98 protein-coding genes and 3 pseudogenes (2 of these 101 running past the window's edge) are annotated in these 115,343 nt (G+C 72.0%); 60 read left to right on the top strand and 41 right to left on the bottom strand.

All coding sequences use genetic code 11. The features are described 5' to 3' along the window. Positions 1 to 858: the 3' portion of a transglutaminase-like domain-containing protein gene (locus OG946_RS25460; protein WP_326798329.1), read on the top strand. It extends 12 nt beyond the left edge of the window; only the last 858 of its 870 coding nucleotides appear in the window; its start codon lies beyond the left edge, outside the window; the stop codon is at positions 856 to 858. A 79-nt stretch (positions 859 to 937) separates the two neighbouring features. Here the strand turns inward: OG946_RS25460 and OG946_RS25455 are convergent, their stop codons facing one another. The 5 genes from OG946_RS25455 to OG946_RS25435 form a co-directional block, all read right to left on the bottom strand. Further along, positions 938 to 2,074: an ABC transporter ATP-binding protein gene (locus tag OG946_RS25455; RefSeq protein WP_326798328.1), complete on the bottom strand. Its 1,137-nt coding sequence runs from the start codon at positions 2,072 to 2,074 to the stop codon at positions 938 to 940. Between the two features lie 14 nt (positions 2,075 to 2,088). Then, on the bottom strand, positions 2,089 to 3,150 hold the full coding sequence (locus OG946_RS25450) for an ABC transporter ATP-binding protein (protein WP_326798327.1): 1,062 nt from the start codon (positions 3,148 to 3,150) through the stop codon (positions 2,089 to 2,091). Positions 3,151 to 3,160: 10 nt separating this feature from the next. After that, a complete protein-coding gene (locus tag OG946_RS25445; protein WP_326798326.1) occupies positions 3,161 to 4,138 on the bottom strand; it encodes an ABC transporter permease in 978 nt (325 codons plus the stop codon). Positions 4,139 to 4,239: 101 nt separating this feature from the next. Next, positions 4,240 to 6,039 carry an ABC transporter substrate-binding protein gene (locus OG946_RS25440; protein ID WP_442814480.1) on the bottom strand — a complete coding sequence of 600 codons (1,800 nt, stop codon included), beginning with the start codon at positions 6,037 to 6,039 and terminating at the stop codon, positions 4,240 to 4,242. 89 nt (positions 6,040 to 6,128) lie between these two features. Beyond that, positions 6,129 to 7,181 carry an ABC transporter permease gene (locus OG946_RS25435; RefSeq protein ID WP_326798325.1) on the bottom strand — a complete coding sequence of 351 codons (1,053 nt, stop codon included), beginning with the start codon at positions 7,179 to 7,181 and terminating at the stop codon, positions 6,129 to 6,131. A 487-nt stretch (positions 7,182 to 7,668) separates the two neighbouring features. Between OG946_RS25435 and OG946_RS25430 the strand changes: the two genes are divergently transcribed. From OG946_RS25430 to OG946_RS25410, 5 genes are all read left to right on the top strand, one after another. After that, on the top strand, positions 7,669 to 8,637 hold the full coding sequence (locus OG946_RS25430) for a hypothetical protein (RefSeq protein ID WP_326798324.1): 969 nt from the start codon (positions 7,669 to 7,671) through the stop codon (positions 8,635 to 8,637). Positions 8,638 to 8,823: 186 nt separating this feature from the next. Next, entirely contained in the window at positions 8,824 to 9,018 is a 195-nt protein-coding gene (locus tag OG946_RS25425; RefSeq protein ID WP_101421759.1) for a hypothetical protein, read from the top strand. Positions 9,019 to 9,057: 39 nt separating this feature from the next. Then, positions 9,058 to 9,954 (top strand): N-acetyl-1-D-myo-inositol-2-amino-2-deoxy-alpha-D-glucopyranoside deacetylase, encoded by an 897-nt coding sequence (gene mshB / locus OG946_RS25420; RefSeq protein WP_326798323.1) that lies wholly within the window; start codon positions 9,058 to 9,060, stop codon positions 9,952 to 9,954. Then, positions 9,951 to 10,619, top strand: a complete 669-nt coding sequence (locus OG946_RS25415) for a DUF6113 family protein (RefSeq protein ID WP_326798322.1) — start codon at positions 9,951 to 9,953, stop codon at positions 10,617 to 10,619. Before mshB ends, OG946_RS25415 begins: the two co-directional genes overlap by 4 nt. Positions 10,620 to 10,912: 293 nt before the next feature. Beyond that, positions 10,913 to 13,012, top strand: a complete 2,100-nt coding sequence (locus OG946_RS25410; RefSeq protein WP_326798321.1) for a hypothetical protein — start codon at positions 10,913 to 10,915, stop codon at positions 13,010 to 13,012. 292 nt (positions 13,013 to 13,304) lie between these two features. Here the strand turns inward: OG946_RS25410 and OG946_RS25405 are convergent, their stop codons facing one another. The 10 genes from OG946_RS25405 to OG946_RS25360 all read right to left on the bottom strand — a co-directional run bounded on the left by OG946_RS25405 (position 13,305) and on the right by OG946_RS25360 (position 29,516). Continuing rightward, positions 13,305 to 14,249 (bottom strand): hypothetical protein, encoded by a 945-nt coding sequence (locus OG946_RS25405; protein ID WP_326798320.1) that lies wholly within the window; start codon positions 14,247 to 14,249, stop codon positions 13,305 to 13,307. 114 nt (positions 14,250 to 14,363) lie between these two features. Further along, the gene (locus tag OG946_RS25400; protein WP_326798319.1) at positions 14,364 to 15,461 is read right to left on the bottom strand and encodes an ABC transporter ATP-binding protein; all 1,098 of its coding nucleotides are present in this window, start codon (positions 15,459 to 15,461) and stop codon (positions 14,364 to 14,366) included. Beyond that, on the bottom strand, positions 15,448 to 16,455 hold the full coding sequence (locus OG946_RS25395) for an ABC transporter ATP-binding protein (protein WP_326798318.1): 1,008 nt from the start codon (positions 16,453 to 16,455) through the stop codon (positions 15,448 to 15,450). Before OG946_RS25395 ends, OG946_RS25400 begins: the two co-directional genes overlap by 14 nt. A gap of 7 nt (positions 16,456 to 16,462) precedes the next feature. After that, positions 16,463 to 17,425 (bottom strand): ABC transporter permease, encoded by a 963-nt coding sequence (locus tag OG946_RS25390; protein ID WP_326798317.1) that lies wholly within the window; start codon positions 17,423 to 17,425, stop codon positions 16,463 to 16,465. Then, complete coding sequence (locus OG946_RS25385; protein ID WP_326798316.1) at positions 17,418 to 18,341, bottom strand: ABC transporter permease; 924 nt, start codon at positions 18,339 to 18,341, stop codon at positions 17,418 to 17,420. Before OG946_RS25385 ends, OG946_RS25390 begins: the two co-directional genes overlap by 8 nt. Positions 18,342 to 18,408: 67 nt before the next feature. Continuing rightward, positions 18,409 to 20,046 carry a peptide ABC transporter substrate-binding protein gene (locus tag OG946_RS25380; protein ID WP_326798315.1) on the bottom strand — a complete coding sequence of 546 codons (1,638 nt, stop codon included), beginning with the start codon at positions 20,044 to 20,046 and terminating at the stop codon, positions 18,409 to 18,411. A gap of 258 nt (positions 20,047 to 20,304) precedes the next feature. Further along, a complete protein-coding gene (typA, locus tag OG946_RS25375) occupies positions 20,305 to 22,176 on the bottom strand; it encodes a translational GTPase TypA (RefSeq protein ID WP_326798314.1) in 1,872 nt (623 codons plus the stop codon). Between the two features lie 159 nt (positions 22,177 to 22,335). Continuing rightward, entirely contained in the window at positions 22,336 to 22,605 is a 270-nt protein-coding gene (locus tag OG946_RS25370) for a hypothetical protein (RefSeq protein WP_326798313.1), read from the bottom strand. A gap of 5 nt (positions 22,606 to 22,610) precedes the next feature. Further along, the gene (locus tag OG946_RS25365) at positions 22,611 to 27,200 is read right to left on the bottom strand and encodes a DUF6531 domain-containing protein (RefSeq protein WP_326798312.1); all 4,590 of its coding nucleotides are present in this window, start codon (positions 27,198 to 27,200) and stop codon (positions 22,611 to 22,613) included. Between the two features lie 114 nt (positions 27,201 to 27,314). Beyond that, a complete protein-coding gene (locus tag OG946_RS25360) occupies positions 27,315 to 29,516 on the bottom strand; it encodes an ABC transporter family substrate-binding protein (protein ID WP_326798311.1) in 2,202 nt (733 codons plus the stop codon). Between the two features lie 355 nt (positions 29,517 to 29,871). Between OG946_RS25360 and OG946_RS25355 the strand changes: the two genes are divergently transcribed. The 7 genes from OG946_RS25355 (at position 29,872) to OG946_RS25325 (ending at position 39,073) form a co-directional block, all read left to right on the top strand. Beyond that, on the top strand, positions 29,872 to 30,162 hold the full coding sequence (locus tag OG946_RS25355) for a hypothetical protein (protein WP_101421768.1): 291 nt from the start codon (positions 29,872 to 29,874) through the stop codon (positions 30,160 to 30,162). 119 nt (positions 30,163 to 30,281) lie between these two features. Then, positions 30,282 to 31,115, top strand: a complete 834-nt coding sequence (locus OG946_RS25350) for a hypothetical protein (protein WP_101421769.1) — start codon at positions 30,282 to 30,284, stop codon at positions 31,113 to 31,115. 41 nt (positions 31,116 to 31,156) lie between these two features. Next, entirely contained in the window at positions 31,157 to 33,151 is a 1,995-nt protein-coding gene (locus OG946_RS25345; protein ID WP_326798310.1) for a fumarate reductase/succinate dehydrogenase flavoprotein subunit, read from the top strand. Further along, positions 33,148 to 33,933, top strand: a complete 786-nt coding sequence (locus OG946_RS25340) for a succinate dehydrogenase/fumarate reductase iron-sulfur subunit (RefSeq protein ID WP_326798309.1) — start codon at positions 33,148 to 33,150, stop codon at positions 33,931 to 33,933. The genes OG946_RS25345 and OG946_RS25340 overlap by 4 nt, the downstream gene beginning before the upstream one ends. Before the next feature lie 100 nt (positions 33,934 to 34,033). Next, on the top strand, positions 34,034 to 35,605 hold the full coding sequence (dacB, locus tag OG946_RS25335) for a D-alanyl-D-alanine carboxypeptidase/D-alanyl-D-alanine endopeptidase (protein WP_442814477.1): 1,572 nt from the start codon (positions 34,034 to 34,036) through the stop codon (positions 35,603 to 35,605). A gap of 490 nt (positions 35,606 to 36,095) precedes the next feature. Further along, positions 36,096 to 38,198 carry a TPM domain-containing protein gene (locus tag OG946_RS25330; RefSeq protein ID WP_326798308.1) on the top strand — a complete coding sequence of 701 codons (2,103 nt, stop codon included), beginning with the start codon at positions 36,096 to 36,098 and terminating at the stop codon, positions 38,196 to 38,198. Between the two features lie 125 nt (positions 38,199 to 38,323). Further along, entirely contained in the window at positions 38,324 to 39,073 is a 750-nt protein-coding gene (locus OG946_RS25325; RefSeq protein ID WP_326798307.1) for a PspA/IM30 family protein, read from the top strand. 60 nt (positions 39,074 to 39,133) lie between these two features. Here the strand turns inward: OG946_RS25325 and OG946_RS25320 are convergent, their stop codons facing one another. The 5 genes from OG946_RS25320 to mgtE form a co-directional block, all read right to left on the bottom strand. Continuing rightward, positions 39,134 to 41,644: a SpoIIE family protein phosphatase gene (locus OG946_RS25320; RefSeq protein WP_326798306.1), complete on the bottom strand. Its 2,511-nt coding sequence runs from the start codon at positions 41,642 to 41,644 to the stop codon at positions 39,134 to 39,136. Between the two features lie 217 nt (positions 41,645 to 41,861). Next, on the bottom strand, positions 41,862 to 42,371 hold the full coding sequence (locus OG946_RS25315) for an ATP-binding protein (protein WP_442814642.1): 510 nt from the start codon (positions 42,369 to 42,371) through the stop codon (positions 41,862 to 41,864). 174 nt (positions 42,372 to 42,545) lie between these two features. Further along, the gene (locus OG946_RS25310; protein WP_326798305.1) at positions 42,546 to 42,740 is read right to left on the bottom strand and encodes a hypothetical protein; all 195 of its coding nucleotides are present in this window, start codon (positions 42,738 to 42,740) and stop codon (positions 42,546 to 42,548) included. Between the two features lie 195 nt (positions 42,741 to 42,935). Then, a complete protein-coding gene (locus OG946_RS25305; RefSeq protein ID WP_326798304.1) occupies positions 42,936 to 43,688 on the bottom strand; it encodes a GntR family transcriptional regulator in 753 nt (250 codons plus the stop codon). Between the two features lie 267 nt (positions 43,689 to 43,955). Further along, on the bottom strand, positions 43,956 to 45,290 hold the full coding sequence (mgtE, locus tag OG946_RS25300; protein WP_326798303.1) for a magnesium transporter: 1,335 nt from the start codon (positions 45,288 to 45,290) through the stop codon (positions 43,956 to 43,958). Positions 45,291 to 45,730: 440 nt separating this feature from the next. On the opposite strand from mgtE, the gene OG946_RS25295 reads away from it, so the two are divergent. Next, complete coding sequence (locus OG946_RS25295) at positions 45,731 to 46,498, top strand: PIG-L deacetylase family protein (RefSeq protein WP_326798302.1); 768 nt, start codon at positions 45,731 to 45,733, stop codon at positions 46,496 to 46,498. A gap of 103 nt (positions 46,499 to 46,601) precedes the next feature. Beyond that, positions 46,602 to 47,363, top strand: coding sequence for a MerR family transcriptional regulator (locus OG946_RS25290; protein ID WP_326798301.1), 762 nt, complete (start codon positions 46,602 to 46,604; stop codon positions 47,361 to 47,363). Between the two features lie 156 nt (positions 47,364 to 47,519). Here the strand turns inward: OG946_RS25290 and OG946_RS25285 are convergent, their stop codons facing one another. Together OG946_RS25285 and OG946_RS25280 are read right to left on the bottom strand one after the other, a co-directional pair. Then, positions 47,520 to 48,854, bottom strand: coding sequence for an ABC transporter permease (locus OG946_RS25285; protein ID WP_326798300.1), 1,335 nt, complete (start codon positions 48,852 to 48,854; stop codon positions 47,520 to 47,522). A gap of 3 nt (positions 48,855 to 48,857) precedes the next feature. After that, positions 48,858 to 49,718, bottom strand: a complete 861-nt coding sequence (locus OG946_RS25280) for an ABC transporter ATP-binding protein (RefSeq protein WP_442814476.1) — start codon at positions 49,716 to 49,718, stop codon at positions 48,858 to 48,860. Positions 49,719 to 49,905: 187 nt separating this feature from the next. Here OG946_RS25280 and OG946_RS25275 point away from each other — a divergent pair, with 187 nt between their 5' ends. After that, positions 49,906 to 50,757 carry an NAD(P)H-binding protein gene (locus OG946_RS25275; RefSeq protein WP_326798298.1) on the top strand — a complete coding sequence of 284 codons (852 nt, stop codon included), beginning with the start codon at positions 49,906 to 49,908 and terminating at the stop codon, positions 50,755 to 50,757. A 5-nt stretch (positions 50,758 to 50,762) separates the two neighbouring features. Here OG946_RS25275 and OG946_RS25270 read toward each other — a convergent pair whose 3' ends face one another. The 3 genes from OG946_RS25270 to OG946_RS25260 all read right to left on the bottom strand — a co-directional run bounded on the left by OG946_RS25270 (position 50,763) and on the right by OG946_RS25260 (position 53,136). After that, positions 50,763 to 51,296, bottom strand: a complete 534-nt coding sequence (locus OG946_RS25270) for an SET domain-containing protein (protein ID WP_326798297.1) — start codon at positions 51,294 to 51,296, stop codon at positions 50,763 to 50,765. 74 nt (positions 51,297 to 51,370) lie between these two features. Then, entirely contained in the window at positions 51,371 to 52,597 is a 1,227-nt protein-coding gene (locus OG946_RS25265) for a hypothetical protein (protein WP_326798296.1), read from the bottom strand. 80 nt (positions 52,598 to 52,677) lie between these two features. Continuing rightward, positions 52,678 to 53,136 carry an RrF2 family transcriptional regulator gene (locus tag OG946_RS25260; protein ID WP_101426320.1) on the bottom strand — a complete coding sequence of 153 codons (459 nt, stop codon included), beginning with the start codon at positions 53,134 to 53,136 and terminating at the stop codon, positions 52,678 to 52,680. 386 nt (positions 53,137 to 53,522) lie between these two features. Here OG946_RS25260 and OG946_RS25255 point away from each other — a divergent pair, with 386 nt between their 5' ends. The 7 genes from OG946_RS25255 (at position 53,523) to OG946_RS25225 (ending at position 61,130) form a co-directional block, all read left to right on the top strand. Next, positions 53,523 to 54,509, top strand: coding sequence for an ATP-binding cassette domain-containing protein (locus OG946_RS25255; RefSeq protein ID WP_326798295.1), 987 nt, complete (start codon positions 53,523 to 53,525; stop codon positions 54,507 to 54,509). 133 nt (positions 54,510 to 54,642) lie between these two features. Then, positions 54,643 to 55,497 carry a helix-turn-helix domain-containing protein gene (locus OG946_RS25250; RefSeq protein ID WP_326798294.1) on the top strand — a complete coding sequence of 285 codons (855 nt, stop codon included), beginning with the start codon at positions 54,643 to 54,645 and terminating at the stop codon, positions 55,495 to 55,497. Beyond that, positions 55,494 to 55,745 carry a DUF397 domain-containing protein gene (locus OG946_RS25245; RefSeq protein WP_326798293.1) on the top strand — a complete coding sequence of 84 codons (252 nt, stop codon included), beginning with the start codon at positions 55,494 to 55,496 and terminating at the stop codon, positions 55,743 to 55,745. The genes OG946_RS25250 and OG946_RS25245 overlap by 4 nt, the downstream gene beginning before the upstream one ends. Positions 55,746 to 55,793: 48 nt before the next feature. After that, entirely contained in the window at positions 55,794 to 56,117 is a 324-nt protein-coding gene (locus OG946_RS25240; RefSeq protein WP_326798292.1) for a hypothetical protein, read from the top strand. 131 nt (positions 56,118 to 56,248) lie between these two features. Then, the gene (locus tag OG946_RS25235) at positions 56,249 to 58,432 is read left to right on the top strand and encodes a molybdopterin oxidoreductase family protein (RefSeq protein WP_326798291.1); all 2,184 of its coding nucleotides are present in this window, start codon (positions 56,249 to 56,251) and stop codon (positions 58,430 to 58,432) included. A 116-nt stretch (positions 58,433 to 58,548) separates the two neighbouring features. Further along, on the top strand, positions 58,549 to 59,925 hold the full coding sequence (locus OG946_RS25230; protein ID WP_326800363.1) for an FAD-dependent oxidoreductase: 1,377 nt from the start codon (positions 58,549 to 58,551) through the stop codon (positions 59,923 to 59,925). Next, a complete protein-coding gene (locus OG946_RS25225; protein ID WP_326798290.1) occupies positions 59,922 to 61,130 on the top strand; it encodes an NAD(P)/FAD-dependent oxidoreductase in 1,209 nt (402 codons plus the stop codon). Before OG946_RS25230 ends, OG946_RS25225 begins: the two co-directional genes overlap by 4 nt. A gap of 196 nt (positions 61,131 to 61,326) precedes the next feature. Here OG946_RS25225 and OG946_RS25220 read toward each other — a convergent pair whose 3' ends face one another. The 3 genes from OG946_RS25220 to OG946_RS25210 form a co-directional block, all read right to left on the bottom strand. Then, the gene (locus tag OG946_RS25220; protein ID WP_326798289.1) at positions 61,327 to 62,283 is read right to left on the bottom strand and encodes a hypothetical protein; all 957 of its coding nucleotides are present in this window, start codon (positions 62,281 to 62,283) and stop codon (positions 61,327 to 61,329) included. Positions 62,284 to 62,774: 491 nt separating this feature from the next. Next, positions 62,775 to 65,042: a glycosyl hydrolase gene (locus OG946_RS25215; protein ID WP_326798288.1), complete on the bottom strand. Its 2,268-nt coding sequence runs from the start codon at positions 65,040 to 65,042 to the stop codon at positions 62,775 to 62,777. A gap of 268 nt (positions 65,043 to 65,310) precedes the next feature. Beyond that, complete coding sequence (locus tag OG946_RS25210) at positions 65,311 to 66,162, bottom strand: SAM-dependent methyltransferase (protein ID WP_326798287.1); 852 nt, start codon at positions 66,160 to 66,162, stop codon at positions 65,311 to 65,313. A gap of 408 nt (positions 66,163 to 66,570) precedes the next feature. Between OG946_RS25210 and OG946_RS25205 the strand changes: the two genes are divergently transcribed. Then, a complete protein-coding gene (locus tag OG946_RS25205) occupies positions 66,571 to 66,780 on the top strand; it encodes a hypothetical protein (protein WP_326798286.1) in 210 nt (69 codons plus the stop codon). Here OG946_RS25205 and OG946_RS25200 read toward each other — a convergent pair. After that, positions 66,768 to 67,934, bottom strand: coding sequence for a helix-turn-helix domain-containing protein (locus tag OG946_RS25200; protein WP_326798285.1), 1,167 nt, complete (start codon positions 67,932 to 67,934; stop codon positions 66,768 to 66,770). The genes OG946_RS25205 and OG946_RS25200 overlap by 13 nt on opposite strands. A 190-nt stretch (positions 67,935 to 68,124) precedes the next feature. On the opposite strand from OG946_RS25200, the gene OG946_RS25195 reads away from it, so the two are divergent. The 5 genes from OG946_RS25195 to OG946_RS25175 all read left to right on the top strand — a co-directional run bounded on the left by OG946_RS25195 (position 68,125) and on the right by OG946_RS25175 (position 75,594). Beyond that, positions 68,125 to 71,241 carry an AfsR/SARP family transcriptional regulator gene (locus tag OG946_RS25195; protein WP_326798284.1) on the top strand — a complete coding sequence of 1,039 codons (3,117 nt, stop codon included), beginning with the start codon at positions 68,125 to 68,127 and terminating at the stop codon, positions 71,239 to 71,241. A 216-nt stretch (positions 71,242 to 71,457) separates the two neighbouring features. Then, positions 71,458 to 72,465, top strand: a complete 1,008-nt coding sequence (locus OG946_RS25190; RefSeq protein ID WP_326798283.1) for a hypothetical protein — start codon at positions 71,458 to 71,460, stop codon at positions 72,463 to 72,465. 215 nt (positions 72,466 to 72,680) lie between these two features. After that, a complete protein-coding gene (locus OG946_RS25185; RefSeq protein WP_326798282.1) occupies positions 72,681 to 73,634 on the top strand; it encodes an alpha/beta fold hydrolase in 954 nt (317 codons plus the stop codon). A 146-nt stretch (positions 73,635 to 73,780) separates the two neighbouring features. Then, complete coding sequence (locus OG946_RS25180) at positions 73,781 to 74,935, top strand: sensor histidine kinase (protein ID WP_326798281.1); 1,155 nt, start codon at positions 73,781 to 73,783, stop codon at positions 74,933 to 74,935. Further along, positions 74,932 to 75,594, top strand: coding sequence for a response regulator transcription factor (locus OG946_RS25175; RefSeq protein WP_326798280.1), 663 nt, complete (start codon positions 74,932 to 74,934; stop codon positions 75,592 to 75,594). Before OG946_RS25180 ends, OG946_RS25175 begins: the two co-directional genes overlap by 4 nt. Before the next feature lie 22 nt (positions 75,595 to 75,616). Here OG946_RS25175 and OG946_RS25170 read toward each other — a convergent pair whose 3' ends face one another. Next, the gene (locus tag OG946_RS25170; protein WP_326798279.1) at positions 75,617 to 76,198 is read right to left on the bottom strand and encodes a rhodanese-like domain-containing protein; all 582 of its coding nucleotides are present in this window, start codon (positions 76,196 to 76,198) and stop codon (positions 75,617 to 75,619) included. Positions 76,199 to 76,282: 84 nt separating this feature from the next. Between OG946_RS25170 and OG946_RS25165 the strand changes: the two genes are divergently transcribed. Next, a complete protein-coding gene (locus tag OG946_RS25165) occupies positions 76,283 to 76,570 on the top strand; it encodes a metal-sensitive transcriptional regulator (RefSeq protein WP_326798278.1) in 288 nt (95 codons plus the stop codon). Between the two features lie 18 nt (positions 76,571 to 76,588). Here OG946_RS25165 and OG946_RS25160 read toward each other — a convergent pair. Continuing rightward, a pseudogene (locus tag OG946_RS25160) lies at positions 76,589 to 77,179 on the bottom strand (TSUP family transporter); the annotation flags it as partial. Continuing rightward, a pseudogene (locus OG946_RS25155) lies at positions 77,179 to 77,508 on the bottom strand (MBL fold metallo-hydrolase); the annotation flags it as partial. The pseudogenes OG946_RS25155 and OG946_RS25160, both read right to left, overlap by 1 nt. A 184-nt stretch (positions 77,509 to 77,692) precedes the next feature. On the opposite strand from OG946_RS25155, the gene OG946_RS25150 reads away from it, so the two are divergent. Further along, the gene (locus OG946_RS25150) at positions 77,693 to 78,097 is read left to right on the top strand and encodes a DUF302 domain-containing protein (RefSeq protein WP_326798277.1); all 405 of its coding nucleotides are present in this window, start codon (positions 77,693 to 77,695) and stop codon (positions 78,095 to 78,097) included. Here the strand turns inward: OG946_RS25150 and OG946_RS25145 are convergent. Then, positions 78,072 to 79,601 (bottom strand): SDR family oxidoreductase, encoded by a 1,530-nt coding sequence (locus tag OG946_RS25145; protein ID WP_326798276.1) that lies wholly within the window; start codon positions 79,599 to 79,601, stop codon positions 78,072 to 78,074. The genes OG946_RS25150 and OG946_RS25145 overlap by 26 nt on opposite strands. Before the next feature lie 499 nt (positions 79,602 to 80,100). Between OG946_RS25145 and OG946_RS36205 the strand changes: the two genes are divergently transcribed. The 7 genes and pseudogenes from OG946_RS36205 (at position 80,101) to OG946_RS25110 (ending at position 86,972) form a co-directional block, all read left to right on the top strand. Then, on the top strand, positions 80,101 to 80,985 hold the full coding sequence (locus OG946_RS36205) for an IS982 family transposase (protein WP_326794281.1): 885 nt from the start codon (positions 80,101 to 80,103) through the stop codon (positions 80,983 to 80,985). Positions 80,986 to 81,098: 113 nt separating this feature from the next. Further along, positions 81,099 to 81,863 (top strand): LysM peptidoglycan-binding domain-containing M23 family metallopeptidase, encoded by a 765-nt coding sequence (locus OG946_RS25135; RefSeq protein WP_326798274.1) that lies wholly within the window; start codon positions 81,099 to 81,101, stop codon positions 81,861 to 81,863. Positions 81,864 to 82,132: 269 nt separating this feature from the next. Beyond that, positions 82,133 to 82,261, top strand: coding sequence for a DUF6408 family protein (locus OG946_RS25130; protein WP_326798273.1), 129 nt, complete (start codon positions 82,133 to 82,135; stop codon positions 82,259 to 82,261). Between the two features lie 159 nt (positions 82,262 to 82,420). After that, positions 82,421 to 84,484: a DUF2075 domain-containing protein gene (locus tag OG946_RS25125; RefSeq protein WP_326798272.1), complete on the top strand. Its 2,064-nt coding sequence runs from the start codon at positions 82,421 to 82,423 to the stop codon at positions 84,482 to 84,484. Positions 84,485 to 84,594: 110 nt separating this feature from the next. Continuing rightward, complete coding sequence (locus OG946_RS25120; RefSeq protein ID WP_326800362.1) at positions 84,595 to 86,478, top strand: DUF2075 domain-containing protein; 1,884 nt, start codon at positions 84,595 to 84,597, stop codon at positions 86,476 to 86,478. Between the two features lie 114 nt (positions 86,479 to 86,592). Further along, a pseudogene (locus OG946_RS25115) lies at positions 86,593 to 86,718 on the top strand (nuclear transport factor 2 family protein); the annotation flags it as partial. A gap of 89 nt (positions 86,719 to 86,807) precedes the next feature. Then, positions 86,808 to 86,972, top strand: coding sequence for a hypothetical protein (locus OG946_RS25110; protein WP_326798271.1), 165 nt, complete (start codon positions 86,808 to 86,810; stop codon positions 86,970 to 86,972). A 16-nt stretch (positions 86,973 to 86,988) separates the two neighbouring features. On the opposite strand, the gene OG946_RS25105 is transcribed toward OG946_RS25110, so the two are convergent. Continuing rightward, entirely contained in the window at positions 86,989 to 87,420 is a 432-nt protein-coding gene (locus OG946_RS25105; RefSeq protein WP_326798270.1) for a DUF5959 family protein, read from the bottom strand. Positions 87,421 to 87,813: 393 nt separating this feature from the next. On the opposite strand from OG946_RS25105, the gene OG946_RS25100 reads away from it, so the two are divergent. The 6 genes from OG946_RS25100 (at position 87,814) to pspAB (ending at position 92,993) form a co-directional block, all read left to right on the top strand. Then, positions 87,814 to 89,322 carry a DUF4246 domain-containing protein gene (locus tag OG946_RS25100; RefSeq protein ID WP_326798269.1) on the top strand — a complete coding sequence of 503 codons (1,509 nt, stop codon included), beginning with the start codon at positions 87,814 to 87,816 and terminating at the stop codon, positions 89,320 to 89,322. Positions 89,323 to 89,513: 191 nt separating this feature from the next. Further along, on the top strand, positions 89,514 to 90,083 hold the full coding sequence (locus OG946_RS25095; RefSeq protein WP_326798268.1) for a hypothetical protein: 570 nt from the start codon (positions 89,514 to 89,516) through the stop codon (positions 90,081 to 90,083). A gap of 337 nt (positions 90,084 to 90,420) precedes the next feature. Then, entirely contained in the window at positions 90,421 to 91,197 is a 777-nt protein-coding gene (locus OG946_RS25090) for a PspA/IM30 family protein (RefSeq protein ID WP_326798267.1), read from the top strand. After that, entirely contained in the window at positions 91,194 to 91,472 is a 279-nt protein-coding gene (gene pspAA, locus OG946_RS25085; RefSeq protein WP_326798266.1) for a PspA-associated protein PspAA, read from the top strand. The genes OG946_RS25090 and pspAA overlap by 4 nt, the downstream gene beginning before the upstream one ends. Before the next feature lie 6 nt (positions 91,473 to 91,478). After that, positions 91,479 to 92,408 (top strand): zinc metalloprotease HtpX, encoded by a 930-nt coding sequence (gene htpX / locus OG946_RS25080; RefSeq protein WP_326798265.1) that lies wholly within the window; start codon positions 91,479 to 91,481, stop codon positions 92,406 to 92,408. Between the two features lie 6 nt (positions 92,409 to 92,414). Further along, on the top strand, positions 92,415 to 92,993 hold the full coding sequence (pspAB, locus tag OG946_RS25075) for a PspA-associated protein PspAB (protein WP_326798264.1): 579 nt from the start codon (positions 92,415 to 92,417) through the stop codon (positions 92,991 to 92,993). 15 nt (positions 92,994 to 93,008) lie between these two features. On the opposite strand, the gene OG946_RS25070 is transcribed toward pspAB, so the two are convergent. Further along, entirely contained in the window at positions 93,009 to 93,923 is a 915-nt protein-coding gene (locus OG946_RS25070; RefSeq protein ID WP_326798263.1) for an NAD-dependent epimerase/dehydratase family protein, read from the bottom strand. 382 nt (positions 93,924 to 94,305) lie between these two features. Between OG946_RS25070 and OG946_RS25065 the strand changes: the two genes are divergently transcribed. From OG946_RS25065 to OG946_RS25035, 7 genes are all read left to right on the top strand, one after another. Beyond that, complete coding sequence (locus OG946_RS25065; protein ID WP_326798262.1) at positions 94,306 to 94,608, top strand: urease subunit gamma; 303 nt, start codon at positions 94,306 to 94,308, stop codon at positions 94,606 to 94,608. A 13-nt stretch (positions 94,609 to 94,621) separates the two neighbouring features. Beyond that, entirely contained in the window at positions 94,622 to 94,933 is a 312-nt protein-coding gene (locus OG946_RS25060) for an urease subunit beta (protein ID WP_326798261.1), read from the top strand. Beyond that, on the top strand, positions 94,926 to 96,647 hold the full coding sequence (locus OG946_RS25055) for an urease subunit alpha (RefSeq protein WP_326798260.1): 1,722 nt from the start codon (positions 94,926 to 94,928) through the stop codon (positions 96,645 to 96,647). The genes OG946_RS25060 and OG946_RS25055 overlap by 8 nt, the downstream gene beginning before the upstream one ends. Positions 96,648 to 96,650: 3 nt before the next feature. Beyond that, complete coding sequence (locus OG946_RS25050) at positions 96,651 to 97,352, top strand: urease accessory protein UreF (RefSeq protein ID WP_326798259.1); 702 nt, start codon at positions 96,651 to 96,653, stop codon at positions 97,350 to 97,352. A gap of 41 nt (positions 97,353 to 97,393) precedes the next feature. Further along, a complete protein-coding gene (gene ureG, locus OG946_RS25045; protein WP_326798258.1) occupies positions 97,394 to 98,107 on the top strand; it encodes an urease accessory protein UreG in 714 nt (237 codons plus the stop codon). Then, entirely contained in the window at positions 98,092 to 99,012 is a 921-nt protein-coding gene (locus OG946_RS25040; RefSeq protein ID WP_442814474.1) for an urease accessory protein UreD, read from the top strand. The genes ureG and OG946_RS25040 overlap by 16 nt, the downstream gene beginning before the upstream one ends. 141 nt (positions 99,013 to 99,153) lie before the next feature. Further along, complete coding sequence (locus OG946_RS25035) at positions 99,154 to 99,450, top strand: hypothetical protein (RefSeq protein ID WP_326798256.1); 297 nt, start codon at positions 99,154 to 99,156, stop codon at positions 99,448 to 99,450. Positions 99,451 to 99,560: 110 nt separating this feature from the next. Here the strand turns inward: OG946_RS25035 and OG946_RS25030 are convergent, their stop codons facing one another. Further along, positions 99,561 to 99,809: an SCO4226 family nickel-binding protein gene (locus OG946_RS25030; protein ID WP_326798255.1), complete on the bottom strand. Its 249-nt coding sequence runs from the start codon at positions 99,807 to 99,809 to the stop codon at positions 99,561 to 99,563. 269 nt (positions 99,810 to 100,078) lie between these two features. Between OG946_RS25030 and OG946_RS25025 the strand changes: the two genes are divergently transcribed. The 3 genes from OG946_RS25025 to OG946_RS25015 all read left to right on the top strand — a co-directional run bounded on the left by OG946_RS25025 (position 100,079) and on the right by OG946_RS25015 (position 103,211). Next, a complete protein-coding gene (locus OG946_RS25025) occupies positions 100,079 to 100,867 on the top strand; it encodes a hypothetical protein (RefSeq protein ID WP_326798254.1) in 789 nt (262 codons plus the stop codon). A 55-nt stretch (positions 100,868 to 100,922) separates the two neighbouring features. Beyond that, on the top strand, positions 100,923 to 101,267 hold the full coding sequence (locus tag OG946_RS25020) for a hypothetical protein (protein ID WP_326798253.1): 345 nt from the start codon (positions 100,923 to 100,925) through the stop codon (positions 101,265 to 101,267). A 234-nt stretch (positions 101,268 to 101,501) separates the two neighbouring features. Next, positions 101,502 to 103,211: a sugar ABC transporter substrate-binding protein gene (locus OG946_RS25015; RefSeq protein WP_326798252.1), complete on the top strand. Its 1,710-nt coding sequence runs from the start codon at positions 101,502 to 101,504 to the stop codon at positions 103,209 to 103,211. A gap of 62 nt (positions 103,212 to 103,273) precedes the next feature. On the opposite strand, the gene OG946_RS25010 is transcribed toward OG946_RS25015, so the two are convergent. Then, on the bottom strand, positions 103,274 to 104,026 hold the full coding sequence (locus OG946_RS25010) for a site-specific integrase (protein WP_326798251.1): 753 nt from the start codon (positions 104,024 to 104,026) through the stop codon (positions 103,274 to 103,276). Positions 104,027 to 104,214: 188 nt separating this feature from the next. Between OG946_RS25010 and OG946_RS25005 the strand changes: the two genes are divergently transcribed. From OG946_RS25005 to OG946_RS24985, 6 genes are all read left to right on the top strand, one after another. Further along, positions 104,215 to 104,598: a transposase gene (locus tag OG946_RS25005; RefSeq protein ID WP_326798250.1), complete on the top strand. Its 384-nt coding sequence runs from the start codon at positions 104,215 to 104,217 to the stop codon at positions 104,596 to 104,598. A gap of 1,012 nt (positions 104,599 to 105,610) precedes the next feature. Continuing rightward, positions 105,611 to 107,059 (top strand): NF041680 family putative transposase, encoded by a 1,449-nt coding sequence (locus OG946_RS25000; RefSeq protein WP_326797746.1) that lies wholly within the window; start codon positions 105,611 to 105,613, stop codon positions 107,057 to 107,059. Beyond that, on the top strand, positions 107,041 to 107,409 hold the full coding sequence (locus OG946_RS36200) for a helix-turn-helix domain-containing protein (RefSeq protein ID WP_442814641.1): 369 nt from the start codon (positions 107,041 to 107,043) through the stop codon (positions 107,407 to 107,409). Before OG946_RS25000 ends, OG946_RS36200 begins: the two co-directional genes overlap by 19 nt. Then, positions 107,310 to 107,582, top strand: a complete 273-nt coding sequence (locus tag OG946_RS24995; RefSeq protein WP_442814640.1) for a helix-turn-helix domain-containing protein — start codon at positions 107,310 to 107,312, stop codon at positions 107,580 to 107,582. Before OG946_RS36200 ends, OG946_RS24995 begins: the two co-directional genes overlap by 100 nt. A 410-nt stretch (positions 107,583 to 107,992) precedes the next feature. Continuing rightward, the gene (locus OG946_RS24990; RefSeq protein ID WP_326798248.1) at positions 107,993 to 109,345 is read left to right on the top strand and encodes a condensation domain-containing protein; all 1,353 of its coding nucleotides are present in this window, start codon (positions 107,993 to 107,995) and stop codon (positions 109,343 to 109,345) included. Between the two features lie 204 nt (positions 109,346 to 109,549). Further along, a complete protein-coding gene (locus tag OG946_RS24985; protein WP_326800361.1) occupies positions 109,550 to 110,647 on the top strand; it encodes a MalY/PatB family protein in 1,098 nt (365 codons plus the stop codon). Between the two features lie 47 nt (positions 110,648 to 110,694). On the opposite strand, the gene OG946_RS24980 is transcribed toward OG946_RS24985, so the two are convergent. The 4 genes in view from OG946_RS24980 to OG946_RS24965 are tightly spaced (at most 28 nt apart) and all read right to left on the bottom strand, a layout consistent with a single transcriptional unit that may run on beyond the window. Beyond that, complete coding sequence (locus tag OG946_RS24980; RefSeq protein ID WP_326798247.1) at positions 110,695 to 111,597, bottom strand: aminoglycoside phosphotransferase family protein; 903 nt, start codon at positions 111,595 to 111,597, stop codon at positions 110,695 to 110,697. Beyond that, positions 111,587 to 112,378 carry a thioesterase II family protein gene (locus OG946_RS24975; protein WP_326798246.1) on the bottom strand — a complete coding sequence of 264 codons (792 nt, stop codon included), beginning with the start codon at positions 112,376 to 112,378 and terminating at the stop codon, positions 111,587 to 111,589. Before OG946_RS24975 ends, OG946_RS24980 begins: the two co-directional genes overlap by 11 nt. After that, on the bottom strand, positions 112,378 to 114,153 hold the full coding sequence (locus OG946_RS24970; RefSeq protein WP_326798245.1) for a non-ribosomal peptide synthetase: 1,776 nt from the start codon (positions 114,151 to 114,153) through the stop codon (positions 112,378 to 112,380). The genes OG946_RS24975 and OG946_RS24970 overlap by 1 nt, the downstream gene beginning before the upstream one ends. 28 nt (positions 114,154 to 114,181) lie before the next feature. Then, positions 114,182 to 115,343 carry the final stretch of a type I polyketide synthase gene (locus tag OG946_RS24965; protein WP_326798244.1) on the bottom strand. It continues 1,784 nt past the right edge of the window, so only the last 1,162 of its 2,946 coding nucleotides appear in the window; its start codon lies beyond the right edge, outside the window; its stop codon occupies positions 114,182 to 114,184.

The following is a 115,343-nucleotide window of genomic DNA, read 5'->3' as shown; positions in this document are numbered from 1 at the left end:
GGAGTCGATCACCGGGCCCGGTTCGCGGAGGAGGCGCGCGTGCCGCGGCCCGATCTCGCGCTGCTCTGTCTGCTCGTCGGGGCCGAGACCGATCCCGGGCTCGACGAGCGCGGCATCGACGCCGTGCAGATCGAGCTGGACGAGCTGGCCGGGCAGTTGCCGTACGCGCCCGGCGGGCCCCGCGCGTGGGCGCGGGCCGCCGCGGAGCTGCTCGGGGAGCGGTACGGGTTCCACGGGACGCCCGGCGACTACCGGCGGCTGGAGTCGTCCCAACTGCACGAGGTCCTGCGCCGCCGCCGCGGGCTGCCGATCATGCTCTCCGTGATCTGGATGGAGGTCGCCCGCCGCGCCGGCGCCCCGGTGTACGGCGTGGCCCTCCCCGGGCACTTCGTCGTCGGCTTCGGCCCGTCCCCCGCCGGACAGCCCCTCACCGGCCACCCCGCCGCGGGCGGCCCCGTCCTCGCCGATCCCTTCGACGGCGGCCGGCTCCTCTCCCCCGCCGACGCCGAGCTGCTCGTCGCCGAGGCCACCGGCGGCGAGCCGCTGTCGCCCGCGATGCTCGTCCCCGCAGATCCGCTCGCCATCGTGCTGCGCATCCTCAACAACATCCGCGCCTGGGCCGCCCGCCGTCCCGAGCAGTCCGACGTGCAGCTCGCCGCCGTCGAGCTGGCCCTGCTGCTCCCCAGCCACCCCGCCCGGCTGCGCCACGAGCGCGCCCAGCTCCTCATCGCCCGCGGCGACTTCGTCACCGGGGCGGCGGAGCTGGAGGAGTACGCCTCGGTGATCGCGGCGATGGAGCCGCAGGCCGCCGACAACCTGCGCCGCCAGGCCCGCGCCGCCCGCGCCCGTCTCAACTGACAGTGAGGATTGGCCACGCCCGTACCAGCACGGAGGCCGGTGCCCCGGGCACCGGCCTCCATCACTGACGACGTACGGGCTACTCCTTCACCGGAGCCGCGCTCGAACCTTCCTCCAGCGCGGCCAGCGCCTTGTCCAGGATGACCTCTTCATCCCGCTCCACCGTCGGCTCCTCGGGGAAGTGGCACGCGGTCAGGTGCCCCGCGTTGTTGCCGCCGATCTGCACCAGCGGCGGCTCCTTCTCCGCGCACACGTCCTGCGCCTTCCAGCACCGGGTACGGAACCGGCACCCCGACGGCGGGTTGATCGGCGACGGCACGTCGCCCGCCAGCCGGATGCGCTCCCGCGGCGTCTCGTCCTCGTCGTCCGAGAGGGTGGCCTCCGGCACGGCCGAGAGCAGGGCGTGGGTGTACGGGTGCCGCGGCCGGGTGTAGATGTCGTCCCGGGGGCCGATCTCGACGATCTTCCCCAGGTACATGACCGCGACGCGCTGCGAGAAGTGCCGCACGACCGCCAGGTCGTGCGCGATGAAGAGGAACGCGATGCCCATCTCCCGCTGCAGCTCCTGCAGCAGGTTGACGACCTGCGCCTGGATCGACACGTCCAGCGCCGAGACCGGCTCGTCCGCCACGATCAGCTTCGGCTTCAGCGCCAGCGCCCGCGCGACCCCGATGCGCTGCCGCTGGCCGCCGGAGAACTCGTGCGGGAAGCGGTTGTAGTGCTCGGGGTTGAGGCCGACGGTCTCCAGCAGCTCGCGGACCCGCTTCTCCCGCCCGCCGGGCGGGGTGATCCCGTTGACCTCCATCGGGCTGCTGATGATGGTGCCGACGGTCTGCCGGGGGTTCAGCGACGAGTACGGGTCCTGGAAGATCATCTGGATCTCGGACCTGATCGGCGCCAACTGCTTGCGCTTGGCGTACGTGATGTCCTGGCCGCGGTACGTGATCTTGCCGCCGGTCGGCTCCAGCAGCCGCGTGAGCAGCCGCCCGGTCGTCGACTTGCCGCAGCCGGACTCGCCGACCAGGCCGAGGCTTTCGGCCGCGCGTACCTCCAGGTCGATGCCGTCGACCGCCTGCACCGCGCCGACCCGCCGTTTGATCGGGAAGCCGCCCATGATCGGGAAGTGCTTCGTGAGCCCCTCCGCGGTGAGCAGTTCCTCGCCGGCCGTGGTCGGGGTGTCGTCCCGGGGGCCGGGGAGGGTGAGTTCTTTGCTCATGGTGGTCAGTCTCCCTAGCCCAGCCGGGGCTTGATCTGCTCGATGAAGATGTCCTGCTTCTGCCCGGCGCTCAGATGGCAGGCGGCCCCGCGTCCTTCGGGCAGCGCCGGCCGGTCCGTACGGCAGGCCGCGCCGCCCACCTCGCCGGTGAAGCCGCACCGCGGGTGGAACGGGCAGCCCGGCGGCGGGCTCAGCAGGCTGGGCGGGGAGCCCTTGATCGGCGTGAGCGGGGTGTTCACGTCCGAGGACAGCCGCGGCATGCTGCTCAGCAGGCCCCAGGTGTACGGGTGCTGCGGCTTGCGCAGCACCTCGCGGGTGGTGCCCCGCTCCACGGCGCGCCCCGCGTACATCACCAGGATGTCGTCCGCGACGTTCGCGATGACGCCGAGGTCGTGGGTGATGAAGACGATCGCGGAGCCGAACTCGTCCTGGAGGTCCCTGATCAGGTCGAGGATCTGCGCCTGCACGGTCACGTCGAGCGCGGTGGTCGGCTCGTCGGCGATCAGCAGGTCGGGGTTGCAGACGAGCGCCATCGCGATCATGGCGCGCTGCCGCATGCCGCCGGAGAACTGGTGCGGGTAGTCGTCCGCGCGCAGCTTGGCGTTGGGGATGCCGACCTTGTCCAGCATCTCCACGGCCCGCGCGTGCGCCTCGCGCTTGGAGACGCCCATGTGCTTGCGGTACGGCTCGGCGATCTGCCGGCCGACCGTGTAGAAGGGCGAGAGCGCGGTCAGCGGATCCTGGAAGATCATCGCCATCTTGTTGCCGCGCAGCTTCTCCAGCTTGCGCTCGGGCGCGCCGATCAGCTCCTCGCCGTCGAGGCTGATGGAGCCCTCGATGTTGGTGAACATCTGGTTGTGCAGGCCCAGCACGGTCAGGTTGGTGACCGACTTGCCGGAGCCGGACTCGCCGACGATGCCCAGGGTCTTGCCGCGCGCGACGTCGAAGGAGAGACCGTCGACGGCCTTGACGACGCCGTCCTCGGTGGTGAACTGCACGCGCAGGTCCTGCACCGAGAGGAAGGCACCGCCCGCGGACGGCGCGGAGCCTTCCGATTCCTTGGTCAGGGTGGTCACTGCTCTTCTCCTAGGACAGACGGATGCGCGGGTCGATGAAGGCGTACGCCGCATCGACGATGACGTTCATGAGGATGATCATGGTGGACGAGAACAGCAGGATGCCCATGAGCACCGGCAGGTCCGCCTTGAACACGGAATCGATGGAAAGCTGGCCCAGACCCGGCAGCGAGAAGGTGAACTCGGTGATGATCGCGCCGCCCAGCAGCGAGCCGAGGTCGATGCCGAAGATCGTGACGACCGGGATCAGGGCGCCGCGCCAGGCGTAGCGGAAGAAGACCGTGCCCCCGGACATGCCCTTGGCCTTGGCCGTTCTGACGTGTTCCTCCTGCAGTTGCTCGATCATCGTAGACCGCACCATACGGGTGTAGTTCGACGCGAAGATCGTGGAGAGCACCGCCCAGGGCAGGATCAGTCCGACCGCCCATTTCCATGGATTGTCGGTGAAGGCGTTGTACGCCGGGTCGCCGAAGAGTCCGGTGCTGTACACCAGCGCCCACAGCACGAGCGGGCCGATGAAGTAGATCTGCAGCGAGCCGATGATCAGCGAGCTGCCGCTGACGAACTTGTCGAGCACCGTGCCGCGCCGCCAGGCGGCGACCATGCCGGCCCCGACGCCGAAGAAGAGGAAGACGATGGCCGCGCCGATGGTGAGCGACAGCGTGGTGGGGAAGCGGTCCTGGATGAGGGTCAGGACGTTCTCGTCGTGCACGAACGAGCGGCCCAGGCAGGGCGCCGGGCATTCGCCCGTCGGGAAGGAACGGCCGGCGAAGATGCCGGAGAGGAAGTTCCAGTACTGCACGGGAACGGGGTCATCGAGGCCGAGGGCCCTGCGGATCAGCTCCAGGTTCTCCGGAGTGCACTTCTCGCCGCAGGAGATGCGGGCGGGGTCACGCGGGATGGCGAAGAACAGGAAGAAACAGACCGCGCTGAGGATCAGCAGGATGATCAATGCGCCGATTGTCCGGCGAATCAGGAAACGAAGCATGACTGTGGGCTGCTTTCGAAGGACAAAGCGGCGACGTGGGTTGAAGGGTGGTGCGCGGGGGCCCGCCGATCGGGCGGGCCCCCGCGTACCGGTGGTGGTGCCTACTGCTTGAGGTAGATCTTGCGCAGGTCGATGTCACCGATGACGTCGTCGTACTGCACGCCGCCGATGTTCGAGCCGTAGAGCTGGATCTGCTTGTAGTACGTCATGGGGATGTTGGAGATCAGGTCCTCCACCACGTACTGCGAGAGCTTGTTCCACTCCTTGGCCGCCTCGGCCGGGTCCGTGATCTTCTGGATCCGGTCGATCTCGGAGTTGACGTGCTCGTCGTTGGTGTGCGAGTAGTTCGACGAGCCGTCCTGGATCTGCCGGCCGTCGTACAGCGGCGGAACCACGGTGCTGGCGGACGGCCAGTCGGCGCCCCACGCGCTCACGTACATGTCGAACTCGTTCTCGACGAGACCGATCTGGTCGTAGTACGTCTCGGCCGCGATCTCCTTGCGCTGGACGTCGAAGCCCGCTTCCTCCAGGGTCTTCTCCATCGTGGGCGAGTAGTTCTGGCCCTCGGGGGTGTTGATGTAGCCCCAGGTGAGCTTGTAACCGGTCTCGCCGGCCTCTTCCAGGATCTTCTTGGCCGCGGCCGGGTCACCCAGCGGCTTCTTCAGCTTGCCGAAGGGGTCGTAGCCCTCCTCGTAGCCGGAGACGGTCGGGCTGATCAGACCGCCGGCCAGCTCCTGGCCCTGCGGACCGCCGAAGGCCTGCTGGTAGGGCTGGATCGGCAGGGCGTACGCGATGGCCTCGCGGACCTTCTTGTTCTTGACCCGGTCCATGTTGATGGCCATCTGGGCGACGTACGGCTGGTAGCCGTTGACCGAGCGCTTCTGGGCCTCGGCGTCCTTGTTCAGCTTCGGCAGCGTGGCGGCGTCCACGTTGTTGGTGAAGCTGATCGAGTTCTTGTTCGCACCCTTGTCCGCCATCAGCCGCTCGGCCGAGGTCTCGAACTGGATGTTGAACGTGATCTCGTACTTGTCCGGGTAGGCGTTCCGCGTCGAGTCGGTCGCCGGGTCCCAGTGCTCGTTCTTGACCAGCGTCATCGACTTGCCGGTCTTGAAGGACTCGATCTTGTACGGGCCCGCCGTCATCGGGTCCTTGTCGTACTTCTCCTGGGTGTCCTTCGCCTCGGAGACCATCGAGTAGCCCGGCATCGCCAGGGCGTACGGGAGGTCGGGCTTCGGGTCCTTGAACTTGAAGACGATGGTCTTGTCGTCCGGCGTCTCCAGGACGGAGTCCGGCAGGTGGTCACCCTTGTACGGACCGTCGGGCAGCAGCTTGCGGTACTCGGTGCCCGGCACGTTGGCCAGCCACTGCTGGATGTAGACCGGGCCGTCGTTGATGAACTCGGCGAACTGCCGCTCGAAGGTGTGCCGGACGTCGGCTGACGTGATGTCCGTGCCGTCGGCCCACTTGATGTTGTCCTTGAGCGTGTACGTCCAGGTGCGGCCGCCGTCGGAGGGCTTGCCGCTGTCCGTGGCGAGGTCGCCGACGAGGGTCTGCTTGCCGTTGAAGTCGGCCTTGTAGCCGGTCAGGCCACGGTGGATCAGCCGCGCCAGGGCGCCCTCGTCCGAGACGTATATCTGTCCCGGGTCGAGGTGCGCGTAGCTGTCGCGCTGCATGACGGGGATCGTGCCGCCCTCCTGGGCGCCCTTCACCTCGGCAGCCGGCCCGGTGGACGCCTTGGCGTCACCGAACGGTATCTGCGCCTGCTGCTCCGCCGCCTTCTTCTTGTCGTCCTGCTGCGAGTCGGTGTTCTCCGAGCCGCTGCTGCAGCCGCTCAGGGCCAAGGCCCCGGCTGCGAGCGCCGCCACCACGGCGTGCGATCTGCGTACACCCCTGATAGTCACTGTCTACCACCCTGTCTGTCGGTCTTGACTTGCTGTGTGCGTGTTCACACCCGTGCCACGGCGGTCGCACCCTGGCGGCGGTACGAACGTCAGCGCGCGGCCTTCGGATCGAACGCGTCGCGGACGGAGTCCCCCAGCAGGTTGAAGGCGACCACGAAGATCACGATGGCGACGCCGGGGAAGAACATGAACGTGGGAACGGTTTCGGACACGTCCGCGGCCCGGGCGAACATCAGCCCCCAGTCGGGGGTCGGGTTCACCAGGCCGACGCCGAGGAACGACAGTCCCGCGGCGTTCGTCACGACGAGCGGCAGCTCGAAGGTTCCCTGCACGAGGATGGGGGTGACGAGGTTCGGCAGCATCTCCTTGCGGATGATTCGCCAGTTCGACGCCCCGCTCACCTTGGCGGCCTCGACGAACTCGCGCTCACGCATCGACAGCGCGACACCGCGCACGATGCGCGCCATGCGCATCCAGTTCAGCGCCGCGAGCACCCCGATGAGGACCGCAATACGCAGCCAGGTCGGCGTCGCGTCCTCGGGAGCGACGAACATCGCGGTGATGACGGGCATGAACGCCACGAAGAACAACTGGCTCGGGAAGGCCAGCATCAGGTCGGTGAACCGGCCGATCAGCGTGTCGGTACGACCGCCGGTGAAGCCTGCGGCCACGCCCAGCAGGACGCCGATGCCGACGGTGAGGATCGTCACCGCGACGGCGATGGCCAGCGAGGTGCGGATGCTGTAGATCAGCAGCGTGAAGACGTCGCGGCCGAGGATGGGTTCGAGGCCGAACCAGAACTCGCCGCTGATGCCGCCGTTGGGCTTGATCGGATAGCCGAGAGCGTCGAACAGCTCGGGCTTGCCGGTGGCCGAGTTGTACAGCGTGTACGGCGACTTCCCGTACAGCTTCGCGATCAGCGGAGCGAAGATCGCGATCAGCACGAAGAAACCGACGACATACGCGGATATGACCCCCGCGCGGTCGCGCTTGAAGCGCTGCCACATGAGCTGACCGGGCGATTTGCCGATGTGTTCGGCAGTCTGCTGCCCACCAGGGCCGGCCGAACCCCGCTCGAGTCCTGCGGGGTCGTACGGTGCGCCTTTGGGCGCCTCCGCGATGGCCGGGACCGGACTGTCCATAGGTGATTGCTCCCGAACCGGGTGTGCCGCAGCGCCCGTGCACGCTGCGGTGGTTGACCGGACTTTCGCAACCGATTCATCCCCCAGTCAAGGGGGTGACGGGGGAAGCTGAGGTGCGGAATCGCTTCTTGAGCGTATGTTTTGCAGATTGAGGTCCGTACGTGCTTGACAAGACGCCTTAGTGACCGACATGTCCGACATATCGCATCGAAGGTCGTTAACACGTCGGCAACCCGTCTGTCGCCTCACCGATATACGAACGCGGCACTCTGGGGAGCGTACGGCCGTGCGGGTGCCGTCCCCCGGCCGGGTCCGGTCTGCGCGCCGGATCCGGCCGGGATCAGGGCCGCCGGCCGCCGCCGCCGGGCGGGTCTTGCCGGAGGTGTTGTCCGGGGCTGCGGAGAGGTGTAGACCTGGGTGCCGTGTGGGCCCAAAAGGCGCACGGTTGCGTATCGGGGGTCTTCCGGCGATGGAACAAGGACACATATTGGGGCGCGGCGCACGCGTCTTCGGTGCCGTGTGCTGCGCGCTCCTCGCTCTGCTCTCGCTCCTGTGGATCGGCCGCGACGTCGATGTCGCGGCGAGCCTGCCCGACCTGTGGTGGTCCTGGGCGGGCTCCCCCGATGCCGCCCCCGAGAGCCACTGGGGCACCTCTCTCTACGACCCCGTCCTCGTCGGCGTGTACGCCGTCGCCGGAATCACCGCCCTGCACTCCACCGCCGCCGCGGGCGCCCTCGCCACGGCCGGCGCGGCCACGATCCTGCTGCGCGCCCCCGCGCTGTGGTCGCTGACCGCCGGCTGGATGCAGGGCGTCGACCAGGACCTGCGCAACCGCGCGCTGCTCTCCACCGGCGTCGCCGTCACGCTCGGCGCGGTGCTGCTGATCTCCGTCGCCGCCGGCCGGCGGCCCGCGGAGGCCACCGGCGCCGACTACCTGCTGCCCGACGAGCAGCCGCCGCGCCGGCCCGCCCGCGGGGCCGCGGCGACCGGCATGGTCTTCCTCGCCGTCGCCGCGCTGGCGTTCGTGGCGTGGGAGCTGCGCGAGGCCGCACGCACCGGCTGGGACGCTTACGGCAACCGGCTCACCGGCGAGTACACGTCGTGGGCGCTGCTCCAGCCCCCGCTCGCGTACGGGAAGTGGGCGACCGCCGCGGTGTGCTTCGTCGCCGCCGTGGCCGCCGCCAAGCGCGCCCCGCTCTCCCGCCCGCTGGGCATGACGGCCGGCGCGTTCGTGCTGGGCTGGGGCGCGGCCGACACCTCCCGGTATCTGGAGGACGAGGTCTTCGAGAACTTCGGCGCCCTCGGCATGGAGCACCAGTTGGAGGCGAGCACCGGAATCGGGCTGCTGCTCGCCGGCTTCGTGATCCTCTTCGCGCTCGCCGGACGCGGGGAGCGCGACCCCGTGGCGGAGCCCCTCTCCCGCTGGCAGGAACCTTCCTCCCAGCCCCCCTGGTGACGGCCCGCTCCACCGCTCTCCGGCCCTCCGGCCACCCCTTCGCGACGGCCTCCCGCGTGCGACCCCTTCATGCGCCGGTGCGCCGAACGATGCACGGGCACCGATAGTTATGATGCGTGCGCGCGACGGGCATGCATCACGTGGCCCGTCAGATGACCCGACCGCAGGTCCCGGGAGGTGAGCCGAATGGCTCTGTCGATCTCGCTAGTGCTGCTGCTCGCGATCATCGTCTACTTGCTCATCAAGAAGAGTGGCCTGAAGGGCGGGCACGCTGTCGTGTGCATCCTGCTGGGCTTCTACCTCGCAAGTTCGTCCATGGCGCCGACGATCGACGATGTGACACAGAACGTGGCAGGGATGATCGAGAGCATCGATTTCTGACCCGGGGGGGCCTTCCGCACACTCGTCTAGGCTTCCTCCATGAGCAGGGAGCTTCCGCCGCGCAGGCTGCTGCTGGTGCATGCGCATCCGGACGACGAGACGATCACCACCGGCGCCACCATGGCGCGGTACGCCGCCGAGGGCGCCCTCGTCACCCTGGTGACGTGCACCCGGGGCGAGGAGGGCGAGGTCATTCCGCCCGCCCTGGACCATCTGGGACCCGGGCGTGACGACGCGCTCGGCGCCCACCGGGCCGGCGAACTCGCGGCGGCCATGCGGGCGTTGGGCGTCACCGACCACCGCTTCCTGGGCGGCCCCGGGCGGTTCCGCGATTCGGGCATGCTGGGCCTCGACCAGAACGGGCGCCCCGGTACGTTCTGGTCGGCCGGCGTCGACGAGGCGGCGGGGCTGCTGGTGCCGGTGATCCGCGAGGTACGCCCCCAGGTGCTGGTCACCTATGACCCGCGAGGCGGCTACGGACACCCCGATCACGTCCAGGCCCACCGCGTCGCCACGCGCGCGGCGGAGCTGGCCGCGGCCGCGTCGTACGACGCGGACCCCGCCGAGCCGTGGGCGGTGGCCCGTATCTACTGGACCTGCGTCGCGCGCAGCGCGGCGGAGAAGGGCCTCGCCGAACTGGCCGCCGCCGGCCACCCCTTCCCCGGTACCGCGGCCGTCGCGGACCTGCCGGGTGTGGTGGACGACGGCGAGGTCACGGCCGCCGTGGCGGGGGGCGCGTACGCGGCGGCGAAGGCGCGGGCGATGGCGGCGCACGAGACGCAGATCACCGTGGCCGGCGGCGCCTTCGCGCTCTCCAACGGGCTGGGCCAGCCGATCCTGACCACCGAGCAGTTCCGGCTCGCCGGCGGCGCGGACGCCGCGCGGCGCGATCCGGGCGCGGTGGAGACCGACTTGTTCGCGGAGGTGGCGGCGTGAGCGCCAAGAAGCGGTCCGTACGCCCCAAGTCGGCCGCGAGCGGAGGAAATCCGGGCAACACGGGCGCCAACCGCGCCCGCGCGGGCGACGGCGGCGCGGCAAACGGACGTACGAGCCGCGGCGGGAGCGCGGGCGGCGGGAGCACCGGCGACAAGGGCGCGGGCAGCGAGGGCCGGAGCGCGGGCAGCGCCGACGGCAGGGGCGCGGAGAAGCGCGGCCGGGCCGGCGCGACCACCAAGAGCTCCCCCGCGCGCCGCCCCGCCGCCCCGCCGCCCGGCAGCGCCCTCGCGCGGCCGGTGACGCTCGGGCGCGTACTCACGTATCTGGCCGCCCTGGTGCTCGGCGGCCTCGTCGGGCTCGCCGGTTCACTCGTCCAGGCGGCCTGGTCACCGGGCGGCCTGCTGCTCGCCCTGGCCGCCGTCGGCGGGCTCTGCTACGGCGCCGGGGTGGCCACCGGGGGCCGCGCCGCGGGCTTCACGGCGGGCGGCGGCTGGTTCCTCGCGGTGATCGTCATCTCCCTCAACCGCCCCGAGGGCGACTTCGTCTTCGCCTCCGGACTCGGGCCGCAGCTCTTCCTCTTCGGCGGGATGCTGACCGCTGTGATCTGCACCACCCTGCCGCAGCTCCTCGCAGTTGCCGGACCGTCGTCCCGACTCCCCGAGTGACGTGCTCTGTTGGGCATCGGACGCTGTCAAGTACGCCTTCGCGCGGGTGGCCGAATGCGATTGTCGGGCCTCAGTGTCGGAGCGGACAAGTATGGTGGTGCGCGCCGCCGAGCTGCCCGCGGGTGCCATGACGGGCGGCGGAGCACTACGGGAGACCTGCCGTGAGCCGAGAGAATGACAGTCCGCCATCCGGTCCCGAGGGACGCGGCGACGCCGCGTATCCGTCGGGGACCCCGCCGTACGCGGGACCGGACACGCCGACCGCTGGGGGTACCGCCCACGCGCGCAGCGCTGTGGGGGAGCCCCCCGCGCCCGCTCCGGGCACGGGGGCGGGCCGGGACGGCGGCGCGGGCGTTCCCGCGACCGAGACGACGCTGACGACCCGGATCCGGATCAACATCCCCGGCTCCCGGCCGATCCCGCCCGTCGTGGTCCGCCAGCCCCTCGAAGCCGGGGCGGAGGAGCCCGACACCTCCGGTGCCGGCGTCCCCGCACCGGCGCCAGGACCGGCGGAGGCCGCCGCGGCGGCCGCGAACGGGCAGGACGGCGGTGGCGGCAGCGCCAAACCGCGCACGAGCGACTGGTTCGCGCCCCGCAAGGCGCCGAAGGACCCGGCGCCCGCCCAGGGCGCACCCGAGGCCGCACCGGCACCGCCGCCCGCGCAGCCCCCGATGACGCCGCCCTCGGGCCCCACGGGCACGACGGACGGCGCCGGGATGCAGTTCCCCGCCTTCGCGCCGCCCGGCGACGCCGGCGCACCCCTGGACACCCCGCCGGCCGGCGTCCCGCAGCCGCACCCGGCGCCCGGTGACACCGGCGCGGTGGACGTACCGGTGAGCGAGAGCGGCCACGGCTTCGCCGGGGACGACCCGGCCAACTCCCTGCCCGTACGCCCCACTCCGGCCGGCGGGACCCCGCGCGGCGGCCTCGGCGCACCGGGCGGCCCCGGCGGCCCGCCCGGGGGCGTGCCCTCGGGGCCGACTTCGGGCCCGGCCACCGGCAGCATGCCGCTCAAGCCCGCGGGACCGGCCGGCAGGCGTACGCTGCGCGGCTCCGCCGCGCCGCAGGTCCCCACCGGCGGCATGGGCGACACCGCCGTCGGCGGCATCCCCGCGGTGCCGCCGGGCCCGGACCCCGCTCCCGCCCATGGCGTGCCGCAGGGCCCCGGGCACACCCCGGCCCACGGCGTACCGCAGGCAGGACCGCAGGGCCCGGGTCCCGGGCACACCCCGGCGCACGGCCTCCCGCAGGCAGGCCCTCACGGCTCGCAGTACCCGCAAGAGGCCGCGCGTGTACCGGGGTTCAATCCGGCCGGGCAGCCGCCTCCCGGCGCCGCGCCGCCCCCCGGGCCCGTAGCCGCACCGGGCGGCGACGGGCCGCCCGTGCCGCCGCCCGCCCCGGCCTCCGCCGCCCGCTCCCGCTCCGGCAGCCCGTCGGGACGGGCCCGCGGCGACCGCAAGAAGCTCGCCGTCATGGCCGGCGCCGGCGTCTTCGGGGTGCTCTGCATCGCGTACGGCGCGGGGCTCGTCCTCAACAACGACGACGTGCCGAAGGGCACGACGGTCCTCGGCGTCGACATCGGCGGCAGCTCCCGCGACCAGGCGGTGGCCAAGCTCGACGCGGCCGTCGAGAAGCGCACGCAGGCGCCGATCGTGCTCCGCGTCGGCGACCAGGAGCAGAAGCTGACGCCGGAGTCGGCCGGCCTCGGCATCGACACCGCGGAGAGCGTCCGCTCGGCGATGGGCAGCGACTACAACCCGGTGTCCGTCATCGGCTCGCTCTTCGGCGGCTCCCGCGAGGTGGACCCGGCGATGGTCGACGACACCGACAAGCTGCGGGCCCAGTTGCAGGAGATCGCCGACGAGGCCGGCGGCGGCAGGGACGGCATGATCCGCTTCGTCGACGGCAAGGCCGTGCCCGTGAAGGGCGAGCCGCACGAGGCCGTGGACGTGGAGAAGTCCATGAGCGCGGTGCAGGAGGCGTTCGACGAGCGCGCGGCCGGCGGCGCGAACAAGCCGGTGACGCTGCCGGTCTCGCAGCAGGAGCCGGCCGTCAGCCAGACGGAGTTCGACACGGCGATGAACGGCTTCGCCGAGACGGCGATGTCCGGCAGTGTCTTCGTGGAGGCGGGCGACGCTTACATCGAGTTCAGCCCGGAGAACTCGATCTCGCAGTTCCTGACGATGCAGGCGACGCCGGACGGCAAGCTGGCGCCGAAGTTCGACCTGGAGAAGCTGGAGGAGCTGTACGGCAGCACCTTCGCCGGGCTCATGGTCCAGCGCGGCGACGGCAGCACGACGGAGATCACCCCGAACGACGTGGCGAGCGCCATGATGGGCCCGCTCCGCGAGACCGACCCGGACAAGCGGGTGGGGGTCATCGACATCGCGTGACCGCCGCGGGCGGTGACGTACGGGAACGGGCCCCGCGGCGCTGCCGCGGGGCCCGTCGTCGCTTGGGCGGACGCCTCAGGTCTAGGGCCTGTCATCAATCTCCCGTCTGCGGCGCGCCCCCTGGCACGCACGCTCGCCGCGTTGTCGGGATCGACCGAAGAGGCCCACTATGCGGTCGCCCCTCCGCCTTGCGAGCGCACGCACCAGACTCCCCCTACGCCCTGAGGGCGTGGGCAGTGCCCCCTGCGCCGCCCGCCCCTCCGGGCGAACGACGCGAGATCGACGACAGGCCCTAGGCGCGCCGCTTGCGGGCCACCACGAGGGCGCCGGTGCCGAGGGCGGCGAGGCCGCCGATGCCGGAGGCGAGCGGCAGCCAGATGTCGGCGCCGGCGTGGGGCAGTTGGTCGGGTTTCTTGCCCGCGTTGTCGTAGTCGGCGGGCGGGTTGTGGCTGTCGGGCGGCTCGAAGCCGTCGCCCTCCTCCTCCGCGCCGCCGCCGGGCGCGGGATGCTCCTCGTCCGGCGCGGGGGGCGCGGGTACGTCGGACGCCGGGGGCTCGGCGCCGGGGAGCACGGGCCCGGGGGCCTCGGCGTCGGGGGCGCCGGAACCGGGAGGTCCGGCGGCGGGGGGCGCATCCGCGGGGGGCTCGGCCGCGGGAGCTTCGACGTCGGGGGCCTCCGTGTCCGGGGCCTCCGTGTCCGGGGCCTCCGTGTCCGGGGCCTCCGTGTCCGGGGCCTCCGTGTCCGGGGCCTCCGTGTCGGGGAGTTCGGCGTCGGGGACTTCGGCCGGAGGGACCTCCGCCGGAGGGGCCTCGGCGTCTGGAACCTCCGCCTCCGGCACCTCGGCACCGGGCACCTCGGCACCGGACACCTCGGCACCGGGCACCTCACCCCCGTCGTGGCCCGGCTCGGCGGGCTCCGTACCCGGGCCGGACTCTCCGGCGCCGACGTCCTGGGCGCCGCCGGTCTCCGGCTCCTCGCAGTCGTCGTCCGGACCCCATGCCCCGGCCTTCTCCGCCTCGGCCTCAAGCTCCGCCTCCGCCGCCGCGAACCCGGCCTCGATGTCCTCCGCGGTGTCCGGGGCCTCCGCCCCGCCCCCGGGCTCGTGCGCCCCGGCCACCGGGCCCTCGGCCGCGTGGGCCTGCGGGAGGACGCCCGCGAGGGCGGGCCCCGCGCCCAGCGCGGCGGCGAGCAGCGCCCCGCTCAGCACGTGGGCGCGACGGCGTGACAAACACTTCATGGGTGTCCCTCTACTCGGTGACGGGGCGTCGGCTGCCGACGCCCACCATGACACCGATACGTGATAAAGCCGACTAACCAGACTTCCTTACCGACCGCAGATCGCCCCGTCGGCCTACCCGCCGACGCCCGGGGCCGCCTGTCCCGGCCCCTCCTCGTCCTCCCACTCCGCCGCGAAGTGGCACGCCGACGGGTGCGCCACCGCCCCCTCCGCGTCCCGGAACCACGGCGGCACGTCCAGCGCCGGGTCCTTCTCCGCGCACACCGGCTGCGCCTTCCAGCACCGCGTACGGAACCGGCACCCCGACGGCGGGTTCGCCGGCGACGGCACGTCACCGCTGAGCAGGATCCGCTCCCGGCTCTCCCGCGCCTCCGGGTCCGGCACCGGCACCGCCGAGAGCAGCGCCTGCGTGTACGGGTGCGTGGCGTGCTCGTAGATCGCCTCGTCGGTGCCGGACTCCACGATCCGGCCCAGGTACATCACCCCGACCCGGTCCGAGATGTGCCGTACGACGGACAGGTCGTGCGCGATGAAGATGTACGACAGGTGGAACTCGTTCTGCAGCCGCTCCAGCAGGTTCACCACCTGCGCCTGCACGGACACGTCGAGCGCCGAGACCGGTTCGTCCGCGACGATGATCTCCGGCCGCAGCGCGAGCCCGCGCGCGATGCCGATCCGCTGCCGCTGCCCGCCGGAGAACTGGTGCGGGTAGCGGTTGATGTGCTCGGGGTTGAGCCCGACGACGTCGAGCAGTTCCTGGACCCGCCCCCGCCGGCTGCCCTTCGGCGCCACCTCGGGGTGGACGTCGTAGGGCTCGCCGACGATGTCGCCGACGGTCATCCGCGGGTTGAGCGAGGTGTACGGGTCCTGGAAGACCATCTGGATGTTGCGCCGCACCGCCCGCAGCGCGCGCCCGGAGAGCCGGGTGATGTCCTCGCCCTTGAACCGGATCACCCCGGCGGTGGGCTGCTCCAGGCTGACCAGCATCTTGGCGATGGTCGACTTGCCGCAGCCGGACTCCCCGACGATGCCGAGGGTTTCGCCGCGCCGCAGGTCGAACGAGACGCCGTCGACGGCCTGTACGGCCCCGATCTGCTTGCGGAAGACGACCCCCCGGGTGAGCGGGAAGTGCTTGACCAGGTCGCGCACTTCGAGGATCGGCTCCTCGCCCGGCGCCTCCGCCGGCGCCTCGGCCACCTCAGGGCTGGTCATGGAGCTGGTCCTTCCAGAAGTGGCAGGCACTCCCCCGCCCCGGCAGCGGGTGGCCCTCGTCGTCCGTCACCTCGTACAGCGGCGGGCGGTCGGTCACGCAGACGTCCTGGGCGCGCGGGCAGCGGGGGTTGAAGGGGCAGCCCGGCGGGATGGCCAGCAGGCTGGGGGGCGTGCCGCGGATGGCGCTCAGCTCCTGGCCCTTCTGGTCCAGCCGCGGGATGGAGTCCAGCAGCCCGCGGGTGTACGGGTGCGCCGGCGCCTTGTACAGGTCGTGGACGGGCGCCGTCTCCATGATGCGGCCCGCGTACATCACCGCGATCTTGTCGGCGACGTCCGCGACCACGCCGAGGTCGTGGGTGATGAGGATCAGCCCCATCCCCGTCTCCTCGCGCAACTCCGCCAGCAGGTCCATCACCTGCGCCTGTACGGTCACGTCCAGCGCCGTCGTCGGCTCGTCCGCGATGATGAGTTCAGGACCGAGCGCCAGCGCCATCGCGATCATGATGCGCTGCCGCATGCCGCCGGAGAACTGGTGCGGGTAGTCGTTGACGCGCTCCCGGGCGGCCGGGATCCGTACCCGCTCCATCAGCTCGATCGACCGGGCCTTCGCCTCCGCCCGGCTCGCGCCGCGGTGCACGCGGAACATCTCGCCGAGCTGAAAGCCCACGGTGAGCACGGGGTTGAGCGACGACAGCGCGTCCTGGAAGATCATCGCCATCCGCTCGCCGCGCACCTTGCGGCGCGCCTCGCGGCCCAGCTTCAGCAGGTCCTCGCCCTGGAAGAGCACCTGCCCGCCGGTGACGAACCCGGGCGGCGAGTCGAGGATGCCCATCACGGCCTGCGCGGTCACGGACTTGCCCGAGCCGGACTCGCCGAGCACCGCCAGCGTCTCGCCCGGGGCCACGCGGTACGAGACGCCGTTGACGGCCTTCGCCACCCCCTCCCGGGTGCGGAACTCCACTTGCAGGTCGCGGACGTCGAGCAGCGCGGTCACGTACACCTCACCTGAGCTTCGGGTCGAGCGCGTCGCGCACCGCGTCGCCGAGCATGATGAACGCCAGCACCGTCAGGCTCAGCGCCCCGGCGGGCCACAGCAGGGCGTGCGGCGCGTTGCGGATCTGGGTGGATGCGGTGGAGATCTCGCTGCCCCAGGAGACGGTCGGCGGCTTCAGGCCGACGCCGAGGAACGACAGGGTCGCCTCCAGCGCCACGTACGTACCGAGGGCGATGGTGGCGACGACGATGATCGGCGCGATCGCGTTGGGCAGTACGTGCCGCAGCATGATGCGCCGGGTGGAGGCGCCGAGGGTGCGGGCGGCCTGGACGTAGTCGTTCTGCTTGGCCGTGATCACCGAGCCGCGCGCGATCCGCGCCACCTGCGGCCAGCCCAGCAGCACGATCAGCCCGATCACCGGCCAGACGGACCCGCTCTTGATGACGGAGAGGAAGACCAGGCCGCCCAGCAGGATCGGGATGCCGAAGAACACCTCGGTGATCCGGGAGAGGACCGCGTCGCCCCAGCCGCCGAAGTACCCGGCGAGGCCGCCGAGTACGGTGCCGAGGGCGGCGGCGCCGAGGGTGGCCAGGGTGCAGACGGTCAGCGAGGCGCGGGCGCCGTAGACGGTGCGGTTGTAGACGTCGCAGCCCTGGCTGTCGAAGCCGAAGGGGTGGCCGGACTCGGCGCCGAGGTTGCGCTTGGCGATGTCGCAGTTGTACGGGCTGCCGGTGGCGACCACGCTGGGCCACAGGGAGATGAAGATCAGGAAGAGGATCAGCAGCCCGGCGACGACGAAGACGGGGTTGCGGCGCAGGTCCTGCCAGGCGTCGGACCACAGGCTGCGGGCCGGCTGGTCCGTCCCGGGGGCGCCGCCGGCCTCGGCCTGGAGGACGTCGCTGCCGGGCAGCGACTCCGCCTCCTGGGTGCCGATGTCCGCCCGCTGCTTCTCCTCGTAGCGCTCAGGCATAGCGGATCCGCGGGTCGAGGACCGCGTAGAGCATGTCCACCACCAGGTTCGCCAGCAGGTAGGCGATGACGAGGACGGTGACGAAGCCGACGACCGTGGGCGCGTTCTGCCGCAGGACGCCCTGCCAGAGCTGGAAGCCGACGCCCTGGATGTTGAAGATCCGCTCGGTGACGATCGCGCCGCCCATGAGGTTGCCGATGTCGATGCCGAGGAAGGTCACCACCGGGATCAGGGAGTTGCGCAGCAGGTGGCGGACCGTGATGCGGCGGCGCGGCAGGCCCTTGGCGACGGCGGTGCGGACGTAGTCGGCGCGGGCGTTCTCGGCCACGGAGGTACGGGTCAGCCGCGTGGTGTACGCGAGCGAGACCAGCGCCAGCACCACCGCGGGCAGGACCAGCTCGTTCCACGGCGCCCCGGAGGAGACCGCGGGCTTGACCCAGCCCCACTTGACGCCGAGCAGGTACTGCAGCACGTAGCCGGTGACGAACGTCGGGATGGAGATCACGACCAGCGTGGCGAAGAGCACCCCGGTGTCCACCGCCCGGCCGCGCCGCAGCCCGGAGATGACGCCGAGGGTGACGCCGATGAGCATCTCGAAGAGCACGGCGAGCAGGGCGAGCCGGACGGTGATCGGCCAGGCGCGGCGCATCAGGTCCAGCACCGGCTGGCCGTTGAAGGCCATGCCGAAGTCGCCGGAGAAGATGTTGCCCATGTAGAGCAGGTATTGCTGCCAGAGCGGCTTGTCGAGGTGGAGGTCCCTGCGGATCTGCGCCGCGGTCGCGGGGTCGGGCGCCCGGTCGCCGAACATGGCGGCGACCGGGTCGCCGAGCGCGTAGACCATGAAGAAGATGAGGAAGGTGGTGCCGATGAACACGGGGATCATCTGCAGCAGCCGCCGGATCACGTAGCGGCCCATGGGCGCCCCTCCTCTCCTCGCGTGTCCGCTCCCCCCGCGCCGGGCGCGGCGGACCGCCGCGCGTGCACTACTTGACCTTGACGTCCGGGTAGTTCGGGACGCTGAAGGGGTCCAGGGAGACGTCGGTGACGCGGTCGGAGTGGCCGGCGATGCCGTTCTGGTACCAGAGCGGGATCGACGGCACGTCCTTGGCGAGCAGCCGCTCCGCCTCCTGGTACTTCTTGACGGCCGCGGCGGTGCTCTCGGCGGCGTTGGCCTGGTTGATGAGGCTGTCGAACTTCTTGTTGCTGTACTCGCCGTCGTTGGAGGAGGCGCCGGTGACGTACGTCGGCGACAGGAAGTTCTCGATCAGCGGGTAGTCCATCTGCCAGCCGGCGCGGAACGGGCCCTTGAAGCTGCGGTCCACGACCTGGGTGCGGAAGTCCGCGAAGGTGCCGATGGGGTTGACGACGCAGGCGTTCTCCTTGCCGAGCGCCTTGTTGATGCTGTTGCAGACCGCGTCCATCCACTCGCGGTGGGAGCCGGTGTCGACGTTGGAGGAGATCGTCACCTTCCCGCCGGGGAGGCCGCCGGCACCGTCGATGAGCTTCTTGGCCTGCTTGGGGTCGTACGTGCACAGGTCACCGCAGATCGTGTCGTCGAAGCCGCCCTTCGCGCCGATGACCGGGGAGGTCCAGTCCTTGGCGGGGATGCGGGTGTCGTCGTAGATCTGCTTGGTGATCTGGTCGCGGTCGATCGCCTTGGAGATCCCGCGGCGCAGGTCGGCGTTGTCGGCGCCGCCCCAGGCGTCGTCGTAGAGCGGGAAGGCGAGGGTCTGGATGATGCCGGCCTTCTGGTTGATGAAGCGGTCGCCGAGGTCGTTCTTGGCGTTGGCGAGCTGGCCGGCGGGCAGCTCGTCGGAGATGTCGAGGTTGCCGGCCTGGAGGTCGGTGAAGGCCGTGTTCTGGTCGGTGTAGACCTTCAGCTCGACGCCGTCGTTCCTGGCCTTGTCGTCGCCCTTGTACTTGCCGTCCTTGACGAGCTTCATCGACGTGCCCCTGGACCACGACTCGATCTTGTACGGGCCGTTGCCGATGGGCTTGTCGAGCCACGCATCGTGGTTGTCGAAGAACGCCTTCGGCAGCGGCGCGAAGGCCGGGTAGCCGAGGGTGTCGGGCCAGATGGAGAACTTCTGCGACAGCTTGACGGTGAACGTCCGGTCGTTGACGACCTTCAGTCCGGAGAGCTTCTGCGCGCTCGGCTCGGAGCCCTCGGCGGTCGGGTGGACCTTGTCGTAGCCGTCGATGTACCGGAAGAAGGTGGCGTTGACCTGGCGGTTCTTGATGTTCGCCGCGTAGTTCCAGGCGTCCACGAAGGACGTGGCGGTGACCGGCTCGCCGTTGCTGAACCGGAAGCCCTTCTTGACCTTGACGGTCCAGTTCTTCTGGTCGTCGCTCTTGATGGACTGGGCGAGCATGTTCTTCGGCTCGGCGGTCTTCGGGTCGTAGATGACGAGCCCGCGGGTGATCAGCTTGAGGACCTTGCCGCCCTGGACCTCGTTGGTGTTGGCCGGCTCCAGCGGGTTCTGCGGGTCGCCCCACTGCGCGGTGAAGGTGCCTCCGCCGCCGCCTGACGAACCGCCACCGCTGTCACTGCCGCAGCCGGTCGCGGCGAGTGCGGCGCACACGACGCAGGCGGTCCACGAGGCGCGGGTGGCTCGACGCATGAGGGTGCCTCCCAAGGGTCCCTAGTGTCACTTAAGTGACATAAGACCCCATAAGGGACGCCCGCGCTTCCGGGGGCACGCCATCGGGGGAGCACAACCCCCCGGATGGAGCGCGCGCGGCGCGCCGGTCCGGGGGGCGGCGTGATTCGGGGTATACGCGCCGCGCGTGGGTGCGGCGTGTTCCTGCCGCGTGTTCCTGCCGTGTGTCAGATGCCGCGGGTACGCCCCGCGCGTACCAGCTCCGCCTGCCGGGCGGCGTTACGCGTGCTTCGCCCGCGAGGCAGCCCGCGCGCGCTCGCGCCCGTCGAGCACCACCTTGCGGATCCGCACCGTGTCCGGCGTGACCTCCACGCACTCGCCGTCGCGGCAGAACTCCAGCGACTGCTCCAGCGACAGCTTCCGCGGCGGCACGATCGACTCGGCGATGTCGGCCGTCGACGACCGGACGTTGCTGAGCTTCTTCTCCTTGGTGATGTTGACGTCCATGTCGTCGGAGCGGGAGTTCTCCCCGACGATCATGCCCTCGTACACCTCGGTGCCCGGCTCGATGAAGAGCGTCCCGCGCTCCTGGAGGTTCGTCATCGCGAACGCCGTCACCGCGCCCGTCCGGTCCGCGACCAGCGACCCGCTGCTGCGCGTCCGCAGCTCGCCGAACCACGGCTCGTGCCCCTCGAAGATCGAGTGCGCGATGCCCGTGCCGCGGGTCTGCGTCAGGAACTCCGTGCGGAAGCCGATGAGCCCGCGCGAGGGCACGACGAACTCCATCCGGACCCAGCCGGACCCGTGGTTCGTCATCGTCTCCATCCGGCCCTTGCGGGCGGCGAGGAGCTGCGTGATCGCGCCGAGGTGCTCCTCGGGCGCGTCGATCGTCATACGCTCGACGGGCTCGTGGACCTTGCCGTCGATCTCCTTGGTGACCACCTCGGGCTTGCCGACGGTCAGCTCGAAGCCCTCCCGGCGCATCGTCTCCACCAGGATCGCCAGCGCCAGCTCGCCGCGGCCCTGCACCTCCCAGGCGTCGGGGCGCTCGGTGGTCAGCACGCGCAGCGACACGTTGCCGACGAGCTCGCGGTCGAGGCGGTCCTTGACCAGCCGGGCGGTGACCTTGTGGCCCTTGCCGCCCTTGCCGACCAGCGGGGAGTTGTTGGTCCCGATGGTCATGGAGATCGCCGGCTCGTCCACGGTGATCAGCGGCAGCGCGACCGGGTTCTCCGGGTCCGCGAGGGTCTCGCCGATCATGATGTCGGTGATGCCGGCGACCGCGCAGATGTCCCCGGGCCCGGCGAGCTGCGCGGGGCGGCGGGTGAGCGCGTCGGTCATCATCAGCTCGGTGATCCGCACGTTCTGCACGGTGCCGTCGCGCTTGATCCACGCGACGGTCTGCCCCTTCTTCAGCTCGCCCTGCTCCACGCGCAGCAGCGCGATGCGGCCGAGGAAGTTGTCGGCGTCGAGGTTGGTCACGTGCGCCTGGAGCGGCGCGCCCTCGTCGTACGACGGGGCCGGGACGTAGTCCAGGACGGTGGAGAAGAACGGCTCCAGGCTGTCGCTGTCCGCCGGCACCGTGCCGTCCTCCGGCTGGGTCAGCGAGGCGACGCCGTCGCGGGCGCAGGCGTAGACGATCGGGAACTCGATCTGCTCCTCGTCGGCGTCGAGGTCGAGGAAGAGGTCGTACGTGTCGTCCACGACCGCGGAGATCCGCGAGTCGGGCCGGTCGGTCTTGTTGATGCAGAGGATCACCGGCAGCCGCGCCTGGAGCGCCTTGCGCAGCACGAACCGGGTCTGCGGCAGCGGCCCCTCGGAGGCGTCGACCAGCAGCACGACGGCGTCGACCATGGAGAGCCCGCGCTCGACCTCGCCGCCGAAGTCGGCGTGGCCGGGGGTGTCGATGATGTTGATCACCACCGGCTCGCCGCTCTTGGGGTGGTACTTCACCGCGGTGTTCTTGGCGAGAATGGTGATGCCCTTCTCGCGCTCCAGGTCCCCGGTGTCCATGACCCGGTCGTCGACGGACTGGAGCTGGTGCTCGGCGAAGGCGCCGGCCTGCTTGAGCATGGCGTCGACCAGGGTGGTCTTGCCGTGGTCGACGTGGGCGACGATGGCGACGTTGCGAATGTCCTGGCGCGTCGGCATGACTGGGCGGTGCTCCCGAACTAGAGGGGGTCAGCCGGGCGATTCGACCACGGCCGTCCTATCGTACGGTCCCCCTCCCCCACCCCCACGCGCGCCGGTACGCCAGCCCACCCCGAAATGCCCCGCATTCCACCCCCCGGGCCCCGCCCCGCCCCGCCCTCAGTCCTCGTCCGGATCCCAGCCGCACGCCGCGAGCCGCCGCCGCAGCACCCCGGCCCGCTCACGCTGCGCCCGGGCCAGGGGGCGCGCCGCGTCGTTCATCACCCGGTGGTGCTCGACCCCCAGAAACGCGGAGCCGACCACGCCCACGTTCCACTCGTTGAGCCCCTCGGAGAGAACGGCCAGCAACGGGAGGTAGTCCTCGTCGCCGACCCCCGCGGGAAACGCCTCTTCCAGCATGGCCACAACCGGCAGCAGATGTGCCTCCACCTGGATCACCTTCCAATGAAGTTCATCGAGGGATGAACGATCGCATCGAACACCACTCCCTGGGCTTCCGCCCCCACCAGGAACTTGAGATCCGCAGTGAAGATCTGCATGCCCAGTTCGTCGGCCGTGCCGAAGATCTGGATGTCATTGGCACCCACCTTCTTCGTCGTGTTCAACCCCAGGGCACGCGCACTAGGGGTGTCCGCCACCACTTGCACCCGGTTCACCAGAGCCGCGGCCAGGTTCTGCTCCTGCGGGCCTACCCAGCCGGCGGAGACACCCCGGCTGACAGCGGCCTGGAACTCAGCCATGGCAGTCTGCGACATGAAGACGTCCCGATTTCCGATCATCGCGTTGATCCGCTGGCCCACGGACATGTCCGCGGAGGACAGAGCACGCGCTGTACCGGCGTCGATCATCACGCCGTACGGCGAAAGTCCCAGAGGGTCGGCGTAGACGTGGGGATTGTGGGGATAAGTGGTGGGGTTCGGCGCGGGGCCGAGGCCGAGCGGGTCAGGGGTGGTGTAGTGCGCAGTAGCGGGGTCGTAATACCGGTTGACGTTGTAATGAAGCCCCGTCTCCAGGTCGGCGTACTGACCGGGAAAGCGCAATGGGGTGTATGCAGTCGCCTCGCGATTCCATGAGACGTTCCCCCACAGCGTTGTTCGGGTGCGCCAGGCTATCGCCCCCGATTCCGCCACCAGCTCACGCGGCGTACCCACCAGGTCGGTGACGATGGCGAAGAAGCGGCTGTCGATCTCGCGCTGGGTCGTGCTGTCCGTGACCCGTTCGACCTGAGTGAGCGGGGTGATCCCGTCGTGGTCCCAGGTGAGGGTGACCGGGTCGGGGAAGTGCGCGGCGCGGGTGGTCTGCTCGATGAGGGTGGGTCCGTCGTAGGCGAAGCGGACTTCTTCGATCACCTCGTCGGAGCCCGGCGCGAGCCGCATCTTGCGACGACGGTGCCCCAGTGGGTCGTACTCGTAGCGCCAGCGGGAGCCGTCCGGGGTGGTGACCGCAGTCAGTCGGTCGTCGGAGTCGTAGGTGAAGTGCCAGGTGTCCGGCTTCTTCGACAGCCGAGTCCGGGTGCGGCGCAGGAGGCGGCCGGCGTCGTCGTACTCGTACCGGTAGCGACCGGCGTGAGTGACCATCGTGCCGGTGTAGGCGCGGTCGCCGATCGCATCCGGGTCCTGCCCTTCCGGCCAGGCAGCGGCCGTCTGGGCGCCCGTGGAGTCGTACACGTAGGACTCCGACCACGCCGCCGCCGTCACCTGCGTGACCCTGCCGCCCGCGTCCAGGTCGAAGTCGTAGCGACCGCCCAGGTGCTCATCGACGGAGGTGGGATAGCCGTCGGGCCGGTAGGAGTACTCCCGTGCCTGCACCAGCGTGGTGCCTGCCTTCACTTCGTGCCGCGCCGGCCTCCCCAACGGGTCCCGCACCGAGGTCAGCGCGAGTTGCCCGATGCGACGGTCCGTTTCCCGCCCCGCCGCGTCGCGGGCGAAATCCACCCGGCGCCCAGCGGTGGTGAGATGGGTCCGCCGCCCAGCCGGGTCGTAGCCGTACGTCGTCACCTCGCCCGAGGGCGTCGTCCGCCGCGTGCGCCGCCCGGCCGGATCGTAGGCGGAGGCAGTCACCGCGCCGTTCCACCGCTCTGCCGTGACCCGTCCAAGCCGGTCCCGCTCATAGATCAGTTCCCCGGACGGACCCGCAGCCGAGACGAGCCGCCCGACCGGGTCGTAGGCGTATGTCGTGACCTCTTCACCCGTGTCCTTCGAGGCGAGTCGGCCCAGTGCAGTCCGCCCGTATGCGATCCGCTGCCCGAGCGGCGTCGTGCGGGCCACTAGCTGCCCCACCGCGTCCAGTTCGTAGCGGGTCCGCCGACCCACGAAGTCGGATTCGGCGACCAGTCGCCCCGCCGCGTCGTAGGTGTAGTCCCACGTCTTCTCATGCGGGTTGGTGACCTGCACGAGGCGGAGGTCGCGGTTGTGGGTGAAGGTGTAGTGCGCCCCGTCGGGATCGGTTCGTGAGGCGAGCATGTCGAAGTGGGAGTAGGTGTAGCGCGTAGTCGCCCCACCCGCGTCCGTGTGGCTCAGGCAGTTGCCTTCGGCGTCGTACTCCCAGGACTCCTGCGCCCCGTCCGGTGTGATCCGGCGACCTAGGCGGCCCTCGACGGTCCACTCCAAGAATGTCGTGGCGCCCATGGCGTCCGTCACGGCGACGGGGCGGCCGAACCCGTCGAGCCTTTGCACCACTGCTCCCCCCACCGGATCGGTGGTTCGGATCGGCAGCCCCGCGGCGTTGCACTCCACCCGGGTGACGGCACCCAGCGGATCGGTCACCGCGGTGAGGTGGCCGGCCTCGTCGTAGCCGTACGTCGTCGTGTATCCGGCCGGGTCCGTGACCGTAGTGCGGTTGCCGCGGTCGTCGTAGCCCTGCCGCCACACCGCACCGTCGGCATCGGTGAACTCCACGGGCAGGGCCTGGCCGCCATAGACCGCGTGCAACTCGCCGCCATCGGGGCGGACGACATCGGTGAGTTGGTGGGCGTCGTTGTAGGCGTAGCGGGTGGTGCGGCCTAGGGCGTCCGTTTCGGCGGTGAGGTTGTGGTGGTCGTCGTAGGTCGTGTGCGTGGTGTGGCCGAGGGCGTCGATTTCGGCGACGATCTGGCAGTTGTCGTTGACGACGAAGCGAGTGGTGGCGCCTTCGGCGCTGGTGAGGGTAGTGACGGTGGCCTCGGGCCAGGCGGGGTCGAGACCGTCGTAATCGAGGGTGAGGGCGAGATGGCCGGCGACCCCGCCTTCGGCTATGCAGCGGTCGCGGGTGTCGTAGGTGTACTCGTACCGCTTGTCGTTCCGATCGGTCCACGACGTGACCCGCAGTCGGTCGTCGTAGGTGAAGATCAGAGGCAGGCCGGAGGAGTTGATGTCCTCGGTGAGGTTGCCTTCGGGGTCGTAGCCGAAGCGCTTGATGACCACGTCAGTGCCGTCGGCGGCGGCGCCGACGAGGGACAGGGCGGTTATTCGGCCGAGATCGGCGTCAGTACTGATCTTGAGGTCGTAGCCACCGGAGTGGCGGATGCCGATGGGGGTGCCGTCGTCGTCGTAGGCGAAGGTCAGGGTGTGGCCATTACGGTCCGATATCTGCTCAAGCAGCGCCAGGCCGTCGGCGTCGGGTCGGCTGAAGCGGCGAGTGTGACCGGTGACGGGGTCGGTGACGGTGTAGCCACCGGTCTCCAGACGGGTGAGCGGCCAGCGCGGACCCAGTTCGGGCACGACGTCGGTCTCGGTGCCGGAGGGATGCGGGTAGGCCAGGATGCGGCCGTCTTCGGTAACGAAGACGACCCCTTGATCGTCGGTCTCCAGGCGCTGATCGGCTGTGGACGCCCAGGTTGGGCCGAACCACCAGCCGGTCCGGTAGGTCGAGCCCAGCCGCCGTGTGAACGTCAACGGGAGCAGACCAGGCAGCGTGACATCTGTCTGGAACAAGTACATCTGGCCAGTGGCCAGGTCCACAGGGTCCGTGAGCTTCGAGACGATGTTCTTCAGCCGGCTCAGCGCGCCCTTGGCGGCGCCGCTCAGCATGGTGCGGCCGCTCTTGGCGAGGCCCAGGATGCCGGCCTTCATCGCTTTCAGGCCCGCCATGGCCTTCATGCCGCCCTTGGCCATCTTCGCCAGGCCGCCGAGGGTGGTGAGGCCCTTCATGCCGGGGATGCAGTCCAGCGCGGCGAAGGCGACGTCCCAGAGGGAGGCTTGGCCGTTCATGTACTTGTAGAGCGTGTCGGCCAGGACGACGAGGGCGGCGGCGAGGACGACCCAGGCGAGGGGTCCGCCGATGATGAGGACGACGATGCCGAGGACGGCGACGATGACCTTGCAGACGTTGACGATGGTGTCCCAGTTGTCCTTGACCCAGTCGACCGCCTTCTCCCACCACTTACGGTTCTGAATACCGGCGTCCGAGGCTTCTTCCAGCTTGTCCTTCGCTTCTGACGCCGCGTCCTCGCGCATCTTCTTCGCGTCGGCGGCCATCTTCTTGGCCGCTTCGAGACCGCCTTGCGCGTTGTCGACGGCGGTCTGGGCGCTGGACTGGGCGGACTTGGCGTCGGTGGCGTTGCGGGTGGCGGCGCGTACCTCGGACTCGTCGGGCTTCTCCTTGCCCTCTTTCTCGTCGTACTCCTCGGTCTTCTTCGTCGCCCGATCGACCCAGGAGTTCGCGGAATCGAGGCGCCCGTTGGCGGCGGTCAGATCACTCTGGGCTTCGCGCCCCTTGGCGAGGGCCTTGTCGGCCAGCGACTGGGCGCGCTCCAGCTTCGGCCAGTACGCCGCCAGCGCATCACCCGCCAGGTCGTACGACCGCTGAAGCTTCTTCAGATTCTTCGGAACTTCCTCGAACTCGTCCTGGAACGCCTTCGCCGTCTTCCCCGCCCACCGCAGCAGCGCATCCTCACCGGCCATCCCCTTGATCTGCCGCAACGCATCCGCCACGTCATCGGCGAAGTCATGCAGCTCACGCGCCAACTGCTTGACCCGCTCCGGATCCCCCGGCGTCGGATCGTCATCCAGGTCGAGTACGTGCCAGTCGGTGGGTCGATTACCCATACCCGCAATCCCCCCCGTGCGAGGTGCGCAGTTCCGAACGCAGGCAGCCAAACGATCGCCTGAGGAAAGAGACGCGGCCCGGGGATTGCCGGTTGCGGGGGGAGAGAGCGTTCGTCAGTTGCGGTAGCCGATGTCCTGGTAGCGGGGGGTGGTGAAGCCGAAGGCGCCGGCGTTGGCGAGGTTGCGGGTGGTGGCCACCAGCTGGGGGCGCTGGTAGAGGGGGATCGAGCCGGCCGCCGCCCAGATGCGGGCGTCGGCGCGGGTGAGGAGCTCCTGGGCGACCTCGTCGTCCAGTTCCGAGGCCGCCTGGTCGAAGAGCTGGTCGATCTCGTCGGTGCCGACGCGGGTGTAGTTCTGCTCGACGACCAGGGAGCCGTCGGGGGACGGCACGGGCTTGGCGTAGATCGGGCGGGCGTCCGTGGCCGGGTAGGGGGTGCCCGGCCAGGAGTAGAGCGCGATGTCGTACTCGCCGGCCGCGATGTAGTCCTTGAAGTAGCCCTGCTCCCCGGCCTCGACCACCTCGGTCCGTACGCCGATGTTGTCCATCATCCGCACCACCCGCGAGGCCACCGACCGCAACTGCTCCGTCCCGGGGCCCTCCGGCACCACGAAGCGGAGCGTCAGCGGCTTGCCGTTCTTGACGAACGGCCGCTGCCGTGGCGGCTGCGCCACGCTCGCCTCCCGCTCGGCCAGCGCCGTGCGCGCCAGCCGGGCCGCCTTCACGGCCTTCTTGTACGCCTTCGAGGACTTGCCGTGCTTCGCCGCCGCCGCCCACAGCTCCGCCTGCCGGCCCAGCGCGACGTACTGCGCCTCGGCCGGCTGCGTCACCGACAGCGGCACGTCGTACGTCGGCAGCACCGCACCGGCCGGCTTGTCGTCGCCGGACCGCGCACCGTCCGCGCGGTCACGCGCGCCGGTGCCCTTCGCCTCCTCCTCCGACCGCGGGCCGCCCTTCCAGCCCGCCTCCGCCAGCATCTTCTGCGCCGCGGTCACGTCCTGCGGGCCGAGCGCGGCGCTCTGGTCGCTGTAGCCGGGCTGGCCCGGCATCAGCAGGTGGCTGCCCAGCGGCTTCGACGGCAGGCCGTGCGGGCCCAGGACGCTGCGCGCCAGGGTGCCGCGGTCCACGGCGCGGGCGACGGCGCGGCGTACCCGCTCGTCGGCGAGCGGACCCGAGCTGCCGTTGAGCGCGAGCTGCGTGTACGCGGGCTCCAGGGCCCGGTGAACGGTGTACGGGCGGGGGCCGGCCTTCGGCAGCGTCACCAGGTCCAGCGGCTTGCCGTCCTGGGCCCTGTCGTTCCTGGTGACCTGCACCGTGGACTTCGCGGCCCGCTCGGCGCGGTCGGCCTCCAGGGCATCGTCCCGCTCGACCTCGGCGATGTTCAGCCGGCCGGCGTCCAGCGCCTTCTCCCGCCCGATGCCGCGCGGCAGCTCCTGGAAGACGAGCCGGTCGAGCAGCGCCCGGTCGCCCCACCAGCGGGGGTTGCGCACGAGGGTCACCGACGTCGGCTCGCTCGCGTCACTCTCGTCCCGCTTCCCCTTCTTCCCGCCGTCCTTCTTGCCGTCCTTCTTCTTCCCGTCCTTGTACTTCTTGTCCTTCTTCTTGTCCTTCTTCTTGTCCTTCTTCTCGTCCTTCTTCTCGTCCTCGACGTCCTTGATCGTGAACGGGCCCGCGACCTCCGCCAGCCCCGTCCTCGACCCGTCGTTGAACGCCTCCGGCGTCTTCGTCACGCTCATCGGGTACAGCGGCGAGAACAACGCCTCCCAGTCCGCGTACGGCTTGTCGAAGACGACCCGCACCTCGCCCGGCTCGTCGCCCTCCTCGACCGACTCAATCCGGTCGTAACCGGCATTGCGCGCCGTCCAGTACGCGGTGTCCTCGCCGTTCAGCGCCAGCCACTGCGCCTCGAAGTCCTCCGCCCCGATCGGCCGCCCGTCGCTCCACACCGCCCTCGGGTTCAGCCGGTAGACCACCCGCTGCTTCGGGCTGCGGTCCTCGACCTCCGCGCTCTCCAGATAGTCCGGGTCGGCCGCCGGCTTGCCGTGCGCGTCGAGGGTGAAGAGCCGCGGCAGCACCGCGCCCGCCACGCGGTCGGTCGCCTCGCTCGCGTCGGCCTGGAAGACGTTGAACGTCTCCGGCGCCTCGTCCACGGCCCAGCGGACCGTGCCGCCCGGCCGGAGCTGCTCGCGCGAGACGGCGGTGACGTCGTGCGCGGCGCCGGCCGCGTCGCTCGGGGAGGTGTCGCAGCCCGCCAGGGGCAGGGTGACGCCCGCCGCGATCAGCACGGCGGTGTAGCGCCTGCGGCTGTGAAGGGACATGCGCGATACCTCCGTGATGCACACTTTCGGCGTCATTGGCCGCTCATCACACTTCTCTTGTCCCGCCACCTAAAACGAGCCCGCCCCGCACCCCGCGGCGACACGGCGGGCGCGCCGCCCAACTCCACCCGTCCGGCGCAGCCGTGGGGACCACGGGCCGTGTGTTTTCCGTACGGATCGGCAGGATCCAGCCCCGTACGTCACTCCCGGAGGGGGAAATCTGCAGATCCCTTCCCAAGCGAGCGCGAGACGCGCGAGACTTCCCCCCACAGCGCCCTGAGCGCGTCTTCGCCGTGCGCAAAGACGCGTGCGGGGCACCGTCAGCACCGCCCGACCGAAGACGTGAGGGCATGTCATGACCCTGAACGAAGAACTGACCGCAGCGCAGCGCTGCGTCGACGATCTCGTACGCACCGTGAGCCGCCTGGAGCGGCGCATGGGCACCGGCGCGCTGGAGCTGCGACGCGTACGGACCGACGCCGACCACCTGCGGGAGTCCCTCGCCCTGCTGCGCGAGGTCTCCGCCCAGGGCCCGGAGAAGGAGGGACCGACCCTGGTCCCCATCCCCGACCAGCCGTACGACCACACCCTGTGGCGGGACGCCGACGACGAGGGACTCGGCGCCGGCGGCCGGCACGCCCCCTAGCCGGGCAGCCGGACCACCCCCGCCGCGCGTCCGCGCGCCTGGGTCCCGTCAGGCCCCGGTCCGCGGGCGCACCCCGTCCATCCCCGACCCCACTCCATCCCCTCCTGCCGGAGACAACCTTGGCCACCGGAACAACCGAACGCCCACCGACCCCCGACCAGCCAGGCGGTGTCCGCGCCCCGGGCCGTGCCGCGATCGCGGCGCGCCACCTGCGCACCGACCGCTGGTGGGTGCAGCCGACCGCCACCTTCGCCGGCCTGATGGCGTTCATCGTCTACTCGACGTGGCGCGCCCTCAGCAACGCCGACTACTACGCGGCGCCCTACGTCTCGCCCTTCTACTCGCCGTGTCTGGGCTCCGACTGCGTGGACATGAAGAACGGCCCCAACTTCGCGCTCTTCGGCGACTGGTGGTTCATGTCCCCGGCGGCGATCATCCTGGTCTTCCCGCTGGGCTTCCGGTTCACCTGCTACTACTACCGCAAGTCGTACTACCGCAGCTTCTGGGGCTCGCCGCCCGCCTGCGCGGTCGCCGAGCCGCACAAGACGTACACCGGCGAGACCCGCTTCCCGCTGATCGTGCAGAACCTGCACCGCTACTTCTTCTACGCCGCGATCGCCGTCGCCGCAATCCTCACGTGGGACGCGGTCCTCGGCTTCCGCAACAGCGAGTACGAGTGGGGCCACGTGGGTCTCGGCACCATCGTGCTCTGGATCAACGTCGTGCTCATCTGGCTCTACACCCTCTCCTGCCACTCGTGCCGGCACATCGTCGGCGGCCGGCTCAGGCACTTCTCCAAGCACCCGGTGCGCTACCGCGCCTGGGGCCTGGTGGGCAAGCTCAACGAGCGCCACGCGCTGCTTGCCTGGGCGTCCCTCATCAGCGTGGGGCTCGCCGACCTGTACGTATACCTGCTGGCCTCGGGCGCATTCGACGACCCGGTGCTCTTCTGAGGCGCAGCGAGCCGACCGATGGGAAAGGCGAAGCACAGAAAATGACGCAAGTCGAACGGCAGCAGTGGGACGTCGTCGTGGTCGGTGCCGGGGGCGCCGGGCTGCGGGCGGCGATCGAGGCCCGCGAGCAGGGCCTGCGCACAGCCGTGATCTGCAAGTCGCTCTTCGGCAAGGCCCACACCGTGATGGCCGAGGGCGGCATCGCCGCCAGCATGGGCAACGTCAACGCGGGCGACAACTGGCAGGTGCACTTCCGCGACACCATGCGCGGCGGCAAGTTCCTCAACAGTTGGCGGATGGCGGAGCTGCACGCCAAGGAGGCGCCGGACCGCGTCTGGGAGCTGGAGACCTGGGGTGCGCTCTTCGACCGCACCAAGGACGGCAAGATCTCCCAGCGCAACTTCGGCGGCCACGAGTACCCGCGCCTCGCCCACGTCGGCGACCGCACCGGGCTCGAACTGATCCGTACGCTGCAGCAGAAGGTCGTCTCCCTCCAGCAGGAGGACTTCAAGGCCGGCGGGGACTACGAGTCCCGGATCAAGGTCTTCCAGGAGTGCACGGTCACGCGCATCCTCAAGGCGCCCGACGGCCGGGTCTCCGGCGTGTTCTGCTACGAGCGCGAGTCGGGCCGGTTCTTCGTGATCGAGGCGCCGTCGGTGGTGCTCGCGACCGGCGGCATCGGCAAGTCGTTCAAGGTGACGTCCAACTCCTGGGAGTACACGGGGGACGGGCACGCGCTCGCGCTGCTCGCCGGGGCGTCGCTGATCAACATGGAGTTCGTCCAGTTCCACCCCACCGGGATGGTCTGGCCGCCCTCGGTCAAGGGCATCCTCGTCACGGAGTCGGTCCGCGGCGACGGCGGTGTCCTGCGCAACAGCGAGGGCAAGCGCTTCATGTTCGACTACATCCCGGACGTCTTCAAGGAGAAGTACGCCCAGAGCGAGGACGAGGGCGACCGCTGGTACGAGGACCCGGACAACAACCGGCGCCCGCCCGAGCTGCTGCCCCGTGACGAGGTGGCCCGCGCCATCAACTCCGAGGTCAAGGCCGGCCGCGGCTCCCCGCACGGCGGGGTGTTCCTGGACGTGTCGACCCGGCTGCCCGCCGAGGAGATCAAGCGCCGGCTGCCGTCGATGCACCACCAGTTCAAGGAGCTGGCGGACGTCGACATCACCGCCGAGCCGATGGAGGTCGGCCCCACCTGCCACTACGTGATGGGCGGCGTGGACGTCGACCCGGACACGGCGGCGGCGCTGGGCGTGCCGGGCCTCTTCGCGGCCGGCGAAGTCGCCGGCGGCATGCACGGCTCCAACCGCCTCGGCGGCAACTCGCTCTCGGACCTGCTGGTGTTCGGGCGGCGCGCGGGGCTGCACGCGGCCGAGTACGCGCGCGACGCGGCGGGCTCCGCCGACGGGCGCGCGGAGGTCGACGAGGAGCAGATCGCGGCGGCGTCCGCGGAGGCGCTGCGCCCGTTCAGCGCGGAGGCCGGCGCCGGTACCGCCGCCGGGGCCGCGGGCGCGGACGGGGACGGCGGCGCCAAGCCGCCGGAGAACCCGTACACGCTCCACCAGGAGCTCCAGCAGTCGATGAACGACCTGGTCGGCATCATCCGCCGGGAGGCGGAGATGAGCGAGGCCCTGACGCGCCTCGGCGACCTGCGCGTACGGGCCCGGGGCGCCGGCGTCGAGGGTCACCGGCAGTTCAACCCCGGATGGCACCTCGCGCTGGACATGCGGAACATGCTGCTGGTCAGCGAGTGCGTCGCGCGCGCGGCCCGGGAGCGTACCGAGTCCCGCGGCGGCCACACGCGCGACGACCACCCGGCGATGGACCGCGACTGGCGCAAGCAGAACCTGGTCTGCCGGCTGGCCGACCCGGCGGGCGGCGCGCTGCCCGCGGCGGACGTGCCGGACCCGGAGCGGGGCCAGATCCGGCTGGAGAAGCGCGAGATGCCGCCGATCCGGCCCGACCTGCTCGACCTCTTCGAGAAGGAAGAGCTGGTGAAGTACCTGACGGACGAGGAGCTGACCGAGTGACCACGGCACCCACCACGGGCTACATCGCCCGCTTCAAGGTCTGGCGCGGCGACACCGAGGGCGGTGGCCTGGAGGACTTCGAGGTCGAGGTGAACGAGGGCGAGGTCGTCCTCGACATCATCCACCGGCTGCAGGCCACCCAGGCACCGGACCTGGCGGTGCGCTGGAACTGCAAGGCGGGCAAGTGCGGCTCGTGCAGCGCGGAGATCAACGGCCGCCCGCGGCTGCTGTGCATGACCCGGATGTCGGTGTTCGACCGCGAGGAGACCATCACGGTCACCCCGCTGCGCGCCTTCCCCGTGGTCCGCGACCTGGTCACGGACGTCGGCTTCAACTACGAGAAGGCCCGCGAGATCCCCGCGTTCGTCCCGCCCGAGAAGCTGGCGCCCGGCGAGTACCGGATGCAGCAGGAGGACGTGGACCGCTCGCAGGAGTTCCGCAAGTGCATCGAGTGCTTCCTGTGCCAGGACACCTGTCACGTGGTCCGCGACCACGAGGAGAACAAGGCGGCCTTCGCGGGCCCGCGCTTCCTGATGCGGGTCGCGGAGCTGGACATGCACCCGCTGGACGCGGCGAAGGACGAGGGTCTGGACCGTAGGACCACCGCGCAGGACGAGCACGGCCTGGGGTACTGCAACATCACCAAGTGCTGCACGGACGTCTGCCCCGAGCACATCAAGATCACCGACAATGCGCTGATCCCGCTCAAGGAGCGGGCGGCGGACCGCAAGTACGACCCGCTGGTGTGGCTGGGGAGCAAGATCTTCCGCCGCAAGGACTAGCGTTCCGTCCGGCCGTTCGGCCGGATACCACCGGTCGGACCAATGACACGGGCGGCAAGGTACTTGTTGCCCGTGTCATGGTTCGCCATGCTCCACTGTCATGAGCAGATCCCCCAGACGCCCGAAGACAGCGGCGCGTACGTGGACTTGGCCGGCCGCCGCCGGAATGGCGGCACTCCTCGCGCTCGGCCTCGGCGGCGGCGCCCCGGCCGGGGCGGACCCCGACGACGACGGGCTCAAGCAGGCGCTGGACAACGTCCTCGCCGACGAGCGCCTGGAAGGCGCGCTGGCGTCCGTCGTCGTGGCCGACGCGGCGAGCGGCGAGACGCTGTACGAGCAGTCCGCCGCCACCCGGCTGACCCCCGCCTCCAACACCAAGCTGCCCACGTCGGCCGCGGCGATGGAGCTGCTGGGCCCCGACTACACCTGGTCCACGGACGCCCTCACGGCGGGCGGCGACCTGTACCTGCGCGGCACCGGCGACCCGACGATGCTGGCGGCCGACTACGACGCGCTGGCCGCGAAGGTCGCGGCTTCGGGGGTGGACGAGGTCGGCCGCCTCGTCGCGGACGACACCCGCTTCGACGCCGAACGCGTCGGCAACGGCTGGTCCGCCGACTACGAGTCGGACTACTACGCGATGCAGATCTCCGCGCTGACGGTGGCCCCGGACACGGACTACGACTCCGGCACGGTGGTGGTGGAGGCGTACCCGGGCAAGAAGGCGGGCGACCGGCCGGTGGTGAAGGTGACGCCGGCCACCGACTACGTGAAGATCGACAACAGGGGCGCCACGGTCGCGGAGGGCGAGGCCGACACGCTGGGCATCTCGCGGGAGCACGGCACGAACACCATCGTCGTCAGCGGGAACATCCCGGTGAAGGCGAACGCCACCAAGGAGTGGATCTCGGTGTGGGAGCCGACGGGCTACGCGGCGGCGGTCTTCCGGGACGCGCTGGAGCGGCACGGGGTGGAGGTCGAGGGCAGGACGCTGCTGGGGCAGGCGACGCCGGAGCGGGCGCGTACGGTCGCGAGCCACAGCTCGATGCCGCTGAAGGACCTGATGATCCCGTTCATGAAGCTCTCCAACAACGGCCACGCGGAGATCCTCACGAAGACGATCGGCGTGGAGACGGCGGACGCCGGCACGTGGAGCGCGGGCCTGCGGGGCGTCTCGTCGTACCTGAAGTCGACCGGCGTCGACACGTCCACGCTGCGCCAGGTCGACGGCTCGGGTCTGTCGAGGGGCAACACGATCCCGAGCCGCGAGTTCGTCAAGCTGCTGACGGCGGTGCAGGACGAGCCGTGGTTCGACGCCTGGTACGAGTCGCTGCCGCTGGCCTGCGGGAAGGACCGCTTCGTGGGCGGCACCCTGCGCACGCGCATGTGCGACACCCCGGCGGAGGGCAACGCCCGCGCGAAGACGGGCTCACTGACGGGGGCGTCGGCGCTGTCGGGGTACGTGACGGACGCGGACGGCAGGGAGCTGGTGTTCAGCGTGGTGCTGAACAACTACCTGGCGGGCTCGGTGAAGGACATAGAGGACGCGGTGGTGACGACACTGGCGGGCTACGGCGCGGACACGGCGGCGGAGCCGAGGACGCAGAAGACGCGGGGTGTGGAGCGCCCGGCGGATGTGGAGTGCGCCTGGCAGAAGCCGAGGACGTGCTGAGCGGCCGGTGACGCGGGCCCCCTGCGGGGGGACGGGGCTCGCGGGGCGCGTCCCGGAGTCTGAGGGCGGAGCAACGGGGCGGGAGAGGGCGGAGCGCCAAGGGCGGGAGGTCTCGGGCGCCAGCACCAGCAAGGCTGGCCCAGCCCCACGCGGGTCTGACACACAGCCGCAGCGGATTACGGCGGAGCCGTCGGGGTCCGGGGGACGAAGGCCCGGGTCGCGGCTTCGCGGTGGGCCCAGGCAGGTTGGGGCGAAGCCCCGGCGGGGGGCTGGGGCGCAGCCCCAGGCGGGTTGAGGCCGAGCCCGCGGGGGTTCGGGGCGCAGCCCCGCGCAGGTCCGGGACGCAGCCCCGCGCAGGTCCGGGAGTGGGGAGGGGCGGGGTTGGGGAGAGGGCCCCGGGGGTGTCCGGGTGCGGGGTGGCTAAAAGGGGCATAGCCTCCCGTACAGGGCGTGCCGGGACCGCGGCGCGTCGTGGTGCGGAGGCGTGCGCATGCGGATTCGGCGGCTCGGGGGCCGGCTCTGCGCTGCCGGAGTGCTCGCCCTGCTGCCCCTCGCCCTCGCCGTCGCCCCGGCGCACTCCGTCGACCCCCTCCCCCTCGACCCCGACGGGCAGATCACCGACCGCGTCCATGCCCTCCGCGACCGGCGTCCCGACGTCGTCCGAGCGCTCGAACGGCTCGACCGCGGGCACCGGACAAAGCTCTTCGTCGCCTACGTACGGGACTTCTCCACCTTCTCCCCCCAGGACTGGGCCGACGCCACCGCCGACAAGAACGGGCTCAAGCAGCACGACGTCCTCCTCGCCGTCGCCACCGGCGACCGCCAGTTCGCCGTCTCCGCCCGAGCGGGCTCCGGCATCTCCCGGCGCGACATCGACGCCGTCGACGCCCGCGCCGTCGAGCCCGCCCTGCGCCAGAACGACTGGGCCGGCGCCGCCATCGGCGCGGCGGACGGGTACGCGGCCGTGCTCGACGGCCGCCAGGTGCCCCCCGCCGACGTCACCCCCGGGCCCACCGACCCCGGCGGCCGGCCCCGCGGTGAGTCCGCCCAGGGGGACGCCAGCTCCACCGACTACGTGGTGCCCCTCGTCGCCGCGCTCGCCGTGGCGCTGGCCGCCGCCCTGTTCATCTCCCGGCGGCGGAGCGCCAAGCGCCGGCGTCCGCCCCACTGGCCCCACGAGAGCACCGGCACCCCCGACCTCGACGCCCGCGCCAGGGGGCTCCTCGTCGAGACCGACGACGCCCTGCGCACCAGTCAGGAGGAACTCGGCTTCGCCACCGCGCAGTTCGGCGAGGAGGCCACCCGGCCCTTCGTCGACGCCGTCGGGTACGCCCAGGACGAGCTGACCGCCGCCTTCCGCCTCCGGCAGGCGCTCGACGACGCGCGTCCCGAGGACGACGGCGCCCGCCGCGACATGCTGGAGGAGATCGTCACCCGCTGCACCGACGCCAACGCCCGGCTCGACGCCGAGTCGGACGCCTTCGACCGGCTGCGCGCAATGGTGACCCGGGCGTCGCAGGTGCTCGCCACCGCCGAGGCCGCCGCGCGGCGGCTCCCGGACCGTATCGGCGCCGCCGAGGCCAGGCTCACCGTGCTGGCCGACGCCTACGACCCCGCCGCCTCCGCCGCCGTCGCCGGCAACCCCGCCGCGGCCCGCGACCGCCTGCAGTTCGGCGGCGAGCACCTCACCCACGCCCGCACCGCCCTCGGCACCGAGGACCCGGCCACCGCCGCCGTCCACGTACGGGCCGCGGAGAGCGCACTCGACCAGGCCGGCGCCCTCGTCGCGGCGGTCGAGCGCCGCGAGCACGAGTTGCGCGACGCCGCCGCCCGGCTCACCGACGCGCTGCGCGACATCCGCGACGACCTCGCCGAGGCGCAGGACGTGGAACGCGGCACGGCCGCGGACGAGTCGGACGCCGGTTTGCAGGACCGGATCGCGCATGCGCAGACGGTGCTGGCGGAGGTGGGGCAGGAGGTGGCGGGGGGCGGGTACGACCCGCTGGCCGCGCTGCGCCGGGTGGTGGAGGCGGACGCGGCGCTGACGGCGTCGCTCGCCGGGGCCGGGGAGCGGGAGGAGGCCGGGCGGCGGACGCGCCGGCTGCTCGAACCGGCGCTGGTCGGCGCGCGCAGTGCGGTGGCCGCCGCCCGGGACTTCGTCACCACCCACCGCGGCGGCATCGGTCCCGCGGCCCGTACCCGCCTGGGCGAGGGCGAGCGGCACCTCCGGCTGGCCGGAGAACTCGCGGACACCGACGCGGCCGGCGCCCTCCGGCATGCGCAGCGCGCGGACGAACTCGGCCGCGAGGCGCGCCGGCTGGCGGAGCAGGACGTCCAGGGCTTCGACGGCTCGTACGGCGGCGGGCCCTTCGGCGGCCCCGCCGCGAGCGGCTACGGCGGCGGGGGACGCGGCGGCATGGGCACCGGGATGCTCGCCGGGATCATCCTCAGGGGCATGCTCGGCGACGGCTTCGGCGAGGGCTCCGGCAGGCGCCGGAGCGCCACCGGCTTCGGGGGCGGCTTCGGCCGCGGTCCCGGCACCTTCGGCGGCGGGGGCACACGGGGGCGGATGGGCGGTGGAGGCCGCTTCTAGAGCTTCCGGGAGTACGGGCCACGCGACGGCGCACGCCCCGCGCGTAGCCCCACCAGACCGCCCGAGACCGCCACCGCACCGCCCGGGACCGCCACCCCACCGCCACCAAGATTCGAAGGAGACCCGTGACCGGCAAGCAGACCGTCCTCGGCCGCACCCTCCAGCTCGCCCGCGCCGACGTCAGCGCCCTCGTCGATCAGGCCGAGGACCCGCAGAAGATGCTCGACCAGCTCATCCGGGACTACTCCAACAACATCCGCGAGGCAGACCTGGCCGTCGCCACCGCCATCGGCAACCTGCGCCTGATGGAGGCGGACCACAAGGAGGACACCGGCGCCGCCGACGAGTGGGGCGCGAAGGCCCTCGCCGCCAGCCGCAAGGCCGACGAGGTACGCGCCGGGGGCGACGCCGTGCAGGCCGAGACGTTCGACAACCTGGCCCGCAAGGCGCTGGAGCGGCAGATCACCGCGGAGGACGAGGCGACGGCGGCCGAGCCGCTGATGGCCGCGCAGACGGAGGTGGTGGAGAGGCTGAAGCAGAACCTCGACGCGATGCGGGAGAGGCTGACCGGCCTCGAATCCCGCCGCGACCGGCTCATGGCCCGTACGCGGGCGGCGGAGGCGCGGACCGGGATGCTCGACGCCGTCGCGCGCATGGACGTCACCGACCCCACCGCCGACCTGGGCCGCTTCGAGGCGAAGATCCGCCGCGAGGAGGCCCGCGCGACGGGCCGGGCCGAGCCGGCGGACTCGTCCCTGGACGGGCAGTTCGAGCAGGTGGACGACCTGAGCAAGCGGGCGGAGATCGACGCCCGGCTGGCCCGGCTGAAGGACGGCGAGGCGCCGCCGGCCGGCGGCGGCCGCGCCGCGGCCTGAGCGCGCCCCCCGCAGAACGAGCCCAGCCCACGCGCCCGAACCAAGCCCCCGCGACCCGGTTCAGAACGCCGACAGCAGCGCGTCCTCGTCCAGTTCCGCCTGCGGCCCCGTGCCCGGCAGGGCCAGTTCGAACCAGACCGTCTTCCCGCGGTGCGTGCGTCTGCTGCCCCAGTTCCGGCTGAGCATGCTCACCAACTGCAGGCCCCTGCCACCCTCGTCGGTGTCCCTGGCACGGCGGCGGCGCGGCTGGACCAGGTTGCTGTCCCACACCTCGCACACCAGGGTGCGGTCCAGCAGCAGCCGGAGCCGAATCTCCGGCTCGCCGCCGCCGCTGCGGCCGCCCTCGCCGTGCCGCAGCGCGTTCGTCACCAGCTCGCTGACGAGCAGCTCGGTGGTGTCGATCAGCGGCTCCAGGTCCCAGGCGGCGAGCTGCGTGCGGGCGTGTTCGCGGGCGAGCGCGACCGAGCGGGGCTCCGCGGGCAGCAGCCAGTCGCCGACGGTGTCGGCGGGCAGTCCGCCGATACGGGCCATCAACAGGGCGATGTCGTCCTCTCCGTGCCGGGTGTAGAGGGTGTCGAGCACGTGGTCGCAGACGTCCTCCAGCGGCTGTGCGGGGGCGGAGAGCGCCTTGCGGAACTCCTCCAGGCCCTCGTCCAGGCCGTGGTCGCGGGACTCCACGAGGCCGTCGGTGTAGAGCGCGAGGAGGGCGCCGTCGGGCAGCTCGACCTCGACCTCCTCGAACGGCTCGCCGCCGACGCCGAGCGGCATCCCCGCGGGCACCTCCAGCAGCAGCGGCGGCTCGCCGGGTTCGACGACGACGGGCGGCAGGTGGCCGGCGTTGGCGAAGGTGCAGCGCCGGGTGACCGCGTCGTAGACGACGTACGAGCAGGTGGCGAGGTAGACCTCGTCGGAGACGCCGCCGAGGCCGCCGGCGATCTCGTCCAGGGCGGCGAGCACCTCGGCCGGCTCCAGGTCGAGCATGGCGAGGGTGCGTACGGCGCTGCGCAGTTCGCCCATGGCGACGGCGGCGCGCAGACCGCGGCCCATGACGTCGCCGACGACGAGGGCGGTGCGGTGTCCCGGCAGCTCGATGACGTCGAACCAGTCGCCGCCGACCTCGGTGGCGGTGTTGCCGGGCAGGTAGCGGCAGGCGATGTCGAGGCCCGCGGCCTCGGGGTCGCCGGGCGGGAGCAGGCTGCGCTGGAGGATGAGGGCGCGGGAGTGCTCGCGGCGGTAGAGGCGGGCGTTGTCGATGCACACGGCGGCACGGGAGGCGAGCTGGGCGGCGAGGGCGGCGTCGCGTTCGCCGAAGTCCTCGCTGCCGCGGGCCCGGGAGAACTGCACGAGCCCGACGACGGTGTCCCCGGCGACCAGCGGCACGGCGAGCGTCGTCTGCACCAGGCCGCTGTCGCCGCCCGGCACCCGGCGCACCTGCGCGGTGCGCAGCGCGGCGGCGTGCGGGGAGTGGAAGTCGAAGCGGTGGGTGGAGCCGACGGCGGTGACGGGGGCGTCGGAGACGGCGCTGGCGAAGGCGACGCGGCGCAGCTCGGCGCTGCCGTCGGCCAGCCCTGGGCGGCCCTCGTCGCCGTCGAGGAGGCCCTGGTAGACGTCGACGCACGCCATGTCGCAGAACTGCGGGACGGTGACGCCGAGCAGTTCGCGCGCGGTGGTCTCCAGGTCGAGCGAGTTGCCGATGCGGGCGCCGGCCTCGTTGAGCAGCGCGAGGTTGCGGCGGGTGCTGGCGGCCTCGCTCTCGGCGCGGCGGCGGCGGGTGACGTCGGAGACGATGGCGGCGACGCCCATGGGCCGGCCCGTACGGCTGTGGACGCGGTACAGCGATATGGACCACCGGAGGCTGCCCGGCTGCCCCTCGCGCTGGGCCGGTACGGAGGCGGTCTGCGGCTCCTCGGGGGTGGGCCCGAGGATCTGCATGTCGGTGACGGGCTCGCCGGTGTCGAGGACCTGCTTGAGCGCGGCGGTGACGCGCTCGGCCTCGGGGCGCGGGAGGTAGTCGCGGGGCGAGCGGCCGGCGTGGGAGGCGACGGTGCCGCCGAAGGCGGCGGCGACCAGCTCGTTGACGCGGACGAGCCGCAGGTCGGTGCCGAACAGCAGGAAGCCCATCGGGGCCTGGCCGAAAACGGCCTGCGAGGCGGCGAGGTCGGTCTCGATACGGCGCAGCGCGTACGCGTCGACGGTGAGGCACACCGCGCCGCGGGTGCCGCCGACGCCGGTGGTGGGCATGACGTACAACTCGGCGATGCCGTCGACGGCGGGATGCCCGGCGTCCGCGCCGTCCGGCCCGGCCGGTCTGCGGTAGGGCAGCAGACCCGTCCACTCGCGGCCGTCGAGAATCTCGGCGACCTTCTCCCCCACCTCCGCCCGCAGCTCCTCGGGAACCAGCGCCTCGACGGCGTCGCGGCCCAGCACCTCGGCGGCGGAGATGCCGAGGAGTTCCTCGGCACGGGCACTCCACTGCTCGATGTGCCCCTCCGCGTCAAGGGCGAAGGAGGCCACCTTGATGTGGTCGTAGATGGAGCCCGGCGGACTGCTCTGCCAGAACGGTGCTCCCACGCGACCGCCCCCTTTGCTGATCCTGCTCCGGGTACGCACCGCAGAGTATGCGGGAAGATCCGTATCCGGAACATGGTCGTCGGGTCACGGGTTCGGAACGCCCCACCGCTTCCGGTCCCGGTAACCGCCACATCTGCGAAGTGGTGCCCGACCGGCACCCGGCGCTACGCCCCCGTGCGCCCCCTTCCGTACGCCGAAGAAGCCTCCCTCGTACCTTCTAACCAGCGGACCCCAGCTCGAACCACACCGTCTTGCCCATTCCGCCGCACCGGGTTCCCCAGCGCAGCGCGACGCTGGCGACGAGCTGCAGGCCACGGCCGCCTTCCTCGTCCGGCGCGGCGGTACGGAGCAGCGGCGGGACCGGCAGCGTGTCGGAGACCTCGACGCGGACGCCGCCGCCGGCGTCGGGTCCGCCGACGGGGCGCAGGCGCAGGCCGACGGGTCCGGAGGCGTAGCGCAGGGAGTTGGTGACCAGCTCGCTGACGAGCAGCACGGCGAGGTCGGTCACGGGGTCGAGGTGCCAGGTGCGCAGGGTGTCGCGGACGACGGCGCGGGCGGTGCGCACGCAGCCGGGTTCTGCGGGGAAGCTCCACTCGGCGGGGCCGGGCGGGCCGGCGAGTCCGGAGGGGACCGCGGGTCCTGCGGGACCCGGTGGGGCGGCGGGGTCGGTGAGGCCGGAGCCGGGCGGCGCCCCCGCGGTGCCGGCGGGATCCCGGAAGCCGGTCAACGCGGCGGGATCGGGGAGCGGGGAGAACGGGGTCACGGCGGCGTGGCGGAAGTACGGGGGGTTGCTCACGCCTACCACATCCCAGCGGAGTTCTGTCGGATTTGCCCGACTTGAGGGGAGTGGTAGTTACATACCCGCTTTGGGCGAAAATATCACCTGCATGCGTACGTGAAGCTACACGGGGTTGGCGTCGCCACCGCCGGCGTGCTCCACCCGGTATATCTGCCGTCGGCCGGCGGGCCCGAAACGGGAGACCACGCGCTCGGCCTCGTCACGCGTGGCATAGCGGCCGACGCGGTAACGGTTGCCGTTGTCGTCCTCGCGGACGATGACCCACGGGCGTGCGGCGCCGCTGTCACCCGCACCCATAATGCCCACCCCAGGAATGAATGTGTGCCCAGGACGCACGCGGAACGACCACGGTCCCCGGCGCCTGCGTGCCCTTCGAATATGCCAGAGCTTACGCCCGGCATTCACTCCCCGCATACGGCTTCACACGAGAAGTACCATTCTCGGCCGAAAGTTCGAATCGGCGGAGACGGGAGACAAGGCCCGGGGCTCGGGTTACTTGACGGGCAGGTGGTAACTGACCCGGTAACGATCGGCCGGAACGATGACGTCCGCGGTCTCGACGGCCCGCCCGGAGGCATAGAACGTCCGCTGGATGCACAGCACCGGCTGCCCCGGCACCGCGCCCAGCGCGTGCGCCTCGTCGGCCAGCCCGGGGCGGGTGCCGACCTCCTCCACGACGTTATCCACGACGACGTCGATCGCCGCCATCCGCTCCACCACGCCGCGGCCGGCGAGCGGGCCCTCCTCGGGCAGCATCACGGGGGTACGGCCGGTGAGCGCCAGCGGCTCCCAGGACGTGGACAGCAGCACGGGCTCGCCGGCCGAGCGGAAGACGTAGCGCGTACGCATCACCGGGTCGCCGGCGCCGAGGTGCAGCCGGGCGGCGACCGACCCGCCGGCGTGCTCCTGTGCGCTGCGCGACTCCCAGGAGCCGGTGACCGACTCGTCGGCCTGCTCCTGGCGGAAGGGGGTGAGGTCGGCGAGGCCGCGGTAGCCGGTACGGACCAGCCGGCGCGGCTCGGGCCGCGAGCGTACGTACGTACCGGACCCGGACCGGCCCTCGACGAGGCCCTCGGCGATCAGCACCTTGCGCGCCTCCAGCGCGACGGTGTCGGAGACCCCGTACAACAGGCGGATGCGCGCCTGGGAGGGCAGTCGGGCGTGTGGCGGCAGTTCGCCGCTGACGATCTTCCGGCGGAGGTCCGCGGCGACCCGCAGGTAGGCGGGCTGCTCCCCTAGAGGCACCGTTTCTTCACACCCCCGTCGCCGCAGTCGCCGTCCCGGCCCGGGCCATCCCCGGCCTGCGCCGTTCCGGCCTCAACACGCGCGAAAGCTTGGCAACCTGCACCCGGGGGCCGCAACCCCGGGGGAGAGCTTTACGGAGTGCGTTCGCCGACGGGTGTGCGCGGGGGTTCCGGGGCGTACGCCCGCCCGCTCGCCTCGCGCCTCACGGGCCGGCCCGCAGGCTGCTCCCCGCCCGCAGCGTCCCTCGAAGCGCCCTCGGAGCGCCCCTCACAGGCCGAGGACCAGGCGGGCCAGGAGGAAGTAGATCAACAGCCCCGTGGCGTCGACCAGCGTGGTCACCAGCGGGGCCGAGATCACCGCCGGGTCGATCCCCAACTGCTTGGCCAGCAGCGGCATCACGGAGCCGACCGACGCGGCCCACGCGCAGATCAGGATCAGCGACAGCGACACGGTCAGCGCGATCCGGCCGTCCGTCATGATCGTCGCCAGCACCAGGCCCACGATGCCGAGCCCCAAGCCCAGCAGGAACCCCACCCGGCACTCCCGCCACGCCACCCGCGCCACGTCGCCGGGGCGCAGCTCGCCGACCGCGATGGCGCGCACCGCGCCGGTCGCGGCCTGGGCCCCGACGTTGCCGCCGGTGCCGACGAGCAGCGGGATGAAGACCGCCAGCTCCGTCACCGCCGCCAACTCCCCTTCGAACGCCTGGAGCACGCCCGCGGTGAGGGTGGCGGCGAGGATCAGCAGAAAGAGCCAGATGATGCGCGCGCGGGCGAGCCGGAAGACCCCGACCGACAGGTAGTGCCCCTCGACGGGTTCCGCGCCGGCCTGCCGGGCGACGTCCTCGGTGTCCGCCTCCTCGATCAGCTCGATGGCGTCGTCGACGGTGAGGATGCCGACGGCCCGGTCCTCGCTGTCCACGACGGGCAGGCCGAGGAGGTTCGCCTCCTGCATGAGGCGGGCGGCGGTCTCGGCGTTGTCCGTGGCGTAGACCCGCGGGAACTCGGTGTCCACCAGCTCGATGAGCGGCCGCCCGGGCGGGGCCAGCACCACCTCCCGCAGGGAGACGACGCCCACCAGGTGCCTGCGGTCGTCGACGACCGGCAGCGTGTAGACGGTCTCGGCGTCCGGGCCCTGGGCGCGGACCCGTTCCAGCGCCTCGGCGACGGTGGACTGCTCCTTCAGCCGCACCAGCTCGGGCGACATGTACCGGCCGACGGCGTCCTGTTCGTAGCCGAGCAGCGGGGCGGTCAGGGCGCGTTCGCGAGGGCTGAGTCCCGCCAGCACGCGCTGGGTGAAGTTGGCGGGCGCCTCGCCGAGGAGGCGGGCGCGGTCGTCGGGGTCCATCTCCTCGACGACGTGCCGGAAGGTCTGGTCACGCAGCCCTTCGAGGATCTTCTGCTGGTCGCCGGCGCCGAGCTCCTCGAAGACCTCGACGGCGCGGTCCTTCTCCAGCAGCCGGAAGCAGAAGACGGCGGTGACCTCGTCGGCGCGCGCGAGTTCGTCGGCGACGACGTGCGGGGGGTGGTCGGCGAGCCAGTGCTGGAGCCCGGCGACGTCGTTGCCGTCGAGGAGGGTGCCGAGGTCGGTGTCCGTGGTCATGCCCGTACTCCCTCCGCTCGGGCCGCTGTCCGGCTTCACCCTAGAACGTGCCGATTATCGCGCTGAGCAGGGACGTGCGGCCGGGTGCGCCGTACCGTACGAATTATTGGTCTAGAGCAATAGTGTTCGGCGCACCCGAGAGAAGCGCGATCTCCCGAGAAGAGGGGTTCCCTGCACCGAAGACTCGTGCGCCGCCTGGCCGTGGCCGGCTGTGCGCCGTCCTGGGCGGCGCGATGGTCTGGTCGCTGGACGGCGACGACGACGGCGCGAGCTGTACCGGGTCCTGGACCGCGGTCCGGACTGACCCGCCCCGGCGAGGCGGTGCCGGTTCCCGGCCCGGCACCGCCTCTTTCCGTTCGCCCCGCCGTTCGCGCGGCGGTCCCCCGCGGGGCCGGCGGGCGGGGCGGGGACGTGACAGCGCGTCATGTGACCATGGCGGCATGACAGACAGCGCTCACGCGTCCCTCGCGCCCCTCCCCGACGACTGGCACCGGGCCCTCGCGATCGTCGCCCACCCCGACGACCTGGAGTACGGCACCGCCGCCGCGGTGTCGAAGTGGACCGACGCCGGCAAGCAGGTCGCGTACGTGCTGGCCACCCGCGGCGAGGCCGGGATCGACGGGATGGAGCCCGGCGAGTGCGCGCGGGTGCGGGAGGAGGAGCAGCGGGCCAGCTCCGCGGTCGTGGGCGTGACCGCGCTGGAGTTCCTCGACCACCGCGACGGCGTCATCGAGGAGGGCCTGCCGCTGCGCCGCGACCTCGCCGCCGCGATCCGCCGGCACCGCCCCGAGCTGATCCTCACGATCAACCACCACGACACCTGGGGAGCGGGCCCCGGCGCCCCCCGCAACACCCCCGACCACCGGGCCGTCGGCCGCGGCGTGCTGGACGCCGTCGGCGACGCCGGCAACCGCTGGATCTTCCCCGAGCTGCTGGAGCAGGGCCTGCTGCCGTGGGGCGGCGTCCGCTGGACCGCCGTCGCCGGGTCCCCGTACCCCACGCACGCCGAGGAGGTCACCGAGAGCGCCAGGGACCGGGCCGTCGCGTCGCTGGCCGAGCACCACGCGTACATCGTCGGGCTGGGCGAGGAGGACCCGCGCGAGTACGCCCGCAAGCTCATCGGGGAGATGCTCGCCGACACCGGCAGGCTCCGCGGCGCCGACCTCGCCGTGGGCTTCGAGCTGGTGCCGCACACCTTCGAGGACTGACGCTTGACCTTGACGTAACGTCAACTTCTACGGTGAAAGCCCACCGACCGGCAGGGCGGCCACCCGGCCGGCCGGGCACCGCGACCGAGGAGCTTGCACCGCCATGGAGTGGTCCATCCAGGAGATCGCGCGCACCGCGGGCACCACGAGCCGCACCCTGCGCCACTACGGCGACGTGGGGCTGCTCCGCCCCAGCCGCGTGGCGGCCAACGGCTACCGCTACTACGACGAGCACGCGCTGGTCCGGCTGCAGCGCATCCTGCTGCTCCGCGAACTCGGCCTCGGCCTCCCGGCCATCGCCGAGGTGCTCGACGCCGGCGGCGGCCCCGAGGACACCGCGGCCGCGCTCGCCACGCACCTGGAGCTGCTGGAGCAGGAGCGGCGGCGCATCGGGCGGCAGATCGCGTCGGTGAGGACCACATTGCGGAAGCTGACGGAAGGGGAGCCGCTCATGGCGGAAGAGGTGCTCGACGGGTTCGACCACACCCGGTACGAGGAGGAGGTCACGGAGCGCTGGGGAAAGGCGGCGTACGAGCGGAGCGACCGGTGGTGGCGCGCGCTGAGCGAGGAGCAGAAGAGCGACTTCCAGCGCCGCCAGCAGGACATCGCCCGCGACTTCGCCGCGGCGCACGCCGCGGGCGAGGCGCCGGACGGCGCCCGGGCGCAGGAGATCGCGCGGCGGCAGTACGAGTGGATCAGCGCCGGCTGGCAGGGGCGGGGGCCGTCCGCGGAGGCGTTCGCGGGGCTGGGCCAGATGTACGTGGACGACCCGCGGTTCGGCGCGCACTACGACGCGCACGGGGAGGGGACGGCGGTGTTCGTACGGGACGCGATGCGGGTGTACGCGGAGCGCGAGCTGGAGTAGGGCTGCCGGGCCGGAGCCGGGGCAACGTCCGTACGCCGCAGGTGCGATGCGGCCCGCGCGGGCCCGGCGCCCGTGCGCCGTACGCCCGTTCCGCCCGGCCCGTACCCGCGCCGAAGGGCCCGCCGACCCCGTCGGCGGGCCCTTCCCTGCGCCCCCTCATGCCGCCAGCGCGACCGTCTCGACCGCCGGCGTCCGCAGCACCCGCCGGGTGGTGCCCAGCGCGGTGACCATCGTCGCCGCCGCGGCCACCCCCACGACCGCCAGCCAGATCCCGTACCCCGCCGAGGGCAGCACGTCGTCCGTGCGGGCCACCGTGAAGGGCACGATCCCGGCCACCGCCGCGAGGGTCCCGAAGAACACCCCGGTCACCGTCAGCAGCAGCCCCTCCAGGCCGACGCCCGCCAGCACCTGGCCGGGCGTCGCGCCCGCCAGCCGCTGCTGGCCGAACTCGCGGCTGCGGTACGAGGTCGCCGCGTACAGCGTGTTGATCAGCATCACGCAGGCGAAGACCGCGATGATCCCGACGACGACGAAGTTGAGGGTCTCCAGGTTCTTGTCGTCCACCGACTGCGTCAGCCCGGCGGCCTCGATGTGGTCGTTCTCGACGGACTGCATGTACAGCGTGGCGACCGAGATGCCCACGAAGAGGACCATCGGCATCAGCACCCCGGACAACTGCGCGGCCCGCTGCCGCAGTCCGTGCACCGTCAGGTAGCCGCTGCCCCCGCCGAACGCCGTGAGGAGCCCGCCGGTGAGCCGCAGCAGCCCGCCGAGCAGCGCCGGCGAGAAGGCCGCGAAGCCGACCGACAGCAGGATCGCCCCGTACGCCGGCGGCGCCATGGCTTCGGGACCCGCGTCGCTCATGGCGAACCCGGTCAGGCACAGTGCCGCGCCCAGGCCCAGCGCGGCGTAGCCGCCCCAGGTGCGCAGCCGGCGGCGCGGGGCGCGCTGCTCGCGCGCCTTGGTGGCCCGGCGCACCGCGAGGAACGCGGCGCCGACCGACGCCAGCAGCGTGATGTCGATGCCGGACATCAGCGCGATGGTGCCGAAGGCGTGGTCGACGTCGTCGGCGACCTGCCCGCTGTCCTGGAACATGTCGAGCAGGATCCGGCCGCCGATCATGCCGGGCACGATCGCCAGCAGCGACCCGACGAGGCCGACGACCGCCGCCTCGCCGACGATCATCCTGGTGATCTGGGCGGGCGTCGCGCCGGTGGAGCGCAGCAGGTCGATCTCGGTGGTGCGCTGCCGTACGGCGACCGTGAGGGTGGACGCGACGGCGAAGAAGACCAGCAGCGAGCCGTAGCCGCCGACGACCATGGCGGCCGTGGACAGGGACTCCGAGCTGACGTCGTCGACGCCCTCGGCGCCCGCGGTGTCGAGGAGCGAGTTGAACATCATGATGATCGTCGCGCCGAGGAAGGCGGACAGGAGCGTGGCGGCGAAGCGGCCGGGCCGCTGCCGGATCGAGCGCATGGCGAGCGAGAACATCGGTCAGACCCCCATCGGCGCGGCGTGGCGCGGGTCGTGGTGCGGGGCGCGGCCCGGACCTTCGGCTTCGTACATGTCGCCGAGGTGCGTCATCCGCTCCGCGACGGCGTCGGCGGTCGGGGCGTTCATCTGGCCCACCAGCCGGCCGTCGGCGAGGAAGAGGACGGAGTCGGCGTACGAGGCGGCCACCGGGTCGTGCGTCACCATCACCACGGTGCGGCGGTCGACGCGCACGGTCTCCTGGAGCAGGCCCAGTACGTCACGGGCGCTGCGGGTGTCCAGGGCGCCGGTCGGCTCGTCGGCGAAGACCACGCTCGGCGCGGCGACGAGCGCGCGGGCGATGGCGACGCGCTGCCGCTGGCCGCCGGAGAGCTGGTCGGGCCGGTGCCGCATCCGGTCGGCGAGGCCGACGCGGGCCAGCACCTCGCGGACCCGGGCGCGGTCGACGCGGCGTCCTGCGAGCTTGAGCGGCAGCACGGTGTTCTGCGCGACGTTCAGCGTGGGCAGCAGGTTGTACTGCTGGAAGACGAACCCGATCCGCTCCCGGCGGAACTTCGTCAGCTCGGTCTCGCTGCCCCCGGTCATCTCCGCGCCGTCGACCATCACCACGCCGCTGTCGGGCCGGTCCAGGCCCGCGGCGCACTGCAGCAGCGTCGACTTCCCGGAACCGGAGGGCCCCATCACGGCGGTGAAGGACCCGGCCGGCAGGCTCAGCGTCACCCCGTCGAGCGCGGTGACGGCGGCCTCCTCGGCGCCCCCGGTCCCGTAGACCTTGGTCACCTTGACCAGCCGCAGCGCCTCGTACGGCGCCCCGCCGGCGACGGGCCCGGCGGCGGTCCCGCGGCGGTCCTTGCTTCCGAACATCGTCTTCACCCCTCGTCAGTACGGCACTCCCTGTGCCTGACTACGAAGCTACGGACGGTGACGGGCGCGGGCACTGGGCGCACGACCCCAATGGGGGGTGGTGTTACGTGCACCATGGAGGGTCGCCTTGACCTGAAGTGCGGTTGAAGTCGGAGGCTTGTCGAGCCACCGACGAGAGGGAGCGACCATGATCCTGGTGACCGGAGCCACGGGAAGAGTAGGAGGTCAGGCCGTTGCGCAGGCGCACTGGGCGGGCCTGCCGGTACGCACCCTGGTGCGCGACCCGGCCCGCGCGGACTTCCCGGCGGGGGTGGAGGTCGTACGCGGGGACCTCGCGGACCCGGCGACGCTGGGCCCGGCCTTCGCCGGCGTCTCGGCGGTCTTCCTCGTCTGGCCGCTGCCCACCGCCGACACCGCCCCGGCCGTCCTGGAAGCGGCGGTCGCCGGGGGCGTACGGCGTATCGCGTACGTCTCCGCCTGGGGCGCGGCCGACGACCCCGAGGAGGAGCCGGAGGGCATCCTCGGCTTCCACACGGCCATCGAGCGCCTGCTGCGGGCCTCGCCCCTGGAGTGGACCCTGCTCCGCCCCGGCGGCTTCGCCGCCAACACCCTGCACTGGGCGGACCAGATCCGCGCGGGCGACGTGGTGCACGCCCCGTACGGCGAGGCCGGCCGCTCGCTCATCCACGAGGCCGACATCGCCGCGGTCGGCCTCCGCGCCCTGACCCACGAGGGCCACGCGGGGGCGACGTACCACCTGACGGGCCCCGAAGTCCTCACGCAGGCCGAGCAGGTCCGCACGATCGGCGAGGCCCTGGGCCGCGACATCCGCTTCGAGGAGTCCCCGCCGGAGGTGGCCCGCAAGGCGTACGTGGCGGCGGGCCTGCCGCCGTCGTTCGCGGACGGCATCCTGGCGGCCCACGCCGAGCTGGTGAAGCACCCGGAGCCGGTGACGGAGACGGTGGCGGAGGTAACGGGCCACAAGGCCCGCACGTTCGCGGAGTGGGCCAGGGACCACAGGGCGGACTTCGGCGGCTGAGGCCGTCAGCGCGCGGCATCGATGAGCGCCAGCACACCCGGCACCCAGTGACGGCCGTAACGGGCCTGAAGTCCGGGCAGCCGCCAGTCGTCGCCGGTCACGGTCCCGCGGCACTCAGGCACGCCGCAGGCGCAGTCAAGCACGAACGCGGGGTCCCAGGTGCTGGTGGCGTAGTCGCTGGTCAGCTCCTCGTCGGTGCGGATGTCGCGCCGCGCGAGCAGGGTGTACGGGCCGTCCCACCACAGGGTCGGATCGCAACTGTGGTTGCTGAAGCCGACGGCCTGTTCGCCGCGGGGAGGCAGGACGAGGTGGGCGGTCCGGGTGACGGCGATGGTGTCGACGTACGGACCGCCCGACCGGCGTGCGGCGTCGAGGAGTTCGCGGAGTTCCCGATCCGGGACGAGCCGCCCGCCCAGCCGGGCCACGACGGTACCGGCGCCGATGGGTGCACGCGCCGCCAGGCCGGTCCCCGCGATGGCCGAGGGCCGGACCTCGGCGTCGGGGTGCAGCCGGCAGCGCGGGCCGGGTGCGGATTCCATCGGTCCATCGTGCCGGTCGGCCGCGGCGGCGGCCACAGGCGTGAAGCGAACCGGCCGCCGTCAGCCGGGCGGGGTCAGTGGACCGTCCAGCGGTAGGCGCGGGTTACCGTGCCGCCCGCGGGGTCGGGGAACTGGGCGGTGCCGAGGGCTTCGCCGGTGGTCGTGAGCCAGCTTGCCTCGCTCTCCACCGCGCCCGGGGGGAGGCCCAGGTCCACGATGCGGCCGTGGCGCCAGTAGACCGCGCGCTGGCCCTCCTCCGTGAAGCAGTGGCCGGCCGCGTCGCCGCGGTCGTTGAGAGCCGTGGCCGTGGTGCCGTAGACGGCTTCGGGGAGGGTGGGGAGGGGCTTGAGGCCGCGGCGGGGGGACCAGAGGAAGGGGCCGTCGGTGGCAGTGCTGCGGCCGATGACCTCGCCGCGGGCGTTGAGGAAGCGGCCGTCGAGCGGGACGCTGCTGGCGCCGCCGTCGAAGCGGGTGAAGTCCGTCAGCCGGTCGCCGTCCCAGACGAACGCCCGCCACTCCCCCGTGTCCCCCTCCGCGGAACCGGCCACCACGCCACGGGCGTTGACGCCCGCGCCGAAGACCGGGCGGTACGTGCCGGTGAGGCGGGTGAGTTCGGTGACCCTGCCTTCGTGCCAGAGGAACGGGTCCCGCGACCAGGCCATGAAGCGCACCTGTCCCGCGACGACGTGGCCGCCCGCGCCCAGCGCGTCGGGGGCCGCGTTGACCGCCTCCGGGTCCGGGGGCGTGATGCGTACCGGAGCGGCGGCGGTGGCGGGGCGCAGGACGTACAGGCCGCCGCGCGGCGGGAGTTCCGGATCGGCCTGGAACTCCGTCTGGGTCTGCACGAGGACCCGGCCGCGGTCGTCGATGTGCGTGCCCCACGCCCGGTAGTCGTCGCCCGCCAGCACCCGCCGGGGCGTGCCCCCGCGGGCCCAGACGACCGCGTGGGTGCGGTTCTCGTCCGGCAGGAAGTGGTAACCGACCAGCGCGCCACGCCCGTTGACGCCCTGGAGGGTGTACGAACCGGAGGCGTGCAGCGCGCGCGGCCGCCGTACCCGCGACCCGTGCCACGCCGCCTGCACCTCCTCGCCGTCCGCCCCGAGCGCGCGGCCCACGGCCCGGCCGGAGGGGTGGACGTACGACAGGAACGTCATCGGCAGCGAGCCGCCGGGGTTGGCCAGCGGGCGGGCCACCACGCGGCCCCCGCGCGCGGCCGCCTGCTGCGGGACCACGGCGGCGATGCCGCCCGCGGCTGCGCCCGCGAGCAGCGCTCGCCTGCCTATGTGCCGGTTCTCGGGCACGTCTCTCCTCGGAGTCGGGTGTCCGTGGGGGGAGACGCGACCGCAACTGTCGCACGGCGCGCGGCGCGTGCGCTACGCCCTCAGGGGTTCGTCCACGCGTCGGGGTCCTCCGCCAGCTCGTGCACGTACCCCGGCAGCCGCGCCGACGCCACGTCCGCGAGCGTGACCTCCCCCAGGATCTTGCGCACGTTCACGCGCAGCGCGATCCACAGCGGCAGCAGCGACTCCGCGGGCCCCACGTACGACAGCTCCGGCGGCCGGGCGCCGCGCACGGAGACCAGCGGGCCCTCCACGACCCGTATGACGTCGGCGATGGTGATCTCGTCGGCGGGCGCGGCGAGGCGGTAGCCGCCGCGGCCCCCGCGCTGGCTGACGACCAGCCGGCCGCGGCGCATGTCGCCCAGGATGCTCTCCAGGAACTTGTGCGGAATGCCCTGCGCGTCCGCGATGGCCTCCGCCTTGACCGGGGCGTCCTCCGTCGCCGCCGCCAGCTCCAGTGCCGCGCGCACCGCGTAGTCTGCTCGTGCCGAGATCCGCATGCCGGTCATTATGTCTGCATGGCGCCCCCGGCTCTGTCAGGGGCATGCGCGTCACCCGCCGGTGCGTCAGGTATGCGAGCCGGGCGGCCGGTCGGGGAGCGGGATCAGGGCGCGGATGCGGTAGTCGCCCGGCAACGGCCCTGCGCTCCGGGTGACGCGGCTCATCCATTCGCTCCCGCTCGGGCCTGTCCGTACTCTGGGGGCATGTCTTTCTGTATGAAGCCCTGGTTCCGCCGCTGACGGCGGCGGAACCCGACTGATCTCTCGCCCGCCGTCCTGGCCTTCTGCCGGGCGGCCCCCGCGTGGTGCCCGGCTCCATGACGAGCTGAGAGAACACCCTGGGCTTCCTGGAGCGCAGCCTGCGCGAGCGGGCCGGGGGCGTGGCGGTGGTCAGCCACGACCGGGCGCTGCTGCACGAGGTCGCCACGGCCTTCCTGGACCTGGACCCGAGCCGGGACGGTCGTGGTCGCCTGTACGCGGGCGGGTACGACGGGTGGGTCGAGGGCCGCCGTCGCGAGCGGGAGCGGTGGGAGCAGGAGCACGCCGCCCAGCAGGCCGAACACGCCCAACTGACCCGGGCCGCCGAGGAGGCCCGCGGACGCCTCCAGACCGGCTGGCGCCCGGACAAGGGAACAGGAAAACACCAGCGCGCAACGCGCGCCGCCGGGGTCGTGCAGACCTTCAACCGGCGCGTGGAAGACCTGGAGCGGCACCGCATCACCGTGCCCGAGCCGCCCCGGAGCCTGTCCTTCCCCGACCTGCCGACCCGGGCCGGACGCCCGGTCCTGCACGGGCAGGACCTCACGGTCACCGGCCGCCTGCACCAGCCGGTCGGGGTGACCATCAGCGGCGGCGACCGGCTGCTGCTGACCGGCCCCAACGGGGCGGGGAAGTCCACCCTCTTGGGCGTGCTGGCCGGGCAGCTACACCCCACCGGGGGCAGCCTTCACGTCCACCACGACGCGCGGGTGGTCCTGTTGTCCCAGGAGGTCCCCGCCTGGAACCCCGAGCACACCGCCTACCGGGCGTATGAGGCGCACGTGGACCGGCTCCGGTCCCGGGGGCTAAAGCGGCAACACCCCTCGCTCAGCGGGCTGGGCCTACTGGACGCGACGGCACTTCGCACGCCGGTGGGCCGCATGTCCCAGGGCCAGCAGCGGCGCTTGCACCTGGCGATGTGCCTGGCCGAGCAGCCCGACCTGCTCATGCTCGACGAGCTGACCAACCACCTGTCGGCCATTTTGGTCGACGAGCTGACCCGGGCCCTGACGACCACGCCCTGCGCGGTCGTGGTCGCCACCCACGACCGGCAGTTGCTCGCCGACCTGACCGCCTGGCCCCGCCTGGAGCTGGCCGGGTCGCAGCAGGAGTGACGCGGGTGCCACCCTCCGTGCGCGTACGCTGCGCGAGCGTACGCGCACGGAGGGTGGACAGTACTCATAACTGTCCGTGAGCATAGGTGCGTTGGATGTGAGCTACGGGGCAGGTGCGCGAGAGGTGGCCAGGATGGCCGGTGGCACGAAGGAGACGGGTGGTGGCGATGGCTGCGGGAGCGAGCCGGAGTCGTCGGACAGCATGCGGACGTTCGGCGCGATGGTCCAAGCGCTGCGAGAACACGCGGGGTTGAGCCGGGAGCAGCTCGGGGAGCACGTCCGGTACTCGAAGCACATGGTGGCGTCGATCGAGGTCGGCCGCCGGATGCCACCGGTGGACTTCGCGGAACGGGCGGAGCCAGTACTGGGGAACACGGGGGCGCTGCGGAGGTCGGTACCGCATCTGGCGCGACGGCCTGGGCTGGCGCGGTGGTTCCGGGAGTGGGCGAGGCTGGAGAAGGAGGCGATCAGCCTCTATACGTACGAGTGTCGGCTGATCCCGGGCCTGTTGCAGACGGAGGCGTACGCCAGGACGCTGTTCATGCATCAGCTACCGCCACTGGGCAGCGAGCAGATCGAAGCCCAGTGGGAGGCACGGGCACAACGGCAGCGGCTGCTGCGGGAACGAGAGAACACCGCGTTCAGCTTCATCCTGGAGGAGCACCTGTTTCTGCGCCAGATGGGCGGTGCGGAGGTCACGCGCGAGCTGATCGACCATGTGCTGGAGATCGCGGAGCAACTGAACGTCGAGATCCAGCTCATGCCGCAGGTGCGCAGGACGCATGCGGGGTTGGACGGCCCGATGCAGTTGCTGGAGACCCCCGAGAACCAGTGGTTCGCCTACAACGAAGGCCAGCGCGGCGGTCTGTTCATCTCTGACCCGAAAGAGATCAGCGTGCTCCAACGGAGGTATGCCAGGATGTGCGCGCAGGCTCTCACCCCCGAGGACTCCACGAGCCTGCTACAGCAGATGCGAGGAGCCCTATGAGCACCCGTGACCTGGTCTGGTTCAAGTCGGGATACAGCAGCAGTCCTGACGGCGACTGCATCGAAGTCGCCCTCTCTTGGCGCAAGTCCAGCCACAGCAGCGGCGGCGACGGCGACTGCGTCGAGGTCGCCGCCTGCCCGTCCGCCGTCCACGTCCGTGACTCCAAGGACAAGACCGGCCCCCAGCTCACCTTCTCCCCCGACGCCTGGGCCGACTTCGTCGCCTTCGCCCTCCGCCACCCGCTCTGACCCCTACACCTCCGCCGCCTTCGGGTCCACCGGGTGGACCGCCAGGGCGTGGACCGTCACGTCCATCCACGGCCACACTCGCCCACCCGGAGCCGCCGCACCGCCGCCGCGTACCGGGTCAGGAACTCCTCGTACACCTCCCGCTGTACGAGGACCCGTGAGCCCGCGACGTACGTCTGGGTTCTCGGCACCGCGTTCGTGCTGCTCTTCCTCTTCACCGGCAGCGTGATCCAGCCCCTGCGGGCCCTGGCCCTCAACGCGGTCAGCCTCATGGCCGGGAGCACGGAGTCCACCGAGGCTCCGGCGTCCGTCGAGGTTCCGGAGTCCTCGCAGGTCCACGACGTGGAGAAGCGGGAGCCTGCGGGCGCGTAGCGCCCGGAATGCCCGACCTCACGTGGCGGGTGCGGGAGTTGACAGCAATCTGCCAATTCCCGCCCCGCCCCCGGCGGGTCATGATGCCCGTACGGCTCCGACGTCGGTGACGCCTGAAGTGGGGTATCCGGATGAGCAGTGGCTCCTCGCGCGCACCGTCCTCGCCGACCCCGCTCCCGCCACCCGGTTCCGGGGTGGCCACGCACTGCCCGTACTGCGCGCTGCAGTGCGGCACCCGCCTGCGGCCCGGCGCCACGGCCGCCGAGCCGCTGCGCGTCGAGCCGGACGCCGACTTCCCCGTCAACCAGGGCGGCCTGTGCCAGAAAGGCTGGACCGCCCCCGCCGTCCTGCGCGCCCCCGACCGGCTGCGCACCCCGCTCGTCCGCGACCGCACCGGCCGCCTCGCCCCCGCCGGCTGGGACGGTGCCCTGGACACGGTCGCCACCCGGCTCGCGGAGATACGCGCCGCGCACGGCCCCGACTCCGTCGCCGTCTTCGGCGGCGGCGGGCTGACGAACGAGAAGGCGTACCTGCTCGGCAAGTTCGCCCGCGTGGCCCTCGGCACCCGGATGATCGACTACAACGGCCGGTTCTGCATGTCGTCCGCCGCGGCGGCGGGCGTCGCCGCCTTCGGCCTGGACCGCGGGCTGCCGTTCCCCGTCACCGACCTCGGCGAGGCCGACACCGTCCTCCTCGCCGGCGCCAACCCCGCCGAGACCATGCCCCCGTTGATGCGCCACCTCAACAAGGCCGGCGCCCTCGTCGTCATCGACCCGCGCCGCACCGCCACCGCCGAACGCGCCGCGCTGCACCTGGCCCCCGCCCCCGGCACCGACCTCGCGCTCGCGCTCGGGCTGCTGCACATCGCCGTCACCGAGGGGCGGCACGACGAGGAGTACGTCCGGGCCCGTACCGTCGGCTTCCGCGCCGCGTGGCGGCGGGCGGCGGGCTGGTGGCCGGAGCGCGTGGAGCTGGTGACCGGCGTGCCGGCCGACGCGCAGCGGGAGGCGGTGCGGCTGCTGAGCGAGGCGCGGCGCGCGTACGTCCTCAGCGGGCGCGGCGCCGAGCAGCACAGCAAGGGCACGGACACGGTGGCGGCGTTCGTCAACTTCGCGCTGGCACTGGGGCTGCCGGGGCGGCCGGGCTCCGGGTACGGGTGCCTGACCGGACAGGGCAACGGGCAGGGGGGCCGCGAACACGGCCAGAAGGCCGACCAGTTGCCCGGCTACCGGCACATCACGGACCCCGGGGCGCGGGCGCACGTCGCCGGGGTGTGGGGCGTGCCGCCGGAGAGCCTGCCGGGTCCTGGGCTGAGCGCGGCGGAGCTGCTGAACGCCCTGGGCACGGCGGACGGGCCGCGGGCGCTGCTGGTGTTCGGCTCGAACCCGGTGGTCTCTGCGCCGGACGCCGACCGGGTCCAGCGCCGGCTGGCGGAGCTGGACCTGCTGGTCGTCGCGGACTTCGTACCGTCGGAGACCGCGGCGATGGCGGACGTCGTCCTGCCGGTGACCCAGTGGGCCGAGGAGGAGGGCACGCTCACCAACCTGGAGGGCCGCGTCCTGCGCCGCCACCGCGCCCTGACGCCGCCGCCCGGCGTACGCACCGACCTGGCCGTGCTCCAGGAACTCGCCGTCCGCCTCGGCGAGCCGCCCGACCGCTTCCCGGCGGAACCGCGCCGCGTCTTCGACGAGTTGCGCCGCGCGTCCGGCGGCGGCACGGCCGACTACGGCGGCGTCAGCTACGACCGCCTTGACGCGGGCGAAGCCCTGCACTGGCCCTGCCCCGCCACCCCCGAAGGATCACCGCCGCACCCCGGCACCCCGCGGCTGTTCCTCGACCGCTTCGCCCACCCGGACGGCAAGGCCCGCTTCCAGGACGTCGACCACCGCGAGCCGGCCGACGCGCGCGACGACCGCTTCCCGCTGTGGGCCACGACGGGACGGCAGCTCGCGCACTACCAGTCGGGCGCCCAGACCCGCCGGGTGCCCGAGCTGGTACGGGCCGCGCCGGAGGCGACGGTGGAGATCCACCCGGACACGGCGGCGCGGGCGGGTCTCGCGGAGGGCGAGCTGGCGCGGGTGCGCTCACCGCGCGGCGCGGTGCTGGCGCGGGTGCGGCTGGTGGCGACGCTGCGGACGGACACGGTGTTCCTGCCGTTCCACTTCCCGGGCCACGGGCGGGCGAACCTGCTGACGGGCACCGCGCTCGACCCGCGCAGCCGGATGCCGGAGTTCAAGGTGAGCGCGGTGAGCGTGGAGCCGGTGGACCTGCCGGAGCGGGTACGGGAGCCGGCGGTGCGGGGCGCGGCGGGATGAGGCGTACGGGCACGGGGCGGCGGAGGCGCCGGGCGACGGTCGAGCGGGCAGGCACGCAACCCGCGGCGGAGGCAGGCGGGTTCGGGTCCTGCGAGAACCCTCCGGCCTCCCGCATCGTGATCGTCGGCGGCGGCCCCGTGGGTCACCGCGTCGCCGAACGCCTGCGCCACCACGGCCACGAGGGGCCCGTCACCCTCCTCGACGCCGAACCCGGCCCCGCGTACCACCGCGTCCTCCTCCCCGCCGTCCTCGACGGCAGCCTCGCCCCCGCCGACCTGCGCCTGCCCGACCTGCCCGGCGTCACCGTCCGCCACGGCGTCTCCGCGGCCGGCGTGGACCGCCACCGGCGGCAGGTGCGGACGACGGAACACGACCGGCTCCCGTACGACACCCTCGTGCTGGCCACCGGCGCCCGCCCGCACCTCCCGCCCGTCCCCGGCCTGCGGCACGCCTCGGGCTGGCTGATCGACGGCGTCACCGGGCTGCGTTCGCGCACGGACTGCGCCCGCGTGCGCGGCGACGAGATCGTCGTCCTCGGCGGCGGGCCGCTGGGCGTGGAGACCGCGGCGGCGCTGCGCCGCGCGGGCCGCCGGGTCACGCTGGTGCACCCGGGCCCGTACCCGCTGGACGACCGCCTCGACGCCGAGGCCGGCGCGTTGCTGACGCGGCATCTGGCGGAGCTGGGCGTCGGGTTGGAGCTGGGCCGGGTGGCCGCCGAGGTACAGCCCGGCAAGCTGGCGCTCGACGACGAATGGGCGCTGCCCTGGGACACCCTCCTGTGCTGCACGGGCGTCCGCCCCCGCACGGGACTCGCGGAGGCGGCGGGCCTGGCGGTACGGACCGGGGTGCTGGCCGACGCCGCGGGCCGCACGAGCGACCCGGCGATCCGCGCGGTGGGCGACTGCACGGAGCCCGGGGGTTCGCTGCTCACGGGCTGGGAGCAGGCGGAGGCGGTGGCCAGGTCGCTGACCGGCAGGGGCGCGCCGTACGGGCTCGACGCCCGGCGCGGGCCGGTGTTCCGGCTGCGGGTGCCGGGGCTGACGCTCGGGGTGCTGGGCAGCGGCGGTGCGGACGCGGGGGGCGAGGGCACGGGGGGCGAGATCGTCGCGTACCGGGACCCGGCCCGCGGCCGGTACGCCCGGCTGGCGCTCGACGCGACGGGCCGGCTGAGCGCGGCGACCCTGGTGGGTCTCCCCCAGGCCCTGGCCACGCTGACCCAGCTCTACGAGACGTCCACCCCGCTCCCCGAGAGCCGCCTCGCCCTGCTCCAGGGCCGCCCCGCCCCGCGCACGGGCCCGCTGCCCGCGCTGCCGCCGGAGGCGGTGGTGTGCCGCTGCAACACCGTGACGAAGGGGGCGCTGGCATCGGCCTGGGACGGGGGCGCGCGCGACCCGGGCGCGCTGGCGCAGGCGACGCGGGCGACGACGGGGTGCGGCTCGTGTGTGGACGACGTCCGGCGGATGTGCGAGGAGCTCGCGGGGCGTACGCCATGAAACGACTGCTGGTCATCGGCTACGGAATGACGGCACACCGCCTGGTGGAGGAGGTGCGCTCGCGCGACCGGGAGGACCGCTGGCGGATCCTGGTGCTGGGCGAGGAGCCGCACGCGGCGTACAACCGCATCGCGCTGGCGGACAGGCTGCGCGGGGTGCCGGCGGCGGAGCTGAAGCTCAGGGCCCTGGACGACCCGCGGGTGCAGGTGCGTACGGGCACGGCGGCGGCGGCGATCGACAGACCGGCGCACGAGGTGGTGACGACCGCCGGCGAACGGATCCCGTACGACGCGCTCGTGCTGGCCACGGGCGGGACACCGGCGCGGCCACCGGTGCCGGGCGCGGAGCTGCCGGGCTGCTACGTGTACCGCACCCTGGACGACGTCAACGCGATCCGCGAGGCGGCCAAGGCGCGGCGGGGCGGACGGGCGGTGATCGTCGGCGGCGGCCTGCTGGGCCTGGAAACCGCGGAGGCACTCCACCGCCACCTGGGCGTACTCCCCTACGTGGTGGAGGCGGCCCCGCACCTCATGCCGGCCCAACTGGACGCGGCGGCGGCGGACCTCCTGGCAACCTGGCTGAGCGGGACGGGCATCCGCCTCCACCAGGGAAGGGGACTCCTCTCCGTGGACGGCGGCCCGTCCGGCGAGGTGACCGGCGCGACGCTGACGGACGAAACCGTCATCAGGACGAACCTGGTGGTCTTCACCGCGGGCACCCGCCCCCGCGACGACCTCGCGGCGGACGCGGCCCTGCCGCGGGGCCTACGGGGCGGCTACCTGGTGGACGACGACTGCCGGACACCGGACCCGGATATCTGGGCGATCGGCGACTGCGCGGCGATCCACGGCAGTCGCACGGGCACGGTGGCCCCCGGCTATCACATGGCGACGAAGGTCGCCGACCACCTCGTGGGCAACCCGGCGCCACTGCCGCCGCTTTCCGAGGCAGAGCCCTCGACGGTGCTGAAGCTCCCGGGCGTCGAGGTGGCGAGCATGGGCAACCCCCACGCCTCCCCCGAGGGGGCCATCGAACTCACCTACACCCACCCCGCCCCGACGCCCCGCTACGCCAAACTGATCCTGGACCCGGAGGCCCACACCCTCCGGGCGGCCATCCTCCTGGGCCACCCGCACGCCTACGGCCGCCTCCACTCCCTGGTAGGCCAGGAACTCCCCGCCCCGGCCGAACAACTCCTCACCTGAATCCCCCGGGCCCCGGCAGATCACCCCCCGCCGGTGGTCCTGCGCCCGGCTCAGCCGATCGATCTGCTTCTTGACCGGGTCTGAGGGAAAGGGCGGGCCCGACCGAAGCTGGTTCATGGGAAGGCCGCGATCACTTTGCCACCCTCAAAGATCATTCCAGCCGTCCACCCGCCATTCAAGTTGACAACGTCAACACTCACTTTTGCCGGCGAGTTCGTCCCACCTGTTGCGCTCGGGGATCCTGTGAGCTCGGCTGGTAATTCTGATGTGAGCTTTGCGCGGTAGACTGACGGGCGGGATGATGGCGCACAGAATTCCACATGGCAGTTGCGACCGACTGCTGTGCGGCATGAGGGCCTGGGTAGTCGTTGTTGTAAATTTCCTGCTGGTGTCGGGCGCTTTCGGCATATGCGCTCGGACCGTTGGAGCCCATTATCTTGTCACAGTTTTCCACGTCGGCCCAGGTTCGTATTCGCTGCTCGTTGAGCAAGGCGTTCAATCCCTGCGACTTTTGGCGGACCCAGACGGCCATAAGATGCTTGCTGTCGGCTAGAGCCAAGCCAGGCTGAACTGAACCCGGAGTGAGCGAACCGATGGCTTCTTTGGTCCGGGTCACCTCCCACTCGGCTGCTCTCAAGGCGTCTTCCACTGCTGCGGCAGGGGTCCGAGGCGGACGCCCGTGCGCGTTGTATAGTTCCTGCCCACGTTTGGCAGATTCACGATATGCGGATGCGCCCCGTCGAGGACTCATTTCCTCGTCGTTGGCATTCACGTCGCCCTGGGTGTGTATATTGCGGGCGGAGAAGAAGTCGTTCGCATTCTTCCACCCATCTCTGTTGGCGGCAGCAAACTCATGCCGAATTTTGGCCTCGATGCGTGATGGATCAGATGCGTCGAGCACAATGGAAGCGTCGTAGGTTTCTTTTGTCCGAGCCACCTCCCACTCGGCTGCATACAGGCCGACTTTCACTTCTGCACTCGGGTAGGCCGTGTAGTAAATTTTCCGCTGATCACGGGCCCTGTCAAGATACGCGACCGCACCCTCCCGGCCCCAGTCGGCGTCATGGGCCACTGCGTCCTCCCAGGTCTCCAGGCGTCCCGAATACGAATCTTCCCCAGAAAAAACTTCGTTCGCCATCTGCCATTTAGCCATGACCTCCGTAGCCTGAACGTGTTGATTTATCGCGCGGGCGAGTGCGTCGCGGGCCTCTCGGGCTCGGGTCTCCTGCCATTCGGCCGCAGCCAGCGCCTCTTGCACGAGTTCGCCAGGGCCCTGTGAGGGCATCCTTGGCAGGTAATCACCCGCATTCACCATCGATGTCGTCCCCTTCCGTCCTGCACTGGCATCGATATGGCGGGTGCCGGATCCAACTCCCGCCCAACTGGGTCCGGTTGGTACAACGGGCCCGCGCCGCAGACGGTTCATGGGAAGGGGAGGGTAGATCTACACGAATCCGACCTGGGGCGGTGCAAGGAGATCGGCAAGACCTTCAAGGGTCGACCAAAAACAACCACCGGACCCATTGAACGATTCAGGCCCAGGAACTCGGCACTCAGGTTTTCTGCCGAAGGTGCGCCCCGCGCCGCCCGGCGGGGTCGGGGTTCGTGGGCGGCGCGGGGCACGGGTGGAGGGCTGCGCCGGGGTCAGCCCGTTTCGGTGGCGGAGGAACGGGCCGGGACCCTCAGGGTCTTGCCGTCGGAGAAGGTCACCGTCTGGTCCGTGGCGCCGTAGTTGTGTGCCGCGTACGTCCTCGTGCCGCCCGTCGCGAAGACCGCCGCCGTCGGGCTGTCCGCCGTCACCGTGGGGTCCGGGGCGCCTGTCGCCGCCAGGGTGTGGATCCAGTGGTAGACGTGCGCCCACGACTCGCCCGTTTCCGGCGTGTACGTGCCGCCGCCGCCCGCCGCGTACGCCTCACGCGCCGCCGCCGGGTCGCTGAGGGCCTGGAACTCCCAGAGGAGTTCGCGCCATTCGACCGCAGGGCCGCCGTTCTCGCGTTCCATCTCCGCGAGGTTGCGGTCGATCGCCGCCTTGTCGCGGGCCAGGTGCAGCGAGGCGCCGGTGACCGGGAGGACGTTGATGCCGTGGATCTCCTCCGGGTTGCCCGTCCACCACGTGGCGTGCGCGCCGCCCGCGCTCCACACCATCCCCAGCGTGTTGTGCGGGAAGTCCGCCGGGAAGGCGTCCTGGTCGGCGTCGAACCAGTAGGTGCGTACGGCCTCCGACTCTGTCGTCAGCAGATACACGCCGAGGTCGCGCAGTTCGGTGTCGCCCGTGGCGGCGCCGAACATGATCAGGCCGGCGCTGAGGTTGACCGACTCCGACGACGCCTCCTGGTTGTTGCCCGCCGCGAAGCCCGCGTGGCCCGCGGCCCAACTGTGGCCGGCGTAGACGTCGAAGCCGCGCAGGAACGGGTAGCGGTCGCCGCCGCGGGCCGGGTTGGCGGCGTCGGCGATCAGTTCGCGGACCATGCCGCCCCAGGCGGAGTCCGCGGCCCAGGCGGGGTCGTACTGGGCGACGACGGCGGCGGCCATGACGTAGTAGCCGTAGTGGAAGTGATGGTCGTTCAGCTCGGTGTCGCTGCCGTACGAGGCCGGGTAGCCGGTGAGCGTCTTCCACACCGCGTCGTACGAGAACTCCGTCTCGCCGCCCGCCGTGAACCACTCCTCCAGCCGCGCCTTCATCACCCCGAGGATCTTGTCCCGCGCCTGGGCCGCGCCCACCTGGTCGGCGAGCGGCACGACCTGCGCGAGGCGGCCGAGGGCCTTGCCGGTCCAGTACGTGTCGGCGCGGCCGACGGCGGCGGTGTCGGCGACCTCGTTGACGAAGGCGGTCAGCCGCCCCTGGTCCACCCCGCCCGACTCCGGCAGCGCGGGCAGGACGCCGGTGACGTCCTGGGAGGTGGTGAAGGAGGCGCCCTCGCGGACCTTCATCGTGCCGCGCGGCGAGACGTACTCGTACGCCGTGAGCTGGTCGGAGGTGTGCTTCCACTGGTGCGGATAGAGCGCCTGGAGGGTGCCGGTCTCGGTGCCCTCGCGGGCCTCGGTCTGAAGGGTATATGTGGCGTTCATGCGGCCCTGGTCCTGCGCGTAGTCCCAGTCGACGCGGGAGCCGGTGACGAAGCTGAAGGCGTAGCGGCTGAAGGTCTCGAAGGCGCCGGGGTCCGGCAGGACGGCGACGGAGTAGTAGTCCTTGCCGCCGAGGTCGGCGCTGAGGGTGCTGCCGGAGACGGTCCAGTCGCTGCCGGTGGGGGCGAAGAGCGCGTAGTGCTTGCCGCCGACGGTGATGCCGAGCGCGTTGCCGTCGTCGGCGAAGACCTGGGGCGCGGCGGCGGCGGTGATCTGCGCGGCGCCGCCGGTGGCCTCGGCGTAGACGTACGGGCTGCCGTGGCCGATGGTGGCGCGCAAAGTGCGGCCGCCGCCGGCCCAGTAGGGGCTGACGGTCCAGTCGGACCAGCCGTCCGCCCGGGCGTCGGGCGAGTTGAGGCCCGCGACGCCGAGGGTGAGGTCGGCCTTGTGCTGGAACTCGTACTGCGCGCCGCCCCCGACGACGACGTGCTCGGTGGCGTACCCGACCTCAAGACCGCCGGCCACGGCGCGGTAGCTGAGGGGGTGGCCGAACATGGGCAGGGAGTACGGGTTGTCGGCGGCCCGCTGGAAGGCGAGCGACGACCACCAGTCGTTGGTCGGTACGGGCCGGTCCGCGACCCGCTCGGTCACCTTCGGCGTCACCGGCTGCCCGGCGTTGTCGACGGGTCCCGAGGTGCCGGGCGGCCGGGTGTCGGAGTAACTCCCCCGCCCGACCGGTATCTCGGCGGCGGCCGCCGCCCCGGCGGGCAGTCCGGCCCCGGCGGCGACGGTGGCGGCGGCGGTGAGGGCCAGGAGGATGCGTCTGCGCTTCGGCTGTGGTCCCACGAGCTGCGTACCTCGCAATGAGTGGGGGACAAAGGAGGGTGAGAGCGCTCTCAGAGGGGCGTGGCAGAAACTAGAGCCGCCCGAAACCGCTGTCAACACCTCTCGTCGGGACTCAACCCGACGTCCGCTCATCCGCGTTCAGTTTCTGAACGCGCTCCCGCGGGCCGTCTTACGGGGCCAAGCCGGCCCCGGCCGTACGGGACCGAGGGATCCCGTGCGGCGGACCCGGCGGTGTCCGCCGGGTCCGGGTCGGGGGGTCGGGGCCGGGTCAGGGCTTGCGGAGGAGACCGCCGTACTCGTACAGCCTGTTGCTCTCCTTGGTGATGCCCACGTACTCCTTCAGCTCCGGCGGGACCGGCGGCAGCGGCGGCTGGGACGGGTCCGGGCGCCACTCGGCCAGGTTCACCATGCCCGGGGAGACCGGCTCCAGTCCGTCGGTGAAGGCGTCGACCTGCTGCGGGGTGCGGGTCTGCCACGGGACCCGGTTGTTGTTCATGTACTCCGACGTGACCCTGGCGTGCTCCTCGTCGTCGGTGACGACCTGGGAGAGCGCGAGGTAACTGCCCGAAGCGGCACGGTCGATGACGGTACGCAGGATGGTGCGCGGGTCGTCGGCGTCGACCAGGTGGTGGGGCACGGAGAGGAAGAGGATGGCGAGCGGCTCGTTGAAGTCGATGAGCCGCTGGAGGTCCGGGTGGCCGAGGACGACCTCCTGGTCGCGCATGTCGGCCGTGATCACCACGGTGGAGTCGTCGTCGGCGAGCAGCGCGCGGCCGTGGGCGAGGACGATGGGGTCGATGTCGACGTAGACGACGTGGGTGGACTCGTCGAACTCCTGCGCCACCTGGTGCACGTTGTTGTTCGTGGGCAGGCCGCAGCCCATGTCGATGAACTGCCGGATCCCGGCCTCGTGCGCAAGGTAGCGCACCGCGCGGTAGAGGAAGAGCCGGTTCTGCCGGGTGATGTCGACGCCCTCGGGGAACCGCGGCAGCCCGGCGCGGATCATGTCGCGGTCGACCTCGTAGTTGTCCTTGCCGCCCAGCATCCAGTCGTAGGCACGGGCCGAGGTGGGGCGGTCGGTCGGAATGCCGGGTATCGCGGGTCCTTCGTCAGGCGTCACTGCCCACTCTCCTCGTCTGATTCACAGCCGAACATACCTACGTACGCCGGGAGTTGAGACTATCCGCTCCCGTCCACCCCGACCACCGGGACTCTGCCCGCGCTCAAGGCCCGCGCCCGGCGCCGCGGGCGGGCGCCGGCGGACGGCGCGGACAGGCGCCGGCGGGCGCCCGCGGCGGCCGCGGACGGCCGGGGGTGCCGAGCACCGGGCTCGGGGCGTTGACCGGGAGGTTTGCGGTGGGTGGCAAAAGGGTCGTCCGCGGGGGGCCCGGCGGGCGAAGGTGGTGACCGCAACGCGGAGGGCCGGGTGGACACGGCCCGGCCCTTCCGTTGCCCCCTGTGCGGGCTCGTACGGGGAGCGCAAAATAGGGGGATTCGTACCGTGCGCAGGAAAATGAAGGCTTCTGCCGTGGCGAAAAGGGTCTGGGCCCAGCCGGCCGGGACACCTGGCGCGCAGCAGACCGGGGCCGACGAGAGCACCGGCCGGGGCGGGGTGGTGCTGCGGCTGCCGCTGCCGGGTGGGGCGGGGGCCCGCGGCGTCGACGAGCCGGCCGGCACCCCCGGCGCGGCGAACACGGGCAGGCCGCGCCCATCCGGGTCCGCCGCTCACCCCGGCTGATCGCTCCGGCTCCGCCCGCAGCCGCACCGGATCTGCACCGCGGCGGGCCGCCGGGCCTGGGCCCGGACCGTACTCCGGTCCGCGGTCCGGTCCGCGGCCCGCCGAGCCGCCGCCGCCGCGACCGACGTCGCCGCCGCGCCCGACGTCGCCGCCGCGACCGACGCGCGCAGCACCGCCGCGCCCGCCGGGGTGAGGGTGTGCAGCACCGAGCCGCCGTCGCGGACCGTGGTGATCAGGCCCGCGTCGCGCAGCGCGCCCGCGTGGCGGCTGGCCGCGGAGGCGGAGACACCGGTGGCACGGGCGAGTTCACCCGTCGTCGCGCCGTGCGCGGTGGCGTGCAGGACGGCCGCCCGGGCCCGGCCGAGGAGCGCTGCGAGCCGCTGCTCAGGGGGATGGCCGGGACCGGGGGGTACGGGGGCCTGCCGGTGGTGGACCGGGTACCAGAGGACGGGCGGGAGTTCGGGGTCGGCGAGGCTCACGGGGGCGTCGGCTGCGAAGTACGACGGCACGAGCGTCAGACCCCGCCCGTCCAGGCGAAGGTCCCGGTCCACCCCGGCGGGGTAGCGCACCTCCAGCACCGGTGCGCGCCAGTGCATCGCCGGCGCGAGGCCGGCGAGCATCCCCTCCGAGCCGCCGTCCAGCAGCCCGCGGATGCGGGCGGCCCGCTCGGCTTCGAGCCGGGCCTGCATGTGGTCGGACCAGGGTTCGACGACGGCTTCGTAGTACGCGCGCAGGAGCCGTACGAACTCCCTGCGCTCCCCCGTCTCCGCCAGCTTCGGCGCCCACGCCGGGGCGCCGACCGTACGGGCGAGGCGGCCGACTTCGCCGCGTACCCGGCCCGGTGGCGCCGCGAGCAGCAGCTCCGCGCCGTCGCGGAAGGACGTGACGGCCTCGCCCGGCACCTGACCGGGCGTCAGGAAATCCGGGAAGTACCGCGCCCGCGGATACAGCGGCAGCAGGGTCTCGCGCACCGCGCGCTCCAGACCCCGCTCGCGCAGCGTCCGGCGGGCCATGCGGTACCACGCGGCGTGCGCGTACCGGCCCCTGCGCGTCTGCAGCCGGTGCAGGCTGACGGCGATCTCCCAGAGCGGATCCGGCGCGTCGGCGACGCGCGTCCTGACCAGGTCGGCGTCGCGGAAGTGGATGCGGAGCATGATCGTCCCCCGATCGGTGGAACCCGGCCCCGCGCGCGTATCGGCGAGCGCGCGGCCGTCCCCCGTGTGACGGCCCCCGCGGCCGGTGACCTCATCCACGATGCGGAACGGACCTGGCACGGACCTTGCAGGCACCTAGAATCCGCTGGTAGCGCCGCCGGGCGGGCGGCCGGGCAGACGAAGGACGCGCATGGAGTTTCACCTGCTGGGCGGGATCGAGGCCGTGGCAGCCGACGGCCGTCCGGTCGATCTCGGGCCCGCGCGGCAGCGGAGCGTACTCGCCGCGCTGCTGCTCGACACGGGCCGCGCGGTGCCCACCGGGCAGCTCGTCCACCGGGTGTGGGGGCACGCGGCGCCGCAACGGGCCACGGAGACGCTGTACAGCTACCTCTCCCGGCTACGGCGTACCCTGACCGGCTCGCAGACAACCCTCGCCCGCAGCCCCGACGGCTACGAACTGGCCATCGGCCCCGCCGACTCGGTGGACGTCCACCGCTTCCGCAGGCTCCTCACCCGCGCCCGCGCCCGCGCCGCGACGGCGACGGACGACGCCGGGGCCGCCGGGCTCTTCCGCGAGGCGCTCGCACTCTGGCGCGGCCTGCCGTTCCCCGGCGTCGACACCCCGTGGTTCAACGGCGCACGCGAAGCCCTCGCCAAGGAGTCACTCGCCGCGGAGCTGGACTGCGCCGACGTGCGGCTGCGCCTCGGCGACCACGCCGCGCTGCTGACCGAACTCGCCGCGCGCAGCGCCGCCCACCCACTCGACGAGCGGCTGGCCGCCCAGTACATGACCGCCCTCTACCGCTGCGGCCGCGCCGCCGACGCGCTCGACCACTACCGGCGCGTCCGCCGCCTGCTCGCCGAGGAACTCGGCATCGACCCGGGCCGGCCGCTCCAGCAGGTGCACCAGGCGGTGCTGGGCGGCGACCCGGAGCTGAGCGTCCCCGAGTCCGCCCGGGCGGACTCCGTACGGCGGCCGGAGTCCGCCCCGCCCGTTTGGCTGACGCAGTGCCAACTGCCTCCCGCCGTACGGGGCTTCGCCGGCCGCACCGACCTCGTCGCCCGCCTCGGGGAGCTGCTGGAGTCCCCCGACGCCGCACCCGTCGTCGTCTCCGGCTCACCGGGGGTCGGCAAGTCGGCGCTGGCCGTCCACCTCGGCCACCGGCTGCGGCAGGCGTTCCCCGACGGCCAGTGGTACGTACGGCTCCAGGGCACCCGCGAGCGCCCCCGTGACCCCGCCGACGTCCTCGCCGGCCTGCTGCGCGTCTCCGGCGAGGACGCCGCCGCCATCCCCGAGTCGCTGGAGGACCGCGCCGGGGCGTTCCGCGGCCGGGTCGCCGACCGCCGCGTGCTGCTGGTGCTCGACGACGCCGCGGACGCCGAGCAGGTACGCCCCCTGCTGCCCGGCACCGCGGGCGTCGCGGTGCTCGTCACCAGCCGCTCCGACCTGCGCGGCCTGACGGCCAGTCACGCGGCGCACCCCGTACCGCTGGACGTCCTGCGCCCCGGCGAGGCCAATGACCTGCTCGCCGGCATCCTCGGCGAGCGCCGCGTCGCCGCCGAGCCCGCGGCGGCGGCGCGGCTCGCGGAGCTGTGCGCCCGGCTGCCGCTGGCGCTGCGGATCGGCGCGGCCAACCTGGCGGCGCGGCCGGGGCGTTCCCTGGAGGCGTACGCGGACGAGCTGGCCGACGACGGGCGGCTGGCGAAGCTGTCCATCTCCGGGGACCGCGAGGCCGCGGTCCGTACCGCCTTCGACCACTCCTACGCCGCCCTGGAGCCGGCCGCGGCCCGGCTGTTCGGCCTGCTCGGGCTGCACCCGGGGCCGGACTTCACGGCGGCGTCGGCCGCGGCGCTGCTCGGCTGCCCGCCCGCCGAGGCCGAGGAGCCGCTGGACCGGCTGGCGACCGCGGGTCTCGTGCAGCACACGGGCGCCGACCGGTTCCAGTTCCACGACCTGCTGCGGCTGTACGCCGCCGAGCGGGCGGCGGCCGACCCGGGCGGGGAGGCGGCGTGGCGCCGGCTGTGCGACTGGTACCTGGCGACCACGGACGCCGCCACGGCCTTCGACTTCGCCGGCTTCACCCAGCTCCCCCGGCAGCGCGGCACGTCCGCCCGGTTCCGCACCGGGCAGCAGGCGCGCGCCTGGCTCGACGCGGAGCGGGCCAACCTCGTCGCCGTCGTCGGCCGCGCCGCCGCGGCGGGACCGTACGAGATCGCCTGGCAACTGGCCGACCAACTGCGGATGTTCCTCTACTTCAGCCGACACACACCCGATTGGGATGCCACGACCGCGGCCGGGCTACGGGCGGCGGAAGAGCGCGGCGAGGTGGCGGCCCGCGGGGCGATGTACCACAGCCTGGGGCTGCTGCGGCAGAGCACCGGCGACTCCGACGCGGCACTCGAAGCCCTGCACCGCGCACTGGACGACTACCGGGACTGCGGCCTGGCGACGGGCGAGGCCGCCATTCTGGGCAACCTGGCCATGCACGCGGGCCAGCGCGGCGAGATGCGGGAGGCGCTGCGCTGCGAGGAGGCCGGCATCGAGGTGATCCGGGGTCTCGACAAACCGGTGCAACTGGGCAGGGCGCTCAACGTCCTCGGCCTGATCCACGCGTACCTCGGCCGGCTCGCCAGCGGGCTCGACCGCACCACCGAGTCGGTCGAGGTCTGTCTGCACCACGGGCACAGGTCGCGCACGATCAGCCCGCTGATCAACCGCGCCCTGATCCACAACTACCTGGGGCGGTACGAGGAGGCGCTGACGGATGCCACCGAGGCCCTGCGGCTCTGCGACGAGCACCGCGCGCGCAAGCACCACGCCGGCGCCCACGGGGCCCTGGCGGGCGCCCACCTCGGCCGGGGCCGCCTCGACCTCGCCGAGCCCCACGCGGCGCAGTCGCTCCGGGCCGCCCGCGAGGCCGGGGACCCGAGCCAGGAGGTGGACGCCCTGCTCGTCCTCGCCAGCGTGCACCGCCTGCGCGGCCGCCTCACCCCGGCCGCCGACCACCTCACGGCGGCCCTGGCCGTCGCCCGCCGCTGCGGCTTCCGCCACCAGCAGGCCGAGGCCCACGCGGCGCTGGCCCCCCTCCACCTCGCCACGGGCGAGGTGGCCACGGCCGCGGACCACGCGGAAGTCGCCCTGACGACGGCCCGCGAACTGGACCTGCCTCTGACGGCCCACCGAGCCCTGACGGCCCTGGCGGCGATCGCCCGGGCGACGAACGCCCCCGGCAGGGCCGCCGACCACACGGCAGAAGCCGACCGCATCGAACGGCGAACGGGCTACCGCCCGATCCCCCACACCTGACCCGGCGAAGGCGGTTCCGCGGTCCTCGTACGGGGCGGCGGTGATTACCCGTGATTAGCGTGCGGGTTGCCTTGACGGCCTTCGGAGGGTAGCTGCACAGTCCCGGTAATACGCATTAGCCGCCGCCCTTCCGGTTCCTGCTCCCGTGCTCATGCGTATGAGCAGCACGCGTCGCGCAGCCGCCCCACCCCCACCGCAGCCGACAGAGGAGCCCCCATGACACTCGACCGCCGCCGCTTCCTGCGCACCGCCTCCGCCGCGTCCGCCGTCACCGCCGGCGGTGGCCTCGTCGCCCTCGGCGGGGCCGGTGCCGCCCCGGCGGCCGCCGCGCCCGGAGGCTTTCCGGACTACACATACGTGCGCACGCTGCTGGTCCCCGGGCAGCTTTCGTACAACCCCAGCGGCGAGATCATCTTCCCCTGCGTCCGCGGCGTCTACGACCGCCTCTCCGCCCCGCGCGGCCGCTACTACCTCTACTACGCCCCCCACGAGAACCCCGGCGGCATCTGCCTCGCCTACGGCGACTCCCTGGAAGGGCCGTTCACCGAGTACCCGCGCAACCCGATCGTCGGCAATGTCTGGTCCCCGCACTACAGCGTCAGCCACGTCTCCTCCCCCCACGTCATGTGGCACGCCGGGCGCCGCGAGATGTGGCTCTACTTCCACGGCGAGAACAACACCACCCGCCTCGCCCGATCCAAGGACGGCATCGCCTTCACGTACGACAAGACCGTGCTGACCACCGCGATGCTCCCCGCCGGCACCACGGAGACCTCGTACGCCCGCGTCTTCCCGTACGAACTCCCGGGCCGCGGCGCCCACTACGTCATGCTCTTCATGCGCAACGACCGCACCAACCACCGCGACATCGGCTGGGGCTGGTCGGCCGACGGCCGTACCTGGACGTTCGACCCCGCGCCGCTCATCGACCACGCCGCCGTCGGCGCCTCCGACGTCTCCGGCGCGCATCTGCTGGAGCGGGGCGGCAGCGCGTACGTCGTCTACCACACCGACAAGGGCAGCGGCGGGAACATCCTCATCACCGAGGTCGGCGCCGACTTCTCCCGCCGCAACCACCTCGGCGTCTTCTACGACTCCCGCACCACGGCACCCGAGAACGGCCGCGCCGCGGCCCCGGCGTTCGGCACCGACCGCGGCGTGCCGTACATGATCTACGAGGCCGGCGAGCGCCTCTCCGGCGTCATCGCCATGGCCCGCGGCTGACGCACGGCGCACGGCGGCGGTCGGCCGCCGCTCGCGGCGGGCCCGCTGTCCCCCGCGCGAGCTACGCGCAGGTGTCCTCCCTGCGGTGACGATTCCGGGGCCGCCGGGTCCCTAGCGTTCTGGGCAACCGGAGTGCGGCCGGCCGACCACCGGGCCGCCCCGGCCGAACCGGCCGACCAGGCCGAACCGGCCGACTCCGCCCGGATTCCCGCTCATTGGAGGACATCGTGTTCCGCAGCATCCGCAGCATCCGCAGCAACGGCACCGCGACGGCACTGGTCTGGCTGTGCTGTACGGCGGCCGGCGCAGGGCTCGTCGGCTGCTCGGACTCCTCGGACGACGCCGATGCCGACGCCGCCGGGGGCGCGTCCGCCGCCGCCCAGGAGCGTACGGCCGACGAGGACCTGCTCACCGGCACCGAGAAGATCGACGTCGGCGGGCAGTCGGTCAACGTCTCCTGCTCCGGCAGCCCCGCGGAGGGCCGGCCGGTGGTCGTCCTGCTCTCCGGGGGCGGCGACGACCTGACGAAGCTGGCCGGCATCCAGAAGACGCTGAGCGCCGAGGACCGCGTCTGCTCGTACGACCGGCTGGGGCAGGGCGCCAGCGACAAGCCCGCGGGCCCGCAGACGATCGAGAGCACGGGGAAGGTGCTGACCGGGGTGATCGAGCAGGTCGCGGGCGACCGGCCGGTGGTGCTGGCGGGGCACTCGCTGGGCGGGCTGATCTCCGCACGGTACGCGCCCGACCACACCGACCGGGTCAAGGGGCTGGTCCTCATGGACGCCACCTCGCCGACGCAGAACGCCGACCTGGCCCGCGAGATCCCCGACTCCGCCACCGGCCCGGCGGTCGAACTGCGCGAGCAGACCCTCGCGATCCTCGGCGGGAAGGGGCCGGAGAAGCTGACGGTGACGGACGGGGAGGTGCGGTCCGCGGGGGACATCCCGGTCGAGGTGATCCGGCACGGGAAGGAGTACCTGGCGACGGTGCCGGAGTACGGGCCGGGGCTGGAGCGGGCGTGGCTCGGGGGGCAGCGCAAGTGGCTGGCGCTGTCGGAGCGGAGCGAGCTGAGCACGGCGGAGAACAGCGAGCACTACATCTACGCGGACGAGCCGGAGGTGGCCGTACGGGCGATCCGGAAGGTCACGGACCAGGCCGCCCGGGGCTAGGCGCGGGTACGGGGCGGGGGCGGACGGTGCCGGTCATGCCAGGAGCACGGGGCGGCGGCTCGCCCACCGGCGGGCCCCACTCCGGCCGCCGGCCCGGCACCGGCCCGTCCCCCGGCGGCCCCTCCCGCCGTCGTTACACTCCACCGGTGACGCGTCTTCGGCAACTCCCGGAGCGGTGGCGCCGGTTCGACGTCACGGTACGGGACCTCCCCCTCGGGCTCCTCATCCTCTTCGCCGCTCTCCTCCCGGCGTCCCACACCCACGGCACCCAGCTCGGCGGCCTCCCCGGACGCGACTTCGACGCCCTCGCCGTCGCCGCGGTCGCGTTCCAGTGCCTGCCCCTCGCCCTCCGCCGCCGGTGGCCGCTGCTCTGCCTCACCCTGGTCACGGCCGGCTTCGCCGTCGACCAGCTCCGCGGCTACCACTCCCTCGCCGGCACCGCCCAGGCCATCGCCCTGATGAGCGCGGGCGCCCATCTGGAGCGCCACCGCCGCCCCCTCGCGCTGCTGTTCTCCGCCGCGTACGTCGCGCTGGCGGTCGCGCTCGTCGGGGTGGGCGGGACCGAGGGCCCGAGCGAGTTCGTCATGTACTACCTGGCGATGGCCCTGGTGTGGGGCATGGGGTCGTGGCTGCGCTCGACCCGGGCGGCGGAGGCCGCGCACCGGCGCCGGGTCGCCGAGGACACCCGTACCGCGGAACGTACGCGCATCGCCCGCGAGTTGCACGACGTCGTGACCCACCACGTGACGGCGATGGTCGTGCAGGCCGAGGCCGCCCGCTATCTGACCGCCGCGCCCGACCGCCTCGACACGACCCTGGCCGCCGTGACCGACACCGGCCGGCGGGCCATCACGGACCTGCGGCACCTGCTCGACGTGCTCGATCCCGGCTACGACGGCGACGCCGGCATCCCGTCGGCCGGCCGGCTGCTGACGCTGGTGGAGCAGACGCGGCAGGCGGGGCAGCCGGTGGAGTTCACGGAGAAGGGCACGCCGCCGGAGTCGACGGGCAGCGCCGACCTCGTGGCGTACCGCGTCGTGCAGGAGGCGCTGACGAACGCGCTGAAGCACGCGCGCGGCAGCGCCACGTCGGTCGAAGTGCACCACGGGGCGGGCGAGATCACGGTGGCGGTGAGCACGGCGGGCGCCGCCTCGCCGGCCGCCTCGCCCGGCGGCAGCGGCCGGGGGCTCGCGGGGCTGCGCGAGCGGGTGGACGTGCTGGGCGGCGAGTTCAGCGCGGGCGGGGAGACGGGCGGCGGCTTCGTCGTACGGGCCCGGATCCCGGCGGGAAGTGCCTCGTGACCGCGCCGATCCGGGTGCTGATCTGCGACGACCAGGTCCTGGTCCGTACCGGCCTGGTGACCATCATCGACGCCCAGGAGGACCTGGAGGTGGCCGGCGAGTGCGGCGACGGCCGGACCGCCGTCGAACTCGCGGGCCGGCTGCGCCCGGACGTCGTGCTGATGGACGTGCGCATGCCGGTGCTCGACGGCATCGAGGCCACCCGCCGGCTGGCCGGCGCCCGGGTGCCGCGCCCGGCGAAGGTGCTCGTCCTGACGACGTTCAACCTGGACAAGTACGTGTACGAGGCCCTGCGCGCCGGCGCGGCCGGCTTCCTCCTCAAGGACGCCCCGCCGGCCCAGCTCCTGCACGGCATCCGCACCGTGGCCACCGGCGCGGCCCTGCTCGACCCCGAGGTGACGCGCAAGCTCGTCGGCCGCTACGCCGCCCGCATCCGCCCCGCCGACGGCGGCACCCCGCGCGACATCCCGCTGACGCCGCGCGAACTCGAAGTCCTCCGCCTCATCGCCGACGGCCTGTCCAACGGTGAGATCGCCGCGGCGCTGCAGCTCAGCCACGAGACGGTCAAGACCTTCGTGTCCCGCATCCTCACCAAGCTCGATCTACGGGACCGGGTGCAGGCCGTCGTCTACGCGTACCGGCAGGGCCTGGTGACCTGACCCCGCCCGGCGGCCGCCGCGCTCAGCGGCCGCGGAGCGCCGCGCGGGCGGCGTCGAGGTCGGCGGCGCGCGGGCGGTTGTGCGGGAGCTTGCCGAGGACGACCGCCATGCCGCAGGTGTTCGTCAGCGCGGAGAACACCAGGCCGCCCGCGATGCCGGCCGAGATCAGCAGCAGCGCCGGGTGGACGAGGACGCCCAGGAGGAGGCCGAGGAGCACCAGGCTGCCCGCGGTGAAGCGCACCTGGCGCTCCATGCTCCAGCCGGCCCGGGTGTCGCAGGCCGCCGGGGTGTGCAGGTCGTGCCCGGCCGCGGCCCAGGCACCGGTGCCGCCGACGAGGGCGGCGGCCTCGATGCCCTGCTCGGCGAGCAGCTTGCAGGCGCTCTCGGAGCGGGCTCCGGAGGCGCAGACGACGAGGAGGTCGCCGCGCTCGGCGGCGTGGCGTATGTCGTCCAGCGCGGCGCGCAGGTGGTCGAGGGGGACGTTCACGGCGCCGGGCAGGTGGCCGGAGGCGTACTCGGCGGGGGTGCGCACGTCGACGACGACGAGTTCACCGAGGCGGGTGCGGGCCTGGTCCGTGGCGAGGGTGGCGGGAATGCGGGTCATGGCGGGTGGTGTCCTTACTGTTCGACGTCGTCCCTGGCCGGGACGTACGATACCCACAGGGGTATTTTTTTCCGAGGAGTGAGCGTGGAACTGGAGCTGGAGGGCGCGGACCTCAAGGCCGTGCTGAACCGCCTGCGCCGGGCCCAGGGCCAGATCTCCGGGGTGATCCGGATGATCGAGGAGGGGCGCGACTGCGAGGACGTCGTCACGCAACTCGCCGCGGCCTCGCGGGCGCTGGACCGGGCCGGGTTCGCGATCATCGCGACCGGGCTGCAGCAGTGCGTGACCGACATGGAGTCCGGCCGCAAGAGCGGGGAGGACCCCGAGGCGATGCGCGCCCGCCTGGAGAAGCTGTTCCTGTCGCTGGCGTGATCACTCCGCGCGGCCTGCTCACGTCACCGCGTCGATCAGCATGAACGCGGCCACCGCGAGCAGCGCGACGGCGAAGACCCGCCGCAGGGTGTCCCCGGAGACCCTGGCGGCGAGCCGCTTGCCGCCGGCCGCGGCGAGGGCCGCGGCACCGGTGAACGGGCCGACGACCGCCCAGTCGAGGTCCGCGACGGTGCCGGCGCGGGTGCCGAGCGCGGCGAGCGCGTTGACGGTGATGACGAGCAGGCTGGTGCCGACCGCCGCCCTCATCCGCATGCCGAGCACCCCGACCAGCGCCGGTACGGCGAGGAAACCGCCGCCGACGCCGACGAACCCCGTGACACCGCCGAGCCCGGCCCCGGCCGCGGCGGCCCGCCCGGGGCGTACCGCGGGGGTGGCCTCCTCACGCCGGCGACATCGCAGCATGCACACCGCCGCCGCCCCCGCGACCACGGCGAAGGCCGCGGTCAGCACCGCGCCGGGCACGTGGCCCGCGAGCGCCCCGCCGAGCATCGCGGGGCCGGCTCCGGCCGCCGCGAACAGCAGGCCCGTACGCCACCGCACGTGGCCCTCGCGGGCGTGGGCGGCGAGCGCCGCGGCCGAGGTGAGGGCGGGGTGGCCAGCGCCCGCAGCGCGAGGCGGCCGTCGATCTCCGTACGGTCCCCGTCGCGCACGGGTACGCGCCGGAAGGCGACGCGGGCGGCGGCGGGCACGAGGTACGCGGCCCCGGTGACCCGCGCCAGCTCCAGCCCCCCGGTGACGTAGTCGTTGTGCACGTGCGTCTCGACGACGTGCGAGATCCGCACCCCGCGCCGCGCGGCGGCGGCGATCACGCGGTCGATGTCGCGCGGCGGGTCGACGGCGACGGCGGTGTGCTCGCCGCCGGCGAGATAGCTGCGGTTGCCGAGCCCCGGCACCTCGATCGTGTCGACGAAGAACACGACGTACTCCCTTCCAGTGGCCAATTACCCCGGGGGGTATATCGGCGACCGTAGCACAATTACCCCGGGGGGTATTTTGGGAGGCAGGGGGAGCACCCCGGGAGACCGCCTGCCGAGACCGTGCGGGCGCCCGGACAGCGCCCCTCGCACCACGCGCCGACCATCAGAAGGGCAGCCGACCGCCATGCGCTACGACCGCACCGTGCACCTCGACACCGACTTCACCACCGCCGTCGCCCGCACCCGCGAGGCCCTCGCGGCGCAGGGCTTCGGCATCCTCACCGAGATCGACGTCACCGCCACCCTGAAGGCCAAGCTCGACCACGACATGGAGGACTACGTCATCCTCGGCGCCTGCAACCCGCCCCTCGCCCGCCGCGCCCTGGACGCCGACCGCTCGATCGGCCTGCTGCTCCCCTGCAACGTCGTCGTCCGCCGCGACGGCGACCGCACCGCCGTACAGGCCCTCGACCCCGGCACGATGGTCACCCTCACCGGACTCGACGCACTGCGCCCGGTCGCCGAGGAGGCGACCGAACGCCTCGACGCGGCGCTCGCCGCAGTCACCGCGGCCGGGGAGAAGGACTGACGCCCGCGTCCTTGGCGGCGGCCCGGGTGATGTTGCGTGCCATGCCGCCGAAGACGACGTGGTGGAAGGGGAACACCGACCACCAGTAGGCGTGCCCGAGGAGGCCGCGGGGGTGGAACAGGGCGCGCTGCCGGTATCTCGTACGGCCCGCGGCATCCTGCTCGGCGTACATCTCCAGCCAGGCCAGCCCCGGCATCCGCATCTCCGCGCGGAGCCGCAGCAGGCGCCCGGGCTCGATCTCCTCCACGCGCCAGAAGTCCAGCGAGTCGCCGGCCCGCAAGCGCCCGGCGTCGCGCCGCCCGCGGCGCAGGCCGACGCCGCCGGCGAACCGGTCGAGCCAGCCCCTGACCGCCCAGGCGAGCGGGAAGGAGTACCAGCCGTTGTCACCGCCGATGCCCTCGATCACCTTCCAGAGCACGTCGGGGGGTACGTCGACGGAGAGCTGCCGTTCGTCCTCGTAGAGGCTGCCGCCCGCCCAGTCCGGGTCGGTGGGCAGCGGGTCGCTGGGCGCACCGGGCACGGCGGCGGACGACCACCGGGTGGCGACCCGCGCCTCGCCCACCCGGCGCAGAGCCAGGGCCAGCGCCTCGCCGAAGGGCAGCGGGCGCCCGGGCAGGTCGGGCACGTAGCGGGCGATGTCGTGCTCGCGGCAGACCACCTCGTGGCGCAGCGACTCCGTGAGGGGCCGGGCGATGGCGGCGGGAACGGGGGTGACGAGCCCGATCCAGTGGCTGGACAGCCCGGGGGTGAGGACCGGCACGGGCAGGATGAGCCGCTTGCGCAGCCCCGCCGTGGCGGCGTACTCGCGCATCATCTCCCGGTACGTCAGGACGTCGGGGCCGCCGATGTCGAAGGCCCGGTCGACGTCCGGCGGCATGGCGGCGGAGCCGACGAGGTAGCGGAGCACGTCGCGGACGCCGATGGGCTGGGTGCGCGTGTCCACCCACCGGGGAGTGACCATGACGGGCAACCGCTCGGTCAGATAGCGCAGCATCTCGAACGAAGCCGACCCCGAACCGATCACGACCGCGGCGCGCAGCACGGTGGCGGGCACGGCCCCGTCCAGAAAGATCCGCCCGACCTCGGCCCGGGACCGCAGGTGCGGGGACAGGGACGCCTCGGGCACCCCCCGCGGCGTAAGGCCGCCCAGGTACACGATCCGCCGCACCCCGGCGGCATCCGCCTGCCGGGCGAAAACGCGGGCCGCCCGCCGGTCGGTCTCCTCGAACCCGCCACCGGAGCCGAGGGCGTGCACCAGGTAGTACGCGACATCCATCCCGCGCAGGGCGGCCCCCACGGACTCCTCGTCCGTGACGTCCCCGCGCACGACCTCGACGTCCCCGGCCCAGGGGTGATCACGGAGCTTGCCGGGCGTACGGGCCAGGCAACGCACCCGGCACCCGGCCTCCAGCAGCTCCGGCACGAGCCGCCCGCCGATATACCCGGACGCCCCGGTGACCAGGCAATTCAGCGGCACGGGCGCAGGCTGGCCATCGGTGTCCATGTTCGGTTCCTCCGGACGGGCGGTCGTCACCGCGCAGCGGGCTCCACACGACTCCATGATCACGTCGGCGGGGCCACCGCGCGCGGCGACGTGACCCCGAACATCGATCCGGGCAGTCGACGCATCACCGCTCGCCGCGCCCTTTGTCAGGGGGCGGGGGGCAAATCAGCGCTTGCCCGGGTCTGACGGCTGCACGACGTCAACTCACCACGACGCGGAGTCAATTATTCCGCGGGAATCCGTGACGGCCTTGCCGTCGAACACATGATCCCCCTAGCGTGGCTGCCCGTTCGAAAGGCGAACACCCGCTGCGCGCCGGACCGCCGAATCCTGCCCCCGGCGCCGCGGTACCTGCCGATCAGCTCGCACCGCCGGGCAGGAGCGGGGGACCCACGGGTCCGGCCCCCGCCGGACCGCGCCGTCCCTGCGACGGCTAGATGAATGAGTCCGATGTTTGTGCTGGTCGCGACCATCGCGAAGGGCGCCCGTTGGCTCGTGTGTGACTACCAGCCTGGACGCCCTTCTGGCGGCACTGTACGTGTTCATCGACGACCACGTGGCGCCTCGTCGCCGGATCGGGCGACCCCCGAAACTGACGGATGCCGAACTGCTGTGCCTGGCCGTCGCGCAGGTACTGCTCGGCTTCCCCTCGGCCCGGCACTGGATCCGCTTCGCCCACGCCCGGCTCGGGCACCTCTTCCGCTATCTGCCCCAGCAGTCGGCCTACAACAAAAGGCTCAACGCGGCGGGTCCGCTGATCAGCCAGGTGATCGAGGCCCTGGCCAAGCAGGTGCCGACCTGGCAGGACGACCTGCGGCTGATCGACTCCACGCCTCTGCCCTGCGCAGCCTCCCGCGAGACGGTCAAACGCTCCGCACTGGCCGGGCACGCCGGATACGGCTACTGCCGCAGCCACTCCCGCTTCTTCTGGGGGTTCCGGCTCTACCTGCTCACCACCGCCGAAGGCATGCCGGTGTCCTGGTGCCTGGCAAACCCCAAGCTCGGCGAACGCGAAGTGATGACCGCGCTGCTGGAACGCGACCACCACCTCGTCCGCAGCGGGCAGGTGATCCTCGCCGACAAGGGCTTCGCCGGGCGCGAGTTCGAGGCGTTCCTCACCGAACGGCTGGGCATCCACCTGGTGCGGCCGGACCGCAAGGACGAACCCGCCCGGCACGGCCGACTGGCCCGTGTCCGCCAGTGGATCGAGGCGGTGTTCGACACCCTCAAAGGTCAGCTCAGCCTGGAACACCATGGCGGCAGAACCCCCGCCGGGGTCTTCGCCCGCACCGGCCAACGCCTCCTCGCCCTGGCCGCCGGCATCTGGCACAACTGGACCACCGACGCCAAGATCAAACGATCTCTGATCGACTACGACCACTGAGAACATCGGACTCATTCATCTAGGGGTGAGGCCCGCCGAAGCCGGCGGCCGGGCAACTCCAGCCCGAACCCGACAGCTCACCTCGCAGGCGTCCGGAGAAAGAGGCCCGTACGATGTCATCCCCTCACGGCCGCCACCGCGCGGCGCGCCGCCCCGGCAGCGCCCGCAAACTCGCCACCCGCGCCTCGGCGGCGGGCGCCACCCTCGCGCTGCCGGTCATCGGCGCGTCGACCGCCTTCGCCGAAGAGGACACCACCTACACCGTCAGCTCCGGCGACACCCTCTCCGTCATCGCGGCGGAGCAGGAGGTCGACGGCGGCTGGAAGACGCTGTACGAGAACAACAGATCCGTCATCGGCGAGGACCCGAACCTGATCGCCCCCGGCATGGAACTCTCCCTGGACGGCCCCGCCGACGGCACGGGCACCAACGCCGACAACGCCTCCTACGGCACCGCCACCGCGGCGGCCGAGCCAACGGCCGTCATGCCCGTCGACGGCAGCACCCCGACGGCGGGCTACGAGGCGTCGGGCGCGAACTGGCAGAACGGCCACACCGGCCAGGACTGGTCCGTCCCCGTAGGCACGACGGTCAAGGCCGCGGCGAAGGGCACCGTCGTCGAAGCGGGCTGGGACGACTCCTTCGGCTACCAGATCGTCATCAGACACGGCGACGGGGACTACACCCACTACGCCCACCTCTCGCAGACAGACGTCTCCACGGGCGACGCGGTCGGCATGGGAGACCGCATCGCCCAGTCCGGCGCCACGGGCAACGTCACGGGCCCGCACCTGCACTTCGAGGTCCGCACGACACCGGAATACGGATCGGCGAAGGACCCGATCACCTGGCTGGCAAACCACGGCGTCACGACCTGACACCACCCGGGACGCCAGACGCCCCAGCCGGGTTATCGCGGGCAGGGCGAGAACCTGCGCCGCTGCTTCGTCACCCGGTCGCAGGAGAAACTCATTACTCCGCGTGCTCGGACGTGCGCTACGGTTACCCCGCACCACGCGTCCTCCCGGAGGACGTACGCGAGGTGGCCCGCGGGGACGCTGGCCCTTCGGTCTGGTGGTACGGCAACACGGTGCGCTCCCGGCGGGAGCCATCCGGCGCCGCCACCCCTACCGAAGGAGCGCTTCCGATGGCTGCCGTCAAGTGCACGTCCGAGCACCGGAACTGGGTCCGTGAAGTCCTCATCGGCATCACGGTGGGCCTTGGCTCCAACCTGCTCTGGCTGCTGGCGCGGGCCGTGGTGCACAGCCTCGGCTGAGCCGGGGCGGTGGGCGGGCCTCCAGGGGCCCGCCCTCACCTCGCCGCCCGCTAGTCTACGAACCGTCATTGCGGCCCGACGGGCTTCCGCTCCGCTCCGGCGGAGTCACGAAGGACATGCCCCCACCCGCACGAGTCACCTCGTGCCTGGGGAACCTTCGTGCTCCTGCAACTGTCCGCGGCCGAACTGGGCCGGCTCATCGCCGTCGAGGGCGAGTCGGGACACAATCTGCTCACCGAGAAGCTGCAGGCCAAGTACGAGGACATCAAGGGCCGACGAGCAGATCGCAGCAACGTCGCGTCATGGAACAACAGCATCCCGGTGGTGGTCAGGTCCCTGCTCGGCAAAGGACTCGACGGAGTGGAAGTGCAGGTCGAAGTCGACCTACCGCACACCAGCTCCGCGGTCGACCTGGTCCTGTGTGGCCGGCGTCCCGGTACCGGAGAAGACTCCTACCTGGCCGTCGAGCTGAAGCAGGTACGGCATGCCTCCGTCGATCCCGACTGCCCGATCGCCGTGGACCTCGGTTTCGGGGACGGCAAGAACAAGCTGCATCCGGTGCGGCAGATACAGCGCTACTGCGAGTACATGAAGCGCTATATCCAGCATCTTCAGCAGAGCGAAGATCCGTTGACGGGCGTGGCGTTCCTCCACAACGCCCGGGACGAGCACGTGGAAGCGTTGTTCGCCCTGCCCGAGTCCGACCACGGCTGGCTCTACACGCTTGACGACTTGGACCGGTTCGAACGCATCCTGACCTCGAAGTTCACCGCGTCCTCGGGCAAACGCGCCGCAGCGGCGCTGGCAGAGGGCCGCTTGAACCCGCTGCGGAAAGTCACTGATGTGGCACGGCAGCGGTCCGTCACCGGTGGCGGTCTCACACTCCTCGACGAGCAGTACCTCGCGTTCGACCTCATCACCCGGCAATTGGAGAGGGCCGCCCCCTTGGCCCGCGTGGGCCTCGAACTGTTCTACGACACCGAAGCCGCCCACACCCCCACCCCCGCCCCCACTTCAGGCGGCAAGCACGTGTACATCCTGCGCGGCGGCCCTGGAAGCGGAAAGAGCGCCGTCGCGCTGGAACTGCAGCGGGAACTCGGGCTCAAGGGTCGTGAAGCGGTACTCGCCAGCGGATCCCATGCGTACACGGAGACACTGCGCGAGATCATGATCGGGTCGGCGCGCCGCGGGCAAATCGGGGACAAAGGCAAGGCAGCCCGCAAGCTCTACCAGTACTTCAACAGCTTCACCGACACCCCGCCGGACAGTGTCGAAGTCCTGATTTGCGACGAGGCGCACCGTATGCGGCGCAACTCGACCGACCGCTGGACTCCAAAGGAAATCCGGGACGACGACCGGCCGCAAGCCGTCGAGCTGTTCAGGGCAGCCAAGGTGCCGATCTTTCTGCTCGACGACCATCAGTCGATCCGTCCGGACGAGGTCGGCACAGCCGAGTACCTCAGCGAACTCGCGAGGGCCCAGGGGTACACGGTCAGCGTGGAAGACCTGGAGGGCACGTTCAGGGCGGGTGGCAGCAAGCGGTACCAGCGCTGGGTCCAGCAGTTCCTGGGCCTGGGCACCGTCTCGGATCCGGTCACGTGGCGGCCGGACGGGCGGATGACGCTCACGGTCGCCGACTCTCCCGAGCAGATGGAGCAGTTCATTCGGGAACGTGGCGGCGAAGGAGCCACGGCGCGCATGACCGCGGGATTCTGCTGGCCGTGGAGCAATCCGAACGGCGAAGAACTCGTCGCCGACGTACAGATCGACGAGTGGCACCGGCCATGGAATGTGAAGCCGCAGCACGAGGTGCCGAACGCCCCGAAGTCGGATCTGTGGTCCACCGACCCCCGCGGCATCGGCCAGATCGGCTGCGTCTACACGGCCCAGACCTTCGAGTACGACTGGAACGGCGTCATTATCGGCCCCGACCTGCTCTTCCGCAACGGCAGGTTCCGGGTGGAACGCACCGCCTCCTGCGATCCGGGCTTCCGCCGCGAGGTCGATGACGAGATCGTCCAGCGGTGCATCCGGAACGCTTACCACGTGCTCCTCACCCGAGGGGTGGTGGGCACGGTGCTCTACGCGGTCGACAAGGACACCCACAACGCGCTGCGGACACTGGTCCCGGGCACCATCGGGCTGCAGGAGGTCGACGGCGCCCAGAAGCTCACCGCGGAGGGACCTCAGCTACCACGCGCCTACCGCGAACGGCGCGGGTAACCTTGTTCCCGTCGTAGCTGCGGCCCGCCGGGCTTCCGCTCCGCTCCGTCGGAGTCACACAGGACATGCCCCCACCCGCACGAGTTCTTTCGTGCTGCCTGGGGGATCCCTTGCTGTTCCGCGACTCCGCCGCCGCCGTGGGCGCCCTGTGTTTGTCCCGCGCGCTCTTCCTCCACATGACAGAGCAGTTCGTGCACGTCCACGGTCACAAGCCGAGTTCGTCCGAGGCCCGTTCGTGGGAACGGAGCATCCCCGTGCTCGCGAGCGCGCTCAACGACGCGGGGCTCGGGCAGGTGGAGATGATCCTCGAGTACGGGCTCCCGCTGAACAGCAAGCGCGCCGACGTCGTCCTGGCCGGCGTGCACCCCAGGACCGGCCAGCCGTCGTACGTCGTCGTGGAACTGAAGCAGTGGAGCAGCGCCGAACCGGACGACGACGATCCGTCGCTGTGCCGCGTAGACGCCTATACCCGGGCTGTGTTGAACCCGGTCGACCAGGTGCGCGGCTACTGCGAGTACCTCATCTCCTTCAACGGAGCGCTGGCCAAGCACCCGGACCGCGTCAGCGGCGCCGCGTATCTCCACAACGCCACCGAGTTCGGCGTCAGCGGGCTCTTCGAAACCCGTCAGAACCAGTACGGCCAGCTCTTCATCGGTGCACGTCGCGGGGAGTTCGTCGAATTCCTGCGTACGAAGCTGGGAACGGACTCCGGCGTCTCGGCCGCGGACGAACTGGTCAACGCCAAGGTCGGCCCGTCCAGGCAACTGATGACGGTCGCCGCCGAAGAGGTCCGCGAGCGCGAGCAGTTCGTTCTGCTGGACGAGCAACAGGTCGCCTACCGGCAGGTGCTCAATGCCGTACGCCGCGCGAAGGACTCCGACCACAAGGAAGTCGTCGTCGTCACCGGCGGGCCCGGCACCGGTAAGAGCGTCATCGCCCTGTCGCTCCTGGGTGAGCTGTACCGGCAGGGCACCACGGCCCTGCACGCGACCGGCTCCAAGTCCTTCACGCGCACGATGAGGAAGGTCGCGGGTGCCAGGAGGCCTGCGATCCAGGATCTCTTCAAGTACTTCAACAGCTTCATGACCGCCGGGCGGAACAGCCTCGACGTACTGATCTGCGACGAGGCCCACCGCATTCGGGAGACTTCGGCCAACCGTTTCACGCGGGCGTCGAACCGCACGGGCAAGCCCCAGATCGAGGAGTTGATCGACGCGGCACGGGTCCCCGTCTTCCTGCTGGACGAGCACCAGGTCGTACGCCCCGGCGAGATGGGCACGGTGTCCGACATCAAGGCGGCAGCGGCGAAGAAGGGACTCCACTGTGTGGTGGTTCCGCTGGAAGGCCAGTTCCGGTGCGGTGGTAGCGACGCGTATCTCCGCTGGGTGGTGCGGCTGCTGGGACTGGAGCCCGGCGGCCCGGTGAGCTGGGAGCCCGACGGCAGGATGGAGTTGCTGGTCGCGGAGAGCCCGCAGGAGATGGAAGCGTTCCTCGACGGCCGCCGCTCACAGGGCTATAGCGCGCGCATGTCGGCCGGGTACTGCTGGAAGTGGACGAAGGCAGCGCCGGACCGGCAGGTACTCCCCCCGGACGTGGTCATCGGGGACTGGCAACGGCCCTGGAACGTCTCCGGCGACCGGGCCATCTCAGGCGCACCGCCGTCAGCCCTCTGGGCAACAGACCCGGCCGGTTTCGGGCAAGTGGGCTGCGTGTACACGGCACAGGGCTTCGAGTACGACTGGAGCGGCGTCATCATCGGCCCGGACCTGGTCTGGCGCGGCGACCGCTGGGTCACCGACCGTACGGCGTCCAGGGACCCTGTCTTCAAGAGGTCGACGCCCGACGCGGATGTGGACCGGCTGATCCGCAACACCTACAAGGTGCTGCTGACGCGGGGGATGATCGGCACGGTGGTGTACTCGACCGACCCCGAAACGCGCGCGAAGCTGCGCGAGCTGGCAGGTTCGGCGACCGAAAGCCTCGCCGGCGTCTGACGCCGAGTGTTCCACACGCATCCCAACGCGGGCGGGCGGGCCTTCGCTCCCGGTAGATCTGCCATCAGCAGAAAGGGAGACCGCTCCAGCACAAGAGCCCGACATGCTGGGCTGATGCCGAACGACGATCACACCGAAAGCCTCCTCGCGGCCGAACGACGCCTTCAGGCCGCTCAGTTCGCCTCCGCCGTCGACGCACTGGACGAACTGCTCGACGAGGCGGGACGTTTCACCGGGCCCGATGGACGCCTCTACTCGAAGGACGACGACCTGGACACCCACCGAACCGGCCACCAGGTGCTGACCGGCCTCGAGGAAGGGACCTCCAGGTGTTCGCCACAGCGCACACCGGCGTCACCTGGTTCCTCGGAACACTGGAGGGCTCCCCCGGCGGGCAGGCGTTGCGTGCACGGATGCGCTACACCCGGACCTGGAGCCGCGACCGGGCAGCCTGGAAGATCATCGCGGCGCGCGCCACCTTCGTCACCGAATGAACCCCACGGCCCGGGTTCAGTCTTCTTCCAGGGGCCAGGTCTCCCAGACCGAGTCCAGGCGCCGGTACGCGTCGTCGAACCAGGCGTCGGCCAGGGGGACGGTGACCGTCACCGTCGTCAGGGAGTCGGAAGGGTCCTTGATCGTGACCTGGCACCGGTCGTCGTCCTCGTCGAGCTCGACGACCAGCCACGGATCCCGCGTTCCCTCGCGCCAGGCGATGTCCCGGCCCGCGTCGAGCGAGTCCAGAGCCTGCTGCCACTCCCCCAGATCCTCGGGGCCGACCCAGGTCTTGAGGGTGCCGCGGACGAACGGCGTATCGACCACGAACTCCCCGACCAGGACATCCCCCTCGTCAGGACGCTTCCGCTGCTCCTTCCCGTCGATCCGGAGAACGACGCTGTTCCCGTCCCCCTCCAGACGGATCAGGTCGATCGGACCCTCAGCCATGACAACCCCTCCCGGCTCGCACACGTCGCCGAAGACTAGCCGCCACCACTGACACGGCATCGGCTGAGGGCGCATCAGCCCGCGCAAGCCCCGGAGTTCGGCGACGTGTCGGCCGTGGGCCGCGCCCCGGCCCCGCCCCTCACGCCCTCCCACCGGCCCGACTACGTACGCCGCAAGGTGGCCCAGCAATCCCCCGCGCGGGCAAGGAACTTCTGAACCCCGAGGACACAGGCCGTGCACAGGCCGCCCCAAAGCGCCGCCGGGGCACGGGCTGAGGCGGCCCGGGGACGGCGTCCGGGTCCCCGACCTGGGGTGACGGGAGGGCGGGCCGGGGTGTCAGTGGGCTCCCGTATCCTTCCGGCCACCGCACATCGACCGGGAGGACCAAGAGAATTGAGTCGTCTTTCTGCTTTCCCGCTGCCCTTTCAGGCATCGCGTTCCCTCTCGTTCGCGAAGCCTCGCACCCTGCGGGAACTTGAGATGATGCAGTGCAGCGCCCATATTCGGGCGAAGCCGGAGTGGTTCGACAAGATGAACGACGCCGGCGTCGTCGCCAGGTGGACGCAAGAGGCGATCTCCCAGGGCCTTACCGGAGCGCAGGTCCGTTATGTGCTTGACGAGCTCGCGCATTACGCGGCGCTGCGCGACGGAAGCACCGGCGTGGAGGTTTCCGCCGTCGACGGGGTGTGGCAGTCGGACCGGCTGGTCGATGACGAGCTGCGGTCCCGGTTGCGGGAAGCGGTCCGGGTGCTGGAGGAGGTTCCGGAAGAGGAGCGGGACTGGCATCCCGGGTCCGACTGGCAGGTGCTGGATCTGGTTCATCCGTCCCTGTTCTGTCTGGTGAACGGCGTGAGCAGCGCGCCGGAGCGGGCGTGGCAGAATCCGACGGACCGCTGGTCGACGTACGAGTTCTCGGAGAAGTTCCAGTGGCTGCCCACCGACGTCGACGTCAGTGCCGACGGCGAGGTCAACTTCCGTTCGTACGTGAACAATGTCCACCCCGAGGCCCATCGCGAACTGGCCGCCGTCCTCCCCGACCTGTTCGCCCGCCTGCGGCCGCTGCTGGAGAACGTGCTCACCGACCTGCGCCATCCGCGCCCCCTGCGGATCGAGGCGGATCCGTACGGGTGGTACGACTCGGAGCCGGAGTATCCGGACGAGGCGGACCACAGTGACAAGGCGGCCCACGAGGAGGCCGTACGTGCCTGGGAGCAGGCCCAGGACGACTGGTGGGAGAACCGCAGCCCGGTCATCCCGGACGCGCCGGCCTTCACCGCGCCCGAGCCGCCGGACGACTCCGCCCGCGTCGACCTGCGCGGCCGGCGGCTCCAGGTCATAGTCAAGCTGGCCACGATCCATCTCACCCCGGACAGGCCCGAGTACGCCGGGGGGTCGTGGCACGTCGAGGGGATGGTGAACGAGCGGATCGTCTCGACCGGCATCTACTACTGGGACAGCGAGAACATCACCGAAAGCCGGCTGAGCTTCCGGGCGGCCCTCGACGACCCGAGCTACGAGCAGAACGACGACAACGGTGTGCGGGAGGTCTACGGCCTGGAGAACGAGGACGCGCTGAACCAGGTCCTCGGCTCCGCAGCCACCCCGGCGGGCCGCTGCCTGGCCTTCCCGAACATCCTCCAGCACCGCGTCGGCGAGTTCCGCCTCGCGGACCCCACCCGCCCGGGATACCGCAAGATCCTCGTGTTCTTCCTGGTCGACCCGTCGAAGAACATCGTCTCGACGTCCGATGTGCCGCCGCAGCAGCCCTGGGCCGACACGTCGACCATGACGCTGGAGGAGGCCAAGGGCTACCGCGAACAGCTCATGCGCGAACGCAAGTTCTTCGTCGACGAACACAACGAGCAGCTCTACGAGCGGGAGTTCTCCCTCTGCGAGCACTGAGGCCGGCTCGGCGGGCCGGGCGCGATCGGTGGGTGAAGCCCGCCCAGCCCGCCAGGTCCTCCGGGCACCGTCGGTGGTGTGTCCGCGCGGCCCCTTGTGGTCCTGGCCGGTATTGCTCCGGCTGCGCCGGAACCGTTCTGCCGTGGGTTGCGTGACCTCCTTGTGTTGCCGGCTGATGCTGAGGGGGACCCATGAGGGCACGGACGATGGTGAGCGTGGCGTTGGCGGGGTGTGTGGCCCTGGTGGCGTGCGCGTGTGGTCCGGACAAGGCGAAGGACGACTCGGACGCGAAGGCCCCGGGGGCGTCGGAGGCATCCGCGTCCACGGAGGTCGAGAAGCCTTCGGCCGCCCCGTCCCCGTCCGCACCGAGCGAGAAGCCGTCCGCCTTGCCGGCCGGTGACCAGCCCGCGCCCAAGACGAAGGAGGGCGCGATCGAGCGGTACGAGGTGTATCTCCACGCCGTGGGCCGTGAGGACGTCGACACCGTCTGCGAGGTCGCCGGGCCCGCCGCCGAGAAGGGGGAAGCCGAGGGAGTCGGCCCGTGCACGACGGCGTTCCTCGCCATGTTCCAGATGATCTCGCCGGAGCAGAAGGAGGCCCTGAAGACCGCCACCGTCGACCCGCAGGGCGTCGCCGTGCTCGCCCCCGACAAGGTCGAGATTCCGGCCGAGGCGATCAGGGCCTCCGTCACCTTCACCGACAGCGACCTCGGCAGGCGCACCATGGGGTACCTCAAGGACGAGTGGTTCATCACCGACTGAGCCCGTCCCCGTGGCGTACGGAGCCGCCCGCCCGACGGCTCCGTACGCCACGGGGGGGCCAGGCGGCACGCCTTTCTCCAGACGCCACCGTCACTCTGCGTAGCATCCCTGCCGCCCGGGGCGAAGCCCGGCGGCCGGCCGGATGCCCTGGTCGGCCCCGGTACGCGCCCGCCCGCGGCGGGTGAAGATGCCGGACCGCGCAGGTGCGGCACAATGGAAGTGCCATGGTCGGGGTTGTGGCCCCACGCGGCAGGCTCTACCGCGCGCGTATGCGCAATCGCCCGGCCTGTCTCTCGCGCGTCATGCGGAGTCGAGAGGCGAGAGGAGGGCGGTCGTCATGACCAGTATCACCAAGCGTATCGGCGCCCTGTTCCGGATCAAGGCGAACAAGGCGCTCGACCGGGCCGAGGACCCGCGCGAAGTCCTGGACTACTCGTACCAGCAGCAGTTGGAGATGCTGCAGAAGGTACGGCGCGGTCTGGCCGATGTCGCCACCAGCCGCAAGCGCATCGAGCTGCAGGCGGACGAGTTGCGGCAGTCCACGGGCAAGCTGGAGGGCCAGGCACAGCAGGCGCTCGCGGTCGGCCGGGAGGATCTGGCCCGCGAGGCGCTCACCCGCCGTACCGCCGCGGCCTCGCAGATCGCCGATCTGCAGGATCAGCAGACCTCGCTGCAGGCGGAGGAGGAGAAGCTGACCCTGGCCTCGCAGCGCCTCCAGGCGAAGGTGGACTCGTTCCGTACCCGCAAGGAGACGATCAAGGCCACCTACACCGCGGCCGAGGCCCAGACCCGGATCACCGAGGCCGTCAGCGGCGTCGGTGAGGAGATGGGCGACGTCGGCCTCGCCGTGCAGCGGGCCGAGGACAAGACCGAGCAGATGCAGGCGCGCGCGGGTGCGCTGGACGAGCTGATCGCTTCCGGGGCACTGGAGGACGCCACGCTGCCGGGCGGCCGGGACGACATCGAGACCGAGCTCGAGCGCGTGGGTGCGGATCAGGACGTGGAGATCGAGCTGGCCCGGATGAAGGCGCAGTTGCCCGCCGGTTCCGGCCCGGAGGCGCAGGGAGGTCCCGGCGCCGCCGAGGGCGGCTCGGACGAGGAGGCGACGTCATGATCATCCGGATTCTCGGCGAGGGCCAGTACGAGGTCGCCGACCAGCACCTGGACCGGCTCAACCACCTGGACACCGCCCTCCAGTCGGCCGCGGACGCGGGTGACGAGGGAGCGTTCGGCACCGCTCTGTCCTCGCTTCTGGACGTCGTACGCAGCCTGGGCCGGCCGCTGCCGGACGAGGAGATCACGCCGTCCGACCTGGTACTGCCCGACGAGGGCACCAGCCTCACGCAGGTGGGGCAACTGCTTTCCGACGATGGTCTGATCCCGGGGTGAGAACTGATGCGCAGCCGCTTTGAGCCCGACCGGCGACTGACCACCCGCATGGTGGTCACGATGTTCCTGCTCGGGCTGGTGTACGTGGCCTTCGTCGCCGCGCTGATCGCACTGCTCAAGTCCGTCGTGCTGGTGGTGGTCATCGCCGCCGGGGTGCTGGCGGTGCAGTACTGGTTCTCGGACCGGATCGCCCTGTACGCGATGCACGGCAGATTCGTCACGCCCGAGGAAGAACCCCAGTTGCACGGCATCATCGACCGGCTGTGCGCCACCGCGGACATGCCCAAGCCGCGGGTGGCCGTCTCCGGGATGGACCTGCCGAACGCCTTCGCCACCGGCCGCAACGCCAACCACGCCGTCGTCTGCGTCACCAGGGGACTGCAGCGCCGCCTGACGACCGAGGAGCTCGAAGGCGTCCTCGCCCACGAGCTGTCCCACATCGCGCACCGCGACGTGGCGGTGATCACCATCGCCTCGTTCCTGGGCGTGATCGCGGGACTCGTCGTCCGCTTCGCCTTCTACTCCCAGCTCTTCGGCGGACGCTCGCGCGACCAGAACACCGTCGTCATCCTCGCCGCGGTGATGGCGGTCTCGGCAGTCGTCTACGCGGTCAGTTTCGTGCTCATCCGCGCCCTCTCGCGCTACCGCGAGCTCGCGGCCGACCGCGCCGGGGCCATGCTGACCGCCAAGCCCTCCGCGCTGGCGTCGGCCCTCACGAAGATCAGCGGGGACATCGCCCGTATCCCCACCCAGGATCTGCGCACCTCGCAGGCGTTCAACGCGTTCTTCTTCACCCCCGCCATCCGCCCCGGCACCGCGATGGCCAACCTGTTCTCCACCCACCCCTCCCTGGAGCGCCGTCTGGAGGCCCTCGCGGGGATCTCCGCCCAGCTGGGCGAACCGGGCGGCGGCGGGGACGCCGAGGGAAGGAGCTGAGACCTCGTGGGCTTCCTGGATTCCCTGTTCGGCCGGTCCAAGCCGGTCAAGCCCGACCTCGACCAGCTCTTCGGGCTCCCCTCCGCGGCGATCACGCTCCAGGCGGCCGTCGGCTTCACCCCGACCGGTGCGGGCTCGGTGTGCTTCGCCTCCATCGAGGGCGGGGCCTTCGCGCAGGTCCAGCAGGAGGTACGGGCCCTGCTGGACGCCGACTCCGAACGGGCCGGCGCGCCGGTGGAGTTCAGCCGCGACGACTACGGGTATTCATGGCTGCTCTCCCGCCGTACTCCGGACGACCTGCCCGCGCTGGTGGGCGACCTGCACGCGGTGAACTCGGCGCTGGAGGACAGCGGCTTCGGGCCGCAGCTCCTCTGCTCCCTGGTCACCTTCCACGACGCCGAGCAGCGCTCCATGGCGCTGGTCTACCTCTACAAGCGCGGCACCTTCTACCCCTTCGCCCCGATGCCCGGCGAGAAACGCGACAACCCACTGGAACTCCAGGTCAAGGCGGTGGTCAAGGACGACCTGCGCGTCGAGGAGGACCTGACCCGCTGGTTCCCGCTGTGGGGCGCGCCCGGCCTGTGAGGTCCACCGCGGCGCTCAGCCGGCCGTGATCATCTCCTGGAGCACGTCGTCGAGCGGGGTGGGGTGGAGGTCGAACGTCTCCTCGATACGGGAGGAGTCCAGGACGAACGGCTGCTGGAACTGGTACTGCATCTCCGGCAGTTCCCGCGCCACCGGCGAGAACAGCCCGCCGGCGCGGAGCAGCCAGCCCGGCATGGCGCGCAGCCGCGGCTCGCGTACCTCCGCCAGCCGGGCCAGGCCGGCGGCCAGTTCGCGTACGGAGACGGGCGGAGGCGTGGGCGCGTGCCAGACGCGGCCCCAGGCCCGCTCGTCCTGCGCGACCGTCACCAGCGCCCGGGCGGCGTCGCGGGTGGCCGTCCAACTGTGCGGGGCGTCCAGGTCGGCGGGCACCAGCGCGGGCTTGCCGGCCAGCACCTTGGGCGCGACGGTGACGGTGATGACGGAGTACGCCCCGGCGCCGATGAAGTCCGAGGCCCGTACCGTCGTCAGGCGCACCCGGCCGGCCTCGTGCGCGGCGTCGGCCTGCCGCCAGACCTCGGCCCGGACGCGGCCCTTGACGCTGGCGGGGGCCAGGGGCAGGTCCTCGGTCATGGGGCCTTCGACCGGCCCGTAGGCGTAGAGGTTGTCGAGCATGACGTAGTCGGCGCCGGTGCGTTCCGCCGCGGTGAGCAGCCCTTCGGCCAGCGGCGGGAGGGCCGTGGGCCAGGTGTGGTACGGCGGGGCGGCGCAGTTGAACAGGGTGGCGGCACCCCGGGCGACCTCCGAGAGCCGGTCGGCGTCGGCGGCGTCGGCGGCCACGCGCTCGATCGACGGGTGCTCGGGCCCCCCGCCGCCGCGGGTGACGAGGCGGACGCGGTGGCCGGCGTCGGCGAGCAGACGTGCGGTGGCCACGCCGGTGCCACCGGCACCGACCACGACGGCGAGAGACATGCGCTTCTCCAGGGCTCCGGACGGGCTCGGTGCAGGGCGCGGCAACCCGGACGCACGGCACGGGCCGGTTGCCGAACACCTGGAGATTCAGACTATGCCTGCGGCGGATCAGGCCGCGGTGGACCCCGCACCGGGTCGGCGGTAGCTACACGGCATTGGTACCAGCCGGTGCGGCCGACCGACAGCCGGATATCCCATCCGGCTGGGCGAATTCGCGGCCGGTGTACTGGCAGCCAGCACCGCGCCCTCAGGTGCCCCCGTCGGCGGCGACGGCCCGACGCCGTCCGCGTAACGCGCCTGAAAAACGTGTGCGCTAACGTGTCCGGGCTCCGGGCCGGGACGGCGCTCGGAGGGACCGGAGCCGGAAGGGCGGGTGGGACGCGTGCGACTGACTCCCCGGGAGCAGGAGCGGCTGCTCATCCACGTGGCCGCGGACGTGGCCGAGAAACGCCGGGCCCGCGGGCTACGGCTCAATCACCCGGAGGCGGTCGCGCTCATCACTTCCCACGTGCTCGAAGGCGCCCGCGACGGCCGCAGCGTCGCCGACCTGATGGCCTCCGGTCGCAAGGTGCTCACTCGCGACGACGTCATGGACGGCATCCCGGAGATGCTGCACGACGTACAGGTGGAGGCGACCTTTCCGGACGGGACCAAGCTCGTCACCGTCCACGACCCCATCGCCTGAGGGGAGACCGGCCGTGATCCCAGGAGAGATCCGCTACGGTGACGGGGCCGTCCGCCTGCACGAGGGCGCGGACGTCATCCGGCTCACCGTGCTCAACGCCGCCGACCGGCCCGTCCAGGTCGGCTCCCACTACCACTTCGCCGAGGCCAATCCGGGCCTGGAGTTCGACCGCGCCGCCGCCCGCGGCAGGCGCCTCGGCGTCGCCGCGGGGACCGCCGTGCGCTTCGAGCCCGGCGTGCCCGTGGAGGTCGAGCTGATCCCGCTCGCCGGCCGGCGCGTGGTGCCGGGGCTACGCGGCGAGACGGGCGGAGCGCTCGATGGCTGAGCTGTCCCGCGCCGCGTACGCCGACCTCTTCGGGCCGACCACCGGCGACCGCATCCGGCTCGCCGACACCGACCTGCTGATCGAGATCGAGGAAGACCGCGCCGGCGGCCCGGGGCGCGCGGGCGACGAGGCGGTCTTCGGCGGCGGCAAGGTCATCCGCGAGTCCATGGGCGTCTCCCGCGCCACCCGCGCCGACGGTACGCCGGACACGGTGATCACCGGCGCCGTCGTCCTCGACCACTGGGGCGTCGTCAAGGCCGACGTCGGCATCCGCGACGGGCGCGTCACCGCGCTCGGTAAGGCCGGCAACCCCGACACCATGGACGGCGTGCACCCCGAGCTGGTCATCGGCCCGGAGACCGAGATCGTCGCGGGCAACGGCAAGATCCTCACCGCGGGCGCCGTCGACGCCCACGTCCACTTCATCTGTCCCCAGCTCGCCGACGAGGCGCTCGCCTCCGGCGTCACCACCCTCATCGGCGGCGGTACGGGCCCCGCCGAGGGCAGCAAGGCCACCACCGTCACCCCGGGGCCGTGGCACCTCCGCCGGATGCTGGAGGCCATGGACGGCGTCCCCGTCAACGTCGGCCTGCTCGGCAAGGGCAGCACCGTCTCCAGCGAGGCGCTGCTCAGCCAGCTCCGCGGCGGCGCCCTCGGCTTCAAGATCCACGAGGACTGGGGCGCCACCCCCGCCGTCATCGACGCCTGCCTCGCCGTCTGCGAAGAGACCGGCGCGCAGCTCGCGCTCCACAGCGACACTCTCAACGAGGCCGGCTTCGTCGACGACACCCTCGCCGCCCTCGCCGGCCGTACCGTCCACGCCTACCACGCCGAGGGCGCCGGCGGCGGCCACGCCCCCGACATCATGACCGTCGTCTCCGCACCCCACGTCCTGCCGAGTTCCACCAACCCGACCCGCCCGCACACCGTCAACACCGTCGAGGAGCACCTCGACATGCTGATGGTCTGCCACCACCTGAACCCCGCGGTGCCCGAGGACCTCGCCTTCGCCGAGTCCCGCATCCGGCCCTCGACCATCGCCGCGGAGGACGTCCTGCACGACCTCGGCGCCATCTCCGTCATCTCCTCCGACTCCCAGGCCATGGGCCGCATCGGCGAAGTCGTGCTGCGCACCTGGCAGACCGCGCACGTGATGAAGAAGAGGCGCGGCGCGCTGCCCGGCGACGGGCGCGCCGACAACCTGCGGGCGCGCAGGTACGTCGCGAAGTACACGGTCAACCCCGCCGTCGCCAACGGCGTCGACCACGAGATCGGCTCCGTCGAGCCCGGCAAGCTCGCCGACCTCGTCCTGTGGGACCCGGCGTTCTTCGGCGTCAAGCCGCAACTGGTGATCAAGGGCGGCCAGATCGCGTACGCGCAGATGGGCGACGCCAACGCCTCCATCCCCACCCCGCAGCCGGTCCTGCCGCGCCCCATGTACGGCGCCGCCGGCCGCGCCCCGTACGCCAACTCCGTCTCCTTCGTCTCCCCCCTCGCGCTGGACGACTGCCTCGGCGACCGCCTCGGGCTGGGCAAGGCACTCGTCGCGGCCCGCTCCACGCGGTCGCTGACCAAGGCGGACATGAGGCTGAACGACGCGACCCCGGACGTACGTGTCGACGCCGACAGCTTCACGGTGACCATCGACGGCGACGTGGTCGAGCCCGCCCCGGCGGCGGAGCTGCCCATGGCCCAGCGCTACTTCCTGTTCTGAGCCATGCCGCCGCCGCCCGCCACCCGCGCCGCGCTGCTCGTGCTCGCCGACGGCCGCTTCCCCGCCGGCGGCCACGCCCACTCCGGCGGCGCCGAACAGGCCGTCGCCGCCGGGCGGATCACTGACGCCGCGGAGTTGGAGGCGTACTGCCGCGGCCGGCTGCACACGTCCGGTCTCACCTCCGCCGCCCTGGCCGCGGCCGCCTGCGCCGGGGCCGACCCGCTCAGCCTCGACGAGGCCGCCGACGCCCGCACCCCGTCACCCGCCCTGCGCGCCACCGCCCGCCGGCTTGGCCGCCAACTGCTGCGGGCGGCCCGCGCCGCCTGGCCGTCCGCGGAGCTGGACGCCCTCGCCGAGGCCGGTCCGCGCGGTGTCCACCAGCCCGTCGTCCTGGGCCTCGCCGCCCGCGCGGCGGGCCTCGGCCCCGGCGACGCCGCGCACACTGCCGTCTACGAGGCGGTCTCCGGGCCGACGACCGCGACCGTACGGCTCCTCGGGCTCGATCCCTTCGAGGCCGCCGGCGTCCTCGCCCGCCTCGCCCCCGAACTGGACGACGTCGCCGCACGGGCCACGGAGGCGGGTGTCCGCGCCGCCGCCGGAGGCCGGGCCGATGTGGGGGAGGTGCTGCCCGCGGCGGGCGCCCCGCTCCTCGACATCGCCGCCGAGGAGCACGCCGTCCGGACGGCGCGGCTCTTCGCCTCGTAGGCAGACCTCAGCCGACCTCGTACGAACCCCAGGGAGACGGCATGCACCTCGACCACCCCGAGACCGCCCCGCAGCGCTACACCTATGGCACCGCCACGCGCCGCCCCGTCGCGCCCCCGACACCGGCCGGGAGCACGACCCGCCGCCGCGCCCTGCGCCTCGGACTCGGCGGCCCGGTGGGCTCCGGCAAGACCGCCACCGTCGCTGCGCTGTGCCGGCTGCTGCGCGACGAGCTGTCGCTGGCCGTCGTCACCAACGACATCTACACCCGTGAGGACGCCGAGTTCCTGCTCCGCGAGGCCGTGCTACCGCCCGAGCGGATCACCGCCGTGGAGACCGGCGCCTGCCCGCACACCGCCATCCGCGACGACATCTCCGCCAACGTCGAGGCGGTCGAGGAACTGGAGGCAAGGGTGGGGCCCCTCGACGTGGTCCTGGTGGAGTCCGGCGGCGACAACCTCACGGCCACCTTCTCCCGCGGCCTGGCCGACGCGCAGCTCTTCGTCATCGACGTCGCGGGTGGTGACGACATCCCCCGCAAGGGCGGGCCCGGCGTCACCATGGCCGACCTGCTCGTCGTCAACAAGACCGACCTGGCACCGCACGTCGGCTCCGACCTTGCGCGCATGGCGCGCGACGCGCGGGCCCAACGCGGCGAGAAGCCGGTGGTGTTCACCTCGCTGGCACGGGAGGGCGGCGTGCAGCCGGTCGCGGACTGGCTGCGCGAGCGCGTCGCCGCATGGCGCACGGCGTGACGGACGTCCGAGCCGCGCCCGCCGGCCGTGCAGGCGAGGCCGCGCCACGCCCGCCCGGCCCGCCGGCTCCGGGCGCCGGGGCTCCCGGCCCCCGCCGGTCCCCCGCGCGCGTGCCCGCCGGCGGAGTCCGCGCCCACGCCCGTATCACCGCCGCCCCCGACGCGCGCGGCGGCACCGCACTGCCGGAGCTGGCCGGGGACGGGCCGCTCGCCCTGCGCCGGATCCGGGCGGGCGCCGGGGAGGCGCGGGTGTGCCTGGTCGGGGCCATGGCCGGACCGCTCGGCGGCGACCGGTTGCGGCTCGACGTGCGGGTCGAAGCCGGTGCTGCCCTGAGCGTCACCAGCGCCGCCGCGACCCTGGCCCTGCCGGGCGCCGCCGGCGAACCCGCCCGCTACGACGTGCGCCTCGCCGTCGGCGACGGCGCCGAGTTGCGCTGGCTGCCCGAGCCACTGGTCTCCGTGCGCGGCAGCAGGCTCCACGTCACGTACCGCGTCGACCTCGCGCCCACCGCCCGCCTGATGCTCCGCGAGGAGCAGGTGCTCGGCCGTGCCGGCGAGCCGCCCGGCCGACTCGTCTGCCGCCTCACGGTACGCAGCGGCGGCCGACCGCTCCTCGACCAGACCACCGACTACGGGCCCGGCGCCCCCGCGTGGGACGGCCCCGCCGTACTCGCGGACAACCGCGCCACCGGGCAACTGCTCATCGTCGCCCCCGAGTTCGCCGACACCCCCGCGGAACCGTACGTCCTCGCCCCCGGCCGCGCCGTCATCACCCCCCTGCCCGGCCCCGGCACGCTCACCACCGCCGTCGCCCCAGACTCCCTGCTCCTGCGCGCCCTGCTGGACGACGCCCACACCCGAACCACCGCCCCGCACAGAACGCCACCGGCAGGTCCGCCCCCTTGATTCCGTTGTCCACGACATAGGCGGCGCGAATCCCGCGCGTACACCCACTGCCCCACTCGGGATGCGAAGCCCCGGGATCGCGACGACGATCGACAGGTGGGCACGGGCGTGCCCAGAGGCCAACGAGAGGTGGAATGACCCATGAGGGTGTTGCTGACCGCCCAGATGGACACCGAGAAGGCGAACCAGGCGATCACGGACAATACGCTCCCCAAGACGATGTCGTCGCTGCTCGAGCAGGTCAAGCCGGAGAGCGTGTTCTTCGGGGCGAAGGACGGGGTGCGTACCGTGTTCATCGTCTTCGACCTGAAGGAGCCGTCCGACATGCCCTCCGTCGCCGAACCGCTCTTCCAGGAGCTCGGCGCCAAGGTGACCGTCATGCCCGTGATGAACTTCGACGAGGTTCGGGCCGGTCTGCAGAAGTACGGATCGAGCTGACCGCCGACGCGTTCGGCCCGCTCACCCTCGGGCGCCCTCGCGACCTTCGCCTGCAGGCGGGTGATCTCCTTGTCCTGAACCGTGCACGTATCTCCACGCCGGGCACGGTGTCAGGCCGTGAGCGGCACCGGATGGATCTCGTCCGCCGGGTGGCCGGCGCGCTCGTGAATGCGCATCACCGCCTCCGCCGACGGCGCCTCCGACAGGCAGTAGACCTCGCCGGACCGAGGGTCCGCCCAGGTTTGCTTGAAGTGCACCCGCTCCTCGGTCTCGATGGCCCGGTCCGCGCGGTGCGCTTCCTGCAGTTGCTCGCTCGTGATCCCCTTCATCCCGTGGTGAACGTCCATGAACTCGGCCATGATCATGCACCTCCTGATCGCCGGTACCTCCATACTGCACCCGGCATCGGAAGCGCACCTGATGAGCGACTGAGCGTCACCGATCGATCATCCAGGGTGGTCGAAACCGAGAGGTCGGCCCGAGCGGCCACTTGGTACGCGGCGTCGCGTGGAGCATCTCCCCGACCCGTGTTCGCCCGCCGCCCGGCGAGGCGTCGATCGCTCCGCTGCGCGCTTCGCGACAATAACCCAGAAGACATCTGAGTCCAGGCGAAAGGTGTAGACGGGGCATGGTCGACGGCCGGCTCACCCTCACCATGGTCGACACCGGGCGGGTGCCCCCGCTGCTGGCGCTGGCGGCCCTGGTGGTCACCTTCCTCGTCACCCGGGGCATCACCCGCATGATCCGCGCCGGCCGGGGACCGTTCCGGAACGTCGACCCTGGCGGGATGCACATCCACCACGTGGTGCCGGGGGTCGTTCTCATGGTGATCGGGGGCTTCGGCGCGGTCTTCGTGGAGGGAGGCGTGGTCGCCGAGTCCGTGGTCGCCGTCGTGTTCGGCATGGGCACGGGTCTGGTGCTCGACGAGTTCGCCCTGATCGTCCACCTGCACGACGTCTACTGGACCGAGCAGGGCCGCGCCTCGGTCGAGGTCACCGTGCTGACGGCCGTGGTCGTCGGCATGGTGCTGATCGGCTCGTCCCCCTTCGACGTGGACGACCAAGGAGGGCTGCAGGAGCAGGGGGCGCTCCTGTGGGCGGTCAACCTCGTCGTCGGCGCCCTCATCGCCGTGGTCTCCTTCGCCAAGGGCAAGTTCCGCATGGGCGTGCTCGGCGTGGTCATCCCCCTGGTCGGAGCGGTCGGCGCGATCCGCCTGGCCCGTCCCAAATCGCCCTGGGCGCACCGCTTCTACACCCGCCGACCGCACAAACTCGCCCGCGCCACCCGCCGCGCGGCCCGTCACGACGCCCACTGGAACGGCCTGCGCACCCGCTTCCAGAACGCCATCGCCGGCGCCCCCAGCCAGCCCCGGCAGCAGGGCCGGGACCGGGACGGCCCTCCTCCGCCGCCCGAGTGATCCTCGGCGGGAAAATGCCATTGATGCCCTGTTCGGTGGCGCGGAGAGCGGTGCGGTGAGCGGGACGGGTCTCGGCAGCCTGGCCCTCCTCCTCAACCACGTCGACAGCTTCGCCAAGCTCCTCACACCCCACGACGACAACGGCCGGGCCCTCGCCGCCTGGATCATCAGCGCCCACCGCACGGGCCTGCCCCACCCGCAGTCCTTCTCCCGAGGCCCGCAGCAAGACCAGGACGCCGCCATCGCGGCCGTCACCCACCGCGAGCACGACGGCGGCACCGAAGGCGTCGACAACAGGACCAAAGATCAAGCGCCAGATGTACGGCAGAGCCAGCTTCCGCCTCCTCCGCCACCGCATCCTCCTCGGATAACCGCGACGCTCCGTCACCGCCGGACGTGAGACAGATCCGTCTACTGGACACACCCCACCGATGGTGTCCGCCAAAGCTGAACAAGCTCCGACCAGTTCACTCACACCGGGATCAACAACCCAGAACACCAACCGTTTCGGATCAATAGCGCGCTTGGCCGGGTCGCCCCGAGCCTGTCGCCACCGGTCCGGACAGGTCCGCCAGAGTCAGCTTCCGACCTCGAACTTCTCGCGAAGAGGCAGGTGCCTGGGTATGGTGCGGCAATGCGGTCACTTGACTACGCGGCGGTGTTGCCGTTACTGAGTAACGTCGAAGTCGTTGCCTCCACCATCGTCGCCGCCTGTACCGCGATCACAGGAGTCGTCGCTCTCACACGCGCCATCCGTTCCAACCAACGGACGGTGCGGGCGAAAAACCTCAAAATTGGCTGGCAGGTCGATTCAGGCCCCGACTCGACAGGTGCCCTCGTCCTCAACGAATCCACGGCCACGTTTCAGAAGTTGGTCGTCACTGTCACCTGTGGCTCACACCTGCGTACGGCCCGCAAGGACATCGCCGTCCTCCAGGCGGGCGACGCGCATCTGTGGCCGAGCGACGACGTCCACCGGTCGGTGAGGGCCAGGCCGTCTCCCGCGGATGCCTCGACCAGGCACCACGGCACACCGCACGATGTACAGATCACCTTCCGGGACGGCAAAGGCTACTGGTCCCTCAACGAAGAGCGGCTCGACCGGGTGCGGTCGCTGGTGGTCTGGGCGGAGCGGACCCGGGCTCGCACTCTGGCGAGATACTTCGGGTCTTCCAGTCCTTTCCGCAGAAAGTACGCGGTCTCTGTCAGGGTGGAGTCGTTCGACCGCACCGAGGCGCTGGAAGAAGCGCTCACCACACTCGTCGCGACTGGCCGCCCACCACGCGGCTACCACGTTCCGGATGTGGTGGCCGGGCCGCATGACTGGATCGGGCGCGTCGTACGGGAAGGCTCGGTACTCGAGCCGCCGTTCAGCCCGGCAGGGCTGGCTCGGATCTCCCCTGTCGCTGTGGAAGCGCTCACCAGCCAAGAACAGCTCTACGCGATACCGTACGTCTTCGACAGCGTGGCTCTGATCCGCAACAACGCGCTTGCGGGCAGCGGTCCGATGCCGACGACGTTCGACGAGGCCATCCGCGCCGGTGTCGCAGCCGTCGAAGCCAAAGGGATCGAGGACGGCGTCGGAGTCGCGCTCCAGGTCGGCTCCCCTGGTCCAGCGGGGAATGCTGGCGACCCTTACCACATGTGGCCACTGTTCTCCAGCTGCGGCGGGACGTTCTTCGGCCTGCGCAGGACTCCCTCCGAAGCGGGCGGCGCCGACAGGTTCGAGGACATCTCAGCGTGGCGCGAGAACTTCGTGAACGCGTTCGTCCGGCTGAGCGAGCTCGGCACCGGCCCGGGCGGGAGCGGCGCACTGAACCCGGACATCGGCCGCGCGGAAGCATTACCGCTCTTCCTGGAGAGCCGCGCCCCGTTTCTGGTCTGCTCGTCACGGGCCCTCGCCTCGATCAAGGACCAGCGCATGGACGTGAGCGTCGCCGCAGTACCTCCACTGGGTGACAGGCAAGCCGTGTCGATGGTCTCGGTGTACGGCTTCTACATCTACCGGGGCGCACCGAACGTTCCCGCGGCACGCGACCTGGTGACCTCCTATCTGTCCCAACCGGACGCGGGTGAAGACCTCAACAAGCTTCAGCAGCTGGTACCCGTACAGGAGGAGGCGATGGACACCGTCGCCGCCCGGGACGCGGTCCTGCGTCCGTACATCGGTCAATGTGACGACGGCCAAGTGATGCCGTCGTGGCCGGAGATGCGTGCAGCGTGGCAGCTCCTCGGACATACCGAGTACAAGGTGCTGGCCGGCGAGGGCGACCCGCATGCCGTGGCCGGGGAAGCCGCCGAGGCCGGATGGGAGCTACTCCAGGAGGCACGCGGCTCCCGGTAGCGAATTCCCCGAAGCTGACCCCAGAGTTGGGCCAGCTTGCGGGGTGCGATCCAGCTACCGGCTCAAGAACCGCCTCCAGGCCATCGAGCGGGAGACCGACGTGGCCTAACCAGTGGTGCACAAAACCTCGTACTCGATGGTGCACTCAGACGAGTACGCCGACACACGCGCTCGCGACGGGTCTTCGTCGTCTCCGCCCTGATCCGCAGCGTCCGGTGAGCCGGATCGACGTCCTCGGTCCGCAGCGAGCACAGTTCCTCGCGCCGCAGAGCGGCGTCGTAGGCCAGGGCGAGCATCACCCGGTTCCGTACCGGCTCCTGGCGGACGATGTCCAGCAGGTCGAGCCACTGCTGTTCGCTGGGGATCCAGGGCAGTTTCACCAGGCGCGGCACCAACCCCCGCTCGTGGCTGCCGAACTTCCGCCCCGGTGTGTAGCGGCCGCGGCCGACCGGGTTCGACTCCCGCAGTCCCTCCTCGATCAGGTAGTCGTAGAACAGGCGGACCGGGACCAGCCGCTGCTGGAGCGTCGCGTTCGCCAGACCCGCTCCCGAGTCCAGCGCGACCACATTGGTGCCCCGGCGGCTCGGCCGCGTGGACAGGTCCTTCACGAACGCCGCCACGTGCAGCCGGCTCGCCGTCACCGGGTCAACGTCGTCCCGCTCGCAGATCAGCAGGTACTCGGCCAGGCCCCGCGCGTACGCATCGATCGTCCGCGGTGCCCTTCCCAGGTCTGTCCACACCTGAAGCCACTCGGCCACCCGCTCATGCCGTCCAAGGACCGGCCACTTCTCCTCCAGCACCACCGCGCTGCCCAACACGCCTCCTCAGCCCATGGGGACGCCGCAGGATACGAGATGGCTCCTGCGGCGGGTGATTCCACGAAACTGATAGGCAGACGGTCTACTACCACTTCGCCCGCTGGCACCGAGCGGGTGTCGTCGCGTTCCTGCGCGACCAGCTCCGACGGCAGATCCGTACGAGCCAGGGGCGGTGTCCCTGGCCCGTGACCCTGATCGTCGACTCACAGTCGGTCAAGGGCGCCGAGACCGTCTCCAAAGCCACTCGCGGATTCGACGCGGGGAAGAAAATCAATGGCCGCAAGAGACATATCGCGGTCGACACCCTCGGGCTCCCGGTGATGATCACCGGGACACCCGCCGACACCACCGACCGCGACGCAGCCCGCGAACTCCTCTGGCGCCTGCGCGTCATGCAGCCCCAGATCACCCAGGTCTGGGCCGACTCCGCCTACGCCGGCCAGCTCACCAACTGGTCAGACGACTTCCTCAGCATGACACTCCGGACGTCTCCCGACCCCGCGGAGCGAAAGGATTCGTCGTCCTGCCGCGGCGCTGGAAGGTCGAACGGACCCTGGGCTGGATCATGAAAGCACGGCGCAATGTCCGCGACTACGAACGACTCCCTCAGCACTCGGAAGCCCACCTGACCTGGGCACTCATCACACTGATGACCCGCAGGATCACCCGCAACGGCCCCCACGCCAAGTGGGCGAAGAAGAGCTAACCGCCAGGCCGGGCCGCAGGCCCGCAAGACCGCCGCCCTCACCTGCTCCTCGGGCGCGCGGACGGGGCCGGGGAGCTCGGACGACTGCCATACGCGGGCGGCGGCCCCGCGGCCCCCGGGCTTTGGGAAGGGTGGGAAGGGGTGGGAGACTGCGCGGCCGGGCCAGGATACAGCGGAAGATATTCCGTCGCCGCAGCCGAGTAGGCAGGTGGGTTCGGCTCTCGGTAATTTTGGTGCAGTGTATTCAGCCGGTTTTGCAGAACAGTTTCAGGAGATCCATCAAATCGAACCTTTCGACCAAACACAAAGCCCGACCGATACACTCCGGCCACCGTTTCAAAATTTGGCCGACTATCGCCACCCAGATTGGCCGTGCGCCAATCTGCGTGCTCGCGTAGGTAATCCACGTCAACAGTGTGGTGAAGCTTGCCAGCCTCGAACCCATCCTTCCACACCTGGTGAAGGTGCCCATCGTTTCCACGTAGGCTGTCCGGCTGGGGGTTCGTTGCAGTCAGCTCGCCACCCTCTTCCAGCGCCGCTCGCTGCTGCGATGAGAGATCGTTGATGCTGGTGGGCACGTAGTCACTCAACGGCATGAAGTACCTCCAGAGAAGAATCACTATCTCCACGACGTAACTGCTCCCCGGAGCGGTTCAAAACCGCAAGCGCTGGAGGACACTCATCCACACAGCGAGCCACCAGCCGACAGGGATGTCAGACAGACACTCAGCTTGTGCTTTATCCACCGGCTTCGAACGGCGTCCCGTACGCGGTCACTCGGTAGGGGATTCACCGGACGTGGTCACGGCCTTCGGCTGATCCTGTGCTCCGACCAAGGATGCACTGACCAGCACAAAGGCCGTGGGGGAACGAGTTTGCTGCATCACGAAGCCGGGCGGGGCCCGTTCGCGCTGGCGTCACACTTCCGGGACGACTTCTTCGACTGCCTGACCGTCCGCGGGGACGCGCTGTTCGAGCTGGCCGACGCGCTGTTGTGCAAAGACGGTCCGGTAACCGCACCGGTGGACCTGACCTTGACGGCCGAACACCGGCGCGGGCACGGCGCGATGTACTCCGCGCTGAACCGCGGGGAGATCGACGTGCCCCGGCTGCGGCAGGTACTGGCCGGCCTGCCACAGCCCAGGGCCGCCGACGGGCGCCTGGTCCTCGCTGTCGACGTCACCCACTGGCTCCGCCCTGACGCCTCCACCAGCCCAGAGCGCCTGTTCTGTCACGTCTACGGCCGTAGCGGCCGGTCCTCGGACCAGTTCGTGCCGGGCTGGCCCTACTCGTTCGTGGCCGCGCTGGAGACAGGCCGCACATCCTGGTGCCAGCTCCTGGACGCTGTCCGGCTGGGCCCGGCCGACGACGTCGCCGAGGTCACCGCCGCCCAGGTCCGCCGGATCGTCGAGGACCTGATCGGCATGGGCCGCTGGAAGACCGGCGACCGCGAGGTCCTGGTCGTCTTCGACGCCGGCTACGACGCCCCGCGCATGGCCCACCTCCTGGCGGGGCTCCCGGTGGAAGTCCTCGGGCGGATGCGGGCGGACCGCGTGATGCGCCGGCCGGCGCCCTCCCGGGAGGAGTTCCACCTCGCCCACCCCTATGGCGGGCGTCCACCGAAGCACGGCGGGGAGTTCCGCTTCGCCAAACCGGAGACCTGGGGTGACCCGGACGCGGCAACGGTGCAGGTCACCGACCGCTACGGCACCGCCCGCGCAATGGCCTGGAACCGCATCCACCCCAGGCTGACCACTCGCTCCGCGTGGATCGACCACACCGCCGAGCTCCCCGTCATCGAGGGCACCCAGATCCGGCTCCAGGTCGACCGCCTGCCCGGCGGGAACGATCCCCTCCCGGTCTGGCTGTGGTCCTCAGCCACCGGCCTGGCCGGCGACGACATCGACATCCGCTGGCAGGCGTTCCTCCGCCGCTTCGATCTGGAGCACACCTTCCGGATGATCAAGCAGACCCTGGGCTGGACCCGCCCTAAGCTCCGGGCCCCCGCGGCCGCCGACCGCTGGACCTGGCTCGTGATCGCCGCCCACACCCAGCTCCGCCTCCTTCGTGAGGCAGCCGGGGATCTCCGCCACCCCTGGGAACGACCCGCTCAGCCCGGCCGTCTGACCCCGGCCCGAGTCCGCCGGGGGTTCAGAAACCTCCGCCCGCACTTGACCTGCCCGGCTCGTGCACCGAAACCCTCCCGGCCAGGCCCCGGCCGCCCTCCCGGCTCCAAGAACCGACACCCCGCCACCCACCACAACGTCGGCAAAACCGCCAAACGGCCCGAGAGCATCAAAGAACGATCACGGACCGGTGGATAAAGCACAAGCTCAGCGTCTCTGAGAACACGGTACGCACGCGACTGCGAGAGATCAGCCCGCTGCTTGCGGCCGACCTGGACCACCCCACCGTCCAAGCGCAACTGCTGCTGGCGCTGCGAGTCCCCCCTCTCCTCCGCCGGCCACCTCGCCCGCACGCCCGCTTCCCGGCCCGCCGGTGCCCACCGAACTCCTCAACGCCCACCAGGCCAAGAGCTGGGCATCCGCCCTGCTCGAACCGCTCGATAGGCCACTGCGTATCGCACTGCGATGCTGGCTCCAGCATCACGGCCGCACCGCTCCCGCAGCCACCGAGCTGGGACTGGCCCGCTCCACCCTCACCGCGTGGCTAGACAGGTGCGGCCACAAGCTCAACCTGGACCTGAACTCCGCCACGGCCAGGGCGGAACTGCAGCTGGCCGTCGAAACGGTCGCCGGCCCCGACGACGTACCTGCCGCACTGCCACGCCGCGGAGGCCGCACCTACCGGGGTCCACAGCCGCAGGCGCCGTCGACCGGATCCTGACCTGCTGCACCACCACGCCACCCGCGCCACGGCTGCAACGGCTGCAACGGCTGCAACGGCTGCAACGGCTGCAACGGCTGCAACGGCTGCAAGCAATGCTCGGCGACAGCGCCCCGCGTGACTTCCCGGGGCACGCCGGTATGCCGCCTATCACAAGGACGCCCGGCCGGCACCCGGCGACCGCAATCGCCACGGAGCCGTACGGAACGGTCCGAACACCGGGTGGAGATCCGGTGGTAAATCCCTCGGCGGCTCATCACCCGCTTACCGGAGGGTTCCGCAGATATCCGCGGGCTCGTATGGTTGCCTCGTCGGTCACCGCCAAAGGCGTGCTACGGAGGAGTCGGACTTGCGTGTTCGGAAGGCCGCGGTCCCACGGCCATAAGTGGAGTGAAGTCGTCCCGTTACCGATGCCCCAGCCGGAGGAGTCGAGTATGCACGCCGCATCACAGCCGGAGAGCACCGAAGCCGAACCCGGAACGGACGGGCGGCTGTATCCGGCGACCACCACCCAGACGAAGCGGCTCGCACTGTTACAGGGCCCCGACCGCTGGTGGAAGAATCCGTACGTATGGGCGTACTCCTACCCCGGCCGCCTCGACGTACCGCGAATGGAGCAGGCGCTGCGCCTCGTTGCCAGAAGGCACAGTGGCCTGCGCCTGTATTTCTTTCCGGATTCGATCGACACGGTCGGGTGCATTCCGCCCGGTGAGGCGACCTGGCCGCTGCGTGAAATGACCGCCGGTGCCGATCCGGCCGCCGCGGACGCCGAGGCGTACGCATGGTTGCAGGACATGTTCGCGCCGTTCGAACGGCCGCTGCTCCGCGCGGTCGTCCTGCACCGCCCGGAGAGCGACATGTTCGGCGTCTCCATCGAGCAGAGCATCCTCGACCACGCCGGCGCCATGGCCCTGTTCGACGACATCACCAAGGTGTACGACGGACTTGCCGACCGACCCGCGTCCGCCTTCGACGAACTGGTCACCGACGCCACCCGTTTCGCGCTCGATGAGCGCGCCTGGTTCGCCGGCGACGACGGCGCGGAGTCGCTCGCCTGGTGGGACGAGCACAACAAGGGACTCGGCGCCTATCCCGGCCTCGACCTGCCTGAGCTAGGCCCTTGCGAGCCGTGGGGCGAGATCATCAACTACGATCTCCAGCTGTCCGCCGACGACACGGCCCGGCTGAAGCAGTACGCGCGGCGGCTGCGCGTGACGACCACCATGCTCGCCTTCGCCGCAACCGCGGTGACCCTGCGGGCCCACGGGCACTCCGGGGACGTGCGTTTCCTCTTCGCCACGTCGCGGCGCATCTGGCCCGGCACGGAGAAACTCATCGGATACTTCTCGAACCGCATGATGCTGCGGATTCCGGTGACCGTGGAGGACACGGTTCCGTCGCTGGCGCCCAAGGTCCGGTCCGGAGTCCTGGACGCGATCTCGCACAGCATGTTCAGCCACGAGGAGTACGTCCGGGCCCGGTACCCCGACGCGTACGACCGGGAACCGACCGGATACGGGTATGTCAACACCGCGGTGTACGACCCGGCGCCGCGCCTCGGCGGCGTACCGCTCACGCGGGAATCCCTGCCCATGTTCGGCAAGGATTTCCACCAGCCCGGTCTGGCACTGGCGCTCTTCCTTTACGGCGACCGCCCGGCCGTGGCCAACGCGAGCTGCGCCGAGGGTATGTACACGCGCGAATTCGTCGAGACGATCACCCGGGACTTCGCGCGGACTTGCGTCGGCACCACCGGGGAATGAGGCGCCGCCTCCTGTCGGGCCCCACCGTATGGCCTTCCCGGGCTGCTGAGCCGCCGAGGGCGGAACGCCGGACCGGCCCGGGTGCCGCCCGCGGAGGGCGGCCACGACAAAGACCACCGAATAGCGAGGTTGGTTTGCGCATGAATTCCCATGTGATCGGGTAACGCCGTGGCGAATCCCTTACAAACGTACAGCGCGGCCGAGTTGGCCGCCCGGCGCAGCCTGAAGTGGCGGGAATACCCGCCGGACGTGCTGCCGATGTGGCTCGCCGAAACGGACACCCCGCTAGCGCCGCCGATCCGGGCCGCGCTGGCCGCCGCGCTCGACCGCGGCGACACCGGCTACGCGTACCACGCGGACCTGCCCGGCGCGTTCGCCGAGTTCGCCGCGCGCCGGTACGGGTGGCGGCCCGACCCCGCCCGCATCACCCTGGTCTCCGACGTGACGCAGGCGATCACCGAGTCGATCCGGCTGGTCACCGAGCCCGGCGACCGGGTCGTGCTGGACACCCCGGCGTACCCGGCGTTCCTCAGCCAGCTCCAGGCGCTCGGCCGGTGCGTCGTCGAGAACCCGATGGTGGACGGCCGGATCCATCTGACCGGGCTGGAGGGCGCCTTCGCGGCCGGGGCCAGGGCGTACCTCATGTGCAACCCGCACAACCCGACCGGCACCGTCGCCGACGTCGAGACCCTGTACGCGATCGCGGAGCTGGCCCACCGGTACGGCGTCCGGGTCGTCGTGGACGAGGTGCACGGCCCGCTGACGTACCCCGGCGTCGTGCACGTCCCGTTCGCCATGCTCGACTCAGAGGCCGCGGACCGGTCGTTCGTCGCGGTGTCCGCGTCGAAGGCGTGGAACGTCGCCGGGCTGAAGGCGGCGCTGCTGGTCGCCGCGCCGGGTGCGGCCGCCGACCTGCACCGGCTGCCGCCCGAACTGTGGGTGTCCGCGGGCATCTTCGGGGTCATGGCCGGCGTGGCGGCGTTCAGCCACGGCGAGCCGTGGCTGGACGAGCTGCTGGCGGGGCTGGACGAGAACCGCAAGCTGCTCGCCGACGAGCTGAACCGCGAGCTGCCGCGGATCGGGTACCGGCCGCCGGACGCCACGTACCTGGCCTGGCTGGACTGCCGGGCGCTCGGCCTCGGCGACGACCCGGCCGCCGCGTTCCTGGAGCGGGGCCGGGTCGCGCTGAGCCCGGGCCCGCTCTACGGGTCGGCGGGCCGCGGGTTCGTACGCTTCAACCTCGCCACCTCCGCCGACCGCGTCCGCGAGGCGGTGGCCCGGATGGCCCGCGCCGTGAACTGAGCGCGCCCGCGGCCGTGCCGGCGGGCGGGGCCCGCCGGGTTCAGGCGTCACCGGTCGTGCTCGAAGTCGGCGATGGCCTCCGTTGCCGCCCGCTGGCTGAACCCGGCCAGCACCGGGTTGCTGCCCTCGTAGTAGTCCGCGGCGATCACGCCGACGCACAGCGCCCAGCCGCGGGCCCGCGCCCAGGTGTGGTCGTCCACCGGCAGCGCCTCCCGGAAGGTCTCGCGCCCCGCGGACGACAGGAACGTCCAGGCGGCCATCACGTCGAGCGCCGGGTCGCCGACGCTGAGCAGTTCCCAGTCGATCACCGCGCCCGGCACCCCGTCGCGTACGAGTACGTTGCCCGGGTGGATGTCGCTGTGCACCCACACGGGCGCGCGCCGCCACGCGGGCACGCGGATCGCCGACTCCCACAGGGCGGTGGCGGCCTCGACGTCGAACTTGCCTTCGAGGTGGCCGAGCGCCCTCCGGACCACCCCGTCCCGTACCGGCAGCGGCGTGCCGCGCAGGCCGCTGTGCAGGCCGGCCCGCGGCCCGTCGGCGGTCGGGATGCGCTGGAGCGCACCGACGAACCCGGCCAGCGCCCGACCGGCGGCGCGCTCGTCGGACACCGGGGACGCCACCGCGTCCGCGCCGTCCAGCCACCGGCAGACCAGCCAGGGCCACGGGAAGTCGTCGTCCGCGGCGCCGGTGAACACGGCCGTGGGGATGTCCAGCGGCAGCCGCGGGGCGTGCCGGGGCAGCCACCGGTGCTCCTTGCGGATGTGGCCGGCGGCCCACTCCGTCTGCGGCAGCCGTACGCTCAGCCGGTCGCCGAGCCGGTAGAGGGTGTTGTTCACCCCGGCCGACGTGACGCGCTCCAGCGGCAGTTCACCCCACTGCGGCGCCTGCGCCCGCAGCAGTGTGCGTACGAGGTCCGCGTCGGCTTCGATGCGTAGCTCATCGGGCATGTGTGTCTCCCCTCCCGGGGTTCACGGGCGGCTCCACCCGGCGTCGGCGCGGCCTGTCGAGGAAGAGGTCCAGCGGCGGCGCGGGCACCAGGTAGAAGTGCCCGCCGGGCCTGGTGGCGTGGTGGAAGACGCCGGTGGTGAGATCGCCCCACCGCTCGGCCTGCCGGGCGCTCACGTGCCCGTCCTCGGAGCCGTGTACGGCGACGATGTCGCAGCTCAGCCGGTCCCCCGGCACATGGCGGTAGCGCCGGAGCATCTCGAAGTCCGCGCGCAGATACGGCAGTACGAGCCCCCGGGCAGCGGGGTCCGCCAGCACCTCGGCGTCGGTGTGGCCCAGGGCGGTCAGGGACCGCGCCGCGGCGTCGTCGTCCCAGTCGACGTCCTGGGCGGCCACGTGGTCGGGGTCGTGCGGCGCCCGCGCCGACGAGGCGACGAGCCGCTCGACGCCGAGCCCGATCTGCTCCAGGCGCCGGGCCACTTCGTACGCCACGATCGCGCCCAGGCTGTGCCCGAGGAAGGTCACCGGGCGGTCGAGGAAGGGGCCCACCGCGGCGAGGACCTCGTCCGCCGCCTGCCCGAGGTCGTCGTGGCACGGCTCGTCGAGCCGGTCCGCCCGGCCCGGGTACTGGACGGCGGCCACCTCGGTCTCCGGCCGGCCGGCGGCCCAGTCCCGGAAGAAGTTCGCCGACCCGCCGGCGTGCGGGAAGCAGATCAGGCGGCGGCCGGCCGCCGGCCGCGGCACCGGCACCCGGACGACGGGGCGGGGGCCCTGCGGCGCCATCAGCCGGCCTCGTCCCGGGCCGTACGCACCAGGTCGGCCAGCTCGTCGAAGGACCCGATCCCGTATACGTCCACGAAGTCGAGGAGTACGCCGAAGCGGTCGCCGATGTCGTCGATGAGCCGGATGAGGTCCAGCGAGTTGCCGCCGGCGCCGAAGAAGTCGTGTCCCTCCTCCGCCAGCGTGCCGGTGCGCTCCTGCCACATCGCCGCGAGCAGGGCCCGGTCGTCCCCGGGCCGTTCACCGTCCCGCTCCCCGGCGGGCGCCGCGTCGCGCCGGTCCCGGTACCGGGCGGCCAGCGCCGCGCGGTCCACCTTGCCCGCGTCCGTGAGCGGGAACCCGTCGACCGCGACCACCTCGTCCGGCACCAGGTGCCCCGGCGCCCGCCCGGCCGTGCGCGCCCTGATGTCCCGGAGGGCCGCGCCGGGCGCCGTCGTCCTGACGAACACCACGAACTTCTTGTCGTAGCCGGCACCGACCTGGACCGCCGCCGCCTCGCGCACCTGCTCGTCCGCCTCGACGACCGACTCGGCCTCGGCCAGGTTCACGCGGAAGCCGCGGACCTTGAACTCGTCGTCCTCGCGGCCGTGGAAGGCGAGGTCGCCGCCCGGGAGGAGCGAGGCCCGGTCGCCGGTCCGGTAGATCCGCCCGCCTGGCACGGCGGGGTCGGGGAGGAAGCGCTCGTCGGTCGACTCCGGATCGCCGGCGTACCCGGCCGCGAGGCGGTCCCCGCCCACGTAGAGGTCGCCGACCTCGCCGTCCGGTACGGGACCGCCGTCAGCGTCCAGCAGCAGGCAGACGGTGCCGGCGACGGGCTTTCCGATGGGCACGGACGGTCCCGCTCCGTCCCACGACGAGAGGCTGAACGCGGTGCTCACGATGGTGTTCTCGGTCGGCCCGTAGCAGTTGACGATCTCCAGGTCGGGACACTCCCGCCGGGCGCGGACCGCGTGCTCGTACGGCAGCACGTCGCCGCCGACGATCAGGTGCCGCAGCGACCGCAGGGCTTCGGGGTGGCGCTCGACGACCAGGGCGAACACCGCCGGGGTGAGGACCGCGGTGGTGACCCGCGGGTCGGCGAGGAACGCGGCCGTCTCGTGCACCGCGAGCGACGTACGCGGCGCGCACAGCACCGCGGCTCCGGCGAGGAGAGCCGACCAGATCTCCAGCATCGACGGATCGAAGGTGAGGATGGTGTGGACGAGGAACACGTCCCCGGGGGCCCGCCGGACGGGGCTGTCCCGCAGGCAGAGCGCGCTGAGGGCGCCGTGCGGCACACCCACCGGCTTCGGCCGCCCCGTCGACCCCGAGGTGAACATGATGTAGGCGAGGTCGTGCGCGCTGCCGGCCGGCCGGGGAGCCGCGGCCTCCGCGCCGGCGGGCCCCGTCAGGTCCTGTACGTGCCGGGTCGCGACCGTCAGCCCCGAGGGCACCTTGTGGTCGGCGGTGAGGAGGAGCAGGCGGGCCCCGACGAGAGCGGCCATGTGCTCGACGCGCTCGGCCGGATAGCCGGGGTCCACGGGCACGACGTGGGCTCCGGCGCGCAGCACGCCGAGCATCGCCGCGATCGTGTCGCGGTCGCCCACCCCGTGCAGGCAGACCGCGTCGCCGCGGCGGACGCCCCACTCGGCCAGCGCGTGCGCCAACCGTCCGGACACCTCCCACAGTTCGCCGTACGTGTACGTCCCGGCCGGATCCCAGACGGCGACCTGGTCCGTACGCGCCGCGGCCTGCCGGGCGAACGCCTCGTCGATACGGATGAACGCGTCGCCGCTCATCGCGGTCCGCCTCTGCGGCAGCGCACCGTCACGGGGAATCCTCCATATCGCTCTGCGCGGCCAGCCGGGCGAGGAGACCCGCCTGCCGGCCGAGGGTCCGGGAGAGCATGAACTCGCGCAACGGCAGGCCGATACCGAGCCGTTGCTCCAGGCGGCGGACGATGCGGATCGCGGTCAGCGAATCGCCCCCGAGGTCGTAGAAGTCGTCGTCCGGCCGGAGGTCCGGGTGGCCGAGCAGGTCGCGCCACGCGGCCACCAGTTCCTCGTGCGGCGTGGGCTGCTCCTCCCCCGCGTGGTCCGCCGCCGCGTGGTCCTCCCCCGCCTGCGCCGCCGCGTCGGCGGCCGGGGTGCCGGCTGCGGCCGGCCGTGTCGCCGCCAGCCGCAGCTCGGACACCGGGTAGCGGCGGCCGCCGAAGACCGTGCCCGGCAGCCGGACTCCGCTCGCGGCGGGGGCGAAAGCGGCGAGATCCACCGGCACGCCCTCGGTCCACAGCCGGGCGAGCGCGCGGAGGGGCTCGCCTTCGCCGGACCGCGGGGCCAGCTGCACGGTGTCCATGCCGATGCGGGTGGCGGCCGCGGACAGCGCCCGGCCCGGCCCCGCCTCCAGGGCGATCGCGTCCGGATAGCGCTCCCGCAGGGCCCGCAGCCCGTCGGCGAAGCGCACGGTGGCGCGGACCGTGTCGGCGAACACGGTCAGTGGCAGGCGTGTTCGTGCGGCCACGAGGGCGCCGTCGGCGTTGGTGACGAACGGCACCCGCACCCGGCCCGGAGCGTGCCCCGCGACGTGGGCCCGTACGGCATCGGCCGCGGGCTCCATGGCGGCCGAGTGGAAGGCGTGGCCGGTCCGCAGGCGGCGGACGGGCACGCGGCCTTCGAGCCGGCGGTGGAGTCCGTCGACGGCTTCTTCCGGCCCGCTGAGGACGTAGGCGTCCGGGGCGTTGACCGCGGCGAGTGCGAGCCGGGGGTCCGCGGCGGTGAACCCGGCCGCCTCCTCGGCGTCGCCGGTGACGGCGAGCATGGCCCCGGGCGGGCACTGGGCCATCGCCTCCGCGCGCAGCACCACCAGCTCGGCGGCGGTCGCGGGAGCCAGCACGCCGGCGATCGTGGCGGCGGTGATCTCGCCGAGGCTGTGCCCCGCCAGTGCCACGGGCCGCACACCCGCCTCGGCGAGTGCACCCGCGGCCGCATAC

The organism is Streptomyces sp. NBC_01808 (genome assembly GCF_035917395.1).
GTDB lineage: Bacteria > Actinomycetota > Actinomycetes > Streptomycetales > Streptomycetaceae > Streptomyces.
The sequence above is the reverse complement of the archived record's forward strand: the minus strand, read 5'-3'. Positions and strand labels throughout refer to the sequence as shown.

Bases quoted from the DNA above. Each gene is read 5' to 3' on its own strand.
- OG946_RS25275 (WP_326798298.1), top strand. From the start codon at position 49,906: ATGATCCTGGTGACCGGAGCCACGGGAAGAGTAGGAGGTCAGGCCGTT.
- OG946_RS25145 (WP_326798276.1), bottom strand. From the start codon at position 79,601: ATGGACACCGATGGCCAGCCTGCGCCCGTGCCGCTGAATTGCCTGGTC.
- OG946_RS25050 (WP_326798259.1), top strand. From the start codon at position 96,651: ATGCCGCCGCCGCCCGCCACCCGCGCCGCGCTGCTCGTGCTCGCCGAC.
- OG946_RS25190 (WP_326798283.1), top strand. From the start codon at position 71,458: ATGACACTCGACCGCCGCCGCTTCCTGCGCACCGCCTCCGCCGCGTCC.
- OG946_RS25360 (WP_326798311.1), bottom strand. From the start codon at position 29,516: ATGTCCCTTCACAGCCGCAGGCGCTACACCGCCGTGCTGATCGCGGCG.
- OG946_RS25220 (WP_326798289.1), bottom strand. From the start codon at position 62,283: ATGGCTAAATGGCAGATGGCGAACGAAGTTTTTTCTGGGGAAGATTCG.
- OG946_RS25435 (WP_326798325.1), bottom strand. From the start codon at position 7,181: ATGGACAGTCCGGTCCCGGCCATCGCGGAGGCGCCCAAAGGCGCACCG.
- OG946_RS25195 (WP_326798284.1), top strand. From the start codon at position 68,125: ATGGAGTTTCACCTGCTGGGCGGGATCGAGGCCGTGGCAGCCGACGGC.
- OG946_RS25040 (WP_442814474.1), top strand. From the start codon at position 98,092: ATGGCGCACGGCGTGACGGACGTCCGAGCCGCGCCCGCCGGCCGTGCA.
- OG946_RS24990 (WP_326798248.1), top strand. From the start codon at position 107,993: ATGCCCCAGCCGGAGGAGTCGAGTATGCACGCCGCATCACAGCCGGAG.
- OG946_RS25250 (WP_326798294.1), top strand. From the start codon at position 54,643: ATGGCCGGTGGCACGAAGGAGACGGGTGGTGGCGATGGCTGCGGGAGC.
- mshB (WP_326798323.1), top strand. From the start codon at position 9,058: ATGAGCAGGGAGCTTCCGCCGCGCAGGCTGCTGCTGGTGCATGCGCAT.
- OG946_RS25200 (WP_326798285.1), bottom strand. From the start codon at position 67,934: ATGCTCCGCATCCACTTCCGCGACGCCGACCTGGTCAGGACGCGCGTC.
- OG946_RS25055 (WP_326798260.1), top strand. From the start codon at position 94,926: ATGGCTGAGCTGTCCCGCGCCGCGTACGCCGACCTCTTCGGGCCGACC.
- OG946_RS25235 (WP_326798291.1), top strand. From the start codon at position 56,249: ATGAGCAGTGGCTCCTCGCGCGCACCGTCCTCGCCGACCCCGCTCCCG.
- OG946_RS25090 (WP_326798267.1), top strand. From the start codon at position 90,421: ATGACCAGTATCACCAAGCGTATCGGCGCCCTGTTCCGGATCAAGGCG.
- OG946_RS25015 (WP_326798252.1), top strand. From the start codon at position 101,502: ATGCGGTCACTTGACTACGCGGCGGTGTTGCCGTTACTGAGTAACGTC.
- mgtE (WP_326798303.1), bottom strand. From the start codon at position 45,290: ATGACCACGGACACCGACCTCGGCACCCTCCTCGACGGCAACGACGTC.
- OG946_RS25225 (WP_326798290.1), top strand. From the start codon at position 59,922: ATGAAACGACTGCTGGTCATCGGCTACGGAATGACGGCACACCGCCTG.
- OG946_RS25355 (WP_101421768.1), top strand. From the start codon at position 29,872: ATGACCCTGAACGAAGAACTGACCGCAGCGCAGCGCTGCGTCGACGAT.
- OG946_RS25270 (WP_326798297.1), bottom strand. From the start codon at position 51,296: ATGGAATCCGCACCCGGCCCGCGCTGCCGGCTGCACCCCGACGCCGAG.
- OG946_RS24975 (WP_326798246.1), bottom strand. From the start codon at position 112,378: ATGGCGCCGCAGGGCCCCCGCCCCGTCGTCCGGGTGCCGGTGCCGCGG.
- OG946_RS25345 (WP_326798310.1), top strand. From the start codon at position 31,157: ATGACGCAAGTCGAACGGCAGCAGTGGGACGTCGTCGTGGTCGGTGCC.
- OG946_RS25365 (WP_326798312.1), bottom strand. From the start codon at position 27,200: ATGGGTAATCGACCCACCGACTGGCACGTACTCGACCTGGATGACGAT.
- pspAA (WP_326798266.1), top strand. From the start codon at position 91,194: ATGATCATCCGGATTCTCGGCGAGGGCCAGTACGAGGTCGCCGACCAG.
- OG946_RS25290 (WP_326798301.1), top strand. From the start codon at position 46,602: ATGGAGTGGTCCATCCAGGAGATCGCGCGCACCGCGGGCACCACGAGC.
- OG946_RS25260 (WP_101426320.1), bottom strand. From the start codon at position 53,136: ATGCGGATCTCGGCACGAGCAGACTACGCGGTGCGCGCGGCACTGGAG.
- OG946_RS25150 (WP_326798277.1), top strand. From the start codon at position 77,693: ATGCGCTACGACCGCACCGTGCACCTCGACACCGACTTCACCACCGCC.
- OG946_RS25425 (WP_101421759.1), top strand. From the start codon at position 8,824: ATGGCTCTGTCGATCTCGCTAGTGCTGCTGCTCGCGATCATCGTCTAC.
- OG946_RS25095 (WP_326798268.1), top strand. From the start codon at position 89,514: ATGAGGGCACGGACGATGGTGAGCGTGGCGTTGGCGGGGTGTGTGGCC.
- typA (WP_326798314.1), bottom strand. From the start codon at position 22,176: ATGCCGACGCGCCAGGACATTCGCAACGTCGCCATCGTCGCCCACGTC.
- OG946_RS25385 (WP_326798316.1), bottom strand. From the start codon at position 18,341: ATGGGCCGCTACGTGATCCGGCGGCTGCTGCAGATGATCCCCGTGTTC.
- OG946_RS25245 (WP_326798293.1), top strand. From the start codon at position 55,494: ATGAGCACCCGTGACCTGGTCTGGTTCAAGTCGGGATACAGCAGCAGT.
- OG946_RS25310 (WP_326798305.1), bottom strand. From the start codon at position 42,740: ATGGGTGCGGGTGACAGCGGCGCCGCACGCCCGTGGGTCATCGTCCGC.
- OG946_RS25025 (WP_326798254.1), top strand. From the start codon at position 100,079: ATGGTCGACGGCCGGCTCACCCTCACCATGGTCGACACCGGGCGGGTG.
- OG946_RS24970 (WP_326798245.1), bottom strand. From the start codon at position 114,153: ATGAGCGGCGACGCGTTCATCCGTATCGACGAGGCGTTCGCCCGGCAG.
- OG946_RS25170 (WP_326798279.1), bottom strand. From the start codon at position 76,198: ATGACCCGCATTCCCGCCACCCTCGCCACGGACCAGGCCCGCACCCGC.
- OG946_RS25130 (WP_326798273.1), top strand. From the start codon at position 82,133: ATGGCTGCCGTCAAGTGCACGTCCGAGCACCGGAACTGGGTCCGTGAA.
- ureG (WP_326798258.1), top strand. From the start codon at position 97,394: ATGCACCTCGACCACCCCGAGACCGCCCCGCAGCGCTACACCTATGGC.
- dacB (WP_442814477.1), top strand. From the start codon at position 34,034: ATGAGCAGATCCCCCAGACGCCCGAAGACAGCGGCGCGTACGTGGACT.
- OG946_RS24980 (WP_326798247.1), bottom strand. From the start codon at position 111,597: ATGCCCGATGAGCTACGCATCGAAGCCGACGCGGACCTCGTACGCACA.
- htpX (WP_326798265.1), top strand. From the start codon at position 91,479: ATGCGCAGCCGCTTTGAGCCCGACCGGCGACTGACCACCCGCATGGTG.
- OG946_RS25135 (WP_326798274.1), top strand. From the start codon at position 81,099: ATGTCATCCCCTCACGGCCGCCACCGCGCGGCGCGCCGCCCCGGCAGC.
- OG946_RS25035 (WP_326798256.1), top strand. From the start codon at position 99,154: ATGAGGGTGTTGCTGACCGCCCAGATGGACACCGAGAAGGCGAACCAG.
- OG946_RS25295 (WP_326798302.1), top strand. From the start codon at position 45,731: ATGACAGACAGCGCTCACGCGTCCCTCGCGCCCCTCCCCGACGACTGG.
- OG946_RS25380 (WP_326798315.1), bottom strand. From the start codon at position 20,046: ATGCGTCGAGCCACCCGCGCCTCGTGGACCGCCTGCGTCGTGTGCGCC.
- OG946_RS25330 (WP_326798308.1), top strand. From the start codon at position 36,096: ATGCGGATTCGGCGGCTCGGGGGCCGGCTCTGCGCTGCCGGAGTGCTC.
- OG946_RS25445 (WP_326798326.1), bottom strand. From the start codon at position 4,138: ATGCTTCGTTTCCTGATTCGCCGGACAATCGGCGCATTGATCATCCTG.
- OG946_RS25405 (WP_326798320.1), bottom strand. From the start codon at position 14,249: ATGAAGTGTTTGTCACGCCGTCGCGCCCACGTGCTGAGCGGGGCGCTG.
- OG946_RS25280 (WP_442814476.1), bottom strand. From the start codon at position 49,718: ATGTTCGGAAGCAAGGACCGCCGCGGGACCGCCGCCGGGCCCGTCGCC.
- OG946_RS25285 (WP_326798300.1), bottom strand. From the start codon at position 48,854: ATGTTCTCGCTCGCCATGCGCTCGATCCGGCAGCGGCCCGGCCGCTTC.
- OG946_RS25030 (WP_326798255.1), bottom strand. From the start codon at position 99,809: ATGGCCGAGTTCATGGACGTTCACCACGGGATGAAGGGGATCACGAGC.
- OG946_RS25070 (WP_326798263.1), bottom strand. From the start codon at position 93,923: ATGTCTCTCGCCGTCGTGGTCGGTGCCGGTGGCACCGGCGTGGCCACC.
- OG946_RS25400 (WP_326798319.1), bottom strand. From the start codon at position 15,461: ATGACCAGCCCTGAGGTGGCCGAGGCGCCGGCGGAGGCGCCGGGCGAG.
- OG946_RS25105 (WP_326798270.1), bottom strand. From the start codon at position 87,420: ATGGCTGAGGGTCCGATCGACCTGATCCGTCTGGAGGGGGACGGGAAC.
- OG946_RS25455 (WP_326798328.1), bottom strand. From the start codon at position 2,074: ATGAGCAAAGAACTCACCCTCCCCGGCCCCCGGGACGACACCCCGACC.
- OG946_RS25390 (WP_326798317.1), bottom strand. From the start codon at position 17,425: ATGCCTGAGCGCTACGAGGAGAAGCAGCGGGCGGACATCGGCACCCAG.